We start from the raw sequence: 111,386 nt of genomic DNA, 5'->3' as shown, positions 1-111,386 counted from the left end.
AGCGAGCGCAGCACGTTTTCTTCGTCGTCCAGCAGCAACAGCGTGCGGTCCGGCCGCGTTTCGGCGAACGCTTCCGGGCGCAGGTAGCGACGGCGCAGGGTCATGCCGGCGGCATCGGCCGACATCGGCTCGCCGAACAGATAGCCCTGGAACACATCGCAGTCGTTGCGGCGCAGGAAGCCAAGCTGTGCCTGCGATTCCACGCCATTGGCAATCACCGTCATGCCCAGCTGGTGGCCCATCGCGATGATGGCGCGGGCGATGGCGGCCTCGCGGTTGCCGGCCGGCGCGCTCTTGATGAAGCTGCGGTCGATCTTCAGCTTGTCCACCGGGTAGCGCACCAGCGCGCTCAGGCTGGAGTCGCCGGTGCCGAAGTTGTCCAGGCTCAGGCTGATGCCTTCGTTGCGCAGGTTGGCCAGCGTCTCGTGAACGAAGTTGACGTTGTTGGTCAGTGCGCTTTCGTTGATTTCCAGCGTCAGCATCTGCGCGGGCACGCCCGAGGCCTGGATCACCCCCATCACTTCGGCAAAGAAGTTCGGCCGCAGCAGCTGCAGGGTCGATACGTTCACCGCGATGGTGAAGTCGTCGAAGCCCTGGTCGCGCCACAGACGCGCCTGCTTCAGCGCACCCTCCAGCACCCAGGTGCCGATCTGCACGATGATGCCCAGCCGCTCGGCGGTGCGCATGAAGCGCTCCGGCACCAGCATGCCCAGCGTCGGTGACTGCCAGCGCAGCAGCGCCTCCATGCCCACCACGTGGCCGTCGCGGGCGCTGACCAGCGGCTGGTAGCGCAGTTTCAGTTCGCCATTGGGAATGGCATCGACGATCTGTCGCGCGATGATGCTTTCACTGTGCGCGCTCGGCGGGGTGTCCACGGCGTGGATGCGCACCGCGTTGCCGCCTTCGCGGGCGGCCTGGTACAGCGCATCCTCGGCGTGGTCGAGCAGGCGCGAAGTGCTGCTGGCATGTTCCGGGCACAGGCTTACGCCCAGCTTGCCGGTCATGAACAGCGTGTACGGCAGCACCGACAGCGGAAGCTCCATCTGCTGGCGGATTTCCTCGGCGAAGTCCTCCGGCAGCGGCACATCCGCAGTGCGCGGAACGGCGATCAGGAACTCGTCGCTGCCGTGGCGCCACAGCTTGCCGCGTCCGCGCAGGTAGGACTGCAGCCGTTGCGCCACCAGCACCAGTGCCTGGTCACCCACCTCGGCGCTCATGTTCTCGTTGACCGATGCAAAGTGGTCGATGTCCACATGCATCAACATCAGCGGGGTGCCGCCGGAGGCCGCTTCGGTGACCATCACCTGCAGTTCGGGGTTGCCGGCGCCGAGGCGGTCGGGGGCATCATCGATGCTGACCGGCGGCTGGTTGGGATTCCACATAGGCTCAGTATTCCGGTGACTCGACGGCGGCCATGCTGGCCGCCTGGTAGGGGAGGTGGACGTCGATCAGGGTGCCTTCACCGTGCGCGGACTCGATCCGCACATGCCCGCCGACGCTCTGTGCGCGTTCGCGCATCACGATCAGGCCGAGCCCGCGCGGACCGTCCGGGTCGAAACCCTCGCCATCATCGCGGATCTGCAGGTGCAGGCTACGCTGGCCGACGTCGCGCAATTGCAGCAGCACCTGGCTGGCGCGGGCATGGCGCAGCGCATTGGTCAGGCTCTCTTGAGCGATGCGGAAGCAGGCCTGCTCGATGCTGTTGTCGGGGCGCTGTGGCAACGGCTCGATCTCGGCCAGCAGTTCCACCGGCGATGAGCGGAACAGTACCCGTGCCTGCCAGCTCAGTGCGGCCTCCAGGCCCAGCGCATCCAGCTGTGGCGGCCGCAGCAGGGTGGAAATGTCGCGCAGCTTGGACACGGTGGTGTCGGCGAGGCTGACGATCTGCGCCAGATCCTCGCCACGCCGCTGCGCATCGTCTTCGTCCTGCGCTGCATAGGCCGACAGCTTGATCGCGGTGATGGCCTGGCCGATGTCATCGTGCAGGTCGCGCGAGATCGCACGGCGCTCGTCCTCCTGCAGGGAGAACAGGCGCCCGGCCATCGCCTGCAGCTCGCGGTTGCTGGTTTCCAGCGCGGCGCGGGTGCGCTCCGAATCGCTCAGGTCGCGCACGATCAACAGCTTGCAGTCGCGGCCACCATAGCGCACTTCGCCCACCGCCAGGCCGGCATGGAAGCTGCGGCCGTCGGCGCGCTGCATCGCCACCACGCTGCTGTGGCCAGGGCCAAGATGGGGCTGGCCGGCACGCAGCTGGGCGCGCACCCGCACCAGATCGGTGGCGGCAACCAGCGCCGACAGCGGCTCGCCGAGCAGGGTGTGGCTGCCATAGCCGAACAGGCCTGCCGCCCAGGCATTGGCATACAGCACATGCTCGTCGGAAAGGATCACCACACCATCGGGCAGCACCCGCACCAGCTCACGGAACTGCTCTTCGCGCTCACGCAGCAGGCGGCGTGACTGTTCGCGCTCGGTTACGTCCTGCAGGGTGCCGAGCACACGGTTGCGGCCGGCTTCATCAGTGCCACTGGCGGCGCGCAGGTGCACCATCAGTGCATGACCGTCCATCGCCAGCAGTGGCAGCAGCACGTCCACCTGTACAGGCTCGCCTGAGCACAGCTCGGCCAGCAGCTGCTCGGTCTGTGACGCGGTGGCCGGGTCGGCCGGCACCAGCAGTTCATCGAAACGGTGCCAGCGACGGGCTTCGGGCGGGCGTCGGCCGAGCAGGCGATAGACCTGGTTGGAATAGCGGCCCTGTCCGCTGGACGGGTCCAGCTCCCAGGCACCGATGCGGGCCAGCTCATGCGCTTCCTCGACCCGTGCCAGGGCTTGGTCGCGGCGCAGCTGCGCCAGGTCCTCGGCGGTACGGTCGATGGCGATCAACAGGCGGGCATTGTGTCCGTCGTAGCTGATCGCGTTCGAGCGCAGCTCCATCTGCCGCAGGCTGCCGTCGCGCAGCTGCAGCTGCGTACGCAGGATGCACAGCTCCTCGGGCGCCTCGCGGATCGCCTCCAGCTTGGTCTGCAGCGCCTGTTCCTGGCCCGGTGGCCACAGCGCATCGATGGTCTGCTCCAGCAGTTCATCACGTTCCCAGCCGAAGGTGCTGCAGGCGGCCGGGTTGGCATCGAGGATCGCCAAGGTATCCAGGTCGTAGACCAGGATCGGGCCGGGGTTGCCTTCGAACATCTGCCGCAGGCGCAGTTCGGAGGCCTGCTGGCGGGCATGGGTATGCAGCACGTGTTCGGCCAGCGGGCGCAGCAGCAGGTACAGCAGGCCGGCGCTGGCCAGGGCGAAGAACGAGCCCTTCAAGCCCTGCCACAACGCCGCCTGGTGCGGGTCGGGCACCAGTGCCTGTACCGCGCTGTCGGTAGCGATCATCCAGGCCAGCGCCATCGCCAGGTAGCTCAGCACCACCCGCCGCCGGTCGCGGCTCAACGCCTGCGCCATCCGCGGGTCGGGAACAGGGGCGTTGCCGGTCGGTTCTGCGGGCATGGACGGGGTGGGTGAAAGGGGCGCCGGCCATCTTACCGCGCGGGTGTGCCCTGACCACTCAATTATCCGGCGCAGGCGCCGTTAACCACTGCGTGCCCCGCTGACGGGCGTGTCATCCGGAGCAAGATCGCGTGGACCAAGGGATCATCGCCAGCCTGCTGCAGCACCCGCTTGCGTCGGCGCTGGTCATCGTCGACCGCACGGGCCGCCCGCTGGCGGCCAATCCGGCTGCGCGCGAGCATGGCCTGCCGGCCACCGTGGCTGCGTACGCGCCGATGCTGGAAGATCTGCGCCTGTTGGCGGCCGATGGTGGCATCGTGGCCTGCACGCTTCCTGGCGGCCCGCGCGGGCACTACGATGGCCACCTGCGCGCCGTGCACGATGGCGCAGGCAACTTGCTGGCCTTCACGCTGAGCATCCCCGAGCCGGTCCCGGTCGATGGTGGCGGGCGCTGGGAACTGGCCTTGGACAGTGCCGGCCACAGCTTGTGGGACTGGGACATTCCCAGCGACCGCGTAGTCCGCACACCGGCGCTGGGTGATGAAACCGCCACCGAGATACTGGCGCGCGTACACAGCGAAGACATCGGCCAGGTCCGTGTCGCGCTGGACCAGCACCTGCGTGGCCTGAGCGAGCAGTACAGCGCCCAGTTCCGGTTCCGCCAGGCCGATGGCCAATGGCGCTGGGTGCTTGATCGCGGTCGTGTGGTGGCGCGCACCGCCGACGGCCAGCCACTGCGCATGGTCGGCACGCATACCGATATCGAGCAGCAGAAACAGCTGGAAGGCCTGCTGCAGGAGCAGCAGCTGCACCTGAGCGAGGCCCAGCGCATCGCCAGCATGGGCAGCTGGTCGTTCGATCCCGATAGTGGCCTGTTCTGGTGGTCGCCGGAGCTGCGTTCGCTGCTGTCGCTGGAGCAGGGCAGCGTGCCCGGCCAGCGGCGCTGGTTGAAACAGCTGCATCCGCGCTCTCGTGGTGCGCTGCGTGCCGCCTGGCGGCGGGTATGGCGCGATGGCCGCGCAGCCAACATCGAGCTGGAACTGACTCGCGGCAACGAGCCCTCGCAGCACCTGCGGCTGTGGATGCAGCCGCTGCTGGACACCGATGGCCAGCCCAAGCGCCTGCTCGGCCAGGTGCAGAACATCACCGAGCAGCACCAGACCGACGCGTTGATCCGCTGGCGCACCGAGCTGCTCAACCGTGTCTCCGCACTGGGCCGCATCGGCGGTTGCGAGATCGAAGTGCAGACCCGGCACATGCAGTGGACCGAGGAGTGCTACCGCATCCACGGCCTGCGCAAGGAGCCGATCAGCCTGGACCAGGCACTGGCGCTGTACACCGAAGATTCGCGCAGCGCCTTCGAGGCCGCACTGGTGCGGATTGCCGGCGGTGGCCTCCCCGAGCAGCTGGACCTGTGCTTCTACCGCCAGTCCGGCCTGCGCGTGTGGGTGCAGGTGCTGATCGAGCTGGATCGCCGCGATGGCCTGCCGCCGCGCTTCGTGGTCCTGTTCCGTGACATCACCCGCGAGCGCGAGGCCAACGAGCGCATCGAGCTGCTGGCGCACTACGATCTGCTGACCGGCCTGCCCAATCGCGTGCTGCTGGGCGAGCAGACCGCTGAAGCCATCGAGGAAGCGCGCGACCGCGGCACCTCGCTGGCGATGCTGTTCATTGATCTGGACGGCTTCAAGACCATCAACGACAGCTTCGGCCACGCCACCGGTGATGCGCTGCTGAAGGCCGCGGCCACGCGCCTGCACCAGAACCTGCGCAACAACGATCTGTTCGGCCGTTTCAGTGGCGACGAGTTCATCGTGGTGTTGCGCGACCTGGCCGAGCCGGAAGACGCCGGCCACGTGGCGCGCAAGCTGATCGCTTCGCTGGCCGAGCCGCTGCGCCGTGGCGACACCACGCTGAAGGTCGGCGCCAGCGTTGGCATTGCGATGCTGGGTGACGCGCAGACTGATTTCGACTCGCTGCTGCGCGCCGCTGATGCCGCGATGTACGCGGCCAAGGAAGCCGGGCGGAATACCTACCAGTACTACAGCCAGGACGCGCTGGCGCGTATCCAGCGTCGGCTCGAGCTCGAGCACGCGCTGCATGGCGCGATCGAACGCGAAGAGTTCAGCCTGGCCTACCAGCCGCTGCTGCATGCGCATCATGGCGAACCGCCGGCGATCGAGGCACTGTTGCGCTGGCATCGGCCCGGCATCGGCTACTGCAGCCCGGCCGAATTCATTCCGATTGCAGAGAAGTGCGGCGAGATCGTGCGCATCGGCGACTGGGTGCTGAACGAAGCCTGCCGGCAGGCAATCGCCTGGGACCGGGCTGGCCTGTGTTTTGACCGCATCGCAGTCAATGTGTCGGCAGTGCAGCTGCGTGATCGCGGTTTTGCTGAGCGGGTGATCGAGATCTGCCACGCCCACGGCTGGCCGCCGCAGCGGCTGGAGCTCGAGCTGACCGAGTCGGCGTTGATCCGTGACACCGACATTCTGCGGCATTGCTTCGACGTGCTGGAACGGCATGGCGTGCCATTGGCGGTGGATGACTTTGGTACCGGCTTCTCCAATCTGAACTACCTCAACCGTTTCCCGGTGGGGCGCCTGAAGATCGACCGCAGTTTCGTGCAGGGCATGCTGCATGACTCGGGCACGGCCGAAGTGACCCAGGCCATCGTGCACCTGGGTCACGCACTGGGCATGAAGGTAGTGGCCGAGGGCGTGGAAACACACCAGGAAGAAGACATGCTGCGCCGCCAGGGCTGCGACGAGATCCAGGGCTACCTGTACTCGCGCCCGCTCAGCCCGCGCGACCTGGCGCAATGGTTGCGACAGCAGCACGCCGCGCCAGGGCGCACCGATGCTGCCAGCGAGGCCGTGCTGGCACGCTGAGGGTAGCGCCGGGCCATGCCCGGCGGGATCGCCGCACGCCGACGCACCGCTCTGGTAGGTGTCGACCTTGGTCGACACGAATGCCTGCGCTCGCGATCATCCACGCACAGCGTGGATCTACTGACGGCGCCGGCTCTGGTGGGTGCCGACCGTTGGTCGGCACTGATGCCTGCGCTCGCGATCATCCACGCACAGCGTGGATCTACTGACGGCGCCGGCTCTGGTGGGTGCCGACCGTTGGTCGGCACTGATGCCTGTGCTCGCGATCATCCACGCACAGCGTGGATCTACTGCAGCTTGGTAACCATTCGCTGCGGAAATTCGGAGCGAATTCGTGCGCGCACTGCTTCCACCACATGTGCATAGCGTCGGCGCTGGATGAAATAGCCCATGTAGAACAGCAGCAGCGCCACCAGCATCGGCGACGCAGCTGGCCGGATGAGGATGATCGGCACCAGCATCAGTGTCAGGCCCAGCGCGAACCAGCTGCACCGCCCGACCACCCGCACCTCCCTGCGTCGGACGTCGATCACCACCCGCCCGCGCATCAGCGGAAAGTAGCGACCGCCAAAGCTCGGTGTGAAGCTCTCGCGAAAGGCGATACTGCCGTCCGGCAGCGCGCGGAACACCAGGCGCAGCCAGGCATCGGCCGGCAGATCATGCTCCAACCCAGCCAGCGAAAGCTGCGCCAGCTCTGCCGGCGTAGCGGCGATGCGCTGATTGAACAGGACGATGCCGGTGCGGAAGAAGAACGGCGCCCACAGCACCAGCAGCAGGACTTCGATCAGCAGCAATGCAATCAGGGCGATGGCCATCGGTCTTCCATGAACGGGACCGGCGCATCATGTCACAGCGGCTGCGGAGACTGCGGATGCCGCCTTTTCAATGGATCCACGCCCTGCGTGGATGATGTCAGGACTGTTCGCAGCACTGTGGCGCGCACGTCCGAAGAAGCGCAGAGAGCCAGCAGTCCCTCTGGTTCAATCCTCTTCCACCAGATCGCTGAGATCCAGAATCTGCGGATCAACACTGTGCGCGACGATGCTTCGGATCATTCCGGGTCTGGGCCGAAGTGAATAGGCTCGCATCGTGTGGATGGGATTGAACTCCAGCCACGGGCAGGATGAGTGCCCCACGATAACCGGCATCATGCGACGACACCCCGTGTCCAGCCGTAGGTGGCATGGGCGGATCATGCCATGGGTTTGGAGGGGGTGGTGGTGAAGGCCATCCACGCATGACGTGGATCTACTGCAGGGCTTCGCCGTCCAGGCCCAGATCCCACGCCAGACCCAGCAGCGCGTCGTCCGCCCGTGACGGGCCAGGACGCGCATCGGCCAGCTGCTGCAGTTCGCGGATCTCTTCGCGGGCCACGTCTTCCAGCTGCTGCAGCTGCTCACGCACGCTCGCGTTGCGCGGGCGGTCGTTGTCGGCCAGAGAGGGCAGGGCGCGGATAACGGTCATGGTGCGCGTAGAGGATGCATCCAACGGCGGGTTACAGGCAAAGGCCCCGGACGAACCGGGGCCTTGCGGGCTGCCGGCAGCGGCAGCGGCAGCGGACATCAGGATCAGAACAGCTCGACGGTGCCAGCGCCCATGCTCTGCTGGGCGACCGGCTTGTGCGGCGGGCGTTCCCATTCGCTGCGCAGTTCACGAAGGCGGCTGCCGGTGCGCTGCAGGGCGGTGGCGATCTCTTCGTCGAACACGCCGCCATTGCGGTGCAGCAGTTCCTGCAGGGCCACCGCTTCGCGGTTGATCGCGGTCAGGCGGTCCAGGTGGGTGTGCACGCCGCCCAGCGCCTGGGTGGCGATGTCTTCGAACTGCAGGGCGCGGACGGCTTCGGCCACGCTGCCATCGATCGAACGGGCGCAATCGGATACTTCGCGCATGCCATCGCCCAGCGACGCGTTGATCTGCGCCACGTTATCGAGCATCGCCGCCGCTTCCTGACGCGCTTCACGGGAGCGGTCCATGTCACGCGAGGCCATGTGCGAAACCGTCTCGCGGACCTTGGCGATGGCGTCCTTGGAGCTGTGCGCCAGCTTGCGGATCTGCTCGTTGAACGTGGTCGAGCGCTCGGACAGGTTGCGCACTTCGTCGGCGACCACCGCGAAGCCACGACCGGCTTCACCGGCACGCGCGGCTTCGATGGCGGCATTCAGGGCCAGCAGGTTGGTCTGGTCGGCGATCGACTTGACGTCTTCCAGCAGCGCGAAGATGCCATCCAGGTGCTGCGCCATCTGGTCGATGTGCTGCACGGTGGTGCTGCTCTGGCCGCTCACCTGTTCCAGCGCTTCCACCAGCTGTTCCATGCGGTTGCTGGCGTGCTGGGCAAAACGGGCAACGTCGAGGCCGGCGCTGCCTTCGTCACCGGCGCGGTCGACGATGCGCGACAGGGCCTGGCTCTGCTGGCGCGACTTGCGGTTCATCGCATCGAAGCTGCCACCCAGGCTGGAGACGGCTTGGCGGATCAGGTCGCGGGCGCGTTCCACTTCGCCACGTGAACCGTCGATCTCGTTGCCGACGAAGTTGCGCAGCTCGGTCAACAGCTGGTCCTGCTCGCGCAGGACACGGGCGTGTTCCGGGGAGCGGTGCGCCTGGGCGCGGGTGGTCCACCACGCAAAGCCGAGCCAGCTCAGCGTCATCGTGGTCAGGATCGCCCAGCGCAGGGCGGCCGGCCATTCGAAACCGATGGCGAAGGGGAGCAGCAGGGTCAGAGCCAGGGGGGCGGCCAGACGGATGAAAATGCGTGAGTACATGGACGTTCTCGGGAGGTGCACGGAGGATGTATCGGCCGTACCCCCTTTCTCTTTAACGTCGATATGCCTCGAAGTGCATTCTGAATGCGCCGGTTTTCCGGCGCTGCCGGGGGCGTTCGGGGTCAGGGCTCTTGCCGAGCCGGAAAGGGATCCGCCCCCACACCCTCACGCCAGCTGGCGGTCCACAGCCTCGATCATCGCCTTGCGGCTGAACAGGAAGTCCCAGTAGCTGCCGCCCAGCTGGCGCCAGAGCACCGCAGAGCGCACGGCGGCCAGCAGCAGGGCGCGGATCTCGGCGACCACGCCGGCCTGGCCCAGGTAGTGCGGATTGCCCTGGACCATCACCCGCGGCTTGAGGTGGCTGATGGTGTCGGCGTACAGGCCGCCCAGGTTGGCCAGTACGTCCGGGTGACCGCTGTCGCCCAGTTCGGCGGCCTGGCGCTGGGCGCGCTCGATGCCCGAGGCGACCTTGTTCACGGTCTCGCCTTCCTGCACGAAGCGGCGCTCCAGCTGCAGCACTGACAAGGCCAGCTTGGGCAGGATCGGGTCCTGGCCCTGGCTGCGGAAGTAGTTGTGCAGCAGGCGCAGGCCGGCCTTCAGCGCATGACGGTCACCGAACACCTCCTGCGGCGAGGACGCATCGACGCGGAACACGCTCTCCACGGCAGTGCGAACGGCGGCGGCGTCGGAATGGCCGGTATCGGCGATACGGCGTACCTGCTGCAGGGCCTGGGCAATGCCGGCCAAAGCCAGAACGCGGTCGTCGACAGTGAAACTCATGCAGCGATTACCTCAAAAGGAGAAGGGGTGGTGCGCAGGCGCTGTTCCAGCGGCGCATCGGTGGCGGCGATCACCGCGCCACCCAGGCACACGTCGCCGTCATACAGCACCAGCGACTGACCGGGGGTGACGGCGCGCTGTGGGCGCGCGAAGGTGACCAGTACGCTGCCATCGTCCAGCACCTCGACCGTACACGGCTCGTCGGGCTGGCGGTAGCGGGTCTGCGCGGTGCACTCGAAGCGCCGTGCCGGCGGCGCGCCGGCAATCCAGTGCGCGGTCTCCGAGCGCAGGCGGTTGGACAGCATCCACGTGCTGTCGCGATCCTGGTCGACGTACAGCACGTTGCTGGCCACGTCCTTGCCGACCACGTACCACGGCGCCGCAGGGCGGCCACGCACGCCGCCGATGTTCAGGCCCTCGCGCTGGCCCAGGGTGAAATAGAACACGCCTGGATGCTCGGCAATCACGCTGCCGTCGGCCGGGTCGAGGATCTGCCCGGGCTTGGCCGGCAGGTAGCGGCCAAGGAACTCGCGGAAGTCGCGCTCGCCGATGAAGCAGATGCCGGTAGAGTCCTTCTTGGCGTGGGTCGGCAGGCTGACGTCACGCGCGATCCGGCGCAGGTCGGTCTTTTCCAGGTCGCCGATCGGGAACAGGGTCGCTGCCAGCTGCTGCTGGCCCAACTGGTGCAGGAAGTAGCTCTGGTCCTTGGAGCGGTCGGCGCCGCGCAGCAGCAGCCACTGGTGGCCGCGCTGGGCCACCCGCGCGTAGTGGCCAGTGGCGATGCGCTCGGCGCCCAGCTCGCGGGCGGCATCCAGGAAGTGCTTGAATTTCACCTCGCGGTTGCACAGCACGTCCGGGTTCGGGGTGCGGCCGGCGGCATACTCGGCCAGGAAGTGCTCGAACACGCCCTGCCAGTATTCGTTGGAGAAATCGCGGAAGTGGAACGGAATGCCGAGCAGGCCACACACGGCCACCGCATCACGGCGGTCGTCCTCGGCGCGGCACTCGCCGCTGCCGTCGTCGGCCCAGTTCTGCATGAACAGGCCGGCCACGGCTTCGCCCTGCTGCACCAGCCGCCAGGCAGCGACCGAGGAATCGACGCCACCAGAGACGCCGACCATTACGCGCGGAGTGCTCATGCGACCTCCCGGACCAACGAAAGCGGATGGCGCTGGCCGCCCAGGTAGTCGGCCACCACCTGCCAGACCAGCGGGCTGCGCAGGCGCTCGCCGGCGGCCTGCAGCTCGTCCGGCGCCAGCCACAGCGCACGGTCGATGCCGGTGTCCAGCGGCTGCGCTGGGTCGTGCGAGACCGGGCGCGCCGCATAACAGAAGCGCAGGAAGGTGGTGCCGTCGCCGGCGGTCCATTGGTAGCAGCCGATGAAATGGGTCAGCTGTACGGTCCAGCCGGTTTCCTCGCGGGTCTCGCGCAGTGCCGCCTCGGCCAGGCTTTCGCCCGGCTCGAGGTGGCCGGCCGGCTGGTTCAGCACCGCGCGGCCGTCGATGGTTTCTTCAACCAGCAGCACGCGGCCGCCGTCAACCACCACGGTGGCGACGGTGGCGTGCGGTGCCCAGCGCGGGTCCGGCGTAGCGTTCAACTCAGAACTCGTCCTTCTTGGTCAGTTCCAGCTCCATCGCATCGGCGGTACGGATGGCCGCATCGATGGCGTCGCTGAGCTGGTCCGCCGTGGCATCGGCGTCGATCTTCACGACGAACATCGCCGTGGTGTCCTGCTTCACCCAGCCGCCCATCTTGGCGTCCTGCGAATCTTCCAGCAGGCGGTTGGCCACGGCTACCGGGAACTGCTTGGTCTTGGCGTTGTAGGCCGGCGACCAGATCTCGCGGATGTTGTGGGTGCCGAAATCTTCCACCGACGAGCGAACGTAGACCATCTGGGTGCGATCGCCTTCGACATCGAACACCAGGCGGTAGTCGCCGTCTTCGTCGACCTCGTAGTTGTAACCCAGCTTGTCCAGGTGGCGGGCCACGGCCTTGTCGCCCTCCGGCGCAGCAGCGGCAGAGCCGGCGGCAGCCAGGGCGACCAGCAGGGCGGGGAGAAGTGTCCTTTTCATGAAGATCCTGTGAAACAGTATTGAGAGAGGGTGCAATTGTGACGGCGGCCGTGCGTGCCGTCCAATCTGCGGCGGGCCCACGCGGGCCCGCTCGAGCCTCTATAATGGGCAGATGCCCCGCGAGTCTTCCCCCGATTCCCATCACGAGCACGGCGTTGCCGTGGAACCCGCGCGCCCGGAAGTGGCGCCGCCGCCGTTCTACCAGGTGATGCTGCTCAACGACGACTACACCCCGATGGATTTCGTGGTGGACGTGCTGCAGCAGTTCTTCACCATGGACCTGGACAAGGCCACGCAGGTGATGCTGCACGTCCACACCCGCGGCCGCGGCGTATGCGGAGTGTTCACCCGTGAAGTGGCCGAGACCAAGGTCGCCCAGGTCAACGAGTACTCGCGCATGAACCAGCACCCGCTGCTGTGCACGATGGAAAAGGCCTGACCGGCTGCCGATTCTGGTCCGGGCACATCGATCCCGGACACGGCGTGCCCACCAAGGTGGGCACCTACCAGGCGCGGAGGTCACCCCTCCGCCAACGCCTCCAGCGCCATCCGCGCCACCGCGTCGTCGATATCGGCGGTGTCCCCGTCATCCCGGAACCACACCGCTGACAGCCCCGCGCTGGCTGCGATCCAGCGCAGCAGCCTGTGCCGCTCGATCCCCGCCAGCGCAGTGACCTGCTCCACCCGGGCGGCAAACCGCTCGGGCTGTGTCGCAACGTGGATGTCCGGTCCGCACAGGTCCGGGTTGCTGAAGAGCGTCGTGTAATCGAACGCGCGGTCGCCGATCAGTCGCTTCGGGTCGATCGCCAACCAGCCGCGCGCGCCGAAATCGAGCACGTTGTCGTGGTGCAGGTCGCCGTGCAGCGGTCGGATTTCCTGTTCCTCCTGCAACAATGCCGCCGCCAGTGATCCGCACTGTTCCAGCAGTGATGGCAGCGCCGCCCTTGGCTGCAGCAGGTCCGCGAACCATGTACGCAGGCAGACCAGTTCCGCTGGCGGTGCGCTCCGTGGCCGGTGCAGCCGTTGCAGGACCTGGCACAGGATCGTGGTGCAGGTGTCATCGTCGCCCTCGATCGAGCGCTGCCGCAGCGAGTCGCCGCCGGCACGTTCGATCAGGATCGCCGGGCCCTCGTGGGCCAGCAGCCGGGCGGAACCGTCGCCGTCCCACCAACGCAGCAGGCGGTGGCTGTTCTGCTCCTCGGTTTCGCTGCTGATCTTCAGCATCGCTGGCTGGCCGGCGATGGTCAGTACCGGCCAGAGCTGGGCATGGGGCGTCTCGATGGCCGCGCCATCACGCCGCAATCGCCAGCGGCTCAGGTAGGGTTCGCTCATGCTGGGTGGGCTGTCCTGGAGTGAATGAAGATCAAGCGATCCATACTGCTAACGCCATCTGAACGCAGCAATCCGCTAGGGTGATGGAAATCGCGTAGTCAGGCCGCATATTGTCCCCATCTGCCGCCGGAGTAATCCATGTTCAGCAAAGACCTCGAACACACCATCGGCCAGTGCTACAAGCGCGCCCGTGAGGCCCGGCATGAATTCATGACGGTCGAACACCTGCTGTTGGCACTGCTCGACAACCCGTCCGCCCAGGCCGTACTGAAGGCATGTGGCGCCGACGCCGAACGCCTGCGCCAGGAGCTGGAGCAGGCCATCGAGGCCTCCGTGTCCCGTCTGGCCGAAGATGACGGCCGCGATACCCAGCCGACCCTGGGCTTCCAGCGCGTGCTGCAGCGGGCCGTCTACCACGTTCAGTCCTCTGGCAAGAAGGAGGTCACCGGCGCCAACGTGCTGGTCGCCATCTTCGGCGAAAAGGACTCCCACGCCGTCTATTACCTCAACCAGCAGGACGTCACCCGGCTGGATGTGGTCAATTACCTGTCCCACGGCATTGCCAAGCTGGGCGAGGAGGGCGAGCAGCCGTCCTCTTCCTCCGAGGGCGAGAGCCGCATCGAAGGCGGGGAGGGTGAGCCGAAGGGCGATGCCCTGACCGAATTCGCCAGCAACCTCAACGAACAGGCCCGCGCCGGTCGCATCGACCCGCTGGTCGGCCGTGCCGACGAGATCGAGCGCACCATCCAGGTGCTGTGCCGCCGCCGCAAGAACAACCCGCTGTACGTGGGCGAGGCCGGGGTCGGCAAGACCGCCATCGCCGAGGGCCTGGCCCGCCGCATCGTTGAAGGTTCGGTGCCGGAGGTGCTGTCGGACGCGGTGATCTACTCGCTCGACCTCGGTGCGCTGGTGGCCGGCACCAAGTACCGCGGTGATTTCGAGAAGCGCCTGAAGGGCGTGCTGACCGCGCTGAAGAAGGTGCCCAACGCGGTACTGTTCATCGACGAGATCCACACCATCATCGGTGCCGGCTCGGCCTCGGGCGGCACCATGGATGCGTCCAACCTGATCAAGCCGGCACTGGCTTCAGGTGAGCTGCGCTGCATCGGCTCGACCACCTTCCAGGAGTACCGCGGCATCTTCGAGAAGGACCGGGCGCTGGCGCGCCGCTTCCAGAAGATCGACATCGTCGAGCCGACCGTCGGCGAGACCTACGAGATCCTGCAGGGCCTCAAGTCCAAGTATGAGCTGCACCACGGCGTGACGTATTCCGACGAGGCGCTGCAGGCGGCGGTGGATCTGTCGGTCAAGCACATCGGCGACCGTCTGCTGCCGGACAAGGCCATCGACGTGATCGACGAGGCGGGTGCCCGCCAGCGCCTGCTGCCGGAAGGCCAGCGCAAGGAGCTGATCGACGTCGAGGAAGTGGAAGCGATCGTCGCCAAGATGGCGCGTATTCCGGCCAAGCAGGTCAGCGCCACCGACAAGGATGTGCTGCAGCACCTGGAGCGCAACCTGAAGATGGTGATCTTCGGCCAGGATCCGGCCATCGATACGCTGGCGTCGGCGATCAAGCTGGCCCGTTCCGGGCTGGGCAATCCGGAAAAGCCGATCGGCAACTTCCTGTTCGCCGGCCCCACCGGCGTGGGCAAGACCGAGGTGACCAAGCAGCTGGCGCTGCAGCTGGGCATCGAGCTGGTCCGTTTCGACATGTCCGAGTACATGGAGCCGCACTCGATCAGCCGCCTGATTGGTGCGCCTCCGGGCTATGTCGGCTTCGACCAGGGCGGCCTGTTGACCGAGAAGATCGTCAAGACCCCGCACTGCGTGCTGCTGCTGGATGAGATCGAGAAGGCGCACCCGGACATCTTCAACATCCTGTTGCAGGTGATGGACCGCGGCGTGCTGACCGATACCAACGGTCGTGAAGCCAACTTCAAGAACGTGGTGCTGGTGATGACCACCAATGCCGGCGCGGCGCAGGCCTCGCGGCGCTCGATCGGCTTCACCAAGCAGGACCATGCCACCGACGCGATGGAGACCATCCGCCGCAGCTTCACCCCGGAGTTCCGCAACCGCCTTGACGCGGTGGTGCAGTTCCAGGCGTTGGGCTTCGAGCACATCCTGCGCGTGGTCGACAAGTTCCTGATCGAGCTGGAGATGCTGTTGCAGGACAAGCACGTCAGCCTGTCGGCCACCCCGACCGCGCGCGACTGGCTGGCCCACCATGGTTTCGATCCGTTGATGGGTGCCCGCCCGATGGCCCGCGTGATCCAGGACAAGATCAAGCGCCCACTGGCCGACGAGTTGTTGTTCGGCAAGCTGGTCAACGGCGGCAGGGTCAGCATCGATGTCCGCGACGACGAGCTGGTGGTCGAGACACAGGCCGAGCCGGAGCGGTTGTTGCCGGTGACGGTGGAGTAAGGCGGCGCCGGATCGATTCCGGGTGCGGTTGGAAAACAAGGGCGGCTCCGGCCGCCCTTGTTGCGTATCAGCCCTTCAACGTCCCTGCTGGGCCAGGCGCTTGAAGGTTGCCGCATCGACCCGCTCGATCCGGGTCACAGCGCAGTGGTTGCTGTCGGTCTGTAGTGTGCTGCGGGCGTCACCGCAGATCTGTTCGGGCGTGTTCGGCGTGAAGAAGACGTAACTGGCCGAGGCGGCGGCGCCAAGGCAGCGCTTCTGCAGGTGGACTCGATAGTGGTTGTTGCCGTCGCGCAGCAGCACTTCGCGTTCCGTACTGGAGGGGCGGATGTCGCGATTGGTGCTAAGGGCGATGCACTCGGCCGTGGTGGAGGGTTTGGCGGGTTCGGCGGCGGGCGCCGACAGGGGGGGGCTGACCAGCAGAACTGCCGACAGCAGGACGTGCGGGAGCAGGGCGTTCATGATCGGGCGAGAGTGGCGATCCGGACTGGATCGGATCCCACGATGCCGCGGTCGCTGCACATGCGAATCTGCCTCAAGCGGGGCTGACCGACGCCACGGTGTGGTCGGTCACAATGACCTATGGCGACTCACGCGGCGATCGAGCGGAACCCTTGCTGGCGCCCCTGGTCGCCACCGTCCTCGATGACGAAGGCAACTGCCTCGTGCGGGATGTGCAGGCGCTGCTTCAGGGTGCCGCCCATGTGCGGGATCTCGCGCTGTACGGCCAGGTAAAGCGGATGCGAGGCATCCATGCTGGTGCAGACCAGGCAGGGCTGGCCGAACCAGGTGCCGTCCGGGCCCTTGCTGGCATAGCAGCGGCTGGTGACGGACTGTGGATCCAGGACGATCAGGTAGGTCATGCACGCAACGCCATCTGTGAAGAACGCATTGAGCCTAGATCGCCTGTGCAGCGCCGGATCTCAGACAAGGTCGAAAAGCGAGTGATATCGAGAATCGCCACTTTGTTGCGCGCACGACAAAGGGCCAGCAGCAAGGCCGGCCCTGTCGGAGTGGCGCCAAGCGCCGACCGCTTACTTCATGCGGTAGGTGATACGACCCTTGGTCAGGTCGTACGGGGTCATTTCAACCTTGACCCGGTCACCGGTGAGGATGCGGATGTAGTTCTTGCGCATGCGACCGGAGATATGGGCGATGATTTCGTGCCCATTTTCCAGACGAACGCGGAAAGTGGTGTTCGGCAGCGTCTCGCTGACGGTGCCCTCGAACTCGATGGAATCGTCTTTCGACATGTAGTCCTGTGCGGTTCAGAAAACGGCCACGCTGGGCCTAAGGCGCGGTATTTTACGCGTGATGGGCCCAGCTTGCAAAGTTTGTGTTAACCCCCGGCCAAATGCCGTGCCGGCAAACGCCCCACAGCCTGGGTCCAGGGGCCTTCACGGCCATCCTGATGGACGGCCTGGCGCACGTGATCGAGGAATTCCGCGCGTGGCAGGTGTTCGGCACCCATCCGCAGCAGGTGCGGATTTTCGACCTGGGCATCAATCAGTTGCCAGCCCCAGTCGCGCAGGGTGGTCGCCAATGCGGCCAGGGCGATCTTGGAGCCGCCACTGGCGCCGCTGAACATGCTCTCGCCGAAAAACATGGCGCCGATCGCGACGCCATAGATGCCGCCGACCAGGGTCTGCCGGTCCCAGACTTCGAAGGAGTGGGCAAAGCCAAGGTCATGCAGCTGGCTGTAAGCCTCGACCATCGCCGGGCTGATCCAGGTGCCGTCCTGGCCGGGGCGTGGCGCTGCGGCGCAGGCGCGCATCACCCGGCCGAAGGCGGTGTCGACGGTGATCTCCCACGTGCTGCTGCGCAACTGGCGGCGGAAGCGGCTGGACAGATGCACGCCATCGGTACGGAACACCATGCGCGGGTCCGGCGACCACCACAGGATCGGCTCGCCCTCGCTGAACCACGGAAAGATGCCGCCGGCATAGGCGTTGAGCAGGCGCACCGGGTGCAGGTCGCCGCCCACCGCCAGCAGGCCATCGGGCTGGCGCAGTGCGGTCTCGGCCGGAGGGAAGGGGGCGTCCGGCGTATCGGCCAGGCGCCAGGGCAGCTGGCGGGTCATGCCGTCATTGTATTCGTCGTGGCGATCGGTGATGTCTGGCACCATCAGCGTCCTACGGCAAGGAGCCCACGCATGAGCGACGCGATCACCGCCATCCTCGATGTGCACGACACCCCGCGCACGCGCAATGACAGCCAGAGCATGCTGCTGATGCTGGCCACTGAGCAGCCGCGCCAGCTCGGTGTGTTGATGCTGCAGGCACTGGCGCGACGCTCGCCGGGCTCAGCCTTCCTCGACATGGCGCTGGACCTGCTGCCGGACGATGCAGTGCCCGCAGTCGTGGCCGAAGCATGGCGTCGTTATCGTGATGGCGAGCGCGGCGAGCTGCTGGCCAGCGTGATGGAGTTCGCCAGCTATCAGGCGCCACAGCTGCTGCAGGACGACTGGGAGGCATTGCTGGCGATCGCCAGTGAGGATGAGCTGCAGCTGGCTTCACAGGTATGGCAGGGCCTGCCTTCTGCCACTGCCGCACAGTGGGCGCAGATCCTGGCTGAAGCCGATGACGATCGCGAAATGGCGCGGGCCCGGGCGCTGCTGCTCGCCGCCCAGCCCGAGACCTACGCCATTGCTCGCGGCTACGTGGTCGACTGGGGGCGATTGGATGCCGAGGTCTGGGCGCACTGGGCCGGCGTTGCCGACGGACCGCAGCCGCGGCGCCTGCATGGGGAGCGGCCGCTGCACCTCCGCTTCGGTCGCGAGCAGCATCGCGCGCAGCAGGCGGACGAGCCGAGCTGGCGCAAACGGATCTGGCGCCTGCACCCGACCTGGAATGGTGGCCAGGTGCATCACGCCGGCCGCATGGGTGGGCCGTTGGAAGCATTGTGCGGTGGTTGTCACGCGCCGCTGCAGCGGCTGCTGCAGACCGATGCTGCTGCGCTGCAGCCGGGCGCGTCCGGTGAGGTCACGCTTGGCCTGTGCCTGGATTGTTGTGGATGGGAGGAACCGCCCGTGCGCTTCTATCGCCACGATGCCGCGGGCCAGCCCGGCCGCCACCCCAGCCAGTACCTCGAGGTGCCGAGCACCCCCACCGACAGCGGCGACCTGATGCAGGCCGAGGTGGGTCTGGTCGCCATGGACAGTGCGCGCTGGCAACAACAGGACTGGGGCCAGTCCAACCATCGACAGAACCTGTCGCGCGTGGGCGGCGCGCCGAGCTGGGTGCAGAGTGCCTGGTACCCGGCGTGCATCGATTGTGGCGAAGAGATGCCGTTCGTGATGCAGCTGGATTCGACACTGCCGACCACGGGTGAGGGCACGCTGCTGTGGGGCAGCGGCGGCATGCTCTATACGTTCTGGTGTGCAAAGTGCCGGGTGAGCGGGCACTTCTGGCAGTGCACCTGAGTACAGTGTCCTCGCCACCGCTCTGGCAGGCGCCAGATGGACGCGCGCGGCTCTCGCTATCGCTCCGGTAGGTGCTCACCTTGGTTGGCACGCTTTTTGGCGCAGCCTATTGCCCCGGTAGGTGCCCACCTTGGTTGGCACGCTTTTTGGCGGCGCCCAGGTCGAGCACGCTCGGCTCTACGTTCCTGCGCGGAACGGCCCATGCCCTTGCAGCTCCTGCTGGTAACGCCGCACGTCACGCCGCTCTTGGCGACACCACTCCTGCAGCGCCTCGGCGAAATCCGCATCGGCCATCCAGTGCCGGCTGCGCACCAGCGTCGGCAGGAAGCCCCGCGCCAGCTTGTGCTCGCCCTGTGCGCCCGGCTCGAAGCGGGTCAACCCTTCGCGCAGGCAGTATTCGATGCCCTGGTAGTAGCAGGCCTCGAAGTGCAGGCCGGGCAGGGTGGCGCCGCCCCAGTAACGGCCGTACAGCGTGTCTCCACCCCGCAGGCATAGCGCACCGGCAATCGGCTCGCCGTCCTGTTCGGCCAGGAACAGCACCAGCCCCTGACCCAATGAAATGGCCAGATGACGCAGGAAGGTCTCGGTCAGCGCCGGGGCATTGCCGTACTCGAGGAAGGTCTGCAGGTAGAAGCGGTACATCGCCTGCAGGTCGGCGCGGCTGGCCTCGTCGCCATGCACCACGCGGAAGGTGATGCCTTGGCGGGTGACCTTGGCGCGTTCCTGGCGGATGTTCTTGCGATGCTTGTGGTCCATCGCACCGAGGAACTGGTCGAACGTCGCCCAGTCACCCGGGTTCTGCCACTGGAACTGCACATCTTCGCGCAGCAGCCAGTCATCGCCGAACAGCGCCTCGTCCACCGCGGTGTGGAAGTTGATATGGGCCGACGACACGCCCAGTGCCGGCAACGCATCACGCAATGCCGTCAATAACGCGGCGCGCTCCGGATCGTGACGGGCCAGCAGCCGCGGGCCGGTAACCGGCGAGTACGGCACCGCGCCCAGCCACTTGGGGTAGTAGTCGCGGCCGTGGCGGGCATAGGCGTTGGCCCAGGCGTGGTCGAACACGAACTCGCCGTGCGAGTTGGTCTTCAGGTAACCCGGAATGGCGCCGACCAGAGTGTCGCCCTCCCACAGTGTGAAGTGCCGGGGCTGCCAGCCCCAGTCCTCGCGCAGGCAACCGTGCTGTTCAAGGCCTGAGAGGAAGGCGTGGCTGACGAACGGGTTCTGCCCGTCGTGCAGGGCATCCCAGTCGGTAGCGGGAATGGACTGCAGGGAGTCGAGGAAGCGGGGGGAGGGCATGGAGGAAGGATAGGGTAGATGAAACAGAAAGGCCGACGCATGGGCGTCGGCCTTTTGCATGAGTCGAGCGTGGCTCGACTCTACAGAAGCAGGTTCGCCTCTCAGCTGGCCTTGCCCTGTGCGTCCAGGTAGCGCTCGGCGTCCAGTGCGGCCATGCAGCCGAAGCCGGCCGAGGTGATCGCCTGGCGGTAGTGCTGGTCGGCCACGTCACCGGCGGCAAACACGCCCTCCACGGAGGTCTGAGTAGCGTTGCCACCCAGGCCCGAACGGATTTCCAGATAGCCGTTGTTCATCGCCAGCTGGCCGTCGAACAGCTGGGTGTTCGGGTGGTGGCCGATGGCCACGAAGAAGCCGTGGGCGTCGATGTCGCGGGTGGTGCCGTCCAGAGTGGACTTCACGCGCACGCCGGTCACGCCGGCCTCGTTGCCCAGCACTTCCTCCACCTGGTGGTGCCAGACGGTCTCGATCTTGCCGGCGGCCACCTTGGCGAACAGCTTGTCCTGCATGATCTTCTCCGCCTTCAGGGTGTCGCGGCGGTGGACCAGGTACACCTTGCGGGCGATGTTGGACAGGTACAGCGCCTCTTCCACGGCGGTGTTGCCGCCGCCGACCACGACCACGTCCTGGTCGCGGTAGAAGAAGCCGTCGCAGGTGGCACAGGCGGAGACGCCGCGTCCCTTGAACTCGTCTTCTGTCGGGATGCCCAGGTACTTGGCGGTGGCGCCGGTAGCGATGATCAGGGCGTCGCAGGTGTACTCGTGGCTGTCGCCGATCAGCTTGAACGGGCGCTGCGACACATCGGCGGTGTGGATGTGGTCGAAGATGACTTCGGTCTCGAAGCGCTCGGCGTGAGCCTGCATGCGCGCCATCAAGTCCGGGCCCATCAGGCCATGGGCGTCGCCCGGCCAGTTGTCCACCTCGGTGGTGGTCATCAGCTGGCCACCCTGCTGCAGGCCGGTGATGACGACCGGCTTCAGGTTGGCGCGGGCGGCGTAGACGGCGGCGGTCCAGCCGGCCGGGCCGGAACCGAGGATGACGAGGCGCTGGTGACGGGAGGGCAGGCTGGTGCTCATGTAAACTCGCGAAAAGGTAGATGGGACAAGGCGCTGGCGATATTTGCGCAGCATCCGTGGCTGGTCATAGAGTGGCGGCTGGGGCAGGGCGATTCAAGCCGATGAACAGAACGCCGTCATCCAGCGGTGGTTCTGGCGGTCAAATGCCCTGTCCAATGTCGCATAACTGAAAACTGACGCCGTCTCATTTATTATCAATCACTAACAGCGCATTCCAAAGGTATGGTCTAAGGTGGCGAAGCAGGTCCCCGAACGCTCCAAGTCCGACGACAGCAAGGCGTCACGTCGCACGGCCGCGGCGGCGACGACCGACAATCCACGCCGCCAGCGTCTCTGGCGCGACCTTGGCCTGATCGCCATCGCGCCGGCGCTGCTGTACCTGGCGGCCAGTCTTTTCACGTATTCAGCCACTGATCCGGGCTGGTCGCATACCGGCAGCGTGGTCGCGCCGGTACACAACCTCGGCGGCCGCGCCGGTGCATGGATCGCCGACGTGCTGCTGCAGCTGTTCGGCTACATCGCGTTCCTGCTGCCGGTGGTGCTGGGCGCGCTGGCGTGGATCGCCATGTTCGGGCTCAAGCGCGAGAGCAAGGGCGAGAACGACCTGGATCCGGCACTGCGCCTGGTCGGGCTGGTCGGCTTCCTGATTGCCGGCACCGGCTTCCTGCACGTGCGCCTGTTCAGTGGCGACGTGGCCCATGCCGGCGGCATCCTCGGCAAGCTGGTCGGCAACTCGCTCACGGTGGGCTTCGGCGCGCTGGGTGCGAACCTGTTCGTGCTGGTGCTGCTGCTGGCCTCGATCACCCTGGCCACCGGGTTGTCCTGGTTCGTGGTGATGGAGAAGATCGGCCGCGGCGTGATGTCGCTGGCGCCGTTGCTGGAGCGCAAGAAGGAAGAAGTCACCGAGTGGAAGCAGACCCGGGTGATGCGCGAGGAGCGCCAGGAAGTGCGCAAGGCCGATGCCGAGGTGCGCGCCAAGCGCGAGCCGGTGAAGATCGAACCGCGCCCCGAGCCGGTCATCGAGAAGAGCGATCGCGCCAAGCGTGACACGCAGATCCCGATGTTCCGTGGCGTCAACGGGGATGGCTCGGACCTGCCGCCGCTCGCGCTGCTGGATGACCCCAAGCCGCAGCCGGTGGGTTACGACAAGGAAACCCTGGACGCGCTGTCGCGGCAGATCGAGTTCAAGCTGAAGGACTTCCGCATCGATGCCCAGGTGGTCGGCGCCAACCCCGGCCCGGTCATCACCCGCTTCGAGATCGAACCGGCACCGGGCATCAAGGTCAGCCAGATCAGTTCGCTGGACAAGGACATCGCGCGGGGCCTGTCGGTGAAATCGGTGCGCGTGGTTGACGTGATTCCGGGCAAGTCGGTGATCGGCCTGGAAATTCCGAACGTCACCCGCGAGATGATCTACCTCTCCGAGTTGCTGCGTTCGAAGGAGTACGACAAGTCGGCCAGCGTGCTGACCCTGGCGCTGGGCAAGGACATCGCCGGCCGCTCGACCGTGGCCGACCTGGCGCGCATGCCGCACCTGCTGGTGGCCGGTACCACCGGTTCGGGCAAGTCGGTGGCAGTCAATGCGATGGTGCTGAGCCTGCTGTTCAAGGCCTCGCCGAAAGACCTGCGGATGCTGATGATCGACCCGAAGATGCTCGAACTGAGCGTCTACCAGGGCATCCCGCACCTGCTGGCGCCGGTGGTGACCGACATGAAGGAGGCCGCCAACGGCCTGCGCTGGTGCGTGGCCGAGATGGAGCGCCGCTACAAGCTGATGAGCGCGGTGGGCGTGCGCAACCTGGCCGGCTTCAACAAGAAGGTGAAGGAAGCCCAGGACGCCGGCCAGCCGCTGATGGACCCGCTGTTCAAGCCGAACCCGGAGCTGGGTGAGGCACCGCGACCGTTGGAGACGCTGCCGTTCGTCGTCATCTTCATCGACGAATTCGCCGACATGATGATGATCGTCGGCAAGAAGGTGGAAGAGCTGATCGCGCGCCTGGCACAGAAGGCGCGTGCGGCCGGCATCCACCTGATCCTGGCCACCCAGCGCCCGTCGGTGGACGTGATCACCGGCCTGATCAAGGCCAACATCCCGACCCGTATCGCGTTCCAGGTCAGTTCCAAGATCGACTCGCGCACCATCCTCGACCAGTCCGGCGCGGAAACCCTGCTCGGCCACGGCGACATGCTGTACCTGCCGCCGGGTACCGCCATGCCCGAGCGCGTGCATGGCGCCTTCGTCTCCGACGAGGAAGTGCATCGCGTGGTCGAACACCTCAAGGCGATGGGCCCGGCCGACTATGTCGATGGCGTGCTGGACGAAGTGCAGACGATGGGTGACGGCGTGGTCGTCGGCGCCACCGGCCTGCCCGAGAACAGTTCTTCCGGTGACGAGTCCGACCCGTTGTATGACGAGGCGCTGCGCGTGGTCACCGAGACCCGTCGAGCATCGATTTCCGGTGTGCAGCGCCGTTTGAAGATCGGCTACAACCGTGCAGCGCGGCTGATCGAGGCCATGGAAGCGGCCGGCGTGGTCAGTTCGCCCGAGCACAATGGCGACCGCACGGTGCTGGCACCGCCGCCGCCGAAGTAAGACCCGACGTATCCCCACGACGTCCAAGGAACCGACGCATGCTTCAACCCGTACCAAGCGCGCTGGCACTGGCGCTGGCAGCCCTGATGGCTGCCGGCCCGGCACTGGCAGACACCGCCACCTCCGCGCCCGCCACGGCGCCGCCTTCCACCAGCGGCGATACCGAAGCCAGCAATAATTTCAGCATCGTCCGTTACCGCGCCGACTACCAGGTGCGGCCTGATGCGGGCAATGTGCAGACCGAAACCTACGAAGTCCTGCTCAAGACCAAGGCCTCCGTCGAGCAGTTCAGCCAGGTTCGGCTGAGCTACAGCGAGAAGATGGAGACGCTGGAAGTACTTGGCGCCTACACCATCACTGCCGACGGCCAGCGCCGCGACGTACCGGCCGACCGCATTTACACCCAGGAGAGCTATTCCAGCGCCTCGGCGGCGATGTATGCCGACCGTAAGGTACGGGTGATCGTGTTCCCGAACCTGGCCCCCGGTACGCGGTTGTACTACCAGGTGCGCCGTACCCAGGCCACCCCATACTTCCCGGGCTACTTCGGCCTGTGGGAGACCTTCAACGTCTTCACCGAGTACGAGGACGCTGAGGTCACCCTGAGTGCGCCGGCCAACCTGCCGATGTTCGTCGACAGCCGTGGTGTGCAGGGCAGTGATCGCCCGACGGTGAAGAATGGCCAGGCGCAGTGGCGCTGGCGCTACCAGCGGCGCGAGGCCATGCCAGCGCAGAACTGGTCAGCGGCAGGCTGGGAGTTCGGCCCGAATATCATGGCCAGCACCTATCGTGACTGGTCGCAGATGGGCCGTGCCTACCAGCTCAAGGCTGGCCCGGCCGCGCAGGTCACCCCGGAACTGCAGGCGCTGGCCGACCAGATCACCACCGGCATCAGCGACCGCCGCGAGCAGGCCGACGCGCTGTACCGCTGGGTCGCGCAGAACATCCGCTATGTGGCGGTGTACCTGGGCAATGGCGGCCTGGAGCCGAACAGCGCGCAGAGCGTCCTCGACAACCACTATGGTGACTGCAAGGACCATGTGACGATCCTGGAGGCGCTGCTGGCGGCCAAGGGTATCGCCAGTTCGCCGGTGCTGATCGGTGCCGGCGGTGGCCCGACCCTGCCGAAGATCCCGGTACTGGGCCGCTTCAATCACGCCATCACCTACATCCCCGAGTTCGACCTGTACCTGGATTCGACCACCGCCTGGGCGCGCTTCGGGCAGTTGCCGGAAGGTGACCTGGGCGCACCGGTGATGCGCACCCGCGATGCGAGCCTGGCGCGCACCCCGGCCAACACGCCGCAGCGCAATGCCACTTCGATGGAAGTGCGCTTCACCTTCGACGCCAATGGCAACCTGCGCGGCGAGACCATTCCGAAGCTGGGCGAGAACGCCGAAATCGGCATGCGTGCCCAGTTCTCCCAGCTCAACGCGCAGAACCGCGCGCGCGCCGAGGAGCAGATCATGGCCGCGTCCGGTTTCGACGGGCGAGGGCAGCTGCAGATCCAGGGCGTGCCGGTCGACCTGACCCGGCCGTTCGGCTACCGCATGGCCTTCCAGGCTGAGGACTACGCCGACTTCAGCGTGGCCGGCGGCATGGCCGTGCCGGACCCGCCGGGTGGTGAATCGGTGCGCGGCCTGTACGCCACCGCCTCGGCACCGGCCAATGAGACGCCGTTCTACTGCAATGCCAGCCTGCGCGAGGAAACCTATCGCCTGCAGTTCCCGGCCAATGCGCCGATCATCGCCATCCCGGCCAGCCAGCGCTTCACCAACGCCGCCGGTGAGTACCGGGTGGACTGGAGCCGCGAAGGCCAGGACGTGATCGTGCACCACCGCCTGCAGCAGAATGCGGTGCGTGGCCCGGAGGCGTTGTGCCAACCGCAGGACTACCCGGCGTTCCGCGCGCTGTATCGAGAAGTGCGGCGTGGCTTCCGTGGTCAGGTGCTGTACGGCAAGCTGCCGGGCTCCGGCGGCTGAATCGCCGATGGACGTTCAGGGCGGCATAATGTCGCCCTGATCGCCCATTCATCTTTGCCCGGGCACACTGGCAACCACCTTTCCTGGCGCCCGCGCCTACAGGATCCTCGCATGAACTTCCGCCTCCGCCGTTTCCTTGCCACCACCACCTTGGCCGTGGCCTGCGCCGCTGCCGGCAGCGCCTGGGCTGGCGCCCGCGATGACCTGAAGACCTTCACCAGCGGCCTGAAGGGCCTGGACGGGCAGTTCAGTCAGCAGGTGTTCGACAGCCGCGGCAAGGTGAAGGAGTCGACCAGCGGCCGCGTGGCTCTTTCGGCGCCGCGCCTGTTCCGCTGGGAGTACGTGCGCCCGCACGAACAGTTGATCGTGGCCGACGGCAAGAAGGTCTGGATGTACGAGCCGGACCTGGAGCAGGCCACCGTACGCGAGCAGGGCAAGGAAGAGCAGAACAGCCCGCTGACCGCGCTGATCAACCCGGCGCTGCTGGAACAGCAGTACGACCTCAGCGAAGAAGCCGCACAGCGTGATGGCCTGCAGTGGCTGTCGCTGTCGCCGAAGCGCGATACCGAAGCCAGCTTCCAGTATGCCGCGCTGGGCTTCAACGCCCAGGGCCTGGCCAAGATGGAAATCACTGATGCCGTCGGCCAGCGCACCGTGATCAGCTTCAGCGGCTGGAAGCGCAACCCGGGCTTTGCTGCCGGCACCTTCAGCTTCACCCCGCCGAAGGGCACTGACGTCATCGGTAATTGATGGGGCACGCCGGGCATGGCCCGGCGCTACCTGCTCTGGCGGGTGTCAATCGACACCGCCTCGGAAGGTGTCAACCGGCACCGCCTTGGTGGGTGTCAACCTTGGTTGACACGTATTTGATCTGCCGGCCAGCGGCCGGCACTACCGATCCTGCGGCCTGATCCGTTACCGATCACGGCCTGGCGCTGGTGGGTGCCAACCTTGGTTGGCACGCTCTCGCGGTACAATGGCCGTGTGGCAAGACATCGTTCAACTTCCTTCCCCGGCCCCGATCTGCTGAGCGTTGATCGGGAACATATGCGCCCGCTCGCCGAGCGCATGCGCCCGCGCACCCTCGACGAGATGGTCGGGCAGAAGCGCCTGCTGGCGCCGGACAGCGCGCTGCGTCGCGCGGTCGAATCCGGTCGCGTGCATTCGATGATCCTGTGGGGGCCGCCGGGCTGCGGCAAGACCACGCTGGCGCTGTTGCTGGCCGAGTATTCCGACGCCGAGTTCCGCGCCATCTCCGCCGTGCTGTCCGGCCTGCCGGAAGTGCGCCAGGTGCTGGCCGAGGCCGCGCAGCGTTTCGCTGAAGGGCGGCGTACCGTGCTGTTCGTGGACGAAGTGCACCGCTTCAACAAGGCGCAGCAGGATGCGTTCCTGCCGCACATCGAGCGCGGCACCATCCTGTTCGTCGGTGCCACCACCGAGAATCCGTCGTTCGAGCTGAACTCGGCGCTGCTGTCGCGTTGCCGCGTGCACGTGCTGGAAGGCGTTTCGCCCACCGACATCGTCGAGGCGCTGGAACGTGCGCTGGGTGACCGCGAGCGCGGCTTGGGCGAGGAGGGCATCGAGGTCGCTCCCGAACTACTGCTGGAAATCGCCACCGCCGCCGATGGTGACGTGCGTCGTGCGCTGACCCTGCTGGAGATCGCCGCCGAGCTGGCGGGCGGGGAGGGCGGTCGCATCACCCCGCAGACCCTGACCCAAGTGCTGGCCGATCGCACCCGTCGCTTCGACAAGGGCGGCGAGCAGTTCTACGACCAGATCTCGGCACTGCACAAGTCGGTACGTAGCTCCAATCCTGATGCCGCACTGTACTGGCTGACCCGCATGCTCGATGGCGGCTGCGATCCGTCCTACCTGGCGCGCCGCCTGACCCGCATGGCCATCGAGGATATCGGCCTGGCGGATCCGCGCGCGCAGAGCATGGCGCTGGAAGCCTGGGACATCTACGAGCGGCTGGGTAGCCCGGAAGGCGAGCTCGCCTTTGCTCAGCTGGTGCTGTACCTGGCCAGTACCGCCAAGTCGAATGCCGGCTATGCGGCCTTCAACCAGGCCAAGGCCGATGTGCGCGAGAGTGGCACCGAAGAAGTGCCGCTGCACCTGCGCAATGCGCCGACCAAGCTGATGAAGGAGCTGGGCTACGGCGCCGAGTACCAGTACGACCACGACGCCGAAGGCGGCATCGCACTGGACCAGACCGGCTTCCCGGATGCGATGGGCGAGCGCGTGTATTACAACCCGGTGCCGCGCGGCCTGGAAATCAAGCTGAAGGAAAAGCTGGATCGGCTGCGCGCCGAGCGCGAGGCGGCGCGGGTCGTGAAGGGCCGCTGAGCCGGCTCGACGCCACATTGTTCTGCGCGTCTGCATTTGGCACACTGCGCGGCTACTTTTTCAAGGATTGATGCCGTGCAGGAAATGATTCTGCCGTTGAAGCGTTACGCCCAGTTCGATGGTCGTGCCAACCGTCGCGAGTACTGGATGTTCCAGCTGTTCCTGTTGATCGTCTCCGCCGTGCTGATGGTGCCGCTCATCGCCGGGTTGGTGATGCAGTCCGATGGCTTGGGCATCGCGTCGATCATCCTGTTCGTCGTGTTCTGGCTGGCTACCTTCCTGCCGGTCATCGCTGTCACCGTGCGCCGCCTGCATGACTGCAACCAGTCGGGCTGGATGTACCTGCTGGCCTTCATTCCGTTCGGTGGCCTGGTGATCTTCGTGTTCGCACTGCTGCCGGGTACGCCGCAGGAGAACGCATATGGTCCGGTGCCCACGGGGCCCTGACCTTGCGTGAGTCGAGCATGGCTCGACTCTACAGAGGCAAAGAAAAGAAGCCGGCGTTTCGCCGGCTTCGTCGTTACTTCAGGGTGCAATCGCCGAACGACAGATAGTCCGAGCCGGAGCTGAACTGCAGCGTGCAGCTGGCGGTGAAGGTGGTGCCTTCTTCCAGCGCGCTGAGCTTGGCGGCCTGCTGCGCATCGTCGGTGGTCAGCCGGGCCAGGACATTGCCCTGGTCATCGCCGGCCTCGATCAGCGGCTCGCCCTGCAGGTTGCTGGAAACACCCAGCGCGACGGCGGTGAAGGTCACCGTCTGGTTGAGTTGTTCCATGCTCAGCGTCGAATAGCCGGCCTCTTCATAGGCCTGGTAGAGCGTCGGCAGATCCTGCGCGGCATGGGCGGCCAGCGGTGCGAGCAGGCCGAGGGAAAGTGCGATCAGGGTGGTGTGCTTCAAGAGAGTCTCACGATCATGGGATCCAATCCCATGGCGGTCATGGCGCGGATGAACGCGACCGGATCGGCGGCAGACTGCCCGCCCTCCATGGCTGCGCTGTAAGCGGGGCGATCCAATGCCCCGGTGGCCGGCAAAATAGGGGAAATGCCGTGCCCAGCGCAACCGGGTCGTCGCGCGCGTGATACACAGCGTGACGTTCGATCGATGTGATAATCATTCGCGTTTAAGGTAGACTGCGGTCCCTTGTGAACCGGCGGCCCTGGGCCGCTTCTGCCGCCGCTGATGAAGCATTTCGTCCTGCCTTCGCGCCGTGGTCCGCTGGCCCGCGGCCTGGCCGCCTTGATGATGGGTCTGCTCCTGGCCACCCCGTACGCCCACGCCCAGCAGCGCAATCCGCTGCAGAAGATCGGCCACACCGTGCTCGACGAGCCGGCGGCCAGCTATCGCTTCGAGCATTTCGTGGTGGACAGCCCCGACCAGCAACGCCGCTGGCGGGTGAATGTGGCGATCCCGGCCAAGGCCGGCAAGGCGCCGCTGCCGGTGTTGTACGCGCTGGATGGCAATGCGGTGGCGATGGTGCTGGACCAGCCGCTGCTGGCCGAGCTGGCGGCACGCAAGGCGCCGCCGGTACTGGTGCTGATCGGTTACGACAACGACCTGCGCATCGATTCCAAGGCGCGCACCCGCGACTACACCGCATGGATCGACCGTGCAGACGATGAGAGCGGCAGCACGCAGGCAGTCGGCGGTGGTGCCGCCGCTTTCCTCGACGTAATCGAACGCCGCATCAAGCCCGAAGTCGAGCGTCGTGCACGCATCGACGCGCAGCAGCAAGCGTTGTGGGGGCACTCGCTGGGCGGGTTGTTCGTGCTCAATGCGCTGTACACGCGTCCGGCGGCGTTCCAGTCCTATCTGGCGGCCAGTCCGTCGCTGTGGTGGAGCCAGGGTGCGGCGCTGGGTGATCCGGAACAGCAGTTCGTGCAGAACGCGCATGGGCAGCCGGCGAAGCTGTGGCTGATGCTGGGTGGCGCCGAGCGCGTCGGTGATCGCGGCAAGCGCGACATGAACAACCCACGCGTGGTCGCGCACCTGCGTCGTATCGGTGGGGCCACCCCGGATGCTGCCATGCAGCTGTCCGAGCGCTTGGGCAAGCTGCCGGGCATGCGCGTGCAGTACCGCGAGTTCCCCGGCCTCGGCCATGGCCCGATGCTGCCCGCGTCGTTCCACGCTGCGCTGCATGAGCTGTACGGCGTGACCGACCGCAGCGCCGGTGACGGCGCGCCCAATGGTGGTGACAACGCCGCCGAATGAATCCCTTCGCATGCCAAGGCATGCGACCCCACTACCCAGGCGAGGCTGCCGATGTGCAGCGGCCCAGGCAACCGATGAATCCCGCGTCACGTGGCGCGGCCTACGTGTGCAAGGAGCCTTCCATGTCGTTCCGTCCGTCTTTCCGTCTCACTTCTCTCGCCGCTGGCCTGTTGCTGGCCGTGACCGCCACCGCACAGCCGGTGTTCGATCAGCCGGCCAACGCCACCTTCAAGGGCGAGGTCGTCTCTCGCGGTGAGAACGTGGTTCCCGGCAGCACTGCCGACGTGGTCGGTCGCGGTTTCGTGCCGGGCCAGAAAGTCAGCCTGCTGCGTGGCGACAGCGTGCTCAACACGCAGCCGCTGGTGGTCGATGCCGATGGCAACTTCAAGACCCAGCTGAGCATTCCGGCCGATGCCGTGCCGGGTACCCACCCGGTGGTGGTGCGCGCCAGCCAGCCGGCTGCAGCCACCGTGCTGAAGCTGCGCGTCTCGCCGCAGCTGCCGCTGTCCGGCCAGGCGCAGTTCGCCACCCAGTCCAACAAGCTGGTGCCGGGCCTGTACCAGTCCGCCTACAGCGCCGCCAGCAACGCGGTGTTTGTGACCTCGGCCGTGGGCCGCCCGCCGGTGACCCAGTCGCAGCTGTTGAAGCTGGACCCGAAGTCGCTGAAGGTGACCAAGGCGATCACCCCGGCGCAGGTGCCGGGCAGCACCAATGGCGCGGTCTACGCGGTCTACGGTGTCGGCGTGGATGACACCAACGGCAATGTCTGGGTCACCAACACCCGCCAGAACTCCATCGCGGTCTACCGCCAGAAGGACCTGTCGCTGGTCCATCAGTTCCCGGTCGATGCCGTGCCGCATGCGCGCGACGTGGTGGTTGATGGCACCCACGGCAAGGTGTTTGCCTCGGCCACGGGTGAGGACCATCTGTCGGTGTTCGACGCCAAGACCCTCAAGGAACTGCCGGCGGTGACGCTGGAGTCCGGCGTGGACGACGGCAAGTTCACCCCGATGAGCCTTGTGCTGGACGAGAAGGGCGGCAAGCTGTTCACCGTCAGCATCGGCACCCCGGAAGCGGCGGTGATCGACGTGGCCAGCGGCAAGGTCGAGAAGGTCATTGACCTGGGCAATTCGATCAGCGCCTCGGGCGTGGCCTTCGACGCAGCGCGCAACCGCCTGTACGTGGCCTCGCAGGGCACCGACAACCTGCTGATCGTCGATGTGGCCGCCGGCAAGGTGCTGCATGACGTGCCGGTCGGCGCCGGTGCGCTGAACGTCGCCTTTGATGATGCCTCCGGCCTGGCCTACGTCAGCAACCGTGGCGCTGGCACGGTCACCGTGGTGAACGGTGACGGCAAGGTGGTCGCCAACCTCGACGGCGGCACGTTGCCGAACCACGTCCGTGCCGATGGCAAGGGCAACGTGTTCGCGGTGAACAAGTCGCGCGGTGCCGAAGACCCGAAGGGTGACCGCATCACCCGCATCACCCCGAAGCAGTAAGTCACACAGCGGGGCGGCGTGCACGTCGCCCCGCCAGCAAGGAGAACGAGCATGAACATCGCGTCCCGTCTGCGCCTGTGTGCGCTTCCGTTGGCTGTCTCGCTGGCACTGGCTGCCTGTGGCGGTTCATCGACGCCCTCGGACACCGGCAAGCCGGTTGAGCCCGCCGCCGCCGCAACCGCGGCTGGCGAAGTTGCGTTGCCTGCAGGCTGGCAGCGCGTGGCCGGCACCGATATGCCGGCCGTGCGCGACCAGAAGGCAGTGCTGCCGGCCAAGGTGCATTCCGATGACGGCGCCGACGTCGAGGTGGCCGATACCAGCCGCATCATCGCCGGTGGTGACGACGTGATCGCGGTGATCGAGGCGCTGGGACTGGACAAGCAGGTGTTCGCCGCGCCGACCAATACCACCACCCAGGCTGGCCTGGCTGCCCCGCACCAGTTCCTGTTCAACCGCACCACTGGCGTGGAGGGCGTGCTGAGCCTGCAGGGCTCGCTGTTCCTCGGCAACAGCCTGCGCCGCCACACCGAGCTGGCGAAGAAACTGCGTGAGGTGGGCGAACCGGCGGTGGTCATCGATGACCTGCAGCCGGCACCGGACAAGGTGCGCAAGGTCGCCGCCGCACTAGGGCTGGCCGAAGCAGGGCAGGCACTTGCCACGCAGGTGCAGCGCCAGCTCGATGAGGCTGCAGCGATTGGCAAGGGCCTGGGCCATGCGCCACGACTGATCCACGTGTCGGCCACCGGCGCCGGTGGCTCACCCACCGTTGCGGGTGCCGACAGTGCGTCTGCGCAGCTGATCGCACTGGCTGGTGGTGTCAACATCGGCACCGAGGCGGGTGTGAAGAACTACTCGCAGCTCAGCAATGAGGGCGTAGTCGCTGCCGCACCGGAGGTGATCCTGGTGACCGAGCATGACCTGCAGCTGTTCGGCGGTGCCGAGGGCCTGTGGAAGGCGTACCCGACGCTGAAGCAGACCCCGGCCGGGCAGGCCAATCGGGTCTGGGTGATGCCGGATGTGCAGCTGAAGTACACCAGTGTCGGATCAGGTGCTGGTGCGCTGGCGCTGGCCAAGGCCCTGGCGGCGTTGCCGAAGGCATGAGTCCGGCGGATCGGCGCCGCCGTCGCGGGCGGACGATGTTGCTGGTGGCGTTGCTGGCACTGCTGGGGGCAGTGCTGGCCTCGTTCGCCGTGGGCCCGCTGCGGCTGCCGCCGTTGGAGGTGATGCAGGCGTTGGCGGTGAAGCTGGGTCTGCTTGATCCACAGGCGGTCAGCAGCCGCGACCTCGCTGTGGTCTGGCAGCTGCGTATTCCGCGTGCCCTGTTGGGCGCGATGGTCGGTGCGTCGCTGGCAATGGCCGGTGCCAGCCTGCAGGGCCTGTTCGGCAATCCGTTGGCCGATCCCGGCATTGTCGGTGTCAGCCAAGGCGCCGCATTGGGTGCAGTTGCCGCCATCGTGCTGGGTGCTGCGGGCGCGGCCGGTTGGCTGGTGCCGGTGGCCGCGTTCGCTGGCGGCGCACTGGCAATCGGTCTGACCTACGCATTGGCTCGGCCCGGCAAGGGCACGGGCAACGCCACGCTGCTGCTGGTCGGTATCGCGATGGCCGCGTTCTGCTCGGCGTTGATCGGTTTCCTCACATATATCGCCAGCGAAAGCGAGCTGCAGTCGCTGGTGTTCTGGCAGATGGGCTCGCTGGCGCGCGCCAACTGGGCCGATGTGGCGGCCGTGGTGCCGTTGTTCGCCATCGGTGTGTTCGCACTGCAGCGATTGGCTACGCCGCTGGACATGCTGGCGCTGGGCGAACGCCAGGCACAGCACCTCGGGCTGGATGTCACCCGCACGCGTCGCCGCCTGGTGGCGTTCAGTGCGCTGCTGGTGGGTGCGGCGGTGGCGTTTGCTGGTTCGATCAGTTTCGTTGGCCTGGTGGTGCCGCACGTGGCGCGCCTGCTGGTCGGCCCTGGCCATCGCTGGTTGCTGCCGTTGTCAGGCCTGCTGGGCGCACTGCTGATCGTGGTGGCCGACACCGCCGCGCGCACATTGGATCCGCCGGCGGAGATTCCGCTGGGCCTGTTTTCGGCCGCACTGGGCGCACCGTTCTTCCTGTGGCTGGTGCTGCAGCAGCGCCGCAAGGCCGCACCATGAGCGTGTTGTTGAAGCTGCACGAGGTGGTGGTCCGCCGCCAGCAGCGCGAGATCCTGCACGGCATCTCGCTCGCGTTCGAGCCGGGGACGGTGACCGCGCTGGTCGGCCCGAACGGCGCGGGCAAGTCCACGTTGCTGGCTGTGGCGGCAGGTGACCTGCGTGCCGACGCTGGCGAAGTAAGCCTGCTCGGCAAGCCGTTGGCCGGTTACAAGGCCGGGCCACTGGCGCGCGAGCGTGCGGTGATGCCCCAGGAGCACGGCGTGCGCTTCGCCTTCAGCGTGGAAGAAGTGGTGGCGATGGGGCGGCTGCCGCATCCGCCGGATCCAGCTGTGGACGACGCCCAGGTGGAAGCGGCAATCGATGCCGCTGAACTGCAGGCGCTGCGCCTGCGCGAGGTGCAGCAGCTGTCGGGCGGTGAATCGGCACGGACCACGTTCGCGCGCGTGCTGGCGCAGGACACGCCGCTGCTGCTGCTGGATGAGCCAACCGCAGCGCTGGATCTGCGTCACCAGGAACGCACGCTGCGCAGTGTCCGCGCCTGTGCCGAAGCCGGTGCGTGCGTGATCGTGGTGCTGCACGACCTCAATCTGGCCGCGGGCTATGCCGACCGCATCGTGCTGCTGGAGCAGGGCAGGGTGGCGGCCGATGGCACGCCGTTGCAGGTGCTCACCGAAGACAACCTGCAGCGTGTCTACCAGCAGGATGTGGTGGTGCTGGAGCACCCAAGGCGTGGGGTGCCGCTGGTGGTGGTGACCTGAGCATCAACGTGCTCTGCCTGGCGACGTATGATGTGCAGTTCGTTCTCTTCAATGGACTGATGCAATGATCCGTGCTGTTTCACATGGCGTGCTGCTCTCGGCAATGGTCGCCTCCGTATGCGCCGCCAGCACCGCGTCCGCATCCTCGGTCTCCCTGATCAAGGCCGCCGAGCAGGCCTCGCTGATCGAGAGCCGGTATTCCGCCGGCGGGAGTGCTCCGGTGGTTCCGGTGACGACCCGCTATTTCGCCAGTGATGAAGTGCTCATCAGCTGGGATGACCAGCAGGTGCTGATGCTATGCAGGGAGGCGGTGTACCTGCAGATTCCTGCCGGCAAGGCAGGTGACGTTGCGCTGGCCGCTGAACAGCGGCAGATGATTGCCTATCAGGCAATGATGTCCGGCCTGGGTTCGCTTGCGGCCGTGGCCGAAGCGGCGGGGGATGCGGTGGTGGTGGCGGACGACGGCAGCGAGACCCGTCGCGCGGGTGAGAGCAGCTGGGCCTACGGGGTGGAACGCCATGACATCACCACCCAGCGCATGGCCGATGGCGCGCTGCGGATCCGGGCACGCAAGACCGAGACCGTGAACAAGGCCAAGCCTGCGGAGCCGGACGACATGTTCAGTACCGAAGACGACCAGGCGGCGCGACTGTCGGAGCTGGCGCCGGTCGGCAGCTGGACCGAGGTGGTGGTCCATGGCGGCCCGCGCCAGGCGCAGGTGGATCCGGCGATGTCGTTGAAGGGATGGATCTCGATGGGGGACGACCAGGCTGCAACCGTGGCTGAGGCGCGCAAGCTGCATGAGTGCAAGTGAGCTGAGCTGGGGTCAGAGCCCTTTGCCCGTGGCAAAGGGATCCGACCCCGAGACCCGTCGGCCTCATTGTTCTATTAATGTGCGCAATATTCACTTGCGCGCCAGATTGGCAGGTCTAGAATGCGCCCCATGAACCGGATGCCGCTCCTGAAGTTTTTCACCCTGACCCGCGCAAGCGCGGAACGGGCGTGTCTGCCTGGAGCCCCGCGAGGCCGTTGAGACGGCCATCGCAGGACCTTCGACAGAGCGCCCTCCGGGGCGCTCTTTTCGTTTTCGCAGTTCCATTTCCGCAACCCGCTGTACCGCAAGGAGAACGTGCCATGCACCAGATCGCCGAGACCGAACGCTAGCCGCGCACCCTGTCGCCAACCGGGGTGCGCGGCCCCCGAAGTTGGCTTTGCAGGAACCTTTCTCATGAACACCCAAGTCCTTTCCCGCCGTCGCAACCTCGGCATCATTGCCCACATCGACGCCGGCAAGACCACGCTGACCGAACGCCTGCTGTGGAAAAGCGGCGAGATCCATCGCGTCGGCGAAGTGCACGACGGCAATGCGACCACCGATTTCTCGGCGATCGAGCGCGAACGTGGCATCACCATCGGCGCCGCCGCCGTGCAGGCGCAGTGGGCGCCGCGCGACCTGCCGCCGCATCGGCTGACCCTGATCGACACTCCCGGCCACATCGACTTCGCCATTGAAGTTGAGCGTTCGCTGCGCGTGCTCGACGGAGCCGTGGCTGTGTTTTCGGCCGTGGATGGCGTGCAGCCGCAGTCGGAAACCGTGTGGCGCCAGGCGCGTCGCCATCGCGTGCCGTTGATCGCGTTCGTCAACAAGATGGACCGCGTCGGCGCTTCGTTCGAGCGCGTGCTGGAGCAGCTGCAGGACAAGCTGAGGGCGCGGCCGTGGGCGCTGGGCGTGCCGCTGGGCAGCGAAAGCGACTTCAACGGCTGGGTCGACCTGGTCGATGAGCGCGTGCTGCACTGGCAGGATGGTGCCGTAACCACGGTGACCCCGTGGGACGACGCGGCGCGCACCCTGTGGCAGCCGCAGCGTGACGCACTGGTCGAGGCCGTGGCCGACCACGACGAACTGCTGGCTGATGCCTGGCTGGAGGGCCGCGCGATCGATGCGGAACTGCTGCGGGCGGCGATCCGACGGGCGACGCTGGCCGGTGCAGGCGTGCCGGTGCTGGCCGGTGCCGCGTTCAAGGACAAGGGTATCGAGACGCTGCTGGATGCGGTGGTCGATTACCTGCCGTCGCCGCTGGATCGCCCTGCCGTGACCGCCGAAAGCGAAGGTGGTGACGTGGTGTTGCCGCCGGATCCGGACGGTCCGCTGGCCGGCCTGTTGTTCAAGATCACCCACCAGCAGCACGGCGCGCTGAGCTTCGTGCGGCTGTACTCGGGCACCTTGAAGGTCGGTGATGCCGTGGCCAGTTCGCAGCATCCGCAGGGGCGGCGTGTCAGCCGCCTGGTGCGGGTGCAGGCCGACCAGACCCATGACATCGAGCAGGCCGTGGCCGGTGACATCGTCGCGGTACTGGGCTGGAAGGATGCTGTCAGCGGTGAAACGCTGAGCGGGCGTGCGCAGCCGCTGCGCCTGGAGAACATCCAGGCACAGGCGCCGGTGCTGGCGTGGCGGTTGGAGCCGGCGCGCGCGGCCGACCTGATCCGGATGGCGCAGGGTCTGGCCAGCCTGGCCCAGGAAGATCCGTCGTTCCGCGTCGAGACCGATCGCGACACGGCGGAGACCCTGGTCTGGGGCATGGGCGAGTTGCACCTGGAGGTGATGGTCGAGCGTCTGCGCAGCGAATGGAAGGTCGACGTAGGCGTAGGTGCGCCGCGTGTGGCCTACCAGGAGACGCCGATGCGTGCGATGGCCGGGGTTGTGGGCCGGCTGGTCAAGCAGACCGGTGGCCAGGGCCAGTTCGCGCACGTGGTGCTGGATGTGTCGCCGCGCGAGGACGGCCAGGTGGTGTTCAACGACCGCATCGTCGGTGGCGTGGTGCCGCGCAGCTTCATCAACGCCGTGGAGAAGGGCGTGCGTGCGGCGCTGTCGGAAGGCCCGCAGGGCCATCCAGTGGTGGGTATCGAGGTCAGTCTTGTCGATGGCCAGACCCACGCCAAGGACTCTTCGGAAATGGCGTTCCATCGCGCCGGTGCCGAGGCGATCAAGGCGGCGCTGGTGGAGGGCGGTACGCAGCTGCTGGAGCCGGTGATGGCGGTGACGGTGCATTCGCCGTCGGCGTCGGTGGGTGATGTGGTGGGCGACCTCAACCGTCGCCATGGCCGTATTGCCCGCATCGAAGACCAGGAAGGTCGCGCCGAAGTCAGCGGCTTTGCGCCGCTGGCGCAGCTGGTGGGCTACACCACTGCACTGCGTTCGCTCAGCCAGGGTCGGGCGAGCAGCGAGGCGCACCTGCACGGCTACGAGCCGGTACGCGCTGCGTAAGGAAAGGCGAGGGGAGCCCGTGAGCGGGCTCCCCTTTTTTGTAGGCGTTGGTGGGGTTCCGTATCCACGCATTGCGCTTCGTTACTGCGAAGCGGCGCGAATGATGAATCCGCATCGACACGCGAATATTCGCACTGCATTGCAACAAAACTGCAGAAAAAGCTGGATTAAAGTGATGCCTCACGATAAATTGCGCACCCCCCGTTGCTCGCCGCCGCCCGCACCCCTCTCATGCGTGATGACAAAGACCCCGGAACCCTTGAGCTGACCCTGCCGCGCAAACGCGGCCGTCCGCCCAAGTTCGGGTACGCAATGAGCGACGCACAGCGGGCCGCGCGCTACCGGGCGCGCCGGGCCGGGCAGGCCAACCACGCCGATGTGCGCGCCTGCAGCGACATGGTGTTGCTGGACAAGATCCGCGCTGCGGTCAGCGCCCGCGATACCGAGCTGGCCGGCTTTCTGGTCCACGTTCTCTGGCAACGCTACCCCCTGCAGCTGAAATAGGTCGTCGGTGGGGTGGCCGTTGTCATCGAGCTTGTTGATAATGCGGGATTCAGGTTGTTCCCGCTGGCGCGCCCGGGATGGCAGGCGCGCATGATCGAACGGTTCCCAAGATGACCACCACCAGCGACACCACCACCGAAGCGGCGCCGACCGGCACCCCCCTGTTCTACACCCGTCCGGTGCCGCTGCAGGCCGATGTGCACGCCGACCTGCGCATCCTGCCGGGCAGGCTCGAGTTTGCCGCTGGCAACAACGCCATTCCGCTGGTGCTCGGCGAGTTCTCGCTGGCGCTGCACCACTTCCCGATCCTGTTCGCCGGTCCGACCGCGGTGCCGATGGCGGCCGTCGGCGTGTCGGAAGAGAACCTGTTCATCAAGGACGGACTGTGGGAAGACGAGGCCTATATCCCGGCCTACCTGCGTCGCCATCCCTTCATCTTCATCGACACCGGCGCGGACAACGATTTCCTGCTGGGCATCGATGAAGAGAACCCGCGCGTGGTCAAGGGTGGTGACGAAGGCCAGCCGCTGTTCGTCGATGGCAAGGCCACCGAGATGGTGCAGCAGGCGCTGGAGTTCTGCGGCCAGTTCACCCGCGAGCACGAACAGACCCAGGCCTTCTCCAAGGCGCTGATCGACAACGGCCTGCTGGTTGAACGCAACGCCACCGTGCGTACTCCGGATGGCCGCGAGTTCAACCTCAACGGCTTCCAGGTCGTGGATGTCGAGAAGTTCGTCGCACTGCCGGAAGCCACTGTGGTCGAGTGGCACCGCAGCGGCTGGCTGGCGCTGATCCACCAGCACCTGATGTCGCTGGGTCGCTTCAACGACCTGACCCGTCGCCAGGTCGAGCGCCTGGCGGCCTGATCATGCCGATGGTGCGGCTTCCGCTTTGCGGGAGCCGTGCCACTGCTGCAATCCCTGCAGCAGTCGCCGCGCCTCGACCCAGTCAGGCGCGGCCCTATGCCCCAGCTCCCACAGTTCGGCCGCGATATCGGCTTGTGTCGTTGCGCCGCAGATCTGCAGCGTACCCTGCAGGCGGTGGGCGTGGTGGCGCAGTGCATCCGGAGCGGCGCCGGTAACGGTGCGCTCGATGGCAGCCAGTTCCGTGCTGATGTCGGCCGCATAGGCGGAGTCAATGCATGCCGTGCTGGAGGGTGCAACGTGGCCCCGTAGCGCTGGCAACGCCAGCACCTGCAGCAGCTTGGCGATCTGCAGCGGCTTGGCCAGCACCGCGTCGAATCCCGCCTCGCGACAGCGCGCCGCATGGCGGCGGCCCGTACGTGCCGACAATGCGATCAACCGCAAGGGCGTGTGCGCCCGCGCACGCAGCCGGCGGGCCAGCGCATAGCCATCCATGTCGTGAAGCCCGATGTCGAGCAGCACCGTGCTGCGCGGTCGACGCGCCTGCTCTTCCAGTGCGTTGCTGGCATCGGCAAGCGCCTGCACATCCGCCCCCAAACGCTGCAGCTGGGCGGCCATGAGGCGGCGGTTGAGCTCATGGTCTTCGACCAGCAACAGATCCAGGCCAGCAAGCGGCTGCTCATGAGCGGCCACCGTCGCAGTCGGCGGGTGGGACCGGGCGATCCGCACCGGCAGGCGCAGGGTGAATCGGCTGCCGCGTCCGTGGACGCTGTGAACAGTCAGGTCGCCGCCCATCGAGCGGGCCAGTTCGCGCGCGATCACCAGCCCCAGTCCGCTGCCGCCGCGCCGCAGCCCGTCCTCACCCTGCCGGAAGGGTTGGAACAGGGATGTCGCCTGCGCAGCAGAGATGCCAATGCCGCTGTCGATCACATCCAGCAGCAGCTCATGCGGGCGCGGTGGTGGCCGCAGCTGCACGCGCAGATCGATGCCGCCGACGTCGGTGAACTTCAGCGCATTGCCGAGCAGGTTGTCGACGATCTGGCGCAGCGCATCGGGATCCAGCAGGACCAGCGGCGCCGGCGCTGCAGTGCAGTCCAGCCTGAGCTCCAGGCCCTTCCTGCGTGCGAGCACGCGGATCGCATCCAGCGAATGGTTGCAGAGCAGTGCGACATCGCAGGCTTGTACCTGCGGCATGAAGCCACCACTGGCGAGGCGCGAAAAATCCAGCGAGCGGTCCAGCAGTCCGCGCAGGGAGCGTCCTGCGGCAGCCATCGCCGCGAGTAGTTCGCGGCGGCCCTCTGGCGAATGGGCCTGGTGCAGCGGGGTGATCGAACCCAACAGCGTCTGCGCGGCATTGCGCACCTCATGGCTGATCATGCCGATCGCGCGTGCACGGTCGCGCTCGCTGCGGCTGAAGCGACGGCGCAGCGGATGCCAGAGAAGTGGAAGCCCGGCCAGCGCGGCGATCAATGCCAGCAACCAGGCCGGTGGTGGTGACCGCATCCAGCCCAGTGCCCGCTCCACCGATGCGGGCAGCATCTGCTGCGCCCAGAGATGCAGCAGGCCAGCGTGCTCTTCCAGCGTGATGTCGCGCAGGCCCCGGTCGATGCGTTCAAGCAAGTGCCTGTCCTCCCGACGGGCGAGCAGATGCAGGTCGGTGGAGAAATCGCTGCTGATCGGTTGCAGCAGCAGGTCACCACTGAAATAGCGGCGGGTCATTGGTCGCAGCGTCGTCTCCAAGCCGATCGCGGCATCGGCGGTACCGGCAACGACCGCCGCGAGTGCCGCGTGACGATCCGGAAGCTGCAGTAGATGGATCCGTGGATGATGTGTACCCAACCACCCAGCGTAGGGCCCACCCTCAACCACCGCCAGGATCTTTCCCTCCAGATCAGGCAAGCCGCGTGGCAGCCAACGGCCGGGTTGCCCGGCGAGGACCGTCCGGCCACCGCGAAACGGGGCGGAGGCAACCAGCTCTGGACAGGGGAGTTGCGGGTGTCCGGAGCCGCCCATCACCAGTACCAGGTCGGCGTCGCGGCCTCAGACGGCGGCCACCGATGCGGCGGTGGTGGGATAGGGCAGGTCCAGGAAACGCAGTTGTGCATGCCGCGCTACCAGGCCTGCATAGCCGTGGGCGAGCGTGGGAAATGGCGCTGTCTCTGCAAGTGCAGCGGGTATCGGACGCATGGATGGGGCCGTGGCAACCCGTACCTCGCTTCCTGGCCCCCAGCGTTGGGATCGGACATCTTCCGCAGATGCCGCCGGCAGCAGCAGAAGAACCAGCAGCAGGGCGAGGGAGGTGCGCAGGCGCGAGCGGTCCCGCCTGCTCACGGCGGGCTCGCGTGTGGGCGCATGGCGTAGATCTCGGCGTCGTTGCGCAGGCCAAGCTTGCGCAGCGCGGCAATCTTCTGGGTGCTGACGGTCTTGACGCTCCGGTGGCGACGCAGCGCGATCTCGGACACGGTGAGCCCGGTGAGCAGCAGTTCCAGTACCTCGCGTTCATTGCGGCTGAGTTCACTGCAGTCCGCAGGCAGGACACAGTCAGGTGGCAGGCGGCTGAGCCCCTGAGACACGCACACAATGGCCTCTGACAGCATCGGCAGCGGCTCGGCCTTGCCGACGACGCCGCCGATGCCGGCATTGATCAGGTGGCTGAGGTTGGTTGCGGGTGAAAGCGTGGCGAAAGCGAGCAGTGGGATGTGGGGAAAGGTCTCGCGCAGCAGGGGGATCAACTCGGCGCTACCGCGGTCGTCGGGGGCCAGGCTCAGGTCGATGATCGCCACATCGACGGGCAGTCGATGCAGGGTGGTGATGAGGTCTTCGCTGAGGGAGTGGCTGGCGACGATGCTGAAGCGGCGGTCGCGGTTGAGGTGCAGGGCGATGCCGCGACGGACGACTTCATGGTCGTCCAGAAGCGCCAGGCGCAGCCGGCGCGGTGCAGGATGTCCATTCATGCGCAGGGAGGTGATCAGCGCCCATGGGCGTGGTCATCATTTTGGCGTCACTGTCACGCCGGGCATCGAATTTCCGGGATTTTTGCGATTATTCCTAAGAATCGATGTGTTGCGCGCATCGGTTCCGCGAACGTCATTGATGTAGTGGATGGAACTCATCGATACCGGGTCAGCGGACCGACTGCGGCACCCGCCTCAACCTGGCAGTGTCGTAACCCATCGCTGCAATGCGCTGCACCGCCTGCTGGTAGTCGCTTTCCGAGACCTGGGGCGTACGCGCCATGTACCAGACATAGTCGCGCTTGCTGCGGGCCACAATGGTCTGGCGGTAGCCTTCGTCCAGCCAGGCAATGATGTATTCGGCCTGGATCGGCCAGATGAACTGCATGCCCCAGATCGCACCGTTTCCCTCTTTCTCCACCCGGCCGATCGGATGCATCGACTTCTGTGGGGCATCGAAGCTGCCCTTGCGATAGGTGAAGGTGGTCTGGATGCGTCCATCCGGCCGTAGCGCGTAACTTTCCACCGCATCGAAAGCCTCGCGTTCCGGGCGCGATGGAATGTGTGCGATCACATACCAGTCGCCCATGAATCGCGGCACATCCACCGATGGTGGCCGCGGCAGGGGCCGGGTGTCGCTGGAACTGCAGCCTGCGCCGAACAGGCCGGCTGCGAGCAGAGGAAGCAGCGGGAAAATGCGCATGTCACACCTCAGCGTGGGCGGAACAGGTAATGGGCCACCAGCCACTGCCGGCCATCGTCGTAGCCGAACAGCTCGGCACAGGCCATCCAGAACATCCGCCAGCGCTGCCACCAGATCTTTGCCGCGGCCTGACCGTAAGTGGCGACCAGTACAGGCATGACCTCTTCGCGGGCGGCGTCCTGGTTGGCCAGCCAATGATCAGCGGTGCGCTGGTAGTGACTGCCATCCAGCAGCCAGCGCTGTTCCAGCCGCAGGTCGCGCTGGAAGTGCAGCAGGGTGTCGGCGGCGGGCATCAGCCCGCCCGTGAAGAAGTGGCGGCCCATCCAGTTGTCGCCGCCGCTGGTCTCGAACGGATACATCAGCGTGCGGTGGGCGAAGATGTGCACGAACAGCGCGCCATCCGGTTTCAGCCATCGTGCGATGCCCGACAGCAACCGCTCATAGTTGCGTACGTGTTCGAACATCTCCACCGACACGCAGCGGTCGAACTGTGCCGTTGGCAGCTCAAGCTCGTTGACGTCGCAGGTCAGCACCTCGACGTTGCCCAGGCCGCGCGCCTGGCACTGCGCCATGATGTGCCTGCGCTGGCTGTGCGAGTTGGAGACGGCGGTGATATGCGCCTGCGGGAAGCGTTCGGCCATCCACAGCGTCAGTGAGCCCCAGCCGCAGCCGAGTTCAAGGATCTGCTGGCCGTTGGCCAGGCCGGCGCGTTGGCCGTACAGCGCCAGCATGGCGTCCTCGGCCTGGTCCAGCGTTTCGCGGCCAGTGGGGTAGTAGCAGCTGCTGTACTTCAGGCGCTTGCCCAGGCAGGCCTGGAAGAAGGCCGCGGGAACTTCGTAGTGCTGGCGGTTGGCCACTTCGGTATGCAGCGCGAGTGGGCTGTCGGCCAGCTCGGCGATGCGCCGGCTGAAGCGTGCCGACTGCCCCTCGATTCCGCCTTCGGCCTCGTCATGCAGCCGTTGTGCGCACAGGCGACGTATGCCGGCACGCAGCGCCGCATCGGGCACCAGTCCGCGTTCGGCCCAGGCGATCAGCCCGGTCTCCGCATCTTCGGCCGGATTCAGTGACGGGATCGCGCTCATGCGGAATGCTCCTTGGACGTGCGGGGGAACCAGGGAAAGAACATCGACGTGCTGCGCTGGTACTCGCGGTAGTCTTCGCCGCGGCTGCGCAGAGCCTGCTTCTCGGTGAACGGAATGCCGCTCAGATAGCGCAGGAATACATACATCAGCAGCGGGCCGGACCACGCCAGCCACCACAGTGGTGAGCCCACCGCCAGCAGCACGTAGCTGAACCAGTGCAGCCATTCGAAGAAGTAGTTGGGGTGGCGCGAGTAGCGCCAGAGCCCTTTGCGGCAGGTCAGGCCCTTGTTCGCCGGGTCGGCCCGGAACCGGGCCAGCTGCCGGTCGGCCAGCGCCTCGCCGCCGACGCTGAGCAGCCAGACGCCTGCGCCGGCAACCACCCACAGCGACAGCCCCGGCCTTGGATTGGCCGCCACCGCGACGAAGGGCAGGGCGAACAGGACGATCAGCAGCGCCTGCGCCATGAAGAAGCCGAAGATTTTCCCTTGGTGGCCGTGCCAGTGTTCCCGCAGATAACGGTAGCGACCGTCCTCGTCTTCGTGACGGACCCGGTGCCAGAGATGCAAGGCCAGGCGGCTGCCCCACAGCCCACCCAACAGCCCCAGCGCGAGCCGTGGCATCAACGCGCCATCGCCCAGCAGTGCCAGCAGCAGCGCCGATGCACCCACGCCTTTGGCCCAGAGCACATCAACCACGCCGATGTTGGAGTGGCGACGCTGCCAGGCCCAGCCCCAGCTCATTACCACTACTGCGTACAGCAGCACCCACCCTGGATTGATCATGACGATGCTCCGGCAAGTGGCGGGTGGTCTGAAGGTTGCGACCAGCGGCGGGCCGTGGCACACAGCAGCGGCAGAGCGATGCTCCAGCCCAGACCGAGCACCAGCAGCCCCTGCCAGGTGGGCGCCCGGAACTGCACCGCATCGAAACCCCGGGAGGCCGAGAGATAGGCCAGTGGCGCGAGCAGCAGGCCGAACAGGACCGGCAATGCGGGGTGCCGTAGCAGGAAGCGCATCGAGGTGGTCAGCGTCATCGCGAACGCGGCCCACAGCGCCATGATCCACGGCGGCGGTGCCCAGCCAAGCGATGCCGCCGCATAGCGCACCATTCCGCTGGCCGCTGCGCTGGCATCCACCAGCCAGGCGCAGGCCAGCGCAACCAGCAACAGGCGAAGGTCTACGCTCGGCTTGGGGGATGTCAGCACCTGGCTGGCCACGTAGAGGCTTGCCGCGAACAGCGCTGGCCACTGCCAGCCACGGCCGGCACCGGCCACCGCGCACAGCCAGACCAGCTGGTTGCCGATGAGGTTGGTCCAGAATCGGCGCATTTCAGTGGCCATCGCTCGCCGCCCCCATCGGCCGATGGCCCGGACGCGCCAGCAACAGATGCGACACGCCGATCGAACGCTCCAGGAAGCCCCCCTCGCAGTACGCCAGATAGAACTCCCACAGACGGCAGAAGCGCGCGTCGAAGCCCTGCGCCTGCACCGCAGGCAGCTGGGCGAGGAAGCGATGACGCCATGCACGCAGGGTCAGCGCGTAGGAATGGCCGAAATCCTGCTGCGCGATCAGCTGCAGGTCGCTGGCCCGGGTCTTGGCCGCCATGATCGCGTTGATCGAGGGAATGAAGCTGCCCGGGAATACGTAGCGCTTGATGTAGTCAACGCTGCGCCGCGCCTGTTCGTAGCGCTGGTCCTCGATGGTGATGGCCTGCAGCAGCGCCACGCCGTGCGGCTTCAGCAGGCGCTGCAGCGTGGCCATGTAGGTGTCCAGGTACTCGGCACCAATGGCTTCGATCATCTCGATCGACACCAGCTTGTCGTAGCGGCCCTGCAGGTCCCGGTAGTCCTGCATCAGCAGGGTGACGCGCCCCTGCAGGCCGGCGGCCTTTACACGTTCGGTGGCCAGCGCGTGCTGCTCGGCGGAAATGGTGGTGGTGGTGACGTGGCAGCCATAGTGCTGGGCCGCATGCACGGCGAAACCGCCCCAGCCGGTGCCGATCTCGACCACGTTGTCGCCCGGCTTGAGCTGCAGCTGCTGGCAGATGCGGTCCAGCTTGCGTCGCGATGCCGTCTCCAGCGATTCACTGTCATCGGCGAAGAGTGCCGAGGAGTACATCAGGTCGGGCGACAGGAACAACGCGAAGAAATCGTTGCCGAGGTCGTAGTGCGCCGCGATGTTGCGACGACTGCCTTCGCGGCTGTTGCGACGCAGGCGATTCCAGCCGCGCAGCAGCCAGCCGCCCACGCGGGCGGGGCCGTGCTCCATGCTGTCAAGCAGATCGCGGTTGCGTACCAGCAGCCGCACCAGGGCCACCAGATCATCGCAGTGCCAGTCGCCGTGGATGTAGCTCTCGCCGGCGCCGACGCTGCCCTGTGCAGCCACTTTTCGGTAGAACGCCGGGTCGTCGATGGTGACCGTGACCTGCAGATCACCGCGGGCTTCGCCCAGCCAGACCTCGCCGAGCGCATCGCGCACGCACAGACGGCCGTCGCGCAGGGGCGCCAGCTGCGCCAGCAGGCGGCGGCGCAGGAAAACGTCGAGCGTGCCCGGCTGTGGCACGGCTACCGAGGGATTCATCTCGTTCATCGTGGTTTCTCGGCAAGGGAAGGGTGGTCGTGCACCGGGTTGCGCTTCAGCCACAGGCGCAGCGCATGCCAATGGATGGCGGCCACCACCTGGGTGGTCATCAACGGATAGCAGGCGAGGACGCGCGCAAGGCCGCGTCCGTCCAGCGGGCGCCGCTGCATGGACTGGGTGGCGTCGAACTGGCGCACGTCGTCACGCCACACCTGCATGTGCACGCGCAGGTCCTCGCCGGGTGCGTTGAACCGCCAGTCATAGCAGCAATCCATCGGCATGAACGGCGAGACGTGGAAGCACTTGTCGAACCGCCAGCGTAGTGACGCGCCCTCATGGAGCGCGGTCGATACCGGCAGCACGTATGCGTGGCGTTCCTTCCATGGGGTATTGGTGATGTCGGCGACGATGCAGTCCAGCGTGCTGCCGTCAGCCCGATAGCAGTAGTAGAAGCTGACCGGGTTGAACACGTGGCCGGCAAAGCGCAGGTGGGTCAGTAGGCGCACGGGCCCGCAGGGGCGGTAGCCGAGGGTGTTCGCGGCGTGGTCGCGCACGGCATCGCCGAGCGGCTGCGCGGGATCGCCGAAGTAGTCGCTGCGGCGGAACTCGGCCAGGTTGCGCCGGTTGACCGACCACAGCCAGCGTCGTTCGAACACGGTCTCCAGCTCATCAAGATCCAGCAGCAGCTGTGCAACCGGATAGCGGAAGGCGTGCGGATGCGGGTGATGGCGCCGATGCATCACCTGCCCGATATAGAGTGCGCTGGCGCTCACGCGGCGACCTCGCCGAACGCCGGCGCCAATCGATGCGGTTCGCAGGCACGCAGTGCGTCGACAACGCGGCGGGCACTGTGGATGCCGTCCTCATGGAAGCCCCAGCCCCAATAGGCACCGGCGAACCAGGTATGGCGCCGGCCCTGCAGCTCGCCCCAGCGCTGCTGCGCGCGCACTGCGGCATGGTCATGCACCGGGTGCGCGTAGTGCAGCGTACGCAGCACCTTGGCCGGGTCGATCGCCTCGCTGCGGTTGAGGGTCACTACCAGCGGAGTGTCACCGGGCAGGCCCTGCAGCAGGTTCATGCAGTAGCTGACCGTGCACGGCGCGGTGGGGTCGCGCGGCACGTGCGCGTTCCAGGCGGCCCAGGCCTTGCGGTCGCGCGGCAGCAGCGATGCATCGGTGTGCAGCACGGCTTCGTTGGGCTGGTAGCGGATGGCGCCGAGCACCTCGCGCTCGATGGCATCGGCGTCACCCAGCAGCGCCAGCGCCTGGTCGCTATGGCAGGCGAGGATCACCTCGTCGAAGCCTTCCACGCCGGCCGCACTGTGCACCCGCGCGCCCCAGGGCATGCGCTCGACCGAATGCACCGGGCATTCCAGTCGTTCGCGTACCTGCCAGCGGGCACGCAAGGCATCGACATAGCGCGCCGAGCCGCCTTTGACTACCCGCCACGGCGAACGCCCGGTCATCTGCAGCATCTGATGGTTGGCCATGAACTGGGCCAGATAGCGCGCCGGGAAGTCCATCACGGTGGCGGTTGGTGAAGACCACAGCGCCGACGCCATCGGCAGCAGGTGCTCCCCGATGAAGGCCTCGCCATAGCGCTGGTCGCGCAGGTACTGGCCCAGCGTAGGGCCCTGGTCTTCTGCCAGCAGCAGCGGCGCGTCGCGGTAGAAGCGGCGCAGGTCGGCCAGCATGCCCCAGAAGCGCGGCGACAGCAGGTTGCGGCGCTGGCAGAACAGGCCGTCCAGCGAGGTGGCGTTGTATTCCACGCCGCTGCGCTCGCTGTGCATTGAAAAGCTCATCGTGGTCGGCTGCGAGGCCACGTCCAGCTCATCGAACAAGGCGGTCAGCAGCGGATAGTGCCGCGGGTTGAAGACGATGAAGCCGGTATCCACGGCCATGCGCCGGCCGCCCACCTGCACGTCGTGGGTGTGGGTATGGCCGCCCAGGTAGTCATTGGCTTCAAACAGCGTGACTTCATGTTCGCCATGCAGCCACCAGGCGCTGGCCAAGCCTGCAATGCCGGAGCCGATGATCGCGATGCGCATGTCAGTACCTCGCCTTGGCCAGTACCCATTCGGGAATCGGCTTGAGTCCCTTGACCAGGCCGACCGCGGACATCGCACGCAGCCCGTACCAGGTCAGGTCGATCTCCCACCAGCGGAAGCCCTGGCGGACCGTGCCTGGAAAGAAGTGGTGATTGTTGTGCCAGCCTTCGCCGAAGGTGAGCAGTGCCAGCCAGAGGTTGTTGCGGCTGTCGTCGCGGGTTTCGAAGCGGCGGCGGCCGAACCGGTGCGCCAGTGAATTAATGGTGACCGTGGCATGGAACAGCACCACGGTGGAGATGAAGAAGCCCCAGACCAGCAGCTGCGGTCCGGAGGTGTGCAGTGCGGGTACCCAGCGTTCAAGCGCGGCACCCAGTGCATAGAGGCCGGCGGCCAGCAGCACCGGCACCGCGGTATCGAAGCGGTCCAGCCAGCGAAGTTCCGGGAAGCGGGCGAGATCGGGCACCCGCGAAAGATCGGTGGCGAAGGCCTCACGGGTCAGGAACCAACCCATGTGGCTGCGCCAGAAACCCCCTTCGCGCGGTGAGTGCGGGTCCAGGGGTTGGTCGGCATGGCGATGGTGGTGGCGGTGATGTGCGGCCCACCACAACGGACCGCGCTGCACGCTGGCGGCACCGATCACCGCGAACACGAACTGCACTGGTCGCGACGCCTGGAAGGTGCGGTGCGAGAAGTAGCGGTGGTAGAACGCGGTGATCGCGAACATCCGCACTGCGTAGAGTGCAACGGCCATGATCACCGCGGTCCACGAGATGCCGACCCAGATCACCGCCAGGCAAGCTGCGTGCATCAAAGCGAATGGCACCGCCCGCAGCCAATCAATGCGGCCCGGCTGGCCCGCGCTGGCATCTGCACCGCTGCCGGTGTCGATCCAGCGCTTCAATGTACGCAGGAAACGGCGGCGTCGGCGGGGAAGGGGCGCTACAGAAGCCATGACGGATCTCGGCTGGAGTCGTGTCTTCCTCTACGCACCAGAACACAGAATGGATGCACTGCCGTGCAGATCGTTGCCGATTCACCTGGGCGTCACGGCGCAGTCGGCAACGAGCGGTTGCGTCCAGGCCCGTTGCCACTCGACCGCAGCGCTTTCACGTGGCGCTGATGCAAACCGCACCACCACCTGTGGGTAGCCGCCCCGCGCATCGCGAAGATTGCTGGTGCCACGGAATTCCAGCAGTCGCCGGTCTGCGCTCGCGTAGACAAGCGATAGGCGCGGTGCGATGCCGCCATACCAGGTGTCCAGGCTGACCTCGATGGACTGGGCATCGATACCTTGCCAGCGCAGCGGCCCGCTGCGCACCACCTGTACCGGGTAGAAGCGTTGCCGCGCCGGAACCAGAAAAGGCAGCGAGACGCGCTCACCACGCATCAAGGCAGGCCAATGCAGGCGCACTGCCGCATCGAATCCGGCGTCGATCACAGCATCTGCCGGCAGGGTGAGGCGACGCTGGCGCCGAGGGGAGGCGGCGGCTTCCTTCCAGTCGACCGCGATCGTTCCACCATCGGCCGCTACCTCCGCCGTCTGGCCGCTGCGCCTGTCCTCCAGGGTGTAGCCGCGCGCCTGTACCTGCGAGGTGGCGGGCAGGTGCTTGCGTGCGAAGGGTCGTCCATCCGGGCACTGGTACAGCACCCAGCGCTCGGAGCCGTCCTGGGCGGAGCGCTGCCAGTGCAGCTCCCGATAGGCGGCAGCCCCTTGCGGCGTGGTGGCAACACCTTCGCTGCGCTGCCAAGGGGTAGCCAGTGCGGTGCAGGGCAGGCAGAGCAACAGCCAGATGATGCGCATGAGGGGCATCCGGAAGGGGGCTCAGGGCTTACGGTGCAGAGGGCTGGCTGGATGCGCGGCGCTGGCTGCATCCAAATGGTGCCCCCAGCCGTAGAGAGAACAGACCTTCACCTGCCCGCCGCGAACGCAGATGTACCCTGACGCCGCCAGCCCCGCCTTCAACTTCGATAGCGTACGCATCGTGTCCAGTTCCCAGCAGCCGAACAGCGAGCCGACGAACTGGGCCGGTGACATGGACGGTGTGGCGCGGCTGCGCGACCGCGACTGCTTCATGCGCATCTACGATCATTTCATGCCACGCCTGTGCGTCTACCTGCGCGGCCTGGGCGCACCCGAAGCAGTCGCCGAGGAGCTCGCGCAGGAGTGCCTGCTGCGGCTGTGGCTGCGCGCAGCCGACTACGACCCGGCGCAGGCAGCGCTGAGTACCTGGCTGTACCGCATCGCGCGCAACCTGCATATCGACCGGGTACGGCATGAGCGCAGCTGGATGCAGGTGCAGGCCGCGGTGGAGTACGCAGCGACGGCAGACGTGGTTGAGCGCAGCAGTGCCGAGCAGTTCGCCGACCAGGCCCGGCTGCGCCAGCGCATCAATGAGTTGCCTGCGGTGCAGGCGCGTCTGGTCCGCATGTCCTACTTCGAGGCCAAGAGCCACGGCGAGATCGCCGAAGCCTTGGGCATGCCGCTGGGTACGGTCAAATCGCATCTGCGACGTGCGTTCCTGCAGCTGCAATCCAAGGTGGGGGGCGCGCTGTGAATCCGCACCACCACCTTCACGAATCCACCCTGATGAGCTATGCCGCGGGCGCGCTGCCGGCGCCGTTGAGCATTGTTGCCGGCACGCACCTGGAGCAGTGCCCGCAGTGCCGCCAGCGGCTGCGGGATGCCGAGGTGATCGGCTCGGTGCTGCTGGAGCAGACGCAGCCGCCGCAAGGCGGCGGTGACGCGCGCCGGAATGCACTTCGCGAGGCGATGTTGCGGCGCCTGATTACGGAGTCGCCGATCAGCGTTACAGCGCCGGTACGTCCAGTGCCGCCAGAGCGGCCTGAAGCGGATCCCGATCACCTGCCGGCGTCGCTGCATCCGTACTTCGGGACCTCGCTCAGTGGACTACGCTGGCGCTGGATGGCGCCGGGGGTGCATTGCATCCGCGCCGAACAGATGCCTTCACTGATCATGCTGAAGATCGCGCCCGGCAAATGCCTTCCCATGCACAGCCATGGCCGCAGCGAGCTGACCCAGATCCTGCGCGGCTCCTACAACGATGCCCTGGGCTTGTTTGCGCCGGGTGACGTGGCGGATCTGGATGAAGATGTGGAGCACCAGCCGGTGACGGCGCCGGGCGTGCCCTGCATCTGCGTATCCGCGCTGGACGCACCACTGGTGTTCAGCGGCTGGCTGGCGAGGAAGATCCAGCGTTTCGTGAAGCTCTAGCGGGGTGCTGCGATGAGCACGATGAAGGAAATGCGCGTGCTGTTGACCGGTGCCGCGGGGCTGGTGGGGCAGGGCGTGGCCATGGCCTGCCAGACTTCGCCAAGGGTTGCCAGCCTGACTGCTCTGGTCCGGCATCGAGGCAGCCTTGCCGGCGCCGGTGACGAGCTGGTGGTGCCGGACTTCCTGCGCATCACTGAGCAACGCGATGATCTGGTTGGCTACGACGCCTGCCTGTACTGCGCAGGCGCGCCACCTGTAGGCACTGCCGAGGCTGAGTACCGGCGGGTGACCCTGGATACCACGCTCGCCGTCGCGCGCGCCTGGGCCGCTGCTAATCCTCGCGGTTGTTTCCTGTATGTGTCTGGCGCAGGCGCGGACCCGCAAAGCCGGATCATGCCGCTGCGGATCAAGGGCGAAACCGAGCAGGCATTGCGTGTGTTACCGATCCGGGCAGTCATGCTGCGCCCTGGTGGCGTCCGCCCGGTGCCTGGCACCGGCACCCGGCATGCCGTGCTGAAACCGTTGTACTGGGGCGGTGCACCGCTGATGAAACTGGCAGGGGTGATTACCCCTGGGCTGGTGACCAGCAATCTTGCACTGGGCCAGGCGATGATCGCGCTGGCCGGCATGAGCAATCCACCCGCGACGGTGGAGTGCGCTCAGATCAACCGGATCGCTGCTGGCGAAGGCGACCTGGTGGCCTGATTGCCGCAGGCTTGAGGCAATCGGAGCGATCACAGTGCAGCGGGATTGGCCTGCCAGACCGAGAAGTTCAGCGCCGAAGCAAACGAAATCCAGGCCAGGTAGGGCAGCAGCATTACCGCGGCACCGCGGTGGATGCGCGCGAAGGCAAAGATGGTGGCGCAGACAAGTACCAGCAATACAAGAATGTCGATGAAAGCGAGGGCGCCCAACTTCCAGCCGAAGAACAGCCAGCTCCATAGTGCGTTGATGGCCAGCTGCAACAGATAGAGCGACAGTGCTGGCCGAGCCCCGCGCCAGCCGCGATCACGCCAGACCAGCCACGCCGCAATCGCCATCAGCGCGTAGAGCAGGGTCCACACTGGACCGAACACGCTGGCCGGCGGCGCCCAGGAGGGCAGTACGAGGCTGGCATAGAAGCTGGCGGCTGACGTCGAGGCCCAAGCGCCCAGCGTAGCGGCGGCAAACGTGATCGCGATCCAGCCCAGCAGGCCAACTCCTTGCGTGCTCCTCTTCATTGCGTGCATCTCCTGAATACGTATGCCGACACATACGTACGAGCGCGGCAGATGGATGCGGTACGGGCGCCTTCAGTCCGAAGAGCTGGCGGCGCCAGTTCCCTGGCTCGTCGGCAAGAGTGAAGGTTGCTGATCGAACCACTCGCGTGCCTTGGCCAGATGCCACTGGCGATGGTCGCCATCCAGCTCGATGCCGGCGCCCAGCAGCCCCCAGCGGAGGTAGAGATCACCACGCTTGCGCTGTTCCAGCAGATCCAGCCGCGCACGCACCGAAAGACGATCGTTTTCGGCCTGCAGGCCATCGATCACCAGATGACCCGGGCGCCATCGCAGCGTTGCCTGCGCATCGACCTGCCCGGAATCCAGCAGCGACAGGGTCCAGCGTGGGTAATCGGTGCGTTCGGCGAACAGTGCCAACAGTGGCCGTGCATCACTCAGGGTCAGGTCGGTCGTCGCATCCACCTGGAACGGCGATTGCGCATCGATGCGGCCGCGCTTGAAGGCGATGCGTCCTTTCCACGTGTTCGCGCGCTCGCTGCCCGCCACCTGCACATTGCGCAGTTCCACCGTGCTGCCGGACAGATCGAAATGGCGCTGGTTGAAGTCGCCGCGCCGAAGCGTGGCGTTCACGTCGACGTCGCCGCCCATGTCCAGGCCTGCAACCTTCGCGCTGGCGTTTCGACCCTGCAGGCGGGCAGTGCCGTGACCAACGCGACCATCGGTGTCGAGCATGGCGTCGCCGCTCAGGATTCCGGTGCCGCGCAGCAGGCGCACCTGTTGAGAGCCAAGGTAGCGGTTGTAGGTGGCCAGGTCCGGGATGGTCGCTTCGCTGAAGCGCAGCCGCGCACGAACGCCCTTGCGTAGTTCCTGCAGGCGGCCATCGCCGGTGAGTTCCACGGCCAGGTCGCGACCGTCGAAAAGGCGCACATCCTTCGCATCGCTGGGGCGCGCCGTGAAGCGCGGCAGCCGGATCGCCAGCTGTGCCTGAGTGGGTGTCCCGGCCTTCAGCTCGCCATGCGCGCTGGCCGTGCCGGCCAGACGCACGCCGGCCACTTCGGCCACCGCTTCGGCCGAGGGAATGTCCACGGTGCTGCCTTCGATCAGCTCACCATTGCGCAGGCGTAGATCCGCCTTCAGCGTGCCGCCGCCATCCAGCTGCAGCCACGGTTTGCGTACGAACAGGGCAGGGATCCAGTTGAGCGAGGTGAAGGTCCATTCGCCGCGCACAGTGCCGGAGCTGCGTTCCAGCAGCTGGGCAGGGTGCTGGAATGGAATCTCGCGCCCGGTGATGTGCAGGTCGGCATCGATGCCAGCGGCCGAGTCCGGGCGTGGCGGCAGGCGTGCCTGCAGGCGCATGTCGTTGGCCACATTGAGCTGCAGGGCCAGCACGCCGCGATCGGGTGCGCCGTCGCCGAGGTAGAGCGGCACCTGCCAGAGCGCGCGGTCACCAGGTTGCAACTGGCCGTCCAACAGGTGGACCGCCAGTTGCAGGCGACCGGGAACCGGCGAACTGGAGATGCGGGGCGTCTGCGCGTCCGTATCCATGCGCAAGCCCTGGCTGCGCGCGTCCACATCAAGCTGCGCACGCAGCAACTTCAACTTGGCCAGGCCGGGCGCCTGGTCGCGATAGTGCCGCGGATAGCTGAAGCGCGCGGTCAGATCCATGTCGCCCAGCAGCTGCACACCGTCATAGCTGGTGTCTGCCTTGCTGAACGAGACCTCGGAGTCGAACAGTTCGGACGGGCCGCCGCGCAGCTGCTTGAGGAACCCGACGGTTCCCTGGCCCTTGCCGATGATCAACAGCTTGCCGAGCCGGGCGCTGCGGATGCTGTCGCTGTGGATGGCGTCGAAACGCAGGGTCCAGCCCTGGTCGCTGCGCGGGGGCGACGGAATGGCGTCCTCGACGCGACTGATTTCGGCCGACACGCCTGTGGCCTGCAATCGGGGAACCCGCACTTCGCGGTGGAACAGGGGCAGCACGGCCAGCCTGGCGCTGGCGCGCTCCGCATGCAGCACGTAGACGGTGTGATTCACGTGACCGCGCATGTGCACGTTCCAGGCAATAACGTGGCCAGGCAGCAGCGTGATGGCCGGGCCGGTAGTCATCACGAACTTGTGCGGCTTGCGGTTGGTGACCTGGTCGAACAGCGGGGTATTGAGGAAGATGTTGCCGGCGAGCAGGTAGAGAACGTACACGCCCAGTAGAACGTAGCCAGCGACGCGCCATCGGCGGAACCGGTGTGGAGTGCGCGCGGGATTAGGGGGCATGTACTGCTCTAAGGGCCGGAATTCACTCAACTATTGCCGAAACGATGGCGGTGGCGCGTGAAGCAGGCACGGGCCGCAGCACGGCTCTGCTAGTGTCCGACTTGATTCTCACGCCGGATCTGGAGGAGTCGCATGGAGATTCGAGCCGCCACCGCAGACGACTTCGACGCCATGTGGGCGATCTTCAGAGCCGCTATTGCGACCGGGGACGCGCTGCCTTTTGGCCGCACATTCGAGGCCGAAACCTTTCGAAGCCATTGGTTCGGGCTGCAGACAGCCGATGTGGCCGTTCTGGAAGACAGGGTGGTCGGAATGTACAAGATGGGCGCCAACTTCCCGGACCTGGGTGCGCATGTGGCCAGCGCCACCTATGTGGTCGATCCTCGGGTGCGAGGTCGCGGCATTGGCCGGGCGCTGGTGGAGCACAGTCTTGATCGAGCCAGATCGGAGGGTTTTCTGGCCATGCAGTTCAATTACGTGGTCAGTACCAACACGCCGGCGGTAGCGCTGTACCGCACGCTGGGGTTTGCGGTGGTCGGGACGCTACCGGAGGCGTTCCGGCATCAGGAGCTGGGCCTGGTTGACGTGTATGTGATGCACCGGTTCCTGTAACCGGGAATATCGCTGTTCATCGGGCTTGGACAGCTGGCAGGGAACCTGATCGAAATGCCGTGGCGTCATGTACCGCCACCGGCACGGATATCAGGCGAAGACGCGCTCGATGTCCTGTTGGGCGTGCTGCAGTGCCTGCGCCCGCGCGTCGTCTCCCATTGCCAGTCCCTCGGCCCGGATGAAGTGCAGGTCGGTGACGCCGAGGAAGCCGAACAGGCTGGTCAGGTAGGTTTCGTGGTGGTCCATGGCCGCACCCGGCGCATCGCCGGCATACATGCCCCCCCGGGTGGAGGCGATCAGCACGCGCTTGCCGCCCGCCAGGCCTTCAGGCCCCTGTGCGGTGTAACGGAACGTCCTGTCGACAATCGCAATGCGGTCGATCCAGGCTTTGAGCTGGCTGGGAATGCTGAAGTTGTACATCGGCGCTCCGATGACGACGACATCCGCCTGCAGGAACGCCTCCAGATCGTTGGCGCCGAGTGCCACATCCTGCTGCAGGGTGCCGGCTTCGATGGGAGCGCCCTGAGCGGCTGCGAGGTGGGGCGGGGCGAGGTGGTCAACCGGCGCCAGGGCGAGGTCGCGGTAGGTCACGTTCACGTCGCCATGCTGCTGGCGGGCAGCTTCGATGAGCTGGGCGGTGAGCTGGCGGCTAACCGACTGCTGGCCAAGGATGCTGGAATCAATGTGCAGGAGTTTCATGCTGGTTCTCGCAGTAAAGAGAGGGACGGGCCCGGCGAAGGTCGTGCCATGGGCCACGGCCGCACTCTATTTCTGCGTGTTTCGCCCCACTAGCCGGTCGCAACGGATTTCATTCGTCCACCGATGAGGGCAATTCCGCATGGCCGTGATTCGTCCACCCATGGACGGGTGAATTCCCTTTACGTCGGCTAGTGGAGGGGCGGGTGGCCCGTCTAGAGTGCGTTCCGCTGGCAGCGAAGACGTCGTCGCCGTTCCCGCCGCTACGGTCTTCCCTCTCTTTCGAACACACTTCCAGGAAACACAGACATGTCCACTTACTCCACAACGCTTGCTGCCTCATCCTCCATCCGCGTGCTGGGTGCGATCGAGCTGCTCGGCCGCCTCCTGCTGGTCTCGTTGTTCCTGATGTCAGGTTTCGGCAAGCTCAGTGCCTATGAGGCAACAGCGGGGTACATGGCCTCGGTTGGCGTCCCCGCGCTGATGCTGCCGCTGGTGATCCTGGCGGAGATCGGTGGCGCGCTGGCGATCATTGCCGGCTGGCAGACCCGGATCGTCGCTGTGCTGCTGGCGGGCTTCACCCTGGCTACCGCCTTCCTGTTCCACAACAACGTCGCTGACCAGACGCAGATGATCATGTTCCTCAAGAATGTCTCCATTGCCGGTGCATTCCTGATGCTGGCCGCCAACGGCGCAGGCCGGTTCAGCCTGGATGCGCGCAAGACCCGATGAGGGCAGGGCGCTGCGCCGAGCGCGGCGACACCATTTGCAACACAATGCAGGGGCCTCCGTACCGGAGGTCGTCTGCATGGAGTCCGCGGGTGATCGATCTCAATGATGTGGCCCTGTTCGTACAGGTGGCCAAGGCCGGCAGCTTCGCTGAGGCCGCGCGCCGGATCGGCATGCCCTCCAATACTGCCAGCCGGCGCATCCAGCAGCTGGAAGAGCAGCTGGGTGTCCGGCTGCTGCATCGTTCCACCCGCAAGTTGACCCTGACCGATGCCGGTGAAGGCCTGTACGCGCGCAGCGTGGAGCAGATCGAAGCGCTGGCGGACGTCACCCTGGAGCTTTCCGAGGGCAGCGAGATGCCGGTGGGAAAGGTGCGCGTCGCCGCGCCGGTGGATTTCTTCAACTGGTTCCAGCTGGAGTGGGTGCAGTCATTCCTGCAGGCCCATCCACGGGTTCGCCTGGAGTTCGTGCTCAATGATGCGCGCGCCGATCTGGTCGCCGACGGCATCGATGTTGCGATCCGTGGAGGTGCAGTCACCGGACCAACACTGATCGCGCGCCGGGTGGGCAACAACCGTGCAGTGCTGGTGGCCAGCCCGGCCTTTCTGGAGGCACGGGGAGCGCCCAGCGCATTGGAGGACCTGTCCGCGCACGACTGTATCGCCGTGCCCTCGGGCTCAGGGCGCACGCAGTGGCGCTTGATGGGGCCGGATGGCCCCGCTGAGGTAGAAGTGCGCGGGCGATTCAGCGCCAACTCGGCCTTGGCCTTGACCAAGGCCTGCGTGGCCGGCATGGGCATCGCGCTGCTGACCGAGGCGATGGTGGCGCAGCCGCTGCGGGAAGGGAAGCTGGTCCAGGTGCTGCCCGACTACCGTATTGATGGGCTGGAGTTGTTCGTGGTCTACCAGAGCCGGCGGCAGTTGCCGCGCGCCGCCAGCGCGTTTATCGACTTCGCCACGACCCATCTGATGCAGGGCAACTGGTAAGCACCTGAGCGGCAGGCGCTGCCGCCTCCACGCGTGACAGCCATTGCTCCAACGATGGAGGAATGAAATCCGCGCTGGCCGGCTACTGCCGTGCGTGCTCAGTGCCTACCTTGGACGTACGACGTCGTTGCGACGTTCGAAACCTGCTTCCAAGGAGACCACGCCATGCTTGCCGTCCACCCTTCCGAATCCACCGCGATGCCTCCGGTCGCCTCCGTGCGCCGCATCGTGCATCGCACCCGCGGCCGCAGCCACGGACCCATCACCCGGCTGGTGAGCCCTTCCGATCTGGGCGAACGGCTCAAGCCGTTCGTCTTCCTCGACCTTATCGATGCACGTGATCTTTCGCGTTCCCAAGCCCCTGCGCTTGGCCTGCATCCGCACTCGGGCATCGCCACGCTCACCTGGCTGCTGGAAGGGGCGGTCGACTATGAAGACGACCAGGGGCGCGAGGGCAGCATCGAGGCCGGCTGGATGGAGTGGATGCAGGCCGGCAATGGTGCCTGGCACGGCGGCGGATTCGGCGATTCCGATCGGCTGCGCGGCTTCCAGTTGTGGCTCGCGTTGCCACCTGCACTGGAGCTGGCTGCACCTTTCAGCCGCTACTTCGGCCCCGAGCAGATCCGCAGCGAAGGTCCGGTGACCGTATTGCTGGGATCGTACGGCATGGCCCGCAGCCCCATCGATGCACCGGCACCGATCAACTATTTCTCGGTGAAACTGCGGGCGGGAAAATCGTGGCGGTTCCAACCGCCGCCGGGGCATGACGTGGCCTGGGCCGCCGTGAGCGTGGGCTCGTTGCGTGTGCCCGAAGCGATCGGTGCAGGTGAACTGGTCGTCTTCGAGGAAGGCGGTCAGGAGGTCGCGTTCTTCGCCCGCGAGGACACCGAGTTCGTGTTCGGTACCGCAGCACGGCATCCGTATCCGCTGGCAACAGGCTATTACTCGGTCCATACGAGCCCGCAGGCGCTGGAGGCGGGTGAGGCGCGGATCCGGGAGCTGGGGAAGCAGATCCGGGCGGCGGGAAGCGCTGGCTGATGGATTCTGTACTGGAGCAGGGCAGGAGGGTGGGGCCCGCCTATCGTGAGTGACCGCTACTGCTTCCGCGCACGAAGGCCGCAGCCAACCGCAGTGCATCGTCGCTGCCACGATCGCCACGCAGGGCATTCACCAGCCGGCCGGGCGTTACCCCCGTCCAGCGGACAAGGTCATGCGTGGCATGGGCCTGGTCGCTGTAGCCATGACGTGCGGCTGCAGTGGCAATGCTGGTGGCTTCTCCGTCCAGGGTGTGCAGAATCGCCTGCAGACGGCGCACGCGGGCGTACTCCTTCGGGGACATGCCCACCGCGGCCAGGAAGCGGGATTGCAGGCCGCGCAGGGACATGCCAAGCCGTCGCGCCAGTTCGGCAATGCGCAGATCGCCCTCCATCGCATCCAGCTCTGCTACGGCCTGTTCGACGCGTTCGTCCAGGACGAAGCTGGCACAACGATCCCGCAGGAGCTGCCAGAGAGGCACGGGTGTATTGGTCGCCGCACTGGCGCGGGCGGCTGCACTGAACGTTTCGGCAAAGGAAGCATCCAGCGTGTACAGGTCCGGGGCCTGGTCACGAAGGCCGGGCAAGCGGGCACGGGCGATCAAGGCGCTCGCGGCCGGCTGCAGCCGCACACCGATACAGAACACCGCACCAGCGGCCTGTAAACGGATAGGTCCTGACTGCTGTGCCGCAAAACAGAACGGTAGATCGGAACGGATACGGCCATCTGCGCCATGTAGCTGCAGCGGCACGCCAAGCTCGGCCAGCAGCTCGCACCGGCCATCGGGATAAATGACCTGCACGTCATTCGCGGGTGCGTCGTCCTGCAGCCACCAGATGCACTGGACGTGACGGTGGAGGTCGTCGGGGGCAGGGTGCTCGCAGTAGTCCATGCGGCATCGGACGCCATCCTGCGCGTTTTTACAAGCCCCCTCGGTGTCCGTGCCGCTAGCCTGCAGCCAACCCAACCAGGAGGTCAGGACATGTTGAAGTCGAAGGTGGCGGTGCTGGGCGCTGGCCTGGCGTTGGGAAGTGGCGCGGCTATGGCCGCACCGGCCGAGTTCGACTGGCTGGCCGGGCATTGGTGCGGCGGTACCGAGGAGCGCAGGCTTGATGAGGTCTGGCTACCCGAGGCCGGCGGCGCCTTACTTGGGATGTCACGGACGCTGAGCCACGGCGATATGGAGTCATTCGAGTACATGCGCCTGGTGCCGGCGGGCAAAGCGGCTGGCCTGCATGTGCAGCCCAATGGCGTGGCGCCAACCACGTTCGTCATTGCAGACCATGGCGCGAACTGGGTCGTGTTCGAGAACCCGCAGAATGACTTCCCGAAGCGCATCGAGTACCGGCGTGATGGCACTGCGCTGAAGGCGAGCATCTCCGGTCCGGGTGATGACGGGAAGATCCTGCGGATTCCGTTTGACTATCAACGCTGCGGGGATTGAGTGGGAACGCTGGCCAGGAGTGAAGTCAGGGATCTGAGGACTGGTGAGGCTCTGGCTTCTTGGGTAGCGATCTTGCATGTAACATAATATACATTATGCGAAATATGGTACCGGTCGATTGCGGGCTTTGTTGGCTCCACGTGGCAATGGCTGGGCCTTGGCTCGGGGCCACCCCAACTAAAAGTGCTACGCCGCTCAACTTACTAGCGCTACTTCTCTGAAGTTCGCCCTTTGGAGGCGATTCTGCTAGGTAAAAGTGCTACTTCCTCATTTTGTAGCAGCATGCACGCTCGAAACGGGCACGAATCTGGGCCGACTCGGGCTAGATCCAGGGAAGTAGCGACCTTCCGGAGTTGCAGGCGCAGCCAGGTGGTCATTGCTTCGGCAGCTTGCGTTTCGGTCTGACATCAGCAGCGATGCGAACTTCTCTGGTCGGCGAGGCGGGCTATATCTACCGGCTGGAGCACAGCAAGACGCAGCAGGCCGGCGTCACCGCAACGTCGACGCCAGACAAGCCGGTGCTGGATCGGGCCGCCCTCGCTCTGCAGGACTGGCTCGATGCGGCCGGGATCACTGAAGGGGTGATTTTTCGGCGGCTATGGAAACAGCGCGTGGGCCCTGCCCTGTCCCCGGCCTCCGTTGGCGAGATCGTACAGCGACGGGCGCGTCTGGCGGGTCTGAAGGGAGATTTTGGCGGGCACAGCCTGAGGTCGGGGTTCGTAACCGAAGCGAGTCGCCGAGGCGTGGCGCTGCCTGCCACTATGCAGTTGACCGAGCACCGGTCGGTGTCGAGCGTGGCGGGCTACTTCCAGACAGGCGGGCCCATGGCGAATCCCGCCGCTCGTCTTTTGGAGGACGATTAGGAGTGGCGAAGAGAGTGGAAATCGAAGTAACGCCCTAACCTAACCCACTGATCTGCAAGACAAAATTCCAAATTGTGTCCTGCTGAGTGTCTGGGTAGCATGCGCCCGCTTTGGCGATTCTGATCAACGAACTCGCCCCGCGATCTCAAACGGTGTCGAGCCTCACTCAATAAAGCCTCTGGTTCTCCACCTGGCGCGAACAAAGCTACCGAAATCGTAATGGTCTCCCAAAGAGAGCTTGTCCGCGTGATCAGACACGATGATCTGTGGCATCACGCCCGTTGCCTTTGCCGTCTCATCGCAGAACTTGGCGAGCTGGGTAAACATGTTGTTCACCTCACTCATATCTTCGTCAACTCGTGTCTCACGCCGGGACTGCTTGGCCAAATCTTCCGGATCAAATTGCTCTCCGTCATCCAGCGACGCTGGAAAGTAGACCTGGGTTGGCTGATCCAGGAAGAGAACGGGGGGGATCTTGCAATTGGCTTCAGCCGCGAATTGAGCATGCAAGGCTAAAAAGAGCGCCAAGTGTGAGTAGAGCCAGTTCGCACCACTTCCCATCGACCGAAGATAGACCCGGCTCGTATCGTCTTGCTGGTACCAAAGCTCAAAGGTCTCGATATCAAAGCGCAACCTCGAAGGCTTGTAGGTACTTTCAAAGCCAAACCGATCGCCGAACAAGCACAGCTTGGTATCGATGCTTTGGCTCAATGCTGCAAGCTTCTGCTCAATCTTGTAGTGCGCCAGCAGCTGACCGAGTCGACTAACTTCCACGGACAAGCGTGCGGCTTGCTCGGACAATTCCGACTCAGGCTTGTCCAATTGTTCCTGGATTGCAATTTCAAGTAACAGTTTCGCCTTAGTCGCCTGCTCGTCGATGGACCCCGACGATTTAAGCCTTTCGGCCTCCTCGTCGATGGGCTGCATTTCAGCAATGATCGAACGCAGCCGTCCATCGATGATGCCTATCTGTTCTTGAACCTTTCGCCCCTCTGCTGCAAAGCTTTCGCGCGCGTAGGTCGACAGTGTGAGCTCACCGTTGAGCCAGTTGATGGCGTCTACTAGCCGATTGGCCTCAGTTGCTGCTAAAGCTGTCTCGGATGCACAGACAGGACAATGAGCTTCAAAAAGCTCAGTCGAAGTAGGCAGCCGGTCTGTCCTCGAATCCACGCTAAATTGCGTTGCGGAACTCACCGACTCTGTGACCAGCCTCAGCTGGGCTTGCAGCTGGCGCTTCTCAAGAAGTGCCTCAGCCCGCCTGCGGTTAAGCGCCTCCTTTCTGAACTCGATCTGATCAGACAGCACATCAATTCTGACCTGCCGCCCGGAAATGTGATGGAGCAGCTCGCGTGGGCGCGCATGAATCTGCTCTGGGGTTGCCTCGATCAGGTCTACACCGGCCAAAGCCTTGAACTGCGCGAGGAGTTCCCGGTACTTCCCTATGGCAGCGGCTTTTCGTTCGGCTTGCTTTGGGATCTGAGCTTGAACTCTCCTTAGCTCATTCCTGGCAATTTCTTGCTCTTTCAGGAGATCGAAATAGGCCTCATCGACCAAGCCCATGAAGATCTTGAAGTGATTGATCGCTTGGTCGCGTTTTTCCTTCTCATCAAACCGATAAAAAATCGCGTGCTTATTGGCGACTAGGTTCTGATGTTGAAGCATGAACGAAGAGAAGCTTCGCACAGACGGAGTGGCAGCCTTCTTCCGACCAGCGAGCTTGAAGAATGGATCCTCATCGATATTTTCTAGCGTAATTGAGAAGTAGCGGCCGAGGCTCTTGATGAAATCAGCCAGCGGCATGAAGTGCTTCTCAGCAAAAAAAGCCGCCGACTGCTTGATTAGCGCTAAGAGTGCATCAGGATCAGTGCCTTGCTGTTCAAGCAGGAAGCATCGATTGGAATTCTTTTTGCGTGCAGTTACCAAAAAATACCCATGGAACTGCCAGACCACAAAGAACGTCTCTGCTCGCTCTGTGATGATTCCAACCGGGATCGTATCTTCACGACTGCCCAGACAGTAGTCAAAAATCTCAAGAATTGCGCTTTTGCCGGTCGAGGACTTGCCCGTAATGACATTAAGGCCCCGCTCGAACTGGACATGGTGCAGATCGCCGTCTGTGTCAACGACACCGATGTAGCGGACAAAGCATTTCATAGTGACTTGAACCCCAACATCCTGTAGATGGATACGACATCCGCCTCCGAAAAGATCAAGGACAGCCGGCGAGCCGCATCCAGGTGCTTCTGGACTGCATTGATCCCACGAACTTCACCGACGGACTTCACCGCCAACGCGTCAGTGATCTGGATCCTGCGCTCGGCCTTTAGAACGAGCAGCGCGGCATGAGTCAGCGCCTTGAACCGAGCGGTGTTCTGGACTAGACCCACAAGTCTGGACTGCTCGTGACAAAGCGTGCGCAGGCTGCTTCGACTATTTGCGGCGAGGAGGTATTTTTGCATCGCCGGAAAAAGAACCATAGGAAGAACCAAGTAGCTCAGCAACAGGTCTCGCTCACGAAGCGCCGCCCCATCGTAAAACTGGTGAATAACTGGCGCCAGCGCAAAGGGCGAGCGTTGAAGCGTATAAAGATGTTCAATGGCACCTGGCATCATTCCCAAAGCCTCCACTGGAAGTCGTTAGGCGAGCCCAGCGCATCCTGATCGGCCAAGAGATGGTAGATACCGTTGCGAAAGGCAACCGGTGTTTGATCAAAGCTCCCAAATCCCGTCACCGGTCGAGCGCATGTGTCGTGATAGAAAGCGCATGACGCCCTTTGTCGCTCTGGATGGGTCAGCGATGCGTCACTCCGATAGATCAGAGCTAGGCGGGAAGAACAATGTAATTTCAGGTGATCGTTGCTGTATCTCTCAACATCCTCCTGCGATGTCGCACCGTCTTTATAAAGCTCGACGATGAACTTCTCAGCAGACAGACGATCGATTGTGGCCTGTTGAATGACGCCCTCACCCGCTCCGATCTCGTCCAACTTCTTGACATACAAACGATCGCGCACAATGGCCTCTTGCGCCTCCAACCCCAACTCTCGCTCGTCAAGGCGCGGGAATTTGACAGTTCCGATCATGTATCGCTTGGTGAGATCAGCGAACTTCGTTGTGAACTGAGAACCTTTGAAGCTCCACCCGCTAGTCATCTTCATTGCATTGGTCATGAACCCGAAAAGATCATCCAGGAACTCATCCTGTCGACGAGGCAGCACGGCCCTTAGGTATTTCATCTTGTATTGATCGATCAACCCCAGAAGGTCTGGCTGCTTAGTGATCAATTTCACCTTGGCCAACACTTGCTTCAATACTTCCCGCACATCTGGCCCCATAACGAGCCTTTGAAGTTTCAGAACATCTGGAACGCGTTGCTGTTCTGACTTCTTGGAATTAGACCCGTCGCCTCCTGCAACGCCACCATTCCGGGATGCGGATCGGTCCTTATGCCTATTTTCAGCTTCTTGATGGATGCGCTCCAACGTCACTAGACGCTGATCCGCATCCATTTCGTTCCATCGTTTTAGCGCAGCCCGATCGCCAAACTTCTGCGTTGTCAGCAACACCAAAGAAACATAGTTCTCCTGCCGAAAATCGGAATTCAACCAATTATTGAGCGTCTTCCAAATGTTCTCGTGACTGTCAGTCAGATCGCCATGGTAGTCCTTGACCTCAACTTGCTCTCGCCCCTCGACCGTGACGTCTCCATACACCTCGATCCAGAGAACGTCATCGGGTTTTAGCGTATGGCAATAGTCGATGGCTACGTGCACCTGATATTTCAGTGCTTCTGAGAGTCGTGTGGCATCGAAGGGGAGCTTGCCACCTGGAATTATCTCGCTTTTGGCGAGTGCTAACTGGCCAGATGCTGCCAGCGGCAGCAGCCCTTGACTAGGCGCGCCACTACGCTCTGATGACATGAAAACAGCCCCCTGTTTTATCAACTTCGAATCTTACCAACGATGCGTCGCGAAAATCCACTCTCAGGCTACGTCCATACTTTGATGCATCGTGATGCGCAAGGTCGAAGGTTATTTAGTGTTGTCAACGGCGACTTCGCCACATGGATGAGGCAAGAGGATGGCCTTTGTCGCGCAAGAATGGCGCTAAGAAAGTGATCGAGCATGGCCCAGCCGCCCCTCCCTAGGCGTCACAGTTGCTTGCAAGCGCCGCCTTTACTTCCATCAAAGCGAAATCTAGCGTCTGATACACCACCCGAACGGCTGTGGCATAGCCCACAGCAGCTGTGAAAAGGACAAGGAAGAGCACAGAAGCTGCAATCAGGGGGAAGACGCTCGCCTCAATGACCTCTGGCGAAGCGCTTGGCGAGAAGACACGTGCACCAGCAAACCAAAACAGCGCGCCCCAGACGACACCGGCGAACACATTGAAGCGCGCTAAACGCTCCATAGCTTGAACCTTCACGAGCTGCACACCAGCGGACAGTCTTTCCAACTGATCCTTGTCGCTGATTTGTTTAACGATAGCCGCAGCAAGCGCATCGATAGACTTGCCGCTGACCCCTGCCAGCACTGTGCGACTTGGAAGTCCGAAGTAGACACAAAGCATCGCAATGGTCAGCGCCGCGAATGCCATTGCGGCGCTGAAAGCATGTTCGAACAATCGAAGGTATATAGCAATGATAAGCGCCAGGACCAATGCCCATACAAGACGCTTCCAGAGAATCCCAAGACCGCTGAGGATTAGCCACGGACCGACCAAAAGCTCTTCCGATAGCGCGCGAAACGCATCATCCCGCTTTCCGAATGGCGTGCCTCCTACGACCACGTGTTCCGCGAGCTGAATCACCGCTCTGGTCCTATCAAACTCCATCTTATGACTACTCCTGATGTCACATCGTTGTCGGTAGCGCTGGCCTGAACTTTAACGTCACGCCGACGTGCGCGGTCTGCGGGGCTTCAATTGCCGTCCACCTCAACGCCTGGGTCTAGTTTACGGGGAGGCGACACCACGTTCGTACTGGATCGTTCGCCCCCTCTTCCCTACCGCCGATAAATCTTCCCTATCGCTACTCCCCGTACTGAAGTGAACTGCCACTCCCAGCTTGGCGCTTGCCGAGATCCAGCCCTATTGGGCTGCCGGAGCAGGAATCACACCCTTTCGCAGAATCTCCAATTCCAACATCGCCAACAGGCACAAGCACTGTAGCCTTCCGCGCCGGGTTCCACAGGGCATAGCTGTCACCAAGACGACCAATCAGGCTTAGGTCGCCCTGCACCTTTCCATCAACAGTCACAGCCGTCACGTTCCTGCCCTCGCCAGAGGAAGTTTTCTCGGCACGCTGGGAGCCAAACATGCTTGACGCTATCGAGACGTAGACCAGCATCACGAAGGCGTAGATCAGCCAAGGGGAATCTTTCACTGCGGTGGGCACCACCGGCGAAAGATGCACGATCAACGCACAGATGTCCGCCAGAAGAGCCCCTATCAGAAGAGGTCACGTGTTCGACCGCCAAAGCAGCAGCCCTAGGGCAGTGAAGAAAAGTACTGGAAACAGCCATGCGAACAGCTTGCTTTTGGAGCTGCCGCTCGTGACCTTCATCTCCACCCAGCCGCCAAACAGCGAGGCCAGCAGCATGAGAAATAACACCATGCCGATCCCTGCAAGCCCTGCCAGCGCAAGCTCGCTTACGGCAACAAACTGAAAGGGATCCAGGCCAAAGTGTCCCCAATACGCCCTCAGATAGAAGGCCCCTTGAATCAATCCAAAGGTGACGAGCGCCGAACCCCATCCAGCAACATCAGCCATCGTTAGCGTCTTCTGCGTACGTTCCATGTATCCCCTTCCATCGATGCAGCCCGCCACATAGTGGCATGCAGCGTTCCGCCCTGCAGAACTCACCCTATTAACGTGACGCGTCACGCCCAATCACCCCACCCATTGGCGCCCCACCCCTCCCCAACTATAGTTCCACCCCTCACAAGGACGAGGCGGTACAAATGCCCTATATCGGAATCGGACTCCACGTACTGGCAGCCATCTACTTCGCGGTGCACGCCATCCGCTCGGGCCAGAGCCTCTATTGGCTCATCCTGCTCTTTTCGTTCCCGCTGCTCGGCAGCGTCGTCTACTTCCTGGCGATCTGCGCGGCGCCCGGCAGTTCGTCCGCTCCGCCAAGCAGCTCATGGACCCGGGCCAGGACCTGCGCAACGCACGTGCTGATCTGTCGCGAACGCCCACCGTGCAGAACCGGGTTCGTCTTGGCATGACGCTGCTGGATGCCGGCCAGGCGGAGGAAGCCAGAACCCTGCTTGAGCAGGCCGCAAGCTCGCCACTGGGCGACGACCCCTACATGCTGACCGGCCTGGCGCGTGCTCGCCTCGAGTCCGGGCACGCCGCGCTTGCAGTTGAGACGCTGGACGGCCTGTTCGCCCGCCATCCGGATGTGCGTCGCAAGCCGGAACAGACCCTGCTCCATGCGCAGGCGCTGGCTGCTGCACAGGCACCTGGCACCCGCGCCGCGTTCGAGCGCGCTGTGGAATGTGGAAACGATGCGGCCGCCCGCTGTCTTTACGCCGAGTGGCTGATGGCACAACCGCAGCCCGCCGACCGTGAGCAGGCCCGCAGCCTGTTCGCCAGCATCATCGACGATGCCCAGCATTGGTCGCGCCATGCGCGCAGCCACAATGCCGCGTGGCTGGAGCGGACCAAGGTCGCGTTGAAGGGCTACTGACGCCTGCCAGCCTTTGGTAATCCTGTCGCATCCGCCTCGCTCATGGTCTCTCCGGGCGGATGCCGACAGTCCGCAGGCCTGCACTACCGACATCGCCGATAGCATTGCAGCGCAAGGCTCCAGCCGCGTTGCGCCATATACAACGATTCTGAAACTGTTGAATGTAGTGACGGCATCGGCCCTACTGCATTGGCATCGCGCACAACCGGGCGTATTTCTTGCCGTGCCACCTTGAACAGGTGGCCGGGCTTCGAAACCCCGGTTGTGCAATCGTAAAAAGCGCTTGCCAGTCGGCACCACCACCGCGTGGTGCCGACTGGCAATCCGTCAGCCGGCTATGGCGGGCGGTGCGTGGGGGCCTTGCGCCCGCCGGTCTGATTGCACACCGGGTTTCGAACCTCGCACCGTCCGCCACCTTTATCGGTGGCGGCTTCTGCCTGCACGCAAGGAGCCCAGCCATGACCCAGCCCCACTCCCCTGCCCCGCACCCGATCCAAGACGCGCCCGCCAACGGCCCCGCGTTGGACCCGAACACGCTTATCGCCCTCCTGCACAGCATCGGCTCCGGTGCCGCCTCCGATGGCCAGCCCTGGCCGGAACGCCATCAGATGCCCGGGCGACGCATTGCCCTGGCGGACACCGATTGCTCCTTGGCCGGCCTTCGCGTGGTGCTGGAGATCCTGTTGGCCGCGCAGCGTGCCCGCGAGAACGGTGAACTGGAGCAGTATGTCGGCCCGCGCGTCATGGAGGGGCTGATCATGGCCGGGCTGGGACTCACGGCGCACGCCATCGATCGGGTACGCCCGGAGGGCTGAGTGGCTTGCTGCCGCTGGGCGGCCACAGCGCTGTGCCTCGCGGCAGTGGTCGCGGCACAGCTTTGGTGGTCGGTGCCGCCGTCGCCTGAGCAGCTCGCGTTCCAGAGCATCACCGACAATCGCTTTTCACAGTTGCGCCGCCAAGCGATGCTGTTCGTGGAGTCTCGGCCACGACAGGGCTTCCAGTTCGTGGAACGGCATCGAGATGCCGAGTTCCAGGTTCATTGCCGAGGCCTACCCGTGCTGTGGGTGGAGAGGCGCTCGCAACATCTGCTGTTGCAGGTCTCACTGGACGCGAAGCAGCGGGCGCCCGCCGTTCTGCAGCTGCGAGCAATCCTCCAATGGCAGTTGGAGCCATTGGATTATCTGGAACAGGTGCTGGCTGGTGTGCCGGAGCCTGTTCTTATGGATCGGGTGTTGCAGATTCTCGCCGGCGAGGTCCCTGATGGGGCGCGATGTGGCCCGCGGTAGTCGAGCATGGCTCGACTCTACAGAGGCGCGGGCTGCGGCGGCTCAGGTTCGTGGATGGAGCCCTCGAGCAAGGCCACGTAAGTGTCCAGGCGGGTGCGCATGCTGATCAGCATCCAGCCCAACAGGTACAGCAGCAACATGGCGAAGATCAACAATGCGCCGACCAGGCTGACGTCGAAAGCGCCAGCCCAGTCGCCCCATTTCCATCCCCGGAACTGCAGGTAGAGCGCAATCAACAGCGGGAACGGCCCAAGGCGTTGCAGTCCGCCGTACATCAGGCCCATGCGCTCGATCATATTGGTTCGGAGCGTGCTGACGTAGCGCAAGCGTCGCTCGCGCTCAATGCGAGGGAAACTGCGAAGCTCGGTAACCACGGCTTGCCAATGGGCGAAGTCGCCGTCCATCTCCATGGCGTGCGACAACCGTGGCTGACTGAACTGGCGGATGCCTCTGCGGGCGGCCAGAGCGCCTCCAAGAATGAAGCCTCCGATCTCGATCGACAGGCACGCAACAACCACTTTCAACACCACACTGACGGGTAGCCACCGATCAGGCAGCTGGCCACAGAGAATGCCGACGATCGCGGCGGCCAAACCAACGCGAAACGCCCACGTCTCCACCCTGCCCGCCTTGGGGTAGATGCTGTGCTCAACCAGCCCCTGCACCCGCTGGTGGAGCCAGTGGAAGGTCAGCTCCTGTGAATCGGTCTTGGCCGGCGAATCGAGTCCGCCCTCTGTCTGCATGTCCATTGCGTCCCCTGCCCCGGCTACGATGCCGGCCGTAGCATCGTAGCCGACTCACAGCTGCTCTCAGAAATAGAAACCGATATTGAGGTTCAGCCGCGAATGCCAGCGCGATGGGCCGCCGTTGTTGATCCCGATGCCATCGCCGCCGGCAAACCACATGTTGCGGCCGGCAATCCAGTCGACATAGGTGAGCATCACGCCCTTCTGCAGGCTGCAACCGGTGACGTTCTGCCAGGAGTCGCGCACCCCGCTGCTGTGCCCCACCGGGCGCGTCATGCTGAGGTTGTTGTAGCAGGTCAGGTCGTCCAGCCAGCCGGGCGGGCCAAAGGAATAGGCAACGTTGGCACTGGGCACATCGGCCTCGGCCGCGATTTCAAACGGGGCCTGGAACGCCGACAGTGCGATGCGTTCGCCGGGCACGTTATAGCGGTACCGCGCCCATTGCAGCTGCGTGGTCCAGCCATCGCGCTTCCACTGCGCGTGGACGGCGGCGCCCTGGTGATCGTGATGGCGGCGGCTGCGGGTGTTCTGCACCTTGCCTGCGAAGGCCGATGCACCGACCAACAGCTCGCCGCCCGCCCAGTGACGCGATTGCTCAACGCGTGCATTGAATCGCTGCCGTTCGCGATACGGCAACGCATCGGTCTGCGCCACATCGAAGGAATAGCGATCGTAGCGCGCCCCGGTTCCATACTCGTCACCTGAGAACCAGCCGAGGTGCCAGGTGGTATTGCCGGCCTGGTGAATCACCACAACGCCTGGATCATAGTCATCCTCGATGCCCAGGTAATACCCGGACCCGAACCAGAAACTCTGCGAGACCGTGGGCAGCAGGCCGAAGGGCACCTGCTGGATACCGGCCTTCAGCTGCGTGGCATCGGTGAACTGCCAACCCGCATAGGCATGATGGATGGCGTCGAAGCCATCGTACCAACGGTACTGGGCAGAGAAGGAGAAAGGCCCGCTGCCGGCATCGATGTCGGCGCGAAGCAGCTCCAGCTGCAGGCGGCTGGTGGGCCCGTAATCGAGCCAGCCATAGTTGAATCGAACTGCGCCACCGAGATCGAAGTGGGGCGCTGCATTGCGGTCTTCGCCGGCCGCGCGCGCTTCGAGCGATGGCGCGGCCAGTGCTGCTGCGATGATGATGGGAAATGCCCTCACGGTCGCGTCCTGCCTCCTGTTCTGCGAGTGAAAGCACTCGATTCTAGCCTTGGCGCGCGTCATGCCTCAACGTGAGGCATGACGTACTGCGACGAGCAGGTTACGCAATGGAGGGTGAAGCGAACGTCGGCCAGCCGTGCTCACATACCCAGATCAGACAGCCCCGGGTGATCATCCGGGCGGCGCCCCAGCGGCCAGTGAAACTTGCGTTCGCTCTCCTTGATCGGCATGTCGTTGATGCACGAAAAGCGGCGCTGCATCAGGCCATCGGCGCCGAATTCCCAGTTCTCGTTTCCATAGGAGCGGAACCAGTTGCCGGAGTCGTCATGCCATTCGTAGGCATAGCGCACCGCAATACGGTTGTCGGTGAAGGTCCATAGCTCCTTGATCAGCCGGTACTCAAGCTCCTTGTTCCACTTGCGGGCCAGGAACTGCCGGGCTTCCTCGCGGCCATGGGTGAATTCGGCACGGTTGCGCCACTCGGTGTCCAGTGAATAGGCCAGCGCGACTTTGTCGGCATCGCGGGTGTTCCAGCCATCCTCGGCAAGGCGCACTTTCTCGATGGCTGATTCCCGGGTGAACGGGGGAAGTGGCGGACGGGGTGCTTCAATGGACACAGTGGGGCCTCCAATCAAGTGGATGAACGGGGTGCTTCGACGGGTTTTGATGACTCAGGCGTCAGCGCCTGGCCTGCTCCAACAACACCGCTGCAACATCCCTTGCAGTGTCTGCGGCGGTGTAGTCGCCCATCACGCGCGAAACGGTGATGGCGCCTTCCATGAGAACCAGCAGCTGCCGCGCCAGTGCGGCGGGCTGCTTGATATTCAGTTGCGTGGTGAGTTCCAGCGTGTAATCCAGCAGCTTCTGCTTGTGATGTTTTGCGATGTGCCGAATCGGATCGTCGGGATCGCCGACCTCGCCCGCGGTGTTGATGAAGGCACAGCCGCGATAGCCCTCGGACTGGAACCAGCCCTTGAGCACGGTGAACATGCCGAGGATGCGTGCTTCTGCGGTGTCGGCCTTGTCGCACTCCTGCTGGAACCAGGCGAGCCAGCGCACGTCGCGCGCGTTCAACGCAGCTGCGGCAACCTGGTCCTTGTTTTCGAAGTGGCGGTAGATGCTCTTCCGGGCAACGCCGGAGGTCTTCACCAGCAGGTCCATGCCCGTGGCGTGGATCCCGTTCTGGTAGATCAGCGCCTCGGCCGTGGCCAGGATCTTCTGTTGGGTATCGGCGGTGGTTGTGTTCACGACGCAAAGGTAGAACGAGTGTTCTACCCTGTCAACGGGCGGCATCGCGACCTTCCGGGTGGCCCGTTCGCTCAGGACGATCTATCAAGAAATTCGTACATGTCATCATCCAGAGGCTCGATTTCGGTCGCAAAGTACGTCTCACCACCCACCCATGAGACGCCTCGCATGAACACCTTTGCCCGTACCCTGGCCGTTGCTGCCCTCGCCCTCTCGGTCCAGGCCGGTCTGTCCGCCCAGGCCGCCGAACCGGCCAAGCCGGCGGCAGTCACCAGCATCGCGCGCACCGCCAGCTACATCACCACTGCCGATGGCGTGCAGCTTTACTACAAGGACTGGGGCCCGAAGGACGGCCCGGTCGTCACCTTCAGCCACGGCTGGCCGCTGAACTCAGACAGCTGGGAATCGCAGATGATCTTCCTGGCCAATCATGGCTACCGCGTCATCGCCCACGACCGCCGTGGCCACGGCCGTTCCAGCCAGCCTTGGGAAGGCAACGACATGGATCACTACGCCGATGACCTGGCCACGGTGATCAACACGCTGGACCTGCACGATGTCACTCTGGTGGGCTTCTCCACCGGTGGCGGCGAGGTGGCGCGCTACATCGGCCGCCATGGGACCGGCCGGGTGAAGAAGGCGGTGCTGATCAGCTCGGTGCCGCCGTTCATGTTGAAGACCGCCGACAACCCCAATGGCCTGCCGATCGAAGTGTTCGATGGCATCCGCAAGGCGCAGATGGACAACCGCGCGCAGCTGTACAAGGACATCCCGTCCGGCCCGTTCTACGGCTTCAACCGCCCGGGCGCGAAGGTGTCGCAGGGGCTGATCGATGCATGGTGGGCGCAGGGCATGCAGGGTGGCCACAAGAACACCTACGATTCGATCGCCGCGTTCTCGGCCACCGATTTCCGCGCCGACCTGAAGAAGTTCGATGTGCCGACGCTGGTCATCCACGGTGATGACGACCAGATCGTGCCGATCGACATCTCCGGCCGCCAGTCGGCGAAGCTGATCAAGGGCGCCAGGCTGATTGTTTACCCGGGCGCGCCGCACGGCCTGACCGACACCCACAAGGACAAGGTCAACCAGGACCTGCTGAGCTTCCTGCAGGAAAAGTGAGCAACAGGGGCTCCGGCAATGCGCCGGAGCCAGTCCCACATAAGCGTGTTTCTGCCCCGCCGCGTGTCCGTTCCCGGTCAGAGCCGTCGCCGCGTGGATTCGGGCGGTGCAGAATTTCATCCGGGCCCGGCTGCAAGGGCGTGGAAATGGCCATGCCAGAACCTCGGCCCCCGGCAGTAATCCTCCCCCTCCTTCACACAATAACTCTGCTTTACAGGGAGGGAGCGGGTAAGCTGAAAATACGCGTTCGTGAAAGTGGTCACAGTTAACGGCGGGGAAAGTCAATACCTTCAAGTCCGCTGCAACCTAATTGCTGATAATGCGATTGATTTCCAGGCGGACCATCAATCGGTTGTGACATGGAGGTGGGGGATGTGCATGGTCTCTGGCAGCTCTTCAGCAACGCTTGCGGCTCTACTTTTTCTGATGACCACCTGCGGCGCATCCGCGACCCCGTCGGCAAGCGCCAGGGAGGCCCGATCACTGGTACTTGTCACGCTCTCGCCTGCGCAAAGTGCGGTCCTTGCAACTGGACTGCTCAGGGGGGTACTGAGGCCAATCAATGGCTGTGTCTACTTCGTGGACCCAGGTGGCACGGCATATCTTGCAGCATGGCCTCACGATTACTCGCTGGCCATGAAGGGCGGCGTTCCCGTGGGCGTGCAGAGCATCCGATCGGGGAAAATAATGGAATTCGGAACCGCCGCATCATTCGGAGGGGGGCATGGAAGTGAACTGCTCCGTTCGAGTCTTGCTGCGTCTATTCCGGCTGCCTGTACGGGCCCACTCATGACGATTCATTTGATGCGTCAGGCAAAGGAGCAGCCTTGATGAATTTGCGCATAAAAATGTCCAGACGCGCCTTGGCAGTGTCCGCCCTCGGTGCGATGGCATTCTCACTGCATGGCCAACCGATAGCTGGCAACCCCACTGCATACACCTACTCGCGAGCTTTCAATGTATCTGAGGCCGAAGCAAAATACAGGTCGATGAAATCGATCTCTGCGGCAACGCTGGAGGCCAGGATTCAGGCGTCTGAGCCGGATACGTTTGGTGGCTTGTACGTTGAGCACAAGCCAGAATTCAAGATCGTAGTACTGTTCACGAAGAAGCCGGCAGAGACCTTGGCAAAGTACACGCAGGATCCTGTTTTTACCGGCCGAACTTCGGCTCAATCACTCGAGATGCTCTTGGCGACCCAGGCCGAGGCGGAGGCCCAGCTTCTCGTAAACAAGGTTGGGTTCGAGTCGGGCGTTGATATCAAGCAGTCCATTGTGAACTTTTACGTGAAGGATGAGGCGGCCGCCAGACGCGCACTCCGGCCACTACTGGGTGCTGTTGATTTCATGGCGATCAAGCAAGTGAAAGGCTTTACGGTCACTACCGCGATCTCCGGCGGCCATAAGCTGACCGGTACTGCCTTCAGTTGCACCACTGGCTTCAACGTCTTCGACGCAGATCGCGAGCTGGGCGTCCTCACAGCCGGTCACTGTGACAATACGCTGACCTATCAGGGCATTGCCGCGCCTCTCGTTTTCCAGAGCGAGCAGAACGTAGGCGACTACGATGTCCAGTGGCATAAAGAGCCGTCCAGAGGCCCCCGCCATGCGCAGACAAATGAAATCACCCTGATCAATGGTCCGTCGCAGACGCTCGAAATAACCAGCACACTCCCCTCCAGTTCGATGCATGTGGGGGATGTGATCTGCAAGAGTGGAATTCACGGCCACTACGCATGCGGGACCATTGAGGATATGAACTCAAGGTCCGACCATAATGGAGCCATTGGCAGGTACATCCGTGCGCGCAACCTTTCTCCAGGCCCACTCAGTGTTGAAGGTGACAGTGGTGGGCCGGTCTTTTCGAACAACGCAGCCGTCGGCGTCATTCATGGCCGGGGCGGTGAAGACACGGGATTTGAAGACGACCTGTTCTACATGCCCATCGAACGAGTGTCAGCGCTTGGCGTTTCCATTTTGACTGAGGCATTTGAAGTTACGGGCATCGCAGATCGAACAGAGAACTACTTCAGGCCATTCTCCGTTCCGGTTGCGTACAAGGGCGTTCCGAAGTTCCCGATAGAGTTGACGCTGGAGCGCCCCGTGTGCCCGAGCGAACCCTGCGAACCTGCGACGGAAATGATCCCGGACAAAGCCCCCTCTCCCCTCAACTACACATGGATCTGTTTCTATCCCATCGTGCTCTACCCGCCGCCGGTCATCCCGCCTCCGCCCTTGACTTGGAGGGAGCGGGTCACGCTGAAGGACGCCTCTGGAATCACTGCGGATCCAGTTGAATACAACCTGCACTGCAGTGGATGCCCTGATTGCCCATAGACCTCACAGGCGCTGGAGGGCATGCGGAATGGATTGGGTACTGCAAATGCTTGCCGGCGAGTTGTCTGATGGGAGGCGATGTGGCACTGAGTGTCGGAGAGCGTTAGCCGAGCATGGCTCGGCTCTACAGAGAAGCCAGCTCCTTGGCAAGAAACGGTGCCGTCCTGCTGCCTTTCGCGCGCGCCACCTGTTGCGGCGTTCCCTTCGCCACGATGGTGCCCCCTGCCCCGCCAGCTCCGGGGCCTACATCAATCACCCAGTCCGCCTGTGCAACCGCGCGCATGTCATGCTCGATCATCACCACCGTATTGCCCGCGTCCACCAGCCGCTGCAGCTGCACCAGCAGCCTGTCCGCATCCGACGCATGCAGGCCGGTGGTGGGTTCGTCCAGCACGTACAGCGTGCGCCCGCGCTGGCTGCGCTGCAGCTCGGTGGCCAGCTTGATGCGCTGCGCTTCACCGCCTGAAAGCTCGGTGGCCGGTTGGCCCAGCCGCAGGTAGCCCAGGCCGATCTCCTGCAGCAGGTGCAGCGGCCGGGCAATGGCCTCCTCCTCGCTGAAGTACGCACGCGCCTGGTCGACTGTCATCTGCAGGACCTCGGCGATGTTGCGGTCATTCCACTGCACCTTCAGCGTGGCGTCGTTGTAACGGGCGCCATGGCAGGTGGGGCACGGCGCATAGACGCTGGGCATGAACAGCAGTTCGACGCTGACGAAACCCTCACCCTCGCAGGTCTCGCACCGGCCCTTGGCCACGTTGAACGAGAAGCGCCCCGCATCGAAACGGCGGCGGCGCGCGGCGGGTGTCGCGGCGAACAGCTTGCGCACGTGATCGAACAGCCCGGTATAGGTGGCCAGATTGGAGCGTGGCGTGCGGCCGATGGGCTTCTGGTCGACCTGCACCACCCGCTGGATGGCGTCTACATCGCCTGCCAACGTGCCCCGCGTCGTTTCGATCACGGTCGGCCCGTCGGTGGGCGCGCTATCGGCATTGTCGTCCGCGGGCTCATGCCCGAGGTGCAACAGCAACAGCTCGGGCAGCGCCTGCGCCATCAGGCTGGACTTGCCTGAGCCGGAAATGCCGGTCACGGCCGTCAGCAGTCCCAGCGGCACCTGTGCGTCCACGCCCTGCAGGTTGTGGCGGTGGATGCCCTTCAATTCCAGCCAGCTATTCGCGTTGCGCTGCCGGCTCGCGGGTGCGGGCGCCTGGTCGAACAGATACTGCGCCGTGCGCGAATCCCGGATGTGGCGGAGGCCGTCGGGCTCGCCACTGTAGAGGACCTGGCCACCGTGCTCGCCCGCCTCTGGCCCAACATCCACCAGCCACTGCGCGCGGCGCATCAGCTCCAGGTCATGTTCAACAACGAACACCGAGTTGCCGCCGTCGCGCAAGCGCTCAAGCGCGTCGTACAGCGCCTGGCTGTCGGCCGGGTGCAGGCCGGCCGAGGGCTCATCGAGCACGTACAGCACACCAAACAGCAAGGAACTGAGCTGGGTGGCCAGACGCAGGCGCTGCAGTTCGCCAGCGGACAGGGTTGGCGTGGCGCGATCCAGCGAGAGATACCCCAGGCCCAGGTCACGCAGCTGGCGTACACGCGCCATGACGCCACCTGCCAATCGTTGTGCCGCCAAGCGCTTCTCTTCGGACAGGGCGGAGGTCAGCCGCACGTCGGGGGCGCCCTCATGGGTCGCTTGGCCACTCGCGACCCTCCGGGCGCGATCGCGTGGTGTCGCGCTCCTGCTGGTGCGAGTGCCCTTGGTGTGCGCGCCGAAATCACCTTGTGCGATGGGCTCCAGCAGCGTCGCCAGCTGATCCAGTGGCAGCCGCATGAACTCGCCGATATCCACGCCAGCAAAGGTGACCGAGAGCGCTTCCGGCTTCAGGCGTTTCCCGTGGCAGGCCGGGCACAGCTTGCCTTCCATGTAGCGCGAAACGCGCTTGCGCATCAGCGCGCTCTGGGTGTTGGCAAAGGTGTGCAGCACGTAGCGGCGCGCGCCGGTATAGGTGCCCATGTAGCTGGGCTCCTGCTTGCGCTTGAGCGCGGCGCGGGTCTCTGCGGGCGTGAACCCGGCATAGACCGGCACGCTGGGCGCTTCCTCGGTGAACAGGATCCAATCCCGGTCCTTCTTCGGCAGCTTCTTCCACGGCACGTCGATGTCGTAGCCGAGCGTGACCAGGATGTCGCGCAGGTTCTGGCCATGCCAGGCCGGCGGCCAGGAGGCAATGGCGCGCTCACGGATGCTCAGCGACGGGTCCGGAACCATCAGCGCTTCGGTCACTTCGTAGACATGCCCCAAGCCATGGCAGGTGCTGCAGGCGCCCTGCGGCGTATTGGGTGAGAAGTCCTCGGCATACAGCATGGGCTGGTTGGCCGGGTAGGCCCCCGCACGCGAGTACATCATGCGCACCAGGCTGGACAGCGTGGTCACGCTGCCCACTGACGAACGTGCATTGCTGGCTCCGCGCTGCTGCTGCAGGGCCACTGCCGGCGGCAGGCCATCAATGGCGTCCACATCGGGCACGCCGGCCTGGTCGATCAGGCGGCGTGCATACGGCGCTACGGACTCGAAGTAGCGCCGCTGCGCTTCGGCGAACACGGTACCGAAGGCCAACGATGACTTGCCGGACCCCGATACGCCGGAGAACACCACCAGTGCATTGCGCGGGATGGAGACGTCGACATTCTTGAGGTTGTGCTCGCGCGCGCCGCGGACCTCGATGCAGCCGCTGGCTGCGGCTGCACATGACGACTCGCCAAAGGGGGTGTGGGACATCTCAGCATTCCTGCATTCGGTGGGCGGGTCACGCATGGCGCGCCCGGTAGCCCATTCTCGCTGCTGCGGAGTGAACGGTGTGAGCGCGCCACGGGCGGCATGCTGCCTTCACGTCCCCTTCGTACGCCGTTGCACAGCCAAGGGCTAACGTGGGGCATCTGCACGATGGGAGGCGATGATGCACCCCGATGTACTTGGCTGGGCCGCCACGGCAGTACTGATGGCGACCTTGATCCGGCAGATGGTGAAGCAGTGGCAGGCCCCGAACCCCGAAGCGGTATCGAAGTGGCTGTTCGTGGGCCAGATGACCGCGTCCGCGCTGTTTACGGCGTACAGCGCGATGCTGGGCAGCACCGTCTTCGTGGTCACCAATGCGATGCTGCTGTTGACGGCGGTGGTGGGCCAGGTGATGGCCTGGCGCCGTCGCGGCCGGTGCAACGCGCCCCCGCCCTGCTGATTGTTAACGCGTATTGCCTGAAGGATTGACATCACGTTGCCCCACTCTTGATGGGGCCGCTCACAGCGCACTCCTATGCTGGGCCCGCCACCTGACTGGTGGTGATCAACTTGGAGATTCACCATGCAACGCGATCAGAAAGACCTTCCCCACCCGGACCCGGAAGCGCAGCGTCCCGATCCTGTCAGTCCGCTGCAGGCGGAGCTGCACAACCGCCGCAATCATGACGAAGCGCTGCAGGAAACCTTCCCTGCCAGTGACCCGATCTCTCCCTTCGTCGCTGCGCCAACGCCGGAAGAGCAGGCCAAGCACCTTGGGGAGCGGGTCAAGCTGCCAGACCGCCGCACGGATAAGGAGGCCGCGGGAGATAACCAGTGATCCGGCGCGGCTTTGCGCGTGTGGCGGCCGCAACGGCGCGATTGTCCGGCAGTTTGGGGGCATTCGTCGCAGCGCTGGGTGTGATCATCACCTGGGCCGCCAGCGGGCCGGCGTTCCACTTCAATGATACCTGGCAGCTGGTGGTGAATACGGGAACGACCATCGTGACCTTTCTGATGGTGTTCCTGATCCAGCATACGCAGAACGCCGATACTGCCGCGCTGCACATCAAACTGGATGAACTGATCCGGGTCAGCAAGGACGCCAACCAGGAATTGTTGAACCTGGAATCGATGGAGCCGGCCCACCTTGAGGAGATACGCCAGCGTTACGAGGCACTGGCGAAGACTGCTGCAGACATCAAGTCCAAGAAGGAGCGCTGTATGCCCTGCGATGCGGATGCCGCCGCCGAAGCCTGAGGGGGCCGCGACGGCGGCAGACTCGCGTGGGGATGTCCTGGTGCAAGGCACTGCTTGGCAGGGCCTTGCAGCGCTGTTCCGACGGAGGCCATCGACCGGGGACGCAAGCAGCCCCAAGCTACGATGCCATCGTGAAGCCATGCCGAAGGCCTGCCGGCATCGAAATGCAGCCACACACAGTGACAGGCCCTGCTTCGTGAAGACGGCGCGCAGGGTTCCTGCTGGCGTTCCCATGCCGCCTTCACCTGGCCCCTGCCTTGGCGCAACCGGGCGACGCCTACGCTGAGCGCTCCACTCACTACGGAGTTCAGTATGGCTATCAAGACGGCGGAAGACCTGTTCATCCACGAACTGTCGGACATCTACAGCGCCGAGAAACAGCTGACCAAGGCCCTCCCGCGCCTGGCCCGTGCGGCCGAGAATCCGGATCTGGCTGCGGCGTTCGAAACGCACCTGGAAGAAACCCAAGGCCAGATCGAACGCATCGATCAGGTGGTGGAGGTGCTTGGCATCCGCCTGAAGCGCATCAAGTGCGCGGCGATGGAGGGTCTTGTGGAGGAAGGCAAGGAAGTGATCGACAGCATCGACAAGGGCCCTGTGCGTGATGCCGCCCTGATTGGTGGTGCGCAGAAGGTCGAGCACTACGAGATCGCGTCCTACGGCACCATCGCCGCGCTGGCCAAACAGCTGGGCTACAAGGAGGCCCTCCCCTTGCTGCTGGAGACGCTGGAGGAAGAGAAGGCGACCGATGAGAAGCTGACCCTGCTGGCAAAGGGCGGCGGCAACGCCAAGGCCGCGCAGGCTGCCTGAGCCGCGTCGAATGTAACCCGGCCGCCATGGAAGGCGGCCTCAGGGTTCGTACAGCACCTGGTCGTTCGGGCAGAAGAAGGTGCGCCGCCGGGTGGTGCCCATGTACAGCTTGCTGATCGGGCCGCCGCACGACGGGCAGATCCTGCGTGTGTGTACCTGCCAGTGCTTCTTCAGCTCGAAGCGGCGCTTCCACTCCAGGAAATCGAAGCTGTAGGCGCGTGCCTGGGTGATCAAGGCGGTGAGCTTGCGCGGTGGCAGGTTACCCAGGCGGGTAGCCGGGTGCACGCCTATGCGGAACAGCACCTCGTTCTTGATGATGTTGCCCACGCCGGCGAAGACGGTCTGGTCCAGAAGCGCGTCACAGACCATGACGTCCGGCATCGCCTTGAGCTTGCGCCGGGCCAGCTTCGGATCCCAGGCATCGTTCATCACGTCCGCCCGCCAGTCATAGACGTCGTCCAATGGCTCGCCAATGAGCTTTACGGAACAGGCATAGAAGTTCAGCTCCCCATTGTTGAACCCCAGGGACACCCGCGCCGGGGTTGGCTTCCGTTCGTCGATGCGCCAGCTGCCGAACATCATCAGATGGATGCGCAGGGTCTGGTGGCTGAACTCCAACAGGAAGTGCTTGCCCCAGCTTCGAACCGCTTTCACCCTGCGCCCTTGAAGTGGCGACAGATCGATCCGGCTGTTCCCTGAAACAGTGCGGACGACGTGCCCTTTGAAATGCCTCGCAGCCTCGCGCAGCAGGACGATGGATGGGCCCTCAGGCATGCCCGCCCTCCTGCAGCAGGGCCTGCAGGCGCAGGGCGTTGCCGGTGGCGTGGCCCAGCGCGGTATTGTCCAGTACGAACCAGACTGATCGTTGCGCATCCGATTCGCGCTGCAGATTCCGCGCCAAGCCTGCCAGAGCCTGTTCGCTGTAGGCGCTGCGATAGATCTGCGGCTGCCCGTGCCAGCGCCAGTAGCTCCACGTGCGGTCCCCGCCAGGAAGCGCGCTGCCTGGCACCCGCGCTGGATCCGCCGCAACCCGTGCAACACCATGGTCGCTCAGCAGGGCGTCCACTTCCGTAGTGAACCAACTGGGATGGCGTGGCTCACAGGCCATATCGACCTGGGTACGTGCACGCAGGCCCTGCAGGAAGCCCTCCGTCGTCGCCGGGTCGTATGCCAGGCTGGGGGGCAACTGGAGCAGCAGCGGTCCCAGCCTGTCACCCAGTGCCAGCGCCCCATCGAGGAACCGCTGCAGCGGCTGCATCGCATCGCGAAGCCGATGTTCATGGCTGATCGAGCGCGGCATCTTCACTGCGAAGCGGAAATAGTCCGGCACGCTCGCAGCCCACCGTGCATAGGTGCTGGGCAAGTGCGGACGGTAGAACGAGGAGTTGATCTCGACCATGGGCAGGCGGGTGGCGTAGCGCTGAAGAACGCTATTGCCCTGACCAAAGGCTTCCTGCGCCGACCGGGACAGGGACCAGCCGGCGCAACCGATGCGTACCAGACCAGACGGCGACGGAGCGGTATTCATCGCACCACCCAGCCGTCAGGTTCCAGAGCGCTGCTGGCAACGCCTTCCACATTTGACTGCGTCACCCACAGCAGGCGATCGAGCGCGCTGGTGCCTGAAGGCAGCGCCGATGCGCTGCGCACGAAGCCTGTCCAGTCGGAGATGGCGATCTTTCCCAGCGCCAGTTCATCCACCCGCACGCAGCACATCCGCCATTGCGGGAACTGCCGCCGGCCCACCCTCCCCCGGTTGAGTTCGACCACCCCGCTGTGGCTGCCGGCTGCCAGGATCCGCTTGTACGCGCCGTTGACCCCAGCCTCGGGACCTTCGAGGTACTGCAGGAAGCGGGTGCCATCAAACAGCAACGTACCGGTGACATCGGCGGATTCATTGAACAGCACTGCCTCCATCACAAGCTGCTGCAGTCGTTCCGCAGTCAGGCTGTCGGACGCTTCACTTACATAGGCAATTGCTCGAAGAGGCATGACACCACCGGTTGTTGCAGACAGCTCTACCTTAGCGACGCGCATCGTACGCGCGGTGACACTGGTGTGGAGGTTGCGTTGAGCTGTGCCGCGGCCGCTGCGCATCGCGTCTACACGCACCGTGCGCTTCGGATGTGCGCACGCGTGCCAGCGCATGGCAGGCTTCAGCCGCGACGGCGGCCGGCATGGGCTGACGGTGGCAATCAGGGCGGAGTGCCGTATCGGCCCAGGTCGCACTCAGGCGGTCATCGAGCTGGAGAGTGCCGCGCCCGGGAAACCCTTGCGCCTGGCCGGGTCCCGGCCCGGTTCCGCCGACATCAGCGCCTGCACCACGTGATGCTGGACGCGATGCCCACTCTCCTCCATGCCCACGAAATACACAAAACGGCCATCAAACTTGGCCTGCGCCCCCTCCAGGGCGGTGTCGGCCTGAACGGCTCGCTTCAGCGACTTCATCCACGCCCGTTCGGGTGTCCGTTCAAGTTCCACTACAACCGCGGTGCCACCGCAGTCCAGGGACATGCTCTCGACACGCAGCACGCGTGGCGAAGCAGGATCGGTTCCAGGTCGATGCATGGCAGAAGCTCCAGTGTCGAAGATGGTGGCAATAATCCATGGCCGCTGCCAATATGCCGTCAAGGAACCCCGGGCTCTTTCCACGCCACCTCGACAGCATTGTCGACACCTTCCCAGCTTCGCACCGGGCTGACATTCCACACTCGCAGCCTTGATGCAGCACAGCACACACTGCAGTTCCCGAGGCAATACAGGCATGCGCGCATGCAACCCGATATGAGCCGGCGCAGGTGCAACCTGCTGCTGGTGGAAGATCAGTTCGATCTGGCCGCACTCATGGAGCAGGCGCTCGAAGAAGGAGGGGGCCAGGTAACCCATGCGTACAGCGTATTTGATGCAATGGGTCTATTGGAGAAGCAGACGTTCGATGGCGCCGTGCTGGATGTGGAGCTTCGTGACGGCGTGGTCTTTCCGGTCGCCGATCGCTTGGCCGAGCTTGGCGTCCCCTTCCTGTTCGTGTCTGCGGTCTATGACCAACTGGTACCGCAGCGCCACCGAAGCGCAGCCTTCGTAGCCAAACCATTCCACATCGGCCAGTTGCAGCAAGCCGTCCAACGCGTGGTGGGGGACGCCTGCACGCCTTTGACCACGCACTGATCCAGCATCGCAGTCAGCTCAGGTGGGGCGTCAGCACGGGAAAGCCCATTTCACTCCCTGCGCCGCCCTGCGAAACCGGGAAGGATCGGCCTACGGCAGGCGCATCGACCAATCAGGCCGCTTTAGCGTAGGGCTCGACGATCGAGAGGAGCTTCTCCATCGCGGTAGCACCCGGCTGGTTGGTCGCGGCCCGCTGGATGAAGCTGGTCCAGTCCGCAAGGGCGATCATCCGCAGCTCATCTGCACTGACTGGCAGGCAGCGCATCGGCCAGAACGGTAGTCGCCGCTGCCCGACACGCCCGCGAGCAAGTTCCATGAGGTCGGTGTGACTGCCGGCGCCGCTGACGCGGGAAAATGCCACATCCAGCCCGTCGGCAGGTCCCTCCATGTATTGCAGGAAGTGCCGGCCGTCAAATAACAGGACGCCGGTCACACCCGCTGATCGGTTGAAGCGGGCCGCATCTTCCATAAGTGTTTTCAAGCGCTCGGACGTGAATCCAGGGACGGCTTCGCTGGCGTAGACAATGGCTCTGTTCGGCATGGTGGCGCTCCTGCTCTCCCGGCCGCTCAATCTAAGACCGGCGTCGTTGAGAGACCGTAAACGCCAAACGTGAATTGGTCACATATTGCCCGGTGAACGGAGGAGTTTCACAGAATTTCCGGTGCATCCCGCCACGGCGTGCCGAAACGGCTGATTTTCAAGCCAACAGGATCGGCTGGCCCGCCGCCGACGCGGCGCCCGCCCCTCCCATCTCCGCCAGGTAGGCGGAAAACCCGCCTGTCGCACGCCCTGCCAGGCGCGCACTGGTCATGACGAGCGGCGCACCAGCCCATCGCACATCAGCACCGAGACGCTGCAATGTCCTCACCAGCTGGACGTCCTCTCCGCAGTGCAGTGGCGCAAAGCCGCCTGCCGCAAGGTAGGCCTGGGCGGAAACGCCCAGGTTTGCACCGTGGATACGCCCATGATCGTCCCCCCATTGCTGCCGCCTCCGAAACGCCTTGCGCAGGCGCTCCTCGGCACTGCAGGTCGTTGCGATGTCCACCAGCCCGCAGAAGACGTCCTGGCGTCCCTCAAGCTGGGCGACCAGCCACTCAGGAGGTACCTCGCTGTCCGCGTCCGTGCTCGCAAGCCATCTTGCGCCCCGGCCCAGCAGCTCGGCGGCGGCTGCGGCCCGGGCAGTGCCGACGCAGCGTGCATGCAGCCGCAGCGTATCGACCCGTTGTTGGCCGCAGATGGATTCCGTGGCGTCCGAACAATCGTCCAGCGCAACAATCACCTCCACCGCTTCGCCGCCCAGGGCAGAATCCAGGGCCGCCCTCCTGATCGATTGCAGGCAACGTTCCATGCTGGTTGCTTCGTTGTGGGCCGGAACCAGGACGCCTATCACCGCAGGCCCTCCTGTTGGGCCAACGACAACGCACCACGCGTCCACCCCTGCAGTACGAAGTCCGCGTCGCGGTAGTGGAAGGCTTCCTGCAGGCCCTCACCCAGGCATCGATGCACCACCTCGGTGCGGCTCGCGCGCCCCGGGAAGGAGGGCAACCAATGGCAGGCGACCAGCAGGCCGTCATCGCGAAGTGCTTCATCGATACCGCCGCGCAGCTCGCGCAGTGCGCCTGCCGCCAGGTAGTAGCCTATTTCACCGCAGACGATCAGGTCGTAGCGACCTGGCGGCCATTGCTCGGGATGGCTGGCGCAATGAACCTGCACATGCGGCAGATGGGCCAGGTTGCGGCGCGCCTGGAACACCGCGCGCGGGCTGATGTCGGTCGCCAGCAGGCGCTCGCAGCGATCGGCCAAGGCCTCGGTCAAAACGCCATTGGAGCATCCCAGCTCCCAGCCACGGTGGAACTGGCGTTGGCTCAGGCTTGCCAGCAGCAGCGCACGCTTGCGTTCTTCATACCATCGGCTGCGATAGCCGAATGGATCCTCCTGCTCATGCAGTTCATCGAAGTACGGTTGCGCGCTCATGCCAGGAATACCTCGTAGTTTCGAAAGAATCGGGTCAGTACATGCGCGGGCAGCACCGGCGGGCTGTTCAAGTCCGGCACGTCGCCCGTCTGCGTCCGGAAATGCGCAATCGCGTTTCGCTTTGCGGCCGCCACTGCTGAAATGTCGATCAGTCTGGGAACCTCCCACGCCATATGTGCGCAGGCAGGGTCCAGCCAGTGCCACCCCCACACCGGGTACTCCAATCGGCGGCAGCCAACCGCCCTTGCTGCGCGGCAGGCAGCACGCCCTGCCGCTTCATGATCGGGATGGCCATCAAACCGCCATGGCGCCAGGACCAGGTCGCGCGGCTGCAGATGCTGCTGCAGCCAGCCTTCCAGGCACTGTTCGTGCGCGCCGACCGCGCCGTCGGCGATACCGAGGTGAAATACGGAGCCGGCCGGAATGCCGAGTTCGCCCAATGCCGCGGCAAGCTCCGTTCGACGCGCTGATCGCAGGCGTTCGGGCGTCCACCACGGCTCGCCCGGATAGCATGCTTCCCCGTCGGTCACGGCAACGACACTCACATCGATACCCTGCCCCACAGCGTGATGCAGCAGTCCGCCACAGCCGAGGATTTCGTCGTCCGGATGCGGCGCGACCACCACCATGCGGTCATGCCCGGTCCACAGCGCGCTTGCAGGTGTGATCGGCTGCTGGCGGAGCCAATGGCAGCGCAGCCATGCCTGCTCCTGGGTTCCTTCGCCCTGCAGCGGTGCTTTGGCTACAGCGCCCATGTCGCCTCCCGGGCCGCCCGCTGACCACCCAGCCATTCCCAATCGCGGTCGGCGTGGTTCTGGCGAAGGAACACGGTCAGGTCCGCGCAGCGGCGGGCATGGGCATCTTCCAGGCACATCGGGGCCGGGCCCAGCGCCCGACCCGCCAGATCCAGCACGCGCGTACCCGCACGCTCGACCACGCAACGCACCCGCACCACGTCCTCGCGATGTGCCGATTCGGGCTCGGCATCGACGCGGGCCGCCAGCTCGCGAAGCAGCGCCGCAGCCGGGGCCAACGCGAGATCCACTTCACCCAGTAGACGGGCGCGATTGCCCTCGGTGCAGGCCGGTCGCATGCGCTCGGCCAATGCAGCCGCTGCGCCAAACCAGACCGCCGCGATGCCGGCCCCGCCGTGCCAGAAACCGGGGCGCTGCAGGTAATCATCACGCGCCCCCAGGATCACCATCGGTGCACCGTCAAAGCGCACCGTGGTGGATGGGATTCCGGCCATGCCAACGGCAGGCCATGGATCACCTGCGAGTGTGTGCCAATGTTCTGCGGCCACATGGCATAGCCACACGCCATGCGCATTGCGAAACGTTACCAGTGCCGCATCCACCCATGCGCTGCCGGAACACCAGGGTTTGTCACCGTACAGGCCACCGCCAGCATCGATGCGAACGGTATTGGCCGGCCCCTCTGCAGCCCACACGGCCAGCAATTGGTCTTCGGCAACGGCTGGAGCCTTCAGCTCTGCAATAATCGCCTGGGCGTCATAGTGGGCCTCCAGTACCTTGGCCAGGCAGAGATCTTCTGCCCCCAAGGCTGCCAGCGCCTGCCAGCGCTGCAGCGTCTGGCCGCTGCCGGGCAAAGGCAATGCAGGCTGCTGAACCAGTACCTGGTGTGCGCGGTTGAACAACGGAGAAGGCGGCGTCACATCCTGCATGTGCGGGTCTGCAATGGAGATACGTCATGAACGTAGCCGCTTGGCGGTCACATGACTGTCTTGGAGGTGTGGCGGGCACATGAATACCCAGCACCGTAATCCTCACGCACTCGTCTGCGTGCGTTGCTCTCTTGCACGCACGCACTGCCCCAGCTCCCACAGCCAAGGCAGCACCACCAGCACCAGCGCCGGCAGCAGAACGAGCCACCAGACCTCCAGCGCTGCAGGATCTACGCTCAACGACCACCGCGGCTGCGCGTCCCAGCCGACCCAGCCCAGCAGAACCCAAGGCGCGGCATCGAGCACGCTGTGCGCGTGCTGCTCCGCTGGACTGATGCGCCGGCGACCGTCCGCGCTGACCGTATCGAAGTAGCCGGCGATTGCGTGTGCGATGACCAGAAGCGCCAGAAGCGCGACGAGTGACCGAGTGTTCTCCAGCAGGAGCCATGCCAGCACGCCGCTGCCAATCAGCAGGAGCTGCAGTCCGTGCAGTACGCTTTCCCGCAACGCGGAGGTGTGCGGCAGATCGGTCCGCCGGTGCAAGTGGAAGTCGAGCCAACCGGCGGCCAACCAGAGCGCATAGACACATGCCATAACGATCGCGCTCATGGCGGCATGCTCAGGGTGTCAATACGATCTTGCGGCAGTCGTCGTCCTTGGCGTCAAACATCGCGTAGCCCTGCGCCGCATCGGCCAGTCGCATCCTGTGCGAGATGATGTCACCCGGGTCCAGCTTTCCTTCCATGATTGCGTCGAGCAGTTCCGGCATCAGTCCCTGCACGTGGGTCTGCCCCATCTTGAATGTCAACCCCTTGTCGAACGCATCGCCCAACAGGAAAGCATGGATGAAGCCCGCGTAGACACCTGGAATACTGACCACGCCACCGCGGCGAGCAGCTGCAATACATTGCCGGATCGCGACGCCGCTGCTGCCTTCCAGCTTTACAGCCGTCAACGCCGACTCCAGCGCACTGCCCTCGGCCTCGAAACCTACCGCCTCGATGCAGGCGTCCACGCCCCGCCCACTGGTCTGGGCAAGGATGTAATCAGCTGGGTCTTCGGTCTCGTTGAAGTCGATGGGCGTCACACCGTAAGCACGGCGCGCGTAGTCCAGGCGGTAACGAAGATGGTCGACCATGAAGATGGTTTCCGCCCCCAGCAGCCGGCAGCAGGCCGCGCTCATCAGCCCGACCGGGCCCGCACCGAAGATGGCCACTGTCGAGCCCGGCTTCACCCCTGCGTTCAGCGCGGCCTGGTAGCCGGTGGGGAGGATGTCAGACAGGAACAGGACCTGCTCGTCGGCCACGCCTTCCGGAATCCGTAGCGGGCCCACATTCGCCTTGGGCACGCGCACGAACTCCGCTTGGCCACCAGCAACCCCGCCATACAGATGGCTGTATCCGAACAGCGCGGCCGGCGGCAGAAGGCCCTTCTGATTCAGCGCGGCGCCCTTGCCGGTATTGGTGGTTTCGCAAGCGGCATACTCGGCCAGCCGACAATGGAAGCACTCACCACAGGCGATCACGAAGGGAATCACCACCCGATTCCCCGCCTTCACCTCGGTCACCCCGCTGCCGACCTCTTCCACGATGCCCATGAATTCGTGGCCCAGCACATCGCCGTCGTGCAGATCGGGAATCTTGCCCCGATACAGATGCAGGTCCGAGCCACAGATGGCGGTAGCGGTAACACGTAGGATCAGGTCGTCGTCAGCCGCCAGTACCGGGTCGGGCACGGTCTCGACGCGTACATCCTTGCGGCCGTGGTAGGTCAATGCCTGCATTGTGCTTCTCCGGGAAGTGGGGGTTCCAGCATCGCAACACCCCCCTCCCCCTGCGGTGACATTGCAGTGTGCGTGGTGTTCATTCCGCGACGTCACCGCGTTAACCGGGCGCGTCGCACGCTTCAACCTCCTGCTGCAGGAGCAACCCATGACCGACAAGCTTCCCTTCAATCCGACCACGGACGTGGATGATCAGTCGAAGGCACATACGCCTGACAAGCGGCGCAATGATCGAGCCAAATGGAAGGAACACGACATGCCCGACGATGGCGATGGCCCCAAGGCTGTACCCGAGGACTACGAGCGTCCTGATCCCGATCCAACAGGGAAGCGTTGAGGCCACATCACATTCTGGATGCGCAGCAATCACGATTCATGGCGCTGCGACCGCGCAAGCTTCCTGCATGGTCTTTGGAACAGCCTGAACGAGGTGTTGCATGTGGAAACGCAACGGTCTCTCGCTGATGCTGCTCGTGCTCACCATCGTATTCATTGGTGGGCAGGCAATTGCGGGACATCACGTGCACAACCAGGAGCTGATGCAGCACGGACGCACGCCGATCGATCTTTGGCACTACCTGGCGACCGGGCATTTCGTCAGCGCCACATTTGAGAACTGGGAGAGCGAATTCCTGCAGATGGGGATGTATGTTCTTCTGACCGTCAGCCTGCGCCAGCGTGGTTCGGCCGAATCGCGGCCCCTGGACCCTGCGCAGGAACAGAATCGCGTCGAGCCGGGGCCCACGCCCTGGCCCGTGAGGCGTGGTGGCGCATGGAAGGTCATCTATGGCCATTCCCTTGCGATTGCCTTCGGCCTGTTGTTCCTGACCAGCTTTACGCTGCATGCATTGGGAAGCTGGCGAGCCGAACAAGCCGAGCAGGAGCTGCAATGCCTGCCAGTGCCGGGCTTTCTCGATCACTTGGCGAGCAGCACGTTCTGGTTCGAATCCATGCAGAACTGGCAAAGCGAGTTTCTGGCCGTGCTGTCTCTGGTTGTGCTGACGATCTTCCTGCGGCAAAAGGATTCGCCACAGTCCAAGCCGGTGGAAGCGCCGCATGCCCAGACAGGAGATTGAGACATGGCACGCCCCCCTTCTACTGCCCTGCTGATCATCGACATGTTCAGTCGTTTCGACTTCCCAGATGCAGACGCGCTGGCGCCAGCGGCAGAGAAAGCGGCCCGGCAGATCCGGCGCCTCAGAGATCACTTCGATGACCAGAAGTGGCCAGTCATCTATGCCAATGACAACTTCTCAGATTGGAAGCGGGATTTCCGCCAGCAAGTGGAGCAGTGCCAGCGGGACGGGGGTACGGCTGCGCGAATTGCCACAGCCCTTTCACCCCTGCCCGGCCACTATTTCGTGCTCAAGCCAAAACACTCCGCGTTCCTGGCCAGTCCCTTGCCGATTCTGCTGGCCAAACTGGGGGTGCGCCGTCTTTGGCTCAGTGGCATGACGGCCGATTCGTGTGTCCTTGCTACGGCGCTGGACGCCAACGCGAGGGAGTTCGAGGTCGTGGTGGCATTGGAAGCTGTGGCGGCGATGCCCTCCCAGAAACGGCGTGCACTGGCGGTGCTTGCGGACTCGGGCGCAGCCCGCGTCGCTCGACTTTCGTCGCTGGTCTCTGCGTAATCGGCAGGATCGACCATAGGCCACTCAGGCCCGGTCCGCTATACCCTGTACGCCGGCATGACCGGCGCAGTGTGCACAGCAGAAGATCTGGCCCTTTCCTTCAACGCCATGCCCGATAATCACGCAATCGCAATGTGCGCAGCGCGGCGCGAACGCATGGATCGCGCACTCGAACGAATCGAAGGTTCCACTGCGCCCTCCTTGCTGCAGGGTGAAGCTCTTGTCGTAGTCGTTGCCGCAGACATCACAGGTGGCCATGTGGCACCTCTTCGTGCGTAAGGGGGTGCAGTGTGGTGAGCGCGGGTGTCGGTGGCCGTGAACGGGGCGTGTCTGGAACGTCCAGAATGCGCTTGCAAGGTGCTCCTGAAACTGCCTCGCTCAATTGACGGGCGGGCTGTCCAGGCGTGCGTTTTGCCTGGTCAAACTCTTGCCGCACTCTGCATCGGTTGGTCGGTGCATTGCGTGATCTGCCGGCTGCAGCACACCTTTACATGCGATACATGCTTCCCGCGCTGTTTGCCGCTGCCCTTTCAATGTGGCTGGCCATTCCGGGTCCTGCGACCATGGCCAGCGCATCTCTCATTGGGTCAGACGCCTTGGCGCACTCAGTGCGGATGCGGCACATTTCCGGATCGTTGGCGAAGAGCCCGCACGCGAGGGGCCGGCTGCAGAAGGTGCAGCTGGATCTGAGCCCGGCGCCGCGGCAGCTGCTGGGTGCCTACAGCCACCGCCACTCGGTCAGCGCCCGGGTTCGGGCCCTGCTGGAGTTCATCCAGGCTCGGCTGCAAGGCGGTGACCATGTTCCAGTGCGCCCATCACGTCTGTGATGCCGAGCGGTCATCGACGCAGCATCGACCTAAATCCGTAATGCCTCCAGCACCAGACGGAACGCCGGGGAGGGCTGCCGTCGACTGGGGTAATACAGCTGATAGCCAGGGAACAGCGGGCACCAGTCCCCCAGCACCCGCACCAGGCGGCCGCTTTCCAGATGGGGTGCCAGCTCATCAACGGGCAGATGCACCAGGCCCAGGCCGTCAAGCGCGGCATCGACCATGTGCGGTGACGTGCTGAACACCAGCGGGCCATCCACGCGCACATTGATCTCGCGACCCTTCTTCTCGTACTCCCACACATACAGTCCACCGCTGGTGGGAAGGCGGATGTTGATGCATCGGTGACCGGTCAGATCACCTGGCACCTTCGGCATTCCGCGTGCAGCGAAGTATGCCGGAGTCGCCGCAGTGGCCATGCGCAGGCGCTCGCCGGCGGTGGTCGGCGAAACGCTGCGCGTCGTGCGGGTCAGCAGCCGGATTCCCAAGCTCTCTTCCAGGGTCTTGATGGCCTGGCTCAGTGCGGACTGGGTGACCCCCAGCACGCCCGCCGTGCGGGTGAAGGCCAAGCGCGGTGGGCGCCATAGCGCATGCACCACGGAGGCCGTGCAGGCAGCCCCGACGTCATTGGGTGGCCAGGTCTCTACCGATAGTTACCCGCCGTGCTGGAACCAAGGTGGATGCTGTCTACCTGGATTCCCGGAACTCGGTTGGCAGGCAACCTGCCCAACGCTTGAATGCGCGGCGGAATGCACGAGCGTCGGAATATCCAACCGCGTCTGCAATTTCGGCGATGCTCAACTCTGAGTTCAGCAGGAGATCGCGGGCGCGTTCATATCGCGCTTCGTCCCGAATCTCCCGATAGCTGGAATCCTGGCGGCTCAGGCGGCGGCGGAGCGTTCTTTCGCTGACATTGATCAGGCTCGCAAGTTCACTCTGCTTGGTCGTTGCCTCGATATCACATCGAAGATGGCTCGACAGGGATTCAACAATCTCATTGCGGCCCCCTCGCGTTGGAAGAAGTGAATCCAGCTGCTCTCGGACAATTCTTGAATTGACCCGATCGAAACCGGGCAAGCGCGCGCTCAGCCAATGCGAGTCTATGGTCAGGCGATTGACGCCAGCATCGAAGCGGACAGGGCACTGGAAGAACCGTCGATGGACTTCAGGATCAGAGGGTTTGGGGAGGGAGAAATCAACCCTGAGTGGCGCGAATGATGGTCCAACCACGTATCTGCTGACCGCAACGAAGCCGGCGAACGCGTCCTCGACCAGCACCGACTCCAGTTGAATGTCGAATCGTTTGAACCGGACTTCCATTCTCACTTCCCTTCCCACCTCCTCCACCGTGTGGATCAGCATCGAGCCGATGGCCTGCTGATGGGTGAGGCCGTACGTCAGTGCATCGCCGTAGGTCTCGCAGGTGAGCATTGCCAATCCGGGTACGCCCCATGAAATGGGCGTCTGTCTGGCCCCCAGTGCCAGGCCCAGCGCAGGTTCGCCCAGCAAACGCTCAGCCCGCATGAACAACTGGCGCATCTGCCGGTAGGACAGCCTCACGTCTCTCATTGATAGATCGCGATAAGTGAAGCCGAGCCCGCGGCATAGCTCTTCCGGGGAGAACCCCCGGTCCTCGACCAAGCCGAGGATTGCCCTCGCCCCGGTAGGCACTATCTCGGCAATCTGCGATTCGCTTGCGGCGTTTGGATCTTCAGAAGCGTGGAGACCGACAGCATCCAGCGCGGGATCCTCGCCGGTGGCAGGCCAGTCCTTGAACGCCGGCAGATTCTTGGGGATAGGGGCCATCACGTATTCGAAAGGCAGTGCGACGCCTACATAGTCGGGCCGCGAGGGGACCTGTTTCAACGTGGCGGACACATTCTGGCCTTTTGGGTCCCCTGCCCGTCCTCCGATGTCCCCCTGAGGGCACCGACAGTAACGACGCCCTCACGTCGCTGACCAGATTCAGGCAGGGCATCTCATGCGACGAGGGATCACCAAGCGCGCCATCTGTCCCAGTTGACCTGTTTGAGCCCCAGCGTGTCCACAACTGTCCTGTTCGGGGTGCAGGTGTCCCCCTAAATTTACGCCGCCTGCAGACCCGGCGGCACCGAACCGGTCTGTGGAACCGACCACCCCTACAAGGAATCGAACGTGAAAACCCATATGACCTGGTCATTGGTGCCTCGTCTCAGCGCGCTGGCCATTGCCCTGTCCGCGATGACGGGATGTTCCGATACACCAGAGAGCGGGACGGCAGAAGCCCGCACCGCGTATGTCGCCTCCGTTCGACAGGCTGCTGGCGATCAGCGCGCTTACATCGGCACCGTGCGTGCCACGCAGCGAGGACAGCTGTCCTTCCCGGTCTCCGGAAAGGTCTCCGCGGTACTTGTTGAACCGGGTGACGTTGTACGCAAGGGACAGGTACTTGCTCGACTGGACCCGGTCCCCTTTGCAGCGCAGGAGGCGTCCGCTGCCGGCGACGTCGCACGCGCGCAGGCCGCACTGGACGAGGTCCAGCGACGCGTCGAGCGACTGGATGTTGCGCAGAAGGCTGATGCGCTAAGCCCGGCGGAGATGACCGCCGCGAAGGCCGAACTGGCGGCTGCCAATGCGGCTGTCCGCAATGCCCGCGCGCAGCACGAGCTCGCCGGCTGGTCACAAGGGGAAGCCACGCTGAAGGCAACGTTTGACGGAGTCGTGGCTGCCCGAAACGTTGAAGTTGGACAGTCCGTGGGCCCGGGCGCTGTCGCCATCCAGGTCGATGGTGCGGGCCGCGAGCTGTCTGTCGCGATTCCGGGCACTGCTCCCCTGGCTGTTGGGCAGGTGGTCAACCTGATCAGCGGCTCGGACACCGTGGCGAGCAAGGTGCTCCGTGTCGACGGCCGCGTTGATGCTGGCGGCGTGCGTACCGCATATATCGCAGTGCCCGAGGCGGCGACCGTGGGCTCGACCTGGTCGGTCCGGATCACAGGAACGGATACAGGCCCAGCCAGGCTTCAAGTGCCATTTCGGGCTGTTCTGCCGTCTGCCGTTGGCGGCAAGGGCCAGGTGCTTCGGCTGGCAAAGGACGGCAAGACGACCGAGCTGGCGGAGGTAGATCTGGGTCAGTATCACGGTGACTGGATCGAGGTGAGCGGGCAGATTTCCGCCGGTCAGCGCGTCGTGGTTGCGGGTGCCAAGGCCATCCGCCCGGGCACGCAGATCAAGCCTGTCGACATGAAGATGGGATCAGAACAATGAGCCTCTCGTCATTCTCATTGGCGCGTCCCCGCCTGACCCTGCTGGCGATCGTAGCGATCGTCCTCACCGGCCTCATTCTGGCGCTCGACTTCCCGTCCACTGAAGAGCCCCCCATCACCATTCGCACGGCGACGGTACTCAGCTTCATGCCGGGCGCCGGCGTGGACCGGGTCGAGCAGCTGGTCGCTCGCCCGATCGAGGAGAGCATTCGTGGCATGCCGGAGGTCAAGCGGATCCGGACGACTGTCCGTCCAGGCTTTGCGTTCACCTACGTTGATCTTTACCCCACCGTGGAATCGGAGAAGATTCCCATCGTGTGGCAACGGTTGCGCTCACGCATGGGGGACATCCAGAGCCAGCTTCCCGAGGGAACGATTGGCCCGGTCGTGGACGACGAATTCGGTCGGGTTGCGGTGATGACCATGGGCCTGACCGGCGATGGCTATAACGCAGGCGAGCTTCGGGCAGAAGCCCGCCGCCTGCGCGATGAGTTGTTCCGGCTGCCCGGGGTCGAGCGTGTCTCGCTGCACGGCGTGAGGGACGAGCAGGTCCAGATCATCCTGGACGTGCCTTCCCTGGCTGCGCGTGGGCTCAACCCCAATGTGATTGCCGATGCGGTTTCCAGGCGCAATGTGATTGCGCCGGCGGGCTACGTCGAGATCGGAGGTTCGGAGATCACGCTCAACGTGAGCGGTGACGCCGACAACCCCTCCCAGCTGAAGAGCACGCCGATTCCGCTGCCGAGGGGTGGCTCGGTGCCCCTGGGCGCCCTTGCGCGAGTGGAACGGGTCACCCAGGACCCGCCGATGACCGGTGCATTCGTCAATGGCACGCCGGCCGTGGTGATAGCGGTCTCCATGGCACCGGGACTCAACGTGGTGAGCTTCGCCGATCTGCTGCGAGGCGATGTTGAACGGCTTTCGGAAACGCTGCCGGCCGGCATGCAGCTTGTCCAGATCACGGATCAGGCCGAGGTTGTTTCCACCCAGCTGCTGCGCGTTGCCAAGGTTTTCCTGGAAACCCTGGCCATCGTCATGGCGGTCGTCGTCCTGTTCCTTGGAATGAGGACCGGCCTGATCGTCAGCGCCATCGTACCGACCACGGTGCTGGGGACAATGGCAATCATGAAGATCCTGAACATCGATCTGCACATGATCTCGGTGGGTGCAATCATCATTGCCCTGGGCTTGTTCGTTGACAACGCGATCGTGGTTGCCGAAGACATGGAGCGGCGGCTTTCGCTGGGTGAGACGCCGGACCAGGCTGCCGCTCACGCAGGCAGCACGATGTTCGTGCCGCTTCTGGTTTCTTCGCTGGCGATCATCCTCGCGTTCATGCCGCTGGCCATCTCCAGCACGGAAACCGGTGAGTATCTGCGCAGTCTCGGCATCGTGATGGCCATCGCCCTGCTGTTGTCGCTGGTCATCGGCGTTACCCTGATTCCGCTGCTGTGCAAGCACTTTGCCCATCACCATGCCGAACTCAGCCGCACCGCACGCGCGGTCGAGCGGCTGACGGGCTGGTACCGTGGCAAGGTCCGCTGGATCCTCGGGCACAAGGCCATCTACATCGGTGTAATGGTTGCGCTGCTGGCAACCTCCGGCTGGCTGTTCACCACCGTCCCCAACGAGCTGATGCCGCCGTCCGAGCGCCATCAGCTGCAGATGGCCATCGAGCTGTCCCCGGATTCCAGCCCGGCCAATACGATGGCGGTTGCTCACCAGATCAGCAAGGTACTGGCCGACGAGAAGCTCGTTCCGGAGATCTCCAGCCACGCCCTGTACATGGGCGATGGTGGCCCACGCTTCATTCTGGCACTGAATCCCCCTACTCCCGCAGGACACCGCGCGTATGCCGTGCTGTCCCTTGCGAAGGGCGTCAAGCATGAAGCGGCCATTGAGCGGCTGCGTTCTGTGATGGCAACACACTTCCCGGATGTGCGGGTGGAGCCCAAGCGGTTCTCGATGGGGTCTTCGGATGCCGGCGTTGCGACGTTCCGCATCTCCAGCAGCGACGGCGCACATCGGATTGCCGCCGAGAAGCTGCTGCGCACGCTGCAGGACACGCCGGGGATGGTGGATGTATCCAGCGATGCCGAACGCCAGGTCGTCCAGCTTGATGTGGACGTCGATCAGCCCAAGGCCCAGGCCGCAGGCATCAGCAGCGCGGACATCGCCAAGAGCATGGACATGCTGCTGACCGGCGCAACGATCTCCCGTTATCGTGAGGGCGACACCGTTCTCCCGGTCATCCTCCGCGGAGAGGCGGCACTGCGCACGGATATCGGCCAGCTTGAGGCACTCCCGATCCAGAAGGCGGATGGCAGCGGAAGCGTGCCGCTGGGCCAGGTGGCCAAGCTTCGGTTGGCGCCGCAGCTGTCTTCAATCCAGCGAGTGAATCAGGCGCGGGCGGTCACCGTGCTTGCAAAGAGCTCCGAGCTGACGGCCCAGGGGATCGCGGACAAGGTCGAGCCACTTCTTTCCGAATTCCGCAAGCAGGGCGTGCGGGTTGAACTCGGTGGCGAGATCGAGGAAAGCAAGAGTGCCAACGAAGGCATCGAGAAGCTGCTCCCGCTCTGCCTTGCTGCCATGTTCCTGTTGTTCGTATGGCAGTTCGAGAGCATCCGCAAGAGCGTGATCGTCCTGGCGAGCATTCCGTTCGTGGTCATCGGCGCGACCTTGGCACTCAAGCTGAGTGGCACCAGCCTGACCTTCATCGGAACACTGGGGCTGCTCGCACTTGCCGGCATCATCGTCAACAACGCGATTTTGCTCATCGATGCGATCGACGAAGGCCAGCGCGATGGCTTGCCCCCTCTCCAGGCCATTGAAGAGGCTGCGGCAAAGCGCCTGCGCCCCATCGTGATGACCAAGATGGTCTGCATTCTCGGCCTTGTCCCGCTGCTGCTGTTTGGCGGTTCCATGTGGACCAGCATGTCGATCGTGATGATCGGCGGCCTCGCCCTTGGAACGCTGATCACGCTGGGTCTCATTCCAGCGCTGTATGCCGCGCTCTACCGCATTCACCCGACCGAGGAGGCATGATCATGGCTATTGGAAATCGAGTTGCCTGCCTGTCGATTGCTGTGCTTGTGGCGCTGTCTTCTGGCTGCGCCTCTGTGGCCCCCAGGACCGAGATCCCTGACGCGGCAGCCCGGCATCATGTGGGCCAGGCCCGCACGCCGGCGGCGCTGGATGCGGATGTCCTGCCCGGGACGCCCAACAGGCAATGGTGGAAGGACTTCTCCGACCCCAACCTGGATGCGCTGGTCAGCCTGGCCATGCGTGGGAATCATGACCTGAAGTCTGCCCTTGCCGCCGTGGTGGAAGCGCGCGCACTGGCAGGCGCGGCGCGCAAGGACTATCTGCCGAGCGGTGCGCTGCAGGTCAAGGCCGAAGCCATGCAGTCCGCCCAGATCGAAGCGGATCCCTATCGCCAGGATCTTCCCCGGCCCCCTTCCCAGAGGCTGCTGTCCGCTGGACAGATGTTCTCCTGGGAACTGGACCTGTTTGGGCGCATTGGCACCGCCGCAGCCATGGCCGATCGCAAGGCCGATGCCGCGGCGGCTGACGCGAGGTCAGCGGCCGCAGTGCTCCAGGCCGAGGTTGCGAAGAACTACTTCCTGCTCAGGATGGACCAGATCAGCCTGTCCTCTCTTGATCGGGAGGTTGGCCTCAGCGAGGCCCGCGTTGCGCGAGTGAAGGCCCGGTATGCGGCCGGGCTGGTCGATCGCAGGGAGGCACTTGCGGTCGAATCCGAACATGCCGAGCTGGTAGCGCAGGAGGCGGCAACCGTTACCCGGCTGCAGGCGGACAGGGCCGCATTGGCGGTTCTTGCGGGCCGCTCGCCGACCGCGCGGGACGACACCTGGGAGGCGTTGCTGGCCCCGGCTCCACTGCCGGCCCCGCCGGGTCTTGCATCGCTTGCGCAGCCGACCGACCTCCTGGCGCGGCGGCCGGACGTCGCCAAGGCCGATGCACTACTGCGGGCAAGCCTTGGCAACGTCGTACTCGCCGAGCGCGCGCACCTTCCGCGCCTCACGCTGAATGTCTTCGGCGGCATCCTTGCACCGTTCGGTTCGCTGGGCGATTCCAGCGCAAAGCGCTTCTCGGCCGGCCCGGAGCTTCAGTGGGAGTGGCTGAGCTTTGGCCGGAAGAAGGCCAGGGAGGAAGCGGCGCGCGCCGGCAGCGATCAGAACTGGCATGCGTTCGAGCAGACCGTGCTGACTGCGCTGAAGGAGAGTGAGGACTCCCTGCATGCGTGGACGAGCTCCCAGGTCAGGATGCAGCAGGCGGTAAATGCCGAGGCACTCAGCAGCAGATCTTCGGTCTATGCCTCTTCGCGCGTGGACGCTGGAATCGAACCGAAGGATGCCGGCCTGCAGCAGCAGGCGCTGCACGAGAAGGCGCGCAGAGAGCTTGCGGCGGCACAGGCCGGGCTGCTGATAGCCCACGTGCAGGTGCAGCTGGCACTGGGGGCATGGCAGCCCGAGAAGGGGGACCCGGAGATTGAAATCGGCAGGCCCACCGCTTCCCGGAAGAGCGCCGAAAGCGAAGCATCCGCGGCGCATCACTGACTGCCTCGAACGGCAACCCGCCAGGCCGTACCGACCTGGCGGATCGTTCGTCGCCCGCTACATGAGGAAAACTCTCTTGAACGCTACCCACAGTTCGTCCGTGCGTGTGCCCGGCATACTCATCCGCGAAACGGCAGCGCTTATCGTCCGCAATGGTCGGTCGTCGGTGACCGTCAGTGAGATTCTTGAATGCTCGGGCGTCAGCCGTGGCGCGATGTTCCATCATTTCTACTGCAAGCAGGATCTCATCGACGCCACCTTCTCGTGCTGGCTGCAGAACTTCAATCATGACGTGGAACGGAGAATGCGTGCCAACGGGCTCCGCCCCGGCGCATTCACCCACGCCTACGTGGAATCGGTGGTCGAGGGCTGCAGGCGGCACGACGTTGCAATGCTCTCGGCCCTGATCATTCGCCTGGACCTGACGCAGTTGCCAGCGTTGCAGTGGATCGAGTGGATGAAGAAGAAGTTGGCGACAGAGCCCTCCGAAGCGGAAGATCCCGCCTTGAAGTCTGCCCGTCTCGCCGCCGATGGTCTGTGGCTTGGCTCACTGTCCTGCCCTGCCCCCGCCAATGAGCCGAAGATCGACATTCAAACGCCGCAAATCCCGGTGCAGCGCTGTAGCCATGGTCCGTCCCATCGCCTTGTCTAAGGACGATCAGGACGCGCGGCCGCGCGCTCATCGAACAGCAGGGATGCAACCGTGCCATGGCTAGAAGAACCAGGGAGGACGCACACGCCACGCGTGAGAGGATCCTCGATGCCGCACTGGTGTGCCTGCTGCGCCATGGTCCCGCCGGCGCCACGCTGGAGCTGATCGCCACCGAGTGCGGCCATTCGCGCGGCGCGATCTACTGGCACTTCGGGTCCCGTCAGAACCTGCTGGGTGAACTTTCCGCGCGTGGGCGGCCAGATGCACCCGAGGGACTGCGGGAGGCCGCCATCCGGCAGTGTAGTGACCCGTTCAAGCTTCTGTTTGCGGACCTGGTCAGGGTCTTTGATCACACGCGCCGCACCCCACGCGTTCGCCGGACGGTTGAGCTTCTCCTGCGCTCTGGTGAATCACGTGAGCTGGGCGGCATAGGTGACGTGCTCGCAGCGTGCGCGATGCCGGAGGTCCGCATGCTGGAGCTTGTATACCAGCGTGCAGGAGCACTGGGCCAGCTCCGTGAGGGCGTTGATACAGCCACTGCGGCGCGCAGCCTTCATGCGATCGCGGTCGGTGTTCTGCTGGGATCAATCCTGGAGCCCGGCATCCTCGACCTGGAGATGGGCGCGGCACGCACCGTGGAAGACCTGCTCAGGCTGCACATGGCTGTTCCCTTCGCGACTGCCGGAACGTGGTTCACCCCATGTGCGGGCTGAGCCGGTTCCTCATCGATCCACTTCGCCGAACACAATGTCATAGGTGCCAATCATGGCGACGACATCCGCCAGCATGTGGCCCCTGACGATTTCATCCAGTGAGGAGAGATGGGCGAAGCCGGGAGCACGCAGGTGCACCCGGAACGGTTTGTTGGCGCCATCGGAGATCAGGTAGCAACCGAACTCGCCCTTGGGCGCCTCGACCGCTGCGTAGGTCTCACCTGCCGGCACCTGGTAGCCCTCGCTGAAGAGCTTGAAGTGATGGATCAGCGCCTCCATGTCGGACTTCATCTCCTGCCGGGACGGCGGCGCCACCTTGAAGTTCTGGACCATCACCGGGCCGGGGTTGGCGCGAAGCCAGTCGACACATTGCCGGATGATGCGGTTGGACTGCCGCATCTCCGCGACCCGGCACAGGTAGCGGTCATAGCAGTCACCGGCGCTGCCGACCGGAATGTCAAAGTCAACGGCATCGTACTTCGCGTAGGGCCGCTTCTTCCTCAGATCCCATGCCACGCCCGAGCCTCTCAGCATCACCCCGGTCATGCCCCAGTCCATGGCCTGCTGCGGGCTCACAACGCCAATGCCCACCGTGCGCTGCTTCCAGATTCTGTTGTCGGTGAGCAGGGTTTCGTACTCATCAATGCGGTTCGGGAACTCGCGGGTGAAATTCTCGATGAAATCGAGCAGCGACCCTTCTCTCGCGGCGTTCAACCGCCGCAGCTCCTTCCCCTTCTTCCAGCGTGACTCCTTGTACTTCGGCATCTGGTCAGGCAGATCACGGTACACACCGCCGGGCCGGTAGTAGGTGGCATGCATTCGAGCGCCGGATACCGCCTCGTAGCAGTCCATCAGCTCTTCGCGTTCCCGGAATGCATAGAGCATCACGGCCATGGCGCCCAGGTCCAGCGCGCCCGTTCCGATGTTCATGAGGTGATTGAGGATCCGGGTGATCTCATCGAACATCGTGCGGATGTACTGTGCCCGGATGGGCGCTTCGATTCCCAGAAGGGTTTCGATCGCTCGTACGTAGGCATGTTCATTGCACATCATGGATACGTAGTCCAGCCGATCCATGTAGCCGATGGACTGGTTGAAGGGCTTGGACTCCGCCAGCTTCTCAGTGCCCCGGTGCAGCAGGCCCACATGCGGATCCGCGCGCACGACTGTCTCGCCATCCATCTCAAGCACAAGGCGCAGGACCCCGTGGGCCGCGGGATGCTGGGGGCCGAGGTTCATCACGTAGTTCCGGATCTCGGTATCCCGGCGACCATCGCGCATGGGGGCGGGACCGCCCGCCATCGTCCTTTCAGTGTTCATCCAATAGCTTCCGTAGACCGAACGCATTCAGCGGAAGTGCTTAATGCTCCAAGCGTCGATGCTACTTCGACGTGGAAGGCAGGCTATGGACTACCTGGTCTGGAACGTGGGGCGCTGGGATTGTTCCCGAGCCGAAGCAGTCTGCGGTCAACGCGCGGATTTTCTCGACGGCGGCACGTGCTGCCAACCCCGGTTGCGGCGGGGACCAAGCGTGGCAGATCACTTCAATGAGGTTGGGTCAGTTTCTCCTGGACTGTCCAATGCCACCGCGCGATGCCCGGCGCTCGCAAGGAAATGCTGTTCGCAGGCCTTCCACAACCAGCGAAGAAGCATTCTGTTGCAAGCGGTCCTGGGGCAGTTGCTGGAGATGGGAGGCGACACGATCGACCAGTTCATGTGGAAGGATCTGGCCTTGGCCACACCACTGGCCACGACTGGCATCGGCAGCACCCTGGATGTAGGCACTGGCACGGGCGCTGGACAGATTCCGGCACTGTTCGCCGGCACAGAATCCGTCAGCCCCTTTTCCCTGCAGTAGCGTGATCAGCTCTGCGCCGCTTACAAGCCAGGTGCGCTTCGGTGGTGATGTCTCCGCAAGCAAGGATCCGGCCAGGAAGCAGGCTCCAAGCGTAAGCAGCCGGCTCATGCGACGACCCGCCTGTCGGCCTTGATGTCCTCTCATGCCTTGGACCTTGGTTGTCGTCCTTCTGGATTCCATGCAGTTGATCCCCTCACCACGCATCGACCCGTCATCACCAACCGGCGCACCGGCAACTCCGGCGTGCGCAGTCGTTCCAGCAACAGCGACATCGCTGCGCGCCCCATCTCTTCGACCGGCTGTTCGATCACGGTGATGCCCGGTTCGACCAGCTCGGTCCAGCGTTCGTTGTCGAAACCCGCCAGCGCCAGCGCATCCGGAATCTCCAGCCCCGCGCTGCGGGCGGCCTTCAATGCCCCCATGAGCAGCAGGCTGTTGCTGGCGACCAGCGCCTCCGGCCGCGATGGCCCGGCCAGCCACTGATCGACTGTTGCAATGGCCGCTTCAGCCGTGGGTTCAACTTCGCGGTAATCCGGCTCCAGCCCGTGCGTGCGCATTGCAGCCAGGTAGCCGTCACGACGTTCGGCCGCGGTGGTGCTGGTGCTGCCGAACAGGCCGCCGATGCGGCGATAGCCGCGCGCGACCAGATGCTCGACCAGGCCCGCCATCGCGGCCGGATTGTCGAGCACCACGCTGTCGATCGACCCGCCGGGTGCGGCGCGGTCCACCAGCACCGTCGGATAGCCCAGTGCGAGCCGTTCCAGGCGCCCCACCGTGGTGCGGGTGGGCGCAAAGATCAGTCCACTGATGCGTTCCTCGTGCATCAACTGCAGATACAGCGCCTCGCGCTCGGGGTCCTCGTCGGTGTTGCAGAGGGTGACGCGCAGGCCTTCACGATAGGCGACCTCCTCCACCGCGCGGATCAGCGCTGTGAAGAACGGGTTGCGGATGTCCGCCACGATCAGCCCGATGATGCCGGTGTGCCGGGCCCGCAGGCGCCGTGCCTGCAGGTTGGGGTGATAGCCGGTCTGGCGGATCGCCGCCTCCACCCGGCCACGCACGGCCTCGCTGACCGGGCCGCCGCCGAGCACGCGCGAGACCGTGGACTTTGAGACCCCCGCCACGCGCGCGACGTCGTTGATGCTGATGCTCATTGGAACCGTTCCCGGAAACTTTCGCTGTTCGAGGCCGGATGGCCATTCAGGGCAATGCTAACGCCAAAGGACTATTGGCTTTTTGTGCAGTGCACATTGAAATGAAGAATGGGAACGTTCCCAATACGCCACAGCACCCCCTTCCCGGAGCCCACCTTGCAGCCCTTGACCTCCCCAGCCCCCGTCAGCCGGGAACTGATCCGCCTAAATGCGCGGGCGCTCGACAAGGCCGACGCCATCGCCCAGGTGGCGCAGATGCTGGTCGCTGCCGGCTGCGTTGCGCCGGGTTACGAGGCCAGCATGGGGCGTCGCGAGGCGTTGGCGAACACCTTCCTCGACCATGGCGTGGCCATTCCGCACGGGCTGGGCGAGGACCGCCACCTGGTGCGCCGCGATGGCATTGCCGTGCTGCAGTTTCCGGAAGGCGTGGAGTGGAATCCGGGCCAGGTCACCCGGCTGGTGGTCGGCATTGCCGCGCAGTCCGATACCCACATCACCCTGCTGCGCCGGCTGACTCGACTGATCCAGGATGATGCAACGCTGCAGCGCCTGTTCACCACGGCCGATGCGAGCGAGATCATCAACGCGCTGGCCGGCGATGTTGCGACCACGGCCCCCAATGCGCCGGTGACTGACCTGGCCGAGCGTTTCGACTGGACCATCGCCTACCCCAACGGGCTGCACGCGCGCCCAGCCACGCGCTGGACCGAAACAGCGCGCGGCTTCGCGGCCCGCGCACAGGTCCGTGCGGGCGATCAGGCTGCGGATGGCAAGAACCTGGTGGCGCTGCTGCAACTCGGGTTGCGCCATGGCGACGCGGTCAGCGTTTCTGCCGAGGGCGCCGATGCTCCAGCCCTGCTGGCCACGCTGCGCAAGGTCATGGACGGGCTGGTGGCACAGGAAAGGGCCGATGCCGAGCGCGCGGCGCAGCGCAAGGCTGCGCCGGTTGCGGGCTGGAATCCGCCCGACGCACAGGCGGCGATCGTCGGCATCGGCGCGAGCCCTGGGCTGGCAATCGGCCCGGTGCATGTACTGGCCAGCACGCACACCGACGTTGCTGACCGCCCCACCCCGCTCGGCGAAGGCGGCGCACGCCTGCAGGACGCGCTCAGCCGCACCCGCCAGCAGCTGGCTGCACTGCAGGATGACACCCAGCGCCGGCTCGGCGCCTCGGATGCGGCAATCTTCAAGGCGCAGGCTGCGCTGCTCGACGACACCGATCTGATTACCCGCACCTGCCAGCTGATGGTCGAAGGCCATGGCGTTGCGTGGTCCTGGCACCAGGCCATCGAGCAGATCGCCTCCGGGCTGGCTGCCCTGGGCAACCCGGTGCTGGCCGGGCGCGCCGCCGACCTGCGTGACGTGGGCCGGCGCGTACTGGCACAGCTTGATCCGTCCGCGGCGGGAGGCGGCCTTGCCGACCTGCCTGCACAACCCTGCATCCTGCTCGCCGCCGACCTGTCGCCGTCCGACACGGCCAACCTCGATACCGGTAGCGTGCTCGGCCTTGCCACCGCACTGGGCGGGCCGACCTCGCACACCGCGATTCTCTCGCGCACGTTGGGCCTGCCGGCGCTGGTCGCCGCGGGCGCGGAGCTGCTGGCGATCAGCCCGGGCCGCGAGGCGATCATCGATGGCAACAGCGGGCGCCTCTATCTGTCTCCGTCCGAGGCGGATCTCGCCTCGGCCCGTGCGTGGATCGCCGAACAGCAGCAGATCCGCGAGCGTGAAGCGGCGCAACGCGCGCAACCGGCACAGACCCCTGACGGCCACCGCATCGACATCGGCGCCAACGTCAACCTTCCCGAACAAGTGCCGCTGGCACTGGAGCAAGGCGCGGAGGGCGTCGGCCTGATGCGCACCGAATTCCTGTTCCTTGAGCGCGGAAGCACGCCCAGCGAAGATGAGCAGTACGCCACGTACGTGGCGATGGCCAAGGCACTCGACGACCGCCCGCTGATCGTGCGTGCGCTCGATATCGGTGGCGACAAGCAGGTCGCGCACCTGGAGTTGCCGCGCGAGGAAAATCCGTTCCTCGGCGTGCGTGGCGCGCGCCTGCTGTTGCGCCGCCCCGACCTGCTGGAACCGCAGCTGCGTGCGCTGTATCGCGCGGCGAAGGACGGCGCACGCCTGTCCATCATGTTTCCGATGATCACCTCGGTGCCGGAGTTGATCGCACTGCGCGCCATCTGCGAACGGTTGCGCGCCGAGCTTGAGGCACCCGAAGTGCCGATCGGGATCATGATTGAAGTCCCTGCCGCCGCGGCCCAGAGCGATGTACTGGCGCGCCATGCCGACTTCTTCTCGATCGGCACCAACGACCTGACCCAGTACGTGCTGGCGATCGACCGCCAGAACCCGGAACTCGCGGCCGAGGCCGACAGCCTGCACCCGGCCGTGCTGCGCGCGATCCGCGCCACTGTGGAAGGCGCACGCCTGCATGGACGCTGGGTTGGTGTCTGCGGTGGCCTGGCGGGCGATCCCTTCGGCGCAATGCTGCTGGCCGGCCTGGGCGTGGACGAACTGTCGATGACCCCGAACGACATTCCGGCAGTGAAGGCGCGCCTGCGTGGCAACGCGCTGACCGATCTGCAAGCACTGGCCAACACCGCGCTGGACTGCGAAACCGCCGAGCAGGTGCGCGCTCTCGATGGAGCGCGCGCATGAGCGCCCGCGCCGTCACCATTACCCTGAATCCAGCGATCGACCAAACCGTGCGGCTGGCGCACCTGCGACCGGGCCATGTGCATCGTGCCCGCAGCTCCCGCGACGACGCTGGCGGCAAGGGCATCAACGTGGCCGCCTGCCTGGCCGATTGGGGCGTGCCGACCACCGCGATGGGCGTGCTCGGCAATGGCAACGACGGCGTGTTCAGCGCGTTGTTCGCCGAGCGCGGCATCGCAGACGCTTGCCTGCGCATTGCGGGCCGCACCCGCACCAACATCAAGCTGGTCGAAGAGGCCAACGGCGAGACCACCGACATCAACCTGCCCGGCCTGTCACTGCGTGATGCCGATCTGGACGCGGTATCGCGCCGACTCGACGCCCTGCTCCAGCCAGACCTGCCGGTGGTGCTGTCCGGCAGCCTGCCGGACGGGCTGCCAGACGATGCATGGGCGCGACTGCAGGCGCAGGCTGGCGCCGCCGGCGCGCGCGTACTGCTGGACACCAGTGGCGACGCGCTCGCCGCCGCGTTGAGCGGCGCACACGGCGCACTGCCCTACGCGGTAAAGCCCAACCGCCACGAACTGGAGGCCTGGACCGGAACGCCGCTGCCGGATCGCAGCGCCCTGCGGGCCGCGGGCCAGGCCTTGGTCGAACGCGGAGTTGCGCTTGTGGCGATCTCCATGGGCGCCGACGGCGCGTTGTTCATTGATCACAGCGGCGCCCTGATCGCGCGACCGCCGCGACTGGCACACGGCAGCACGGTCGGTGCAGGCGATGCCATGGTCGCCGGCATCGCCGCCGCATTGCTGGAGCCCTCCCTCGATCTGGCTGCCTGCGCACGACTGGCGACGGCGTTCTCGATGAGCCGGCTGGAAAGCGGCGACGCGCGACGGCTGGATCCGGCACAGGTGCGCGCGTGGACCGGCGATGTACTGATCGAGCGGTTGGACTGAAACCCCTGCGGAGGGAGCTGCGGCTGGCCTCAGGCCACCCCTGACCCCTCCTGCAAGGACGAACCCGAAGAATTCCAGGAGTTCCCATGCAAGCTTCCACCGTAGTCATCGCCGCTGGCGAACGCAGCATCGAGGCGGTTCTTGCCGCCGAAGCGCTGCGCCGCGCCGCCCGCCAGCAAGGGCTCGAACTGGCGATCGAAATCCGCAGCGACCAGGGCGTGACCGGTGCACTGCCCGCCACGCACGCCGCCGCAACGCAGCTGCTGCTGGTGGGGGACGGTGAGGCGGATGCCGCGCGCTTCGGCAATGCCCAGGTCGTGCGCGCCAGCCTCGGTGAAGTGCTGGACGACCCGCTTGCCGCGCTGGCGCTGCTCGCAGCGACATCAGCAACCGCTTCCACCGCGGACGCCGGCAAGCGCATCGTCGCCGTCACCTCCTGCCCGACCGGCATCGCCCACACCTTCATGGCAGCCGAAGGGTTGCAGCAGGCCGCCAAGGCATTGGGCCACGCGATCCGGGTGGAAACCCAGGGCTCGGTTGGCGCGCAGGACGCGTTGAGTGACGAAGAAATCGCTGTCGCCGACCTGGTATTGATCGCCGCCGACCGCGAAGTCGATCTTTCGCGCTTCGCTGGCAAACGCCTGTTCAAGAGCGGCACCAAGCCGGCGATCAACGATGGCCAGAATCTGATCCGCAAGGCACTGGCCGAGGCCGGCGTGCAAACCGGCACGGCATCTTCAGGCCGTGCGACCGAAAAGACCAAGGTCACCGGCCCCTACAAGCACCTGATGACCGGCGTGTCGTTCATGCTGCCGTTCGTCACTGCCGGTGGCCTGCTGATCGCACTGGCGTTCGCGCTCGGCGGCATCTATGCCTTCGACGATGCACACAAGGGCACGCTGGCCTGGTCGCTGTTCCAGATCGGCGCCAAGTCCGGCTTCATGCTGATGGTGCCGGCACTGGCCGGTTACATCGCCTACTCCATCGCCGATCGCCCGGGTATCGCGCCGGGCATGATCGGCGGACTGGTGGCAGTCAACATGGATGCGGGCTTCATCGGCGGTATCCTGGCTGGCTTCATCGCCGGCTACGGCGTGCACTGGATCAACCGTGCGCTGCGCCTGCCGCGTAGCCTGGAAGGCCTCAAGCCGGTATTGATCCTGCCGGTGCTGGGCACGCTGCTGGTTGGCCTGTTGATGATGTACGTGATCGGTACGCCGGTTGCCGGACTGCTGGCCTGGCTGACCGACTGGTTGCGCGGCATGCAGGGCAGCAGCGCGATCCTGCTCGGCCTGCTGCTGGGCGGAATGATGGCGGTGGATATGGGCGGGCCGGTCAACAAGGCCTCCTATGCATTCTCCACCGCACTGATTTCCAGCCAGGTCTACACGCCGATGGCTGCGACGATGATCGGCGGCATGACGCCGCCGCTGGGCATTGCGCTGGCAACGTGGTTGTTCAGCAACCGCTTCACTGCCGAGGAGCGCGGCACGGCCGGTGCCGCGGGCGTGCTCGGCCTCAGCTTCGTGACCGAGGGTGCGATCCCTTACGCCGCGCGCGATCCGCTGCGCACCATTCCAGCGCTGATCCTCGGCTCTGCCGTGGCTGGTGCGATCTCGATGGCCGCAGGCGTCGAGCTGAAGGTGCCGCACGGCGGGGTGTTCGTGCTGCCAATCCCGAATGCGGTCACCCACCTTGGCATCTACCTGCTGGCGCTGGTGGCCGGCGTGGCCGTCACCGCGGTCGCGCTACGCGTCCTCAAGAAGCCGGTCACGGCTCCCACCCTGTAAAAGGAACCTCGCCCATGACCTGTTCTTCCCGCCGCCTGTTGCCGGTAGCGATCCTGCTGGCCCTGCCTACCGTGGCCGCAGCCGCCGACGCGAGCGACGTCTTCACCCCCAAGCTGGCGTACACCGGCGAAGCGGCCGCCACGCTCGACGGCGGCAAGCGCAGCGGCACGGCGTATGCCGGCCAGCTGATGTTCGGCGCCCACGTGGATCTGGACGCCGCGTTTGGCTGGCGGGGCGCAACGATCAAGGCCTACGGCATCAACCGCCATGGCACCAATCTTGCCAACAGCAGTACAGGCAATAGCACGTCGGTGCAGGAAATCTACGGCGGCCAGGGCACGCGCCTGGCCAACCTGACGCTCGAACAGAAACTACTGAACGACCGATTGGTGCTGGAAGCCGGGCGCAGCGTCGCCAACATCCATCACCTCGGTTCGGAGTTGTGCCAGTACTTCCAGGGCAACTCGGCCTGCGGCAACCCGACCTACGTATTCCGCACCAGCAATTTCACCTGGTGGCCGGTATCGAGCTGGATGGCCGATGCCACGGCCTGGGTGACGCCCGATGTCTATGTGCGCGTCGGCGCCTACCAGGTCGATCCCAGCCAGGCGGAGGACGGCCAGCATGGCCTGAAATGGAGTACCCACCAGGCCACCGGCTGGATCGTGCCCTACACGCTCGGCTGGCGCAGCCCTGCTTCGGCACGACTGAAAGCCCGCTACGAACTCGGTGGCTGGCAGGACAACTCGACCTATCTGGATCCGCTGCGCGATGCCAACGGCACCCCGGCGCTGCTTAGTGGCCAGGACTACGCGAACCGCCGTGGTCGCTCCGGGGTGTTCGCCCGCTTCGAGCAGCAACTCACCGGGGATGGTGCCGGGCGCGGCCTGACCCTGTTCGGTGCGGCGCTCAAGGGCACCTCCGGCCAGCTGATCGAGGATCATTTTCTGCAGGCGGGCGTGGTGCAGAAAGGCACGTTCGTCGGCCGGCCGCAGGACAGCATCGCGTTCGTTGTGACCCAGCAGAAGTACAGCAGCATCGCCTTGGAGGGCCTGCGCCTTGCCCGTGCCGCGGCAGGCGGTAGCGGCACGCCGCACGGGAGCCAGGTGATGATGGAACTGAGCTATGGCATCCA

106 protein-coding genes and 3 pseudogenes (2 of these 109 running past the window's edge) are annotated in these 111,386 nt (G+C 64.9%); 49 read left to right on the top strand and 60 right to left on the bottom strand.

Annotation, left to right across the window (positions count from 1 at the left end):
* Positions 1-1,382, bottom strand: the 5' portion of a protein-coding gene (locus AC0Z6F_RS09215; protein WP_197581025.1) for an EAL domain-containing protein. 391 nt of this gene lie to the left of the window's left edge; only the first 1,382 of its 1,773 coding nucleotides appear in the window; it begins with the start codon at positions 1,380-1,382; its stop codon lies off the left edge, out of view.
* Positions 1,383-1,386: 4 nt separating this feature from the next.
* Entirely contained in the window at positions 1,387-3,489 is a 2,103-nt protein-coding gene (locus AC0Z6F_RS09210) for a sensor histidine kinase (protein ID WP_197581027.1), read from the bottom strand.
* 131 nt (positions 3,490-3,620) lie between these two features.
* On the opposite strand from AC0Z6F_RS09210, the gene AC0Z6F_RS09205 reads away from it, so the two are divergent.
* Positions 3,621-6,380, top strand: a complete 2,760-nt coding sequence (locus AC0Z6F_RS09205) for a bifunctional diguanylate cyclase/phosphodiesterase (protein ID WP_006366334.1) — start codon at positions 3,621-3,623, stop codon at positions 6,378-6,380.
* A gap of 287 nt (positions 6,381-6,667) precedes the next feature.
* On the opposite strand, the gene AC0Z6F_RS09200 is transcribed toward AC0Z6F_RS09205, so the two are convergent.
* The 7 genes from AC0Z6F_RS09200 to AC0Z6F_RS09170 form a co-directional block, all read right to left on the bottom strand.
* Entirely contained in the window at positions 6,668-7,174 is a 507-nt protein-coding gene (locus AC0Z6F_RS09200) for a hypothetical protein (protein ID WP_485617112.1), read from the bottom strand.
* A gap of 454 nt (positions 7,175-7,628) precedes the next feature.
* A complete protein-coding gene (locus tag AC0Z6F_RS09195; protein WP_041864514.1) occupies positions 7,629-7,844 on the bottom strand; it encodes a hypothetical protein in 216 nt (71 codons plus the stop codon).
* A 104-nt stretch (positions 7,845-7,948) separates the two neighbouring features.
* A complete protein-coding gene (locus tag AC0Z6F_RS09190) occupies positions 7,949-9,139 on the bottom strand; it encodes a methyl-accepting chemotaxis protein (RefSeq protein WP_012510994.1) in 1,191 nt (396 codons plus the stop codon).
* Between the two features lie 165 nt (positions 9,140-9,304).
* Positions 9,305-9,919, bottom strand: coding sequence for a high frequency lysogenization protein HflD (gene hflD, locus AC0Z6F_RS09185; protein WP_006366435.1), 615 nt, complete (start codon positions 9,917-9,919; stop codon positions 9,305-9,307).
* Positions 9,916-11,058 carry a tRNA 2-thiouridine(34) synthase MnmA gene (gene mnmA / locus AC0Z6F_RS09180; RefSeq protein WP_012510995.1) on the bottom strand — a complete coding sequence of 381 codons (1,143 nt, stop codon included), beginning with the start codon at positions 11,056-11,058 and terminating at the stop codon, positions 9,916-9,918. Before mnmA ends, hflD begins: the two co-directional genes overlap by 4 nt.
* Complete coding sequence (locus AC0Z6F_RS09175) at positions 11,055-11,516, bottom strand: NUDIX hydrolase (protein WP_012510996.1); 462 nt, start codon at positions 11,514-11,516, stop codon at positions 11,055-11,057. Before AC0Z6F_RS09175 ends, mnmA begins: the two co-directional genes overlap by 4 nt.
* A gap of 1 nt (position 11,517) precedes the next feature.
* Entirely contained in the window at positions 11,518-11,991 is a 474-nt protein-coding gene (locus tag AC0Z6F_RS09170) for a hypothetical protein (RefSeq protein WP_006366498.1), read from the bottom strand.
* Positions 11,992-12,103: 112 nt separating this feature from the next.
* Between AC0Z6F_RS09170 and clpS the strand changes: the two genes are divergently transcribed.
* Positions 12,104-12,430 (top strand): ATP-dependent Clp protease adapter ClpS, encoded by a 327-nt coding sequence (gene clpS, locus AC0Z6F_RS09165; protein ID WP_006366596.1) that lies wholly within the window; start codon positions 12,104-12,106, stop codon positions 12,428-12,430.
* An 80-nt stretch (positions 12,431-12,510) separates the two neighbouring features.
* Here clpS and AC0Z6F_RS09160 read toward each other — a convergent pair whose 3' ends face one another.
* Positions 12,511-13,323, bottom strand: coding sequence for an APH(6) family putative aminoglycoside O-phosphotransferase (locus AC0Z6F_RS09160; protein WP_100434600.1), 813 nt, complete (start codon positions 13,321-13,323; stop codon positions 12,511-12,513).
* Between the two features lie 138 nt (positions 13,324-13,461).
* On the opposite strand from AC0Z6F_RS09160, the gene clpA reads away from it, so the two are divergent.
* Entirely contained in the window at positions 13,462-15,747 is a 2,286-nt protein-coding gene (gene clpA / locus AC0Z6F_RS09155; protein WP_006366657.1) for an ATP-dependent Clp protease ATP-binding subunit ClpA, read from the top strand.
* A gap of 75 nt (positions 15,748-15,822) precedes the next feature.
* Here the strand turns inward: clpA and AC0Z6F_RS09150 are convergent, their stop codons facing one another.
* The 4 genes from AC0Z6F_RS09150 to aat form a co-directional block, all read right to left on the bottom strand.
* Positions 15,823-16,206 carry a hypothetical protein gene (locus AC0Z6F_RS09150; RefSeq protein ID WP_012510998.1) on the bottom strand — a complete coding sequence of 128 codons (384 nt, stop codon included), beginning with the start codon at positions 16,204-16,206 and terminating at the stop codon, positions 15,823-15,825.
* Between the two features lie 128 nt (positions 16,207-16,334).
* Positions 16,335-16,607, bottom strand: a complete 273-nt coding sequence (locus AC0Z6F_RS09145; protein ID WP_006366661.1) for a hypothetical protein — start codon at positions 16,605-16,607, stop codon at positions 16,335-16,337.
* Between the two features lie 171 nt (positions 16,608-16,778).
* On the bottom strand, positions 16,779-16,997 hold the full coding sequence (infA, locus tag AC0Z6F_RS09140) for a translation initiation factor IF-1 (RefSeq protein ID WP_005409596.1): 219 nt from the start codon (positions 16,995-16,997) through the stop codon (positions 16,779-16,781).
* Positions 16,998-17,083: 86 nt separating this feature from the next.
* Positions 17,084-17,824: a leucyl/phenylalanyl-tRNA--protein transferase gene (gene aat / locus AC0Z6F_RS09135; RefSeq protein ID WP_485617125.1), complete on the bottom strand. Its 741-nt coding sequence runs from the start codon at positions 17,822-17,824 to the stop codon at positions 17,084-17,086.
* Positions 17,825-17,896: 72 nt separating this feature from the next.
* Here aat and AC0Z6F_RS09130 point away from each other — a divergent pair, with 72 nt between their 5' ends.
* Positions 17,897-19,165 carry a hypothetical protein gene (locus AC0Z6F_RS09130; protein ID WP_485617111.1) on the top strand — a complete coding sequence of 423 codons (1,269 nt, stop codon included), beginning with the start codon at positions 17,897-17,899 and terminating at the stop codon, positions 19,163-19,165.
* Positions 19,166-19,342: 177 nt separating this feature from the next.
* Here AC0Z6F_RS09130 and AC0Z6F_RS09125 read toward each other — a convergent pair whose 3' ends face one another.
* Positions 19,343-20,467, bottom strand: a complete 1,125-nt coding sequence (locus AC0Z6F_RS09125) for a GNAT family N-acetyltransferase (protein ID WP_485617110.1) — start codon at positions 20,465-20,467, stop codon at positions 19,343-19,345.
* Between the two features lie 101 nt (positions 20,468-20,568).
* Positions 20,569-21,540: a thioredoxin-disulfide reductase gene (gene trxB, locus AC0Z6F_RS09120; RefSeq protein ID WP_032970167.1), complete on the bottom strand. Its 972-nt coding sequence runs from the start codon at positions 21,538-21,540 to the stop codon at positions 20,569-20,571.
* A gap of 232 nt (positions 21,541-21,772) precedes the next feature.
* Between trxB and AC0Z6F_RS09115 the strand changes: the two genes are divergently transcribed.
* The 5 genes from AC0Z6F_RS09115 to AC0Z6F_RS09095 all read left to right on the top strand — a co-directional run bounded on the left by AC0Z6F_RS09115 (position 21,773) and on the right by AC0Z6F_RS09095 (position 28,908).
* On the top strand, positions 21,773-24,133 hold the full coding sequence (locus AC0Z6F_RS09115; RefSeq protein WP_153675576.1) for a DNA translocase FtsK: 2,361 nt from the start codon (positions 21,773-21,775) through the stop codon (positions 24,131-24,133).
* Between the two features lie 38 nt (positions 24,134-24,171).
* Complete coding sequence (locus AC0Z6F_RS09110) at positions 24,172-26,115, top strand: DUF3857 domain-containing protein (protein WP_006366708.1); 1,944 nt, start codon at positions 24,172-24,174, stop codon at positions 26,113-26,115.
* A gap of 111 nt (positions 26,116-26,226) precedes the next feature.
* Positions 26,227-26,865, top strand: coding sequence for an outer membrane lipoprotein periplasmic chaperone LolA (gene lolA / locus AC0Z6F_RS09105; protein WP_012511005.1), 639 nt, complete (start codon positions 26,227-26,229; stop codon positions 26,863-26,865).
* A 297-nt stretch (positions 26,866-27,162) separates the two neighbouring features.
* Positions 27,163-28,461, top strand: a complete 1,299-nt coding sequence (locus tag AC0Z6F_RS09100) for a replication-associated recombination protein A (RefSeq protein WP_485617109.1) — start codon at positions 27,163-27,165, stop codon at positions 28,459-28,461.
* Positions 28,462-28,536: 75 nt separating this feature from the next.
* A complete protein-coding gene (locus AC0Z6F_RS09095; RefSeq protein ID WP_041864515.1) occupies positions 28,537-28,908 on the top strand; it encodes a DUF805 domain-containing protein in 372 nt (123 codons plus the stop codon).
* A 73-nt stretch (positions 28,909-28,981) separates the two neighbouring features.
* Here the strand turns inward: AC0Z6F_RS09095 and AC0Z6F_RS09090 are convergent, their stop codons facing one another.
* The gene (locus tag AC0Z6F_RS09090) at positions 28,982-29,356 is read right to left on the bottom strand and encodes a hypothetical protein (RefSeq protein ID WP_012511008.1); all 375 of its coding nucleotides are present in this window, start codon (positions 29,354-29,356) and stop codon (positions 28,982-28,984) included.
* 282 nt (positions 29,357-29,638) lie between these two features.
* Between AC0Z6F_RS09090 and AC0Z6F_RS09085 the strand changes: the two genes are divergently transcribed.
* From AC0Z6F_RS09085 to AC0Z6F_RS09045, 9 genes are all read left to right on the top strand, one after another.
* The gene (locus AC0Z6F_RS09085; protein ID WP_012511009.1) at positions 29,639-30,667 is read left to right on the top strand and encodes an alpha/beta hydrolase; all 1,029 of its coding nucleotides are present in this window, start codon (positions 29,639-29,641) and stop codon (positions 30,665-30,667) included.
* 122 nt (positions 30,668-30,789) lie between these two features.
* On the top strand, positions 30,790-32,166 hold the full coding sequence (locus tag AC0Z6F_RS09080; RefSeq protein ID WP_065723255.1) for a YncE family protein: 1,377 nt from the start codon (positions 30,790-30,792) through the stop codon (positions 32,164-32,166).
* Positions 32,167-32,217: 51 nt separating this feature from the next.
* Complete coding sequence (locus AC0Z6F_RS09075) at positions 32,218-33,267, top strand: heme/hemin ABC transporter substrate-binding protein (RefSeq protein WP_485617108.1); 1,050 nt, start codon at positions 32,218-32,220, stop codon at positions 33,265-33,267.
* Entirely contained in the window at positions 33,264-34,307 is a 1,044-nt protein-coding gene (locus AC0Z6F_RS09070) for a FecCD family ABC transporter permease (protein ID WP_014037165.1), read from the top strand. The genes AC0Z6F_RS09075 and AC0Z6F_RS09070 overlap by 4 nt, the downstream gene beginning before the upstream one ends.
* The gene (locus AC0Z6F_RS09065; protein ID WP_006366865.1) at positions 34,304-35,065 is read left to right on the top strand and encodes a heme ABC transporter ATP-binding protein; all 762 of its coding nucleotides are present in this window, start codon (positions 34,304-34,306) and stop codon (positions 35,063-35,065) included. Before AC0Z6F_RS09070 ends, AC0Z6F_RS09065 begins: the two co-directional genes overlap by 4 nt.
* Positions 35,066-35,129: 64 nt before the next feature.
* A complete protein-coding gene (locus AC0Z6F_RS09060; protein WP_448122926.1) occupies positions 35,130-35,879 on the top strand; it encodes a hypothetical protein in 750 nt (249 codons plus the stop codon).
* A 414-nt stretch (positions 35,880-36,293) separates the two neighbouring features.
* A complete protein-coding gene (gene fusA / locus AC0Z6F_RS09055) occupies positions 36,294-38,330 on the top strand; it encodes an elongation factor G (RefSeq protein ID WP_100434613.1) in 2,037 nt (678 codons plus the stop codon).
* A gap of 231 nt (positions 38,331-38,561) precedes the next feature.
* Entirely contained in the window at positions 38,562-38,834 is a 273-nt protein-coding gene (locus AC0Z6F_RS09050) for a hypothetical protein (protein WP_006366874.1), read from the top strand.
* A gap of 110 nt (positions 38,835-38,944) precedes the next feature.
* The gene (locus tag AC0Z6F_RS09045; RefSeq protein ID WP_012511015.1) at positions 38,945-39,700 is read left to right on the top strand and encodes a SapC family protein; all 756 of its coding nucleotides are present in this window, start codon (positions 38,945-38,947) and stop codon (positions 39,698-39,700) included.
* Here the strand turns inward: AC0Z6F_RS09045 and AC0Z6F_RS09040 are convergent.
* The 11 genes and pseudogenes from AC0Z6F_RS09040 to AC0Z6F_RS08990 form a co-directional block, all read right to left on the bottom strand.
* Positions 39,701-41,884 (bottom strand): annotated as a pseudogene (locus AC0Z6F_RS09040) (ATP-binding protein).
* Between the two features lie 140 nt (positions 41,885-42,024).
* Positions 42,025-42,651, bottom strand: coding sequence for a LuxR C-terminal-related transcriptional regulator (locus tag AC0Z6F_RS09035; RefSeq protein WP_100434615.1), 627 nt, complete (start codon positions 42,649-42,651; stop codon positions 42,025-42,027).
* A 169-nt stretch (positions 42,652-42,820) separates the two neighbouring features.
* Entirely contained in the window at positions 42,821-43,354 is a 534-nt protein-coding gene (locus AC0Z6F_RS09030) for a lipocalin family protein (protein WP_485617107.1), read from the bottom strand.
* An 8-nt stretch (positions 43,355-43,362) separates the two neighbouring features.
* Positions 43,363-44,436 (bottom strand): SAM-dependent methyltransferase, encoded by a 1,074-nt coding sequence (locus AC0Z6F_RS09025; RefSeq protein WP_485617106.1) that lies wholly within the window; start codon positions 44,434-44,436, stop codon positions 43,363-43,365.
* Entirely contained in the window at positions 44,433-45,218 is a 786-nt protein-coding gene (locus AC0Z6F_RS09020; RefSeq protein WP_485617105.1) for a DUF1295 domain-containing protein, read from the bottom strand. The genes AC0Z6F_RS09025 and AC0Z6F_RS09020 overlap by 4 nt, the downstream gene beginning before the upstream one ends.
* Positions 45,215-45,763: a DUF2878 domain-containing protein gene (locus tag AC0Z6F_RS09015; protein ID WP_485617104.1), complete on the bottom strand. Its 549-nt coding sequence runs from the start codon at positions 45,761-45,763 to the stop codon at positions 45,215-45,217. The genes AC0Z6F_RS09020 and AC0Z6F_RS09015 overlap by 4 nt, the downstream gene beginning before the upstream one ends.
* 1 nt (position 45,764) lies before the next feature.
* A complete protein-coding gene (locus AC0Z6F_RS09010; protein ID WP_485617103.1) occupies positions 45,765-47,024 on the bottom strand; it encodes a class I SAM-dependent methyltransferase in 1,260 nt (419 codons plus the stop codon).
* Positions 47,021-47,788, bottom strand: coding sequence for a DUF1365 domain-containing protein (locus AC0Z6F_RS09005; protein ID WP_485617102.1), 768 nt, complete (start codon positions 47,786-47,788; stop codon positions 47,021-47,023). Before AC0Z6F_RS09005 ends, AC0Z6F_RS09010 begins: the two co-directional genes overlap by 4 nt.
* Positions 47,785-49,062 (bottom strand): NAD(P)/FAD-dependent oxidoreductase, encoded by a 1,278-nt coding sequence (locus tag AC0Z6F_RS09000; RefSeq protein ID WP_485617101.1) that lies wholly within the window; start codon positions 49,060-49,062, stop codon positions 47,785-47,787. The genes AC0Z6F_RS09005 and AC0Z6F_RS09000 overlap by 4 nt, the downstream gene beginning before the upstream one ends.
* A gap of 1 nt (position 49,063) precedes the next feature.
* Positions 49,064-50,014, bottom strand: coding sequence for an acyl-CoA desaturase (locus AC0Z6F_RS08995; RefSeq protein WP_485617100.1), 951 nt, complete (start codon positions 50,012-50,014; stop codon positions 49,064-49,066).
* An 81-nt stretch (positions 50,015-50,095) separates the two neighbouring features.
* Positions 50,096-50,863 (bottom strand): hypothetical protein, encoded by a 768-nt coding sequence (locus tag AC0Z6F_RS08990; RefSeq protein ID WP_485617099.1) that lies wholly within the window; start codon positions 50,861-50,863, stop codon positions 50,096-50,098.
* A gap of 130 nt (positions 50,864-50,993) precedes the next feature.
* Here AC0Z6F_RS08990 and AC0Z6F_RS08985 point away from each other — a divergent pair, with 130 nt between their 5' ends.
* Genes AC0Z6F_RS08985 through AC0Z6F_RS08975 form a run of 3 tightly spaced genes read left to right on the top strand, consistent with a single transcriptional unit; the run spans position 50,994 to position 52,999 of the window.
* Positions 50,994-51,617: a sigma-70 family RNA polymerase sigma factor gene (locus AC0Z6F_RS08985; protein WP_485617098.1), complete on the top strand. Its 624-nt coding sequence runs from the start codon at positions 50,994-50,996 to the stop codon at positions 51,615-51,617.
* Positions 51,614-52,294 (top strand): ChrR family anti-sigma-E factor, encoded by a 681-nt coding sequence (locus AC0Z6F_RS08980; protein WP_485617097.1) that lies wholly within the window; start codon positions 51,614-51,616, stop codon positions 52,292-52,294. The genes AC0Z6F_RS08985 and AC0Z6F_RS08980 overlap by 4 nt, the downstream gene beginning before the upstream one ends.
* A 21-nt stretch (positions 52,295-52,315) precedes the next feature.
* Positions 52,316-52,999, top strand: a complete 684-nt coding sequence (locus tag AC0Z6F_RS08975) for a Rossmann-fold NAD(P)-binding domain-containing protein (protein ID WP_485617124.1) — start codon at positions 52,316-52,318, stop codon at positions 52,997-52,999.
* Positions 53,000-53,028: 29 nt separating this feature from the next.
* Here AC0Z6F_RS08975 and AC0Z6F_RS08970 read toward each other — a convergent pair whose 3' ends face one another.
* Together AC0Z6F_RS08970 and AC0Z6F_RS08965 are read right to left on the bottom strand one after the other, a co-directional pair.
* Positions 53,029-53,514: a TspO/MBR family protein gene (locus tag AC0Z6F_RS08970; protein ID WP_197581046.1), complete on the bottom strand. Its 486-nt coding sequence runs from the start codon at positions 53,512-53,514 to the stop codon at positions 53,029-53,031.
* Positions 53,515-53,586: 72 nt separating this feature from the next.
* On the bottom strand, positions 53,587-55,782 hold the full coding sequence (locus AC0Z6F_RS08965; protein ID WP_485617096.1) for an AsmA family protein: 2,196 nt from the start codon (positions 55,780-55,782) through the stop codon (positions 53,587-53,589).
* Between the two features lie 132 nt (positions 55,783-55,914).
* Here AC0Z6F_RS08965 and AC0Z6F_RS08960 point away from each other — a divergent pair, with 132 nt between their 5' ends.
* Positions 55,915-56,394: a GNAT family N-acetyltransferase gene (locus AC0Z6F_RS08960; protein ID WP_485617095.1), complete on the top strand. Its 480-nt coding sequence runs from the start codon at positions 55,915-55,917 to the stop codon at positions 56,392-56,394.
* 90 nt (positions 56,395-56,484) lie between these two features.
* On the opposite strand, the gene AC0Z6F_RS08955 is transcribed toward AC0Z6F_RS08960, so the two are convergent.
* The gene (locus tag AC0Z6F_RS08955) at positions 56,485-57,093 is read right to left on the bottom strand and encodes an FMN-dependent NADH-azoreductase (RefSeq protein WP_006367009.1); all 609 of its coding nucleotides are present in this window, start codon (positions 57,091-57,093) and stop codon (positions 56,485-56,487) included.
* Between the two features lie 306 nt (positions 57,094-57,399).
* Between AC0Z6F_RS08955 and AC0Z6F_RS08950 the strand changes: the two genes are divergently transcribed.
* From AC0Z6F_RS08950 to AC0Z6F_RS08940, 3 genes are all read left to right on the top strand, one after another.
* On the top strand, positions 57,400-57,822 hold the full coding sequence (locus tag AC0Z6F_RS08950; protein ID WP_006367019.1) for a DoxX family protein: 423 nt from the start codon (positions 57,400-57,402) through the stop codon (positions 57,820-57,822).
* Between the two features lie 89 nt (positions 57,823-57,911).
* Complete coding sequence (locus tag AC0Z6F_RS08945) at positions 57,912-58,805, top strand: LysR family transcriptional regulator (RefSeq protein WP_485617094.1); 894 nt, start codon at positions 57,912-57,914, stop codon at positions 58,803-58,805.
* Between the two features lie 216 nt (positions 58,806-59,021).
* A complete protein-coding gene (locus tag AC0Z6F_RS08940; protein ID WP_485617093.1) occupies positions 59,022-59,843 on the top strand; it encodes a pirin family protein in 822 nt (273 codons plus the stop codon).
* Positions 59,844-59,883: 40 nt separating this feature from the next.
* Here the strand turns inward: AC0Z6F_RS08940 and AC0Z6F_RS08935 are convergent, their stop codons facing one another.
* Complete coding sequence (locus tag AC0Z6F_RS08935) at positions 59,884-60,807, bottom strand: helix-turn-helix domain-containing protein (protein WP_485617092.1); 924 nt, start codon at positions 60,805-60,807, stop codon at positions 59,884-59,886.
* 15 nt (positions 60,808-60,822) lie between these two features.
* Here AC0Z6F_RS08935 and AC0Z6F_RS08930 point away from each other — a divergent pair, with 15 nt between their 5' ends.
* Positions 60,823-61,284, top strand: coding sequence for a DUF6265 family protein (locus tag AC0Z6F_RS08930; protein ID WP_125895913.1), 462 nt, complete (start codon positions 60,823-60,825; stop codon positions 61,282-61,284).
* Between the two features lie 431 nt (positions 61,285-61,715).
* Positions 61,716-62,147 (top strand): annotated as a pseudogene (locus AC0Z6F_RS08925) (tyrosine-type recombinase/integrase); the annotation flags it as partial.
* Positions 62,148-62,309: 162 nt separating this feature from the next.
* Here AC0Z6F_RS08925 and AC0Z6F_RS08920 read toward each other — a convergent pair.
* The 6 genes from AC0Z6F_RS08920 to AC0Z6F_RS08895 all read right to left on the bottom strand — a co-directional run bounded on the left by AC0Z6F_RS08920 (position 62,310) and on the right by AC0Z6F_RS08895 (position 67,943).
* The gene (locus AC0Z6F_RS08920; RefSeq protein ID WP_485617091.1) at positions 62,310-64,301 is read right to left on the bottom strand and encodes a DUF3732 domain-containing protein; all 1,992 of its coding nucleotides are present in this window, start codon (positions 64,299-64,301) and stop codon (positions 62,310-62,312) included.
* Positions 64,298-64,759 carry a three component ABC system middle component gene (locus tag AC0Z6F_RS08915; protein WP_485617090.1) on the bottom strand — a complete coding sequence of 154 codons (462 nt, stop codon included), beginning with the start codon at positions 64,757-64,759 and terminating at the stop codon, positions 64,298-64,300. The genes AC0Z6F_RS08920 and AC0Z6F_RS08915 overlap by 4 nt, the downstream gene beginning before the upstream one ends.
* Positions 64,756-66,066, bottom strand: coding sequence for a hypothetical protein (locus tag AC0Z6F_RS08910; RefSeq protein WP_485617089.1), 1,311 nt, complete (start codon positions 66,064-66,066; stop codon positions 64,756-64,758). The genes AC0Z6F_RS08915 and AC0Z6F_RS08910 overlap by 4 nt, the downstream gene beginning before the upstream one ends.
* 223 nt (positions 66,067-66,289) lie before the next feature.
* Positions 66,290-66,955: a hypothetical protein gene (locus AC0Z6F_RS08905; protein ID WP_485617088.1), complete on the bottom strand. Its 666-nt coding sequence runs from the start codon at positions 66,953-66,955 to the stop codon at positions 66,290-66,292.
* A 220-nt stretch (positions 66,956-67,175) separates the two neighbouring features.
* Positions 67,176-67,565 carry a hypothetical protein gene (locus AC0Z6F_RS08900; protein ID WP_485617087.1) on the bottom strand — a complete coding sequence of 130 codons (390 nt, stop codon included), beginning with the start codon at positions 67,563-67,565 and terminating at the stop codon, positions 67,176-67,178.
* A gap of 39 nt (positions 67,566-67,604) precedes the next feature.
* Entirely contained in the window at positions 67,605-67,943 is a 339-nt protein-coding gene (locus AC0Z6F_RS08895; RefSeq protein ID WP_485617086.1) for a hypothetical protein, read from the bottom strand.
* A 164-nt stretch (positions 67,944-68,107) separates the two neighbouring features.
* Here AC0Z6F_RS08895 and AC0Z6F_RS08890 point away from each other — a divergent pair.
* From AC0Z6F_RS08890 to AC0Z6F_RS08880, 3 genes and pseudogenes are all read left to right on the top strand, one after another.
* A pseudogene (locus tag AC0Z6F_RS08890) lies at positions 68,108-68,841 on the top strand (tetratricopeptide repeat protein).
* Between the two features lie 458 nt (positions 68,842-69,299).
* Positions 69,300-69,656 carry a hypothetical protein gene (locus AC0Z6F_RS08885; RefSeq protein WP_485617085.1) on the top strand — a complete coding sequence of 119 codons (357 nt, stop codon included), beginning with the start codon at positions 69,300-69,302 and terminating at the stop codon, positions 69,654-69,656.
* Positions 69,657-70,127 (top strand): hypothetical protein, encoded by a 471-nt coding sequence (locus AC0Z6F_RS08880; protein WP_485617084.1) that lies wholly within the window; start codon positions 69,657-69,659, stop codon positions 70,125-70,127. It begins immediately after the preceding gene.
* 17 nt (positions 70,128-70,144) lie between these two features.
* Here the strand turns inward: AC0Z6F_RS08880 and AC0Z6F_RS08875 are convergent, their stop codons facing one another.
* The 4 genes from AC0Z6F_RS08875 to AC0Z6F_RS08860 form a co-directional block, all read right to left on the bottom strand.
* Complete coding sequence (locus AC0Z6F_RS08875) at positions 70,145-70,876, bottom strand: hypothetical protein (protein WP_485617083.1); 732 nt, start codon at positions 70,874-70,876, stop codon at positions 70,145-70,147.
* A 60-nt stretch (positions 70,877-70,936) separates the two neighbouring features.
* Complete coding sequence (locus AC0Z6F_RS08870) at positions 70,937-72,034, bottom strand: hypothetical protein (RefSeq protein ID WP_485617082.1); 1,098 nt, start codon at positions 72,032-72,034, stop codon at positions 70,937-70,939.
* Between the two features lie 140 nt (positions 72,035-72,174).
* On the bottom strand, positions 72,175-72,651 hold the full coding sequence (locus AC0Z6F_RS08865) for a nuclear transport factor 2 family protein (RefSeq protein WP_485617081.1): 477 nt from the start codon (positions 72,649-72,651) through the stop codon (positions 72,175-72,177).
* Between the two features lie 61 nt (positions 72,652-72,712).
* On the bottom strand, positions 72,713-73,327 hold the full coding sequence (locus tag AC0Z6F_RS08860) for a TetR/AcrR family transcriptional regulator (protein WP_485617080.1): 615 nt from the start codon (positions 73,325-73,327) through the stop codon (positions 72,713-72,715).
* Positions 73,328-73,450: 123 nt separating this feature from the next.
* Here AC0Z6F_RS08860 and AC0Z6F_RS08855 point away from each other — a divergent pair, with 123 nt between their 5' ends.
* Entirely contained in the window at positions 73,451-74,404 is a 954-nt protein-coding gene (locus tag AC0Z6F_RS08855) for an alpha/beta fold hydrolase (protein WP_485617079.1), read from the top strand.
* A gap of 830 nt (positions 74,405-75,234) precedes the next feature.
* Positions 75,235-76,740 (top strand): S1 family peptidase, encoded by a 1,506-nt coding sequence (locus tag AC0Z6F_RS08850; RefSeq protein ID WP_485617078.1) that lies wholly within the window; start codon positions 75,235-75,237, stop codon positions 76,738-76,740.
* Positions 76,741-76,864: 124 nt separating this feature from the next.
* On the opposite strand, the gene AC0Z6F_RS08845 is transcribed toward AC0Z6F_RS08850, so the two are convergent.
* Complete coding sequence (locus AC0Z6F_RS08845; protein ID WP_485617077.1) at positions 76,865-79,513, bottom strand: excinuclease ABC subunit UvrA; 2,649 nt, start codon at positions 79,511-79,513, stop codon at positions 76,865-76,867.
* A 178-nt stretch (positions 79,514-79,691) separates the two neighbouring features.
* On the opposite strand from AC0Z6F_RS08845, the gene AC0Z6F_RS08840 reads away from it, so the two are divergent.
* From AC0Z6F_RS08840 to AC0Z6F_RS08825, 4 genes are all read left to right on the top strand, one after another.
* On the top strand, positions 79,692-79,970 hold the full coding sequence (locus AC0Z6F_RS08840; RefSeq protein WP_485617123.1) for a hypothetical protein: 279 nt from the start codon (positions 79,692-79,694) through the stop codon (positions 79,968-79,970).
* 123 nt (positions 79,971-80,093) lie between these two features.
* A complete protein-coding gene (locus tag AC0Z6F_RS08835) occupies positions 80,094-80,348 on the top strand; it encodes a hypothetical protein (RefSeq protein ID WP_485617076.1) in 255 nt (84 codons plus the stop codon).
* Positions 80,345-80,767, top strand: a complete 423-nt coding sequence (locus AC0Z6F_RS08830; RefSeq protein WP_019336571.1) for a low affinity iron permease family protein — start codon at positions 80,345-80,347, stop codon at positions 80,765-80,767. Before AC0Z6F_RS08835 ends, AC0Z6F_RS08830 begins: the two co-directional genes overlap by 4 nt.
* A 312-nt stretch (positions 80,768-81,079) precedes the next feature.
* Complete coding sequence (locus tag AC0Z6F_RS08825) at positions 81,080-81,577, top strand: YciE/YciF ferroxidase family protein (RefSeq protein ID WP_197581155.1); 498 nt, start codon at positions 81,080-81,082, stop codon at positions 81,575-81,577.
* Between the two features lie 39 nt (positions 81,578-81,616).
* Here AC0Z6F_RS08825 and AC0Z6F_RS08820 read toward each other — a convergent pair whose 3' ends face one another.
* The 4 genes from AC0Z6F_RS08820 to AC0Z6F_RS08805 all read right to left on the bottom strand — a co-directional run bounded on the left by AC0Z6F_RS08820 (position 81,617) and on the right by AC0Z6F_RS08805 (position 84,025).
* Positions 81,617-82,351 carry a DNA-formamidopyrimidine glycosylase family protein gene (locus AC0Z6F_RS08820; protein ID WP_197581158.1) on the bottom strand — a complete coding sequence of 245 codons (735 nt, stop codon included), beginning with the start codon at positions 82,349-82,351 and terminating at the stop codon, positions 81,617-81,619.
* Positions 82,344-83,105 (bottom strand): DUF72 domain-containing protein, encoded by a 762-nt coding sequence (locus AC0Z6F_RS08815; RefSeq protein ID WP_197581161.1) that lies wholly within the window; start codon positions 83,103-83,105, stop codon positions 82,344-82,346. The genes AC0Z6F_RS08820 and AC0Z6F_RS08815 overlap by 8 nt, the downstream gene beginning before the upstream one ends.
* Positions 83,102-83,569 carry a BLUF domain-containing protein gene (locus AC0Z6F_RS08810; RefSeq protein ID WP_485617122.1) on the bottom strand — a complete coding sequence of 156 codons (468 nt, stop codon included), beginning with the start codon at positions 83,567-83,569 and terminating at the stop codon, positions 83,102-83,104. Before AC0Z6F_RS08810 ends, AC0Z6F_RS08815 begins: the two co-directional genes overlap by 4 nt.
* 237 nt (positions 83,570-83,806) lie before the next feature.
* Positions 83,807-84,025, bottom strand: a complete 219-nt coding sequence (locus tag AC0Z6F_RS08805; RefSeq protein ID WP_485617075.1) for a hypothetical protein — start codon at positions 84,023-84,025, stop codon at positions 83,807-83,809.
* A 324-nt stretch (positions 84,026-84,349) separates the two neighbouring features.
* Between AC0Z6F_RS08805 and AC0Z6F_RS08800 the strand changes: the two genes are divergently transcribed.
* Positions 84,350-84,742, top strand: coding sequence for a response regulator (locus tag AC0Z6F_RS08800; protein ID WP_197581168.1), 393 nt, complete (start codon positions 84,350-84,352; stop codon positions 84,740-84,742).
* A 112-nt stretch (positions 84,743-84,854) separates the two neighbouring features.
* Here the strand turns inward: AC0Z6F_RS08800 and AC0Z6F_RS08795 are convergent, their stop codons facing one another.
* The 7 genes from AC0Z6F_RS08795 to AC0Z6F_RS08765 form a co-directional block, all read right to left on the bottom strand.
* Positions 84,855-85,283 (bottom strand): BLUF domain-containing protein, encoded by a 429-nt coding sequence (locus AC0Z6F_RS08795; protein WP_197581171.1) that lies wholly within the window; start codon positions 85,281-85,283, stop codon positions 84,855-84,857.
* Positions 85,284-85,440: 157 nt separating this feature from the next.
* Positions 85,441-86,133 carry a glycosyltransferase gene (locus AC0Z6F_RS08790; protein ID WP_197581173.1) on the bottom strand — a complete coding sequence of 231 codons (693 nt, stop codon included), beginning with the start codon at positions 86,131-86,133 and terminating at the stop codon, positions 85,441-85,443.
* Positions 86,130-86,717, bottom strand: coding sequence for a class I SAM-dependent DNA methyltransferase (locus tag AC0Z6F_RS08785; protein ID WP_485617074.1), 588 nt, complete (start codon positions 86,715-86,717; stop codon positions 86,130-86,132). The genes AC0Z6F_RS08790 and AC0Z6F_RS08785 overlap by 4 nt, the downstream gene beginning before the upstream one ends.
* Positions 86,714-87,472, bottom strand: a complete 759-nt coding sequence (locus AC0Z6F_RS08780) for a PIG-L family deacetylase (protein WP_197581179.1) — start codon at positions 87,470-87,472, stop codon at positions 86,714-86,716. The genes AC0Z6F_RS08785 and AC0Z6F_RS08780 overlap by 4 nt, the downstream gene beginning before the upstream one ends.
* On the bottom strand, positions 87,460-88,401 hold the full coding sequence (locus tag AC0Z6F_RS08775; RefSeq protein WP_485617073.1) for an acyl-CoA dehydrogenase: 942 nt from the start codon (positions 88,399-88,401) through the stop codon (positions 87,460-87,462). The genes AC0Z6F_RS08780 and AC0Z6F_RS08775 overlap by 13 nt, the downstream gene beginning before the upstream one ends.
* Before the next feature lie 102 nt (positions 88,402-88,503).
* Positions 88,504-89,010, bottom strand: coding sequence for a hypothetical protein (locus AC0Z6F_RS08770; protein ID WP_197581185.1), 507 nt, complete (start codon positions 89,008-89,010; stop codon positions 88,504-88,506).
* A 10-nt stretch (positions 89,011-89,020) separates the two neighbouring features.
* The gene (locus AC0Z6F_RS08765; RefSeq protein WP_485617072.1) at positions 89,021-90,184 is read right to left on the bottom strand and encodes a zinc-dependent alcohol dehydrogenase; all 1,164 of its coding nucleotides are present in this window, start codon (positions 90,182-90,184) and stop codon (positions 89,021-89,023) included.
* Positions 90,185-90,332: 148 nt separating this feature from the next.
* Between AC0Z6F_RS08765 and AC0Z6F_RS08760 the strand changes: the two genes are divergently transcribed.
* The 3 genes from AC0Z6F_RS08760 to AC0Z6F_RS08750 all read left to right on the top strand — a co-directional run bounded on the left by AC0Z6F_RS08760 (position 90,333) and on the right by AC0Z6F_RS08750 (position 91,815).
* Positions 90,333-90,521, top strand: coding sequence for a hypothetical protein (locus tag AC0Z6F_RS08760; RefSeq protein ID WP_081352294.1), 189 nt, complete (start codon positions 90,333-90,335; stop codon positions 90,519-90,521).
* 100 nt (positions 90,522-90,621) lie between these two features.
* Complete coding sequence (locus AC0Z6F_RS08755; RefSeq protein ID WP_197581191.1) at positions 90,622-91,260, top strand: DUF6766 family protein; 639 nt, start codon at positions 90,622-90,624, stop codon at positions 91,258-91,260.
* A gap of 3 nt (positions 91,261-91,263) precedes the next feature.
* The gene (locus tag AC0Z6F_RS08750) at positions 91,264-91,815 is read left to right on the top strand and encodes a cysteine hydrolase family protein (RefSeq protein ID WP_485617071.1); all 552 of its coding nucleotides are present in this window, start codon (positions 91,264-91,266) and stop codon (positions 91,813-91,815) included.
* 24 nt (positions 91,816-91,839) lie between these two features.
* Here the strand turns inward: AC0Z6F_RS08750 and AC0Z6F_RS08745 are convergent, their stop codons facing one another.
* The 3 genes from AC0Z6F_RS08745 to AC0Z6F_RS08735 all read right to left on the bottom strand — a co-directional run bounded on the left by AC0Z6F_RS08745 (position 91,840) and on the right by AC0Z6F_RS08735 (position 94,523).
* Positions 91,840-92,073, bottom strand: a complete 234-nt coding sequence (locus AC0Z6F_RS08745) for a hypothetical protein (protein ID WP_197581196.1) — start codon at positions 92,071-92,073, stop codon at positions 91,840-91,842.
* 598 nt (positions 92,074-92,671) lie between these two features.
* Complete coding sequence (locus AC0Z6F_RS08740; protein ID WP_485617070.1) at positions 92,672-93,214, bottom strand: LysR family transcriptional regulator; 543 nt, start codon at positions 93,212-93,214, stop codon at positions 92,672-92,674.
* Between the two features lie 118 nt (positions 93,215-93,332).
* The gene (locus AC0Z6F_RS08735; RefSeq protein WP_485617069.1) at positions 93,333-94,523 is read right to left on the bottom strand and encodes an AraC family transcriptional regulator; all 1,191 of its coding nucleotides are present in this window, start codon (positions 94,521-94,523) and stop codon (positions 93,333-93,335) included.
* A gap of 276 nt (positions 94,524-94,799) precedes the next feature.
* On the opposite strand from AC0Z6F_RS08735, the gene AC0Z6F_RS08730 reads away from it, so the two are divergent.
* The 5 genes from AC0Z6F_RS08730 (at position 94,800) to AC0Z6F_RS08710 (ending at position 101,829) form a co-directional block, all read left to right on the top strand.
* Positions 94,800-95,888: an efflux RND transporter periplasmic adaptor subunit gene (locus AC0Z6F_RS08730; RefSeq protein WP_223276796.1), complete on the top strand. Its 1,089-nt coding sequence runs from the start codon at positions 94,800-94,802 to the stop codon at positions 95,886-95,888.
* Complete coding sequence (locus tag AC0Z6F_RS08725) at positions 95,885-98,932, top strand: efflux RND transporter permease subunit (RefSeq protein ID WP_485617068.1); 3,048 nt, start codon at positions 95,885-95,887, stop codon at positions 98,930-98,932. Before AC0Z6F_RS08730 ends, AC0Z6F_RS08725 begins: the two co-directional genes overlap by 4 nt.
* Before the next feature lie 2 nt (positions 98,933-98,934).
* A complete protein-coding gene (locus AC0Z6F_RS08720) occupies positions 98,935-100,464 on the top strand; it encodes a TolC family protein (protein ID WP_485617067.1) in 1,530 nt (509 codons plus the stop codon).
* 76 nt (positions 100,465-100,540) lie between these two features.
* Complete coding sequence (locus AC0Z6F_RS08715) at positions 100,541-101,116, top strand: TetR/AcrR family transcriptional regulator (RefSeq protein ID WP_485617066.1); 576 nt, start codon at positions 100,541-100,543, stop codon at positions 101,114-101,116.
* Between the two features lie 56 nt (positions 101,117-101,172).
* On the top strand, positions 101,173-101,829 hold the full coding sequence (locus AC0Z6F_RS08710) for a TetR family transcriptional regulator (RefSeq protein WP_006367750.1): 657 nt from the start codon (positions 101,173-101,175) through the stop codon (positions 101,827-101,829).
* 9 nt (positions 101,830-101,838) lie between these two features.
* On the opposite strand, the gene AC0Z6F_RS08705 is transcribed toward AC0Z6F_RS08710, so the two are convergent.
* From AC0Z6F_RS08705 to AC0Z6F_RS08695, 3 genes are all read right to left on the bottom strand, one after another.
* Positions 101,839-103,131, bottom strand: coding sequence for an NADH-quinone oxidoreductase subunit D (locus tag AC0Z6F_RS08705; RefSeq protein ID WP_154354894.1), 1,293 nt, complete (start codon positions 103,129-103,131; stop codon positions 101,839-101,841).
* Between the two features lie 256 nt (positions 103,132-103,387).
* Positions 103,388-103,795, bottom strand: coding sequence for a Rap1a/Tai family immunity protein (locus AC0Z6F_RS08700; protein ID WP_012511090.1), 408 nt, complete (start codon positions 103,793-103,795; stop codon positions 103,388-103,390).
* Positions 103,796-103,827: 32 nt separating this feature from the next.
* The gene (locus AC0Z6F_RS08695; RefSeq protein ID WP_485617065.1) at positions 103,828-104,841 is read right to left on the bottom strand and encodes a LacI family DNA-binding transcriptional regulator; all 1,014 of its coding nucleotides are present in this window, start codon (positions 104,839-104,841) and stop codon (positions 103,828-103,830) included.
* Positions 104,842-104,997: 156 nt separating this feature from the next.
* Here AC0Z6F_RS08695 and ptsP point away from each other — a divergent pair, with 156 nt between their 5' ends.
* From ptsP to AC0Z6F_RS08675, 4 genes are all read left to right on the top strand, one after another.
* A complete protein-coding gene (ptsP, locus tag AC0Z6F_RS08690; protein ID WP_485617064.1) occupies positions 104,998-107,508 on the top strand; it encodes a phosphoenolpyruvate--protein phosphotransferase in 2,511 nt (836 codons plus the stop codon).
* On the top strand, positions 107,505-108,461 hold the full coding sequence (pfkB, locus tag AC0Z6F_RS08685) for a 1-phosphofructokinase (RefSeq protein ID WP_485617063.1): 957 nt from the start codon (positions 107,505-107,507) through the stop codon (positions 108,459-108,461). Before ptsP ends, pfkB begins: the two co-directional genes overlap by 4 nt.
* 86 nt (positions 108,462-108,547) lie before the next feature.
* Positions 108,548-110,251 carry a PTS fructose transporter subunit IIC gene (locus AC0Z6F_RS08680; RefSeq protein WP_485617062.1) on the top strand — a complete coding sequence of 568 codons (1,704 nt, stop codon included), beginning with the start codon at positions 108,548-108,550 and terminating at the stop codon, positions 110,249-110,251.
* Positions 110,252-110,265: 14 nt separating this feature from the next.
* Positions 110,266-111,386, top strand: partial view of a carbohydrate porin gene (locus AC0Z6F_RS08675; RefSeq protein WP_485617061.1) — the 5' portion only. It continues 133 nt past the right edge of the window; only the first 1,121 of its 1,254 coding nucleotides appear in the window; its start codon is at positions 110,266-110,268; its stop codon lies off the right edge, out of view.

The organism is Stenotrophomonas sp. 1L-E-5-B-C3 (genome assembly GCF_057292075.1).
Note: the sequence above shows the minus strand (reverse complement) of the source record. Positions and strands in the feature narration are given on the sequence as shown.

Bases quoted from the DNA above. Each gene is read 5' to 3' on its own strand.
- AC0Z6F_RS09210 (WP_197581027.1), bottom strand. From the start codon at position 3,489: ATGCCCGCAGAACCGACCGGCAACGCCCCTGTTCCCGACCCGCGGATG.
- AC0Z6F_RS09195 (WP_041864514.1), bottom strand. From the start codon at position 7,844: ATGACCGTTATCCGCGCCCTGCCCTCTCTGGCCGACAACGACCGCCCG.
- AC0Z6F_RS09190 (WP_012510994.1), bottom strand. From the start codon at position 9,139: ATGTACTCACGCATTTTCATCCGTCTGGCCGCCCCCCTGGCTCTGACC.
- hflD (WP_006366435.1), bottom strand. From the start codon at position 9,919: ATGAGTTTCACTGTCGACGACCGCGTTCTGGCTTTGGCCGGCATTGCC.
- mnmA (WP_012510995.1), bottom strand. From the start codon at position 11,058: ATGAGCACTCCGCGCGTAATGGTCGGCGTCTCTGGTGGCGTCGATTCC.
- AC0Z6F_RS09170 (WP_006366498.1), bottom strand. From the start codon at position 11,991: ATGAAAAGGACACTTCTCCCCGCCCTGCTGGTCGCCCTGGCTGCCGCC.
- clpS (WP_006366596.1), top strand. From the start codon at position 12,104: ATGCCCCGCGAGTCTTCCCCCGATTCCCATCACGAGCACGGCGTTGCC.
- AC0Z6F_RS09160 (WP_100434600.1), bottom strand. From the start codon at position 13,323: ATGAGCGAACCCTACCTGAGCCGCTGGCGATTGCGGCGTGATGGCGCG.
- clpA (WP_006366657.1), top strand. From the start codon at position 13,462: ATGTTCAGCAAAGACCTCGAACACACCATCGGCCAGTGCTACAAGCGC.
- AC0Z6F_RS09150 (WP_012510998.1), bottom strand. From the start codon at position 16,206: ATGAACGCCCTGCTCCCGCACGTCCTGCTGTCGGCAGTTCTGCTGGTC.
- AC0Z6F_RS09145 (WP_006366661.1), bottom strand. From the start codon at position 16,607: ATGACCTACCTGATCGTCCTGGATCCACAGTCCGTCACCAGCCGCTGC.
- infA (WP_005409596.1), bottom strand. From the start codon at position 16,997: ATGTCGAAAGACGATTCCATCGAGTTCGAGGGCACCGTCAGCGAGACG.
- aat (WP_485617125.1), bottom strand. From the start codon at position 17,824: ATGACCCGCCAGCTGCCCTGGCGCCTGGCCGATACGCCGGACGCCCCC.
- AC0Z6F_RS09130 (WP_485617111.1), top strand. From the start codon at position 17,897: ATGAGCGACGCGATCACCGCCATCCTCGATGTGCACGACACCCCGCGC.
- AC0Z6F_RS09125 (WP_485617110.1), bottom strand. From the start codon at position 20,467: ATGCCCTCCCCCCGCTTCCTCGACTCCCTGCAGTCCATTCCCGCTACC.
- trxB (WP_032970167.1), bottom strand. From the start codon at position 21,540: ATGAGCACCAGCCTGCCCTCCCGTCACCAGCGCCTCGTCATCCTCGGT.
- AC0Z6F_RS09110 (WP_006366708.1), top strand. From the start codon at position 24,172: ATGCTTCAACCCGTACCAAGCGCGCTGGCACTGGCGCTGGCAGCCCTG.
- lolA (WP_012511005.1), top strand. From the start codon at position 26,227: ATGAACTTCCGCCTCCGCCGTTTCCTTGCCACCACCACCTTGGCCGTG.
- AC0Z6F_RS09100 (WP_485617109.1), top strand. From the start codon at position 27,163: ATGCGCCCGCTCGCCGAGCGCATGCGCCCGCGCACCCTCGACGAGATG.
- AC0Z6F_RS09085 (WP_012511009.1), top strand. From the start codon at position 29,639: ATGAAGCATTTCGTCCTGCCTTCGCGCCGTGGTCCGCTGGCCCGCGGC.
- AC0Z6F_RS09080 (WP_065723255.1), top strand. From the start codon at position 30,790: ATGTCGTTCCGTCCGTCTTTCCGTCTCACTTCTCTCGCCGCTGGCCTG.
- AC0Z6F_RS09075 (WP_485617108.1), top strand. From the start codon at position 32,218: ATGAACATCGCGTCCCGTCTGCGCCTGTGTGCGCTTCCGTTGGCTGTC.
- AC0Z6F_RS09070 (WP_014037165.1), top strand. From the start codon at position 33,264: ATGAGTCCGGCGGATCGGCGCCGCCGTCGCGGGCGGACGATGTTGCTG.
- AC0Z6F_RS09065 (WP_006366865.1), top strand. From the start codon at position 34,304: ATGAGCGTGTTGTTGAAGCTGCACGAGGTGGTGGTCCGCCGCCAGCAG.
- AC0Z6F_RS09060 (WP_448122926.1), top strand. From the start codon at position 35,130: ATGATCCGTGCTGTTTCACATGGCGTGCTGCTCTCGGCAATGGTCGCC.
- fusA (WP_100434613.1), top strand. From the start codon at position 36,294: ATGAACACCCAAGTCCTTTCCCGCCGTCGCAACCTCGGCATCATTGCC.
- AC0Z6F_RS09050 (WP_006366874.1), top strand. From the start codon at position 38,562: ATGCGTGATGACAAAGACCCCGGAACCCTTGAGCTGACCCTGCCGCGC.
- AC0Z6F_RS09045 (WP_012511015.1), top strand. From the start codon at position 38,945: ATGACCACCACCAGCGACACCACCACCGAAGCGGCGCCGACCGGCACC.
- AC0Z6F_RS09035 (WP_100434615.1), bottom strand. From the start codon at position 42,651: ATGAATGGACATCCTGCACCGCGCCGGCTGCGCCTGGCGCTTCTGGAC.
- AC0Z6F_RS09030 (WP_485617107.1), bottom strand. From the start codon at position 43,354: ATGCGCATTTTCCCGCTGCTTCCTCTGCTCGCAGCCGGCCTGTTCGGC.
- AC0Z6F_RS09025 (WP_485617106.1), bottom strand. From the start codon at position 44,436: ATGAGCGCGATCCCGTCACTGAATCCGGCCGAAGATGCGGAGACCGGG.
- AC0Z6F_RS09020 (WP_485617105.1), bottom strand. From the start codon at position 45,218: ATGATCAATCCAGGGTGGGTGCTGCTGTACGCAGTAGTGGTAATGAGC.
- AC0Z6F_RS09015 (WP_485617104.1), bottom strand. From the start codon at position 45,763: ATGCGCCGATTCTGGACCAACCTCATCGGCAACCAGCTGGTCTGGCTG.
- AC0Z6F_RS09010 (WP_485617103.1), bottom strand. From the start codon at position 47,024: ATGAACGAGATGAATCCCTCGGTAGCCGTGCCACAGCCGGGCACGCTC.
- AC0Z6F_RS09000 (WP_485617101.1), bottom strand. From the start codon at position 49,062: ATGCGCATCGCGATCATCGGCTCCGGCATTGCAGGCTTGGCCAGCGCC.
- AC0Z6F_RS08995 (WP_485617100.1), bottom strand. From the start codon at position 50,014: ATGGCTTCTGTAGCGCCCCTTCCCCGCCGACGCCGCCGTTTCCTGCGT.
- AC0Z6F_RS08990 (WP_485617099.1), bottom strand. From the start codon at position 50,863: ATGCGCATCATCTGGCTGTTGCTCTGCCTGCCCTGCACCGCACTGGCT.
- AC0Z6F_RS08985 (WP_485617098.1), top strand. From the start codon at position 50,994: ATGTACCCTGACGCCGCCAGCCCCGCCTTCAACTTCGATAGCGTACGC.
- AC0Z6F_RS08975 (WP_485617124.1), top strand. From the start codon at position 52,316: ATGAAGGAAATGCGCGTGCTGTTGACCGGTGCCGCGGGGCTGGTGGGG.
- AC0Z6F_RS08970 (WP_197581046.1), bottom strand. From the start codon at position 53,514: ATGAAGAGGAGCACGCAAGGAGTTGGCCTGCTGGGCTGGATCGCGATC.
- AC0Z6F_RS08965 (WP_485617096.1), bottom strand. From the start codon at position 55,782: ATGCCCCCTAATCCCGCGCGCACTCCACACCGGTTCCGCCGATGGCGC.
- AC0Z6F_RS08960 (WP_485617095.1), top strand. From the start codon at position 55,915: ATGGAGATTCGAGCCGCCACCGCAGACGACTTCGACGCCATGTGGGCG.
- AC0Z6F_RS08955 (WP_006367009.1), bottom strand. From the start codon at position 57,093: ATGAAACTCCTGCACATTGATTCCAGCATCCTTGGCCAGCAGTCGGTT.
- AC0Z6F_RS08950 (WP_006367019.1), top strand. From the start codon at position 57,400: ATGTCCACTTACTCCACAACGCTTGCTGCCTCATCCTCCATCCGCGTG.
- AC0Z6F_RS08930 (WP_125895913.1), top strand. From the start codon at position 60,823: ATGTTGAAGTCGAAGGTGGCGGTGCTGGGCGCTGGCCTGGCGTTGGGA.
- AC0Z6F_RS08920 (WP_485617091.1), bottom strand. From the start codon at position 64,301: ATGAAATGCTTTGTCCGCTACATCGGTGTCGTTGACACAGACGGCGAT.
- AC0Z6F_RS08915 (WP_485617090.1), bottom strand. From the start codon at position 64,759: ATGATGCCAGGTGCCATTGAACATCTTTATACGCTTCAACGCTCGCCC.
- AC0Z6F_RS08910 (WP_485617089.1), bottom strand. From the start codon at position 66,066: ATGTCATCAGAGCGTAGTGGCGCGCCTAGTCAAGGGCTGCTGCCGCTG.
- AC0Z6F_RS08895 (WP_485617086.1), bottom strand. From the start codon at position 67,943: ATGGAACGTACGCAGAAGACGCTAACGATGGCTGATGTTGCTGGATGG.
- AC0Z6F_RS08885 (WP_485617085.1), top strand. From the start codon at position 69,300: ATGACCCAGCCCCACTCCCCTGCCCCGCACCCGATCCAAGACGCGCCC.
- AC0Z6F_RS08875 (WP_485617083.1), bottom strand. From the start codon at position 70,876: ATGGACATGCAGACAGAGGGCGGACTCGATTCGCCGGCCAAGACCGAT.
- AC0Z6F_RS08860 (WP_485617080.1), bottom strand. From the start codon at position 73,327: ATGCCGCCCGTTGACAGGGTAGAACACTCGTTCTACCTTTGCGTCGTG.
- AC0Z6F_RS08855 (WP_485617079.1), top strand. From the start codon at position 73,451: ATGAACACCTTTGCCCGTACCCTGGCCGTTGCTGCCCTCGCCCTCTCG.
- AC0Z6F_RS08850 (WP_485617078.1), top strand. From the start codon at position 75,235: ATGAATTTGCGCATAAAAATGTCCAGACGCGCCTTGGCAGTGTCCGCC.
- AC0Z6F_RS08845 (WP_485617077.1), bottom strand. From the start codon at position 79,513: ATGTCCCACACCCCCTTTGGCGAGTCGTCATGTGCAGCCGCAGCCAGC.
- AC0Z6F_RS08840 (WP_485617123.1), top strand. From the start codon at position 79,692: ATGCACCCCGATGTACTTGGCTGGGCCGCCACGGCAGTACTGATGGCG.
- AC0Z6F_RS08835 (WP_485617076.1), top strand. From the start codon at position 80,094: ATGCAACGCGATCAGAAAGACCTTCCCCACCCGGACCCGGAAGCGCAG.
- AC0Z6F_RS08825 (WP_197581155.1), top strand. From the start codon at position 81,080: ATGGCTATCAAGACGGCGGAAGACCTGTTCATCCACGAACTGTCGGAC.
- AC0Z6F_RS08820 (WP_197581158.1), bottom strand. From the start codon at position 82,351: ATGCCTGAGGGCCCATCCATCGTCCTGCTGCGCGAGGCTGCGAGGCAT.
- AC0Z6F_RS08815 (WP_197581161.1), bottom strand. From the start codon at position 83,105: ATGAATACCGCTCCGTCGCCGTCTGGTCTGGTACGCATCGGTTGCGCC.
- AC0Z6F_RS08810 (WP_485617122.1), bottom strand. From the start codon at position 83,569: ATGCCTCTTCGAGCAATTGCCTATGTAAGTGAAGCGTCCGACAGCCTG.
- AC0Z6F_RS08805 (WP_485617075.1), bottom strand. From the start codon at position 84,025: ATGAAGTCGCTGAAGCGAGCCGTTCAGGCCGACACCGCCCTGGAGGGG.
- AC0Z6F_RS08800 (WP_197581168.1), top strand. From the start codon at position 84,350: ATGCAACCCGATATGAGCCGGCGCAGGTGCAACCTGCTGCTGGTGGAA.
- AC0Z6F_RS08795 (WP_197581171.1), bottom strand. From the start codon at position 85,283: ATGCCGAACAGAGCCATTGTCTACGCCAGCGAAGCCGTCCCTGGATTC.
- AC0Z6F_RS08785 (WP_485617074.1), bottom strand. From the start codon at position 86,717: ATGAGCGCGCAACCGTACTTCGATGAACTGCATGAGCAGGAGGATCCA.
- AC0Z6F_RS08780 (WP_197581179.1), bottom strand. From the start codon at position 87,472: ATGGGCGCTGTAGCCAAAGCACCGCTGCAGGGCGAAGGAACCCAGGAG.
- AC0Z6F_RS08775 (WP_485617073.1), bottom strand. From the start codon at position 88,401: ATGCAGGATGTGACGCCGCCTTCTCCGTTGTTCAACCGCGCACACCAG.
- AC0Z6F_RS08770 (WP_197581185.1), bottom strand. From the start codon at position 89,010: ATGAGCGCGATCGTTATGGCATGTGTCTATGCGCTCTGGTTGGCCGCC.
- AC0Z6F_RS08765 (WP_485617072.1), bottom strand. From the start codon at position 90,184: ATGCAGGCATTGACCTACCACGGCCGCAAGGATGTACGCGTCGAGACC.
- AC0Z6F_RS08760 (WP_081352294.1), top strand. From the start codon at position 90,333: ATGACCGACAAGCTTCCCTTCAATCCGACCACGGACGTGGATGATCAG.
- AC0Z6F_RS08755 (WP_197581191.1), top strand. From the start codon at position 90,622: ATGTGGAAACGCAACGGTCTCTCGCTGATGCTGCTCGTGCTCACCATC.
- AC0Z6F_RS08750 (WP_485617071.1), top strand. From the start codon at position 91,264: ATGGCACGCCCCCCTTCTACTGCCCTGCTGATCATCGACATGTTCAGT.
- AC0Z6F_RS08745 (WP_197581196.1), bottom strand. From the start codon at position 92,073: ATGGCCACCTGTGATGTCTGCGGCAACGACTACGACAAGAGCTTCACC.
- AC0Z6F_RS08725 (WP_485617068.1), top strand. From the start codon at position 95,885: ATGAGCCTCTCGTCATTCTCATTGGCGCGTCCCCGCCTGACCCTGCTG.
- AC0Z6F_RS08720 (WP_485617067.1), top strand. From the start codon at position 98,935: ATGGCTATTGGAAATCGAGTTGCCTGCCTGTCGATTGCTGTGCTTGTG.
- AC0Z6F_RS08710 (WP_006367750.1), top strand. From the start codon at position 101,173: ATGGCTAGAAGAACCAGGGAGGACGCACACGCCACGCGTGAGAGGATC.
- AC0Z6F_RS08705 (WP_154354894.1), bottom strand. From the start codon at position 103,131: ATGGCGGGCGGTCCCGCCCCCATGCGCGATGGTCGCCGGGATACCGAG.
- AC0Z6F_RS08700 (WP_012511090.1), bottom strand. From the start codon at position 103,795: ATGAGCCGGCTGCTTACGCTTGGAGCCTGCTTCCTGGCCGGATCCTTG.
- AC0Z6F_RS08695 (WP_485617065.1), bottom strand. From the start codon at position 104,841: ATGAGCATCAGCATCAACGACGTCGCGCGCGTGGCGGGGGTCTCAAAG.
- pfkB (WP_485617063.1), top strand. From the start codon at position 107,505: ATGAGCGCCCGCGCCGTCACCATTACCCTGAATCCAGCGATCGACCAA.
- AC0Z6F_RS08680 (WP_485617062.1), top strand. From the start codon at position 108,548: ATGCAAGCTTCCACCGTAGTCATCGCCGCTGGCGAACGCAGCATCGAG.